Consider the following 115,343-nt stretch of genomic DNA (forward strand, 5'->3'; position numbering starts at 1 on the left):
AATAATCCGTATAAATTTGTTGATCCGGATGGACGTGAGCCGCAGATAGTTGTTATTGAAGGTGTAAAGAGAAAGCCGGTCGAACCTATCGAGCCATTTTATTCCCCTGTGCAGTCGTCAAAAGGGGATCCAATAGCAAGAGCAATAGTTAAGTTATTTCCAAAAAATACAAACACTGCTCCTGCGACTCCGCCCCCAGAAGAAGGGGATCAAAAGGAAGATCAGTATAAAAAACCAAATGAAAAGCTTGAGAAAGGCGATAAGGTTGATATTCTGAAGTTTGACCGCCGCGTGAAGGTCGATGGTGAAGTTAGATTTCAGGATCAAAAATCGGGCTATCAGATAACGCCGGATCGCGCCGGTGGCAATTCGCATGGCGGTAGTGCATTTAAACTTGTTGATCGCGCGGGGAATCGCGTAGCGACGCTCAACTCTGATGGTGTTGTACTTCGTAAGTAGTAAAAGGTGAATGAGCATGAAACACAGTTTAACTAGACCTTTTGATGCCTATTTTCCAGAGATAGAGATCGGTGAGGTTGATCCTTCGTTGATCGGATATGTGGCCATAAATGTATCTTTATTTGACCACTGGCTAACTGAGGAGGAGGCTGACGCAAGCAAGTCGCTGTGCTACGGGACAGCAGTCATAGCAGGTGCGATGGATGAGTATTTGGTAGGCGAACGCAAGTTCTTAGATTTTTATAATTCGTTAGCTGTGGGGGGCGTGATCTGCAATCGGCCTGCGCCGCTCCGATTAATGAATGCCAATGATCCGAAATTTTGTGAGATCGTTGTTGCAAGCCTTCGTGAGAAAAAATCTATGGACGTTTATTTTTCGTCCGCCAATGTCAGAATTATCGGGCGGTATGATCGAACTGACCTGGCGTTGCTTGAGCGTGCGACAGACTTGGCTACATTCGCGGCGAAAGTGAGGGGCGCAGGCTTGTTCATATTGACCTGAAGCATGGAAGACGGGGTCAACCATTAGCCACCAGCACATGTAGCCCGAGCTAGATAGGTTGGCGAAGCGCAGCATTTCAGCCCGGTAAAGCATCAATTAAGTTGTATTAGTTCAGCTGGATCTGACAATACCACTCTTCAAACCGGGGGAGTGTCAGATCGGGTCGCAACTGATACAAGTAAATCGCTATTTTTCAATTTATTTGTTTGCTGAATCTATATTCGCTTAACTTACTCAGCCTGCTTCGGGTCTTCCGGCAGATTGACGGCGGGAATAGTGTATTTCTCTTCGGCCCAGGCACCCAGGTCGATTTGTTTGCAGCGATCGGAGCAGAAAGGACGCCATGTGCTGTCGGGCGTCCATGCGACTTTTGCCTGACAGGTCGGGCAATTGACAAAGGTGGTCATGTTAATCAGTGCTTAATCAGTACGTAATCAGAAGTTACAGAGTGTCAGGTCAAATGGGATATCGTGCTCGGAGGCTTTAGGCTTCATGTCACCATCCTGATTCATGTAACGTATCCAGAGCATGTATTTGTTGGCCGAAATTTCAGGAATGGCACCAAGTTCCTGAGGAATATTCACACGCAAAAGCTGGTACACCTTGCCTTGCAGCATTTGTTGATAACTGCCAGATTGGGCGATCACCTTGGAGGTGGTGCCAGATTCGCGCAATAGCCGTAATACCACGCTGATCGCAGTAAACAGCGGTGCAATCGGCGCAAACCAGGCAGAAATATCAGCAAAGCGTTTTTCTGGCGGATTCTGCTGCCAGGCATGGTAGCTTGGTAAATCAAACTCACAGGCACCACCCGGTATGATAGTACGGCCACGTATGCTCATCAGCCATTCATTTTCGCGGATATGCTGACCGGTTTTTCCTGTGCTGGCGATCAGCGCAGAGCTGGCCTGATCAACTTCTTCCAGGACTTTATCCAGCATTTCTGCCTGCACATTGGGATTGGATTTGAAACTGATCAGTGTATGCTTTTGACGTTCGAGTTCCTGCAGCAAATCTGATTTAAGATCGGCACGGCCAGCGACTTCCAACATTTCAAAAATGGTGGCAAGCGCAACGTGATGCTGCAGTGGATCTGACTGGTGCAGGAAAAAATTGAATTTTTCGTACAGGTCTTCCAACCGCAATAGCGTGCGAATACGCTCGTTGAAAGGGTATTCGTAAACAATCAAAATAGTATCCCTGTTCTAAATATGTGCCAAGCTCAGCTCCACGTGATTCTGAACCATACTGTCAGAAAATACAAATACCATGTGCGTTTTTTAAGAATTGTTTTTGCAGGATCTCGTTCCGCAAACCGATATAGCTCAGTTACTGCCTGATTTTTGGGCAGACATGTTCAGGTAGGTCTGATGCAGGGCCAGAATTTGAGGTTTGATGAGATGCAGACCATCCTGGTTAAGGATGACATCGTCTGCTGCGGCCAGTCTTTCTTGTCGAGAAGCCTGATTACGCATGATGGCCAATACTTGTTCCCGGCTTAGCTGGTTACGCTGCATCACACGAGTTATCTGGATTTCCTCCGCACAATCGACGACCAGGATACGATCCACTCTTTGCTTCCAGTTGCCTGACTCCACCAGTAGCGGTACCACAAAAATCAGATAGTCCCCTGTTGCGCTGGTGGCTGCCTGCTCAGTCTGAGCACGTATCAGCGGATGCAAAATGGCTTCCAGCCTGAGTTTGGCAGCGCTGTCATTGAAGACCAATGCGCGCATTCTGGCTCTGTCCATACTGCCATCACCGGAAATCGCCTGATCGCCAAATTCTTCGCGTATCTGCGGAATCGCAAGGCCATCTTTCCGGGTCAGAGCGTGAGCGATCAGGTCGGTATCGATCAGGCTGGCGCCCAGTGCCTGAAATGCATTCGCGATGGTCGTTTTACCGCTGCCTATGCCTCCGGTCAGACCCAGGCTGAACTTTTCCAGGCCCATCATCAACTCATAAATGGCTGAGATAGGCCTGCACGATCTGCGGGCCCCAGAGCATTGCAATCAGGCCTGCCATTGCCAGATAAGGGCCGAAGGACAGTTTTGTTTCAAAGCCCATTTTAGATAAGAGTATCAGGGTGATACCCACTACAGAGCCGACTAAGGAAGAGACCAGAATAATCAGCGGCAGCATTTGCCATCCCAGCCAGGCACCAAGCGCCGCCAGCATTTTGAAATCGCCGTAACCAAAGCCCTCTTTGCCTGTCAGCAGACGATACAGGTGAAATACCAGCCATAAAGACAGATAGCCCGCGACCGCGCCCAAAATTGAGGCGGCTGGGGTGGAGAAAGCGCCAGTCAGACTCAGTAACATACCCAGCCAAAGCAGGCTGTAGGTCAGATCATCGGGCAGGAACTGGGTGTCCGCGTCGATCAGCGTCAGGGTAATCAAAAAAAAGCAAAATACTGTCGCTGCCATTCCCGTAACGCCGGTGCCGAAATGCCAGGCCATCGCGGCTGCCAGCGCTCCGGTGATCATTTCCACTAAGGGATAACGCACCGAGATGTGTGCTTTGCAACTGGTGCATTTGCCGCCTATTAGCAGGTAACTGATAACCGGGATATTTTCCCAGGCCCGGATATGATGCCCGCAATGCGGGCAAGCAGAACGCGGTACGACCAGGTTATAGCGCTCAGTATGTGGCGGCTGCTTGCCCAATTCTTCCGCCAGATCATTGTCGAACTGCCTTTGCATCATTTTTGGCAGCCGGTAGATCACCACATTCAGAAAGCTGCCAGTGAGTAAACCGATCACAGCAAAACAACATGTTGCAAACCAGTTTGCTCCCGCTTGGAAAAAAATCTCTTGCAACATCAGATAACCGAACCCAGTTTGAAAATTGGTAAGTACATCGCAACCACCAGGCCACCGATCAGCACACCCAGGATGACCATAATCAACGGCTCCATCAGGCTGGATAAAGAGGCGACCGCTTCATCCACTTCTTCTTCATAGAAGTCGGCGACTTTGCCCAGCATATTGTCGAGCGCGCCGGACTCTTCACCAATCGCGACCATTTGTGTGACCATGCTTGGGAAAACATTGGCATTTTGCATGGCGACGGTCAGGCTGGTACCGGTGCTGACTTCAGTCTGAATTTTAATGGTTGCATCCAGGTAGACTGCATTGCCAGCGGCACCGCCTACCGAATCTAGAGACTCGACCAGCGGTACACCGGCCGCAAACATGGTCGACAAGGTTCTGGTCCAGCGTGCGATGGTCGCTTTACGGATCACAGCGCCAAAAATAGGTGCCTGCAACAGGATACGGTCCATCGCTCTTTGCATTTGCAATGAGCGTCGCCAGGTCTGGAAGAAAAAGTAAATCGCGCCGAACAGACCGCCAAAGATAATGTACCAGTAGGTGACGAAGAAGTCTGACAGTGCCATCACAAACAGTGTGGGTGCAGGTAACTCTGCGCCAAAACTCATGAAGACTTCTTTAAATGCAGGTACTACCCAGATCATAATCACAGCGGTGACGATGAAGGCAACCGACAAAATAGCGATAGGGTAGGTCAGGGCAGACTTGATCTTTTTCTTGATAGTCTGGGTTTTTTCTTTGTAAATTGCGAGTCGCGTCAGTAAGTCTTCCAAGATACCTGCCTGCTCACCGGCGCCAACCAGATTGCAGAACAGCGGATCAAAATAGAGAGGGTATTTGCGGAAAGCCTGATTCAGGCTGGTCCCGGTTTCTACATCGCCGCGTATGTCTTGCAGTAGCTTGGAGACAGAAGGGTTGGCGTTTCCTTTTGCCACGATATCAAACGACTGCAATAAGGGAACGCCGGCTTTCATCATCGTCGCTAACTGACGTGTGAATAAGGTAATGTCGGCATCGGTAATGCGTTTGCCCGAGCTATAGCTTTTTTTCTTGAGCTTGGTGACCAGAACACCTTGGCGGCGCAAGGTCGCATTGACGATTGCCTCGCCGCCAGCGCGCATTTCTCCTTGCACTTTTTTGCCAAATTTGTCCTTGCCTTCCCAGGCGTAAAGAACTTCTTTGACTTGCTTGGCTGGTTTCTGGGGATTTGTTGCCATTTAATGGACTCCGGTTATTCGTTGGTGCAGCCGAGCACTTCTTCGAGGCTGGTCAGACCTTGTTTGACTTTGAGCAGGCCTGACTGGCGCAGATTGCGTATGCCCTCGCTTTGTGCCTGTGATTCGATATCCAAGGCAGATCCACTGGCCAGAATAATGCGCTCGATGGACTCAGAAATCGGCATCAGCTGATAGATACCGACCCGGCCTTTATAGCCACTGCCACTACAGCGATCACAGCCGACCGGCTCGTAAGGTTTCCAGCTGCCATCCAGATCTTCTTCTTTAAAGCCAGCGGCCAGCAATACCTCATCCAGCACCGTCGCGGGACGCTTGCAGGTACATAAGCGTCTCGCCAGACGTTGCGCCGTAATCAGAATGACTGAAGACGCAATATTAAATGGTGCGACACCCATATTCATCAAACGTGTCAGGGTGGATGGCGCATCGTTGGTATGCAGCGTGGAAAAGACCATATGACCGGTTTGCGCTGCCTTGATTGCGATATCCGCAGTCTCCAGGTCACGAATCTCACCCACCATGATGACATCAGGATCCTGACGCAGAAACGACTTCAGGGCTGCGGCAAAGGTCAGCCCCGCCTTGTCATTCACGTTAACCTGGTTCACACCGGGCAAGTTAATCTCAGCCGGATCTTCTGCAGTCGAGATATTGATGCCGGGCTTGTTGATCACGTTCAGACAGGTGTAGAGCGAAACGGTTTTACCGGAGCCAGTAGGCCCGGTTACCAATACCATGCCATATGGGCGCGTGATCGCATTGAGCAGCGTTTCTTTCTGATCCGGATCATAGCCCAGCGCATCAATACCCATTTGCGCCTGCGAACCATCCAGAATACGCATAACGATTTTTTCACCGAACAAAGTCGGTAAGGTACTCACACGGAAATCGATCGACTTATTCGCATTCAGATACAGCTTCATGCGGCCATCTTGCGGTACCCGTTTTTCCGAAATATCCAGCTTGGAAATCACCTTGATACGGGACGATAATTTGTCTTTGATCGCCAGTGGTGGTTGCGCGATTTCACGCAGCTCGCCATCGATACGGAAGCGGATGCGGTAAAACTTTTCGAAGGGTTCAAAATGTAAATCTGATGCGCCCAGGTTGATCGCATCGATCAGCATTTTTTGCAGGAATTTGACGATAGGCGCATCATCGACTTCATTGGCTTGCGCGTCGGCTGCCGCCTGATTCAGGTCTTCTTCTTTAAAATCCAGTTCAAAATCATCACCAGCCAGCTCACTCAGGCTTTGCTCTGAGGTCTTGCCGATTTTTTCCAGCAGCTTGCTCAGTACATCGTGCTGCACGATGATAATTTCCAATGCCAGGCTGGTTTGAAATTTCACCTGATCCAGTGCTGAATTATTGGTCGGATCAGCAATGGCGACCGACAGTTTGTTGCCCTTTTTAGAAATGGGAACCAGACGCTGTGACAGCATCAGCTTGAGATCCACCAATTTTTCCGGGAGCAGCTCTTCGTTAATAGCAGATAAGTCGAGTAAGGGATAGCCAAAGGTGTCAGAGCAAAAGCTGGCGACATCTCTGGCACTCATAGAACCACTGGAAATCAGCGCATCAATAAAAGGAGATTTATCGGCTGCGGCTTTCTTCAGCGCAATATCGAGTTGCGTGGTATTTAATAAGTTACCTTGCATTAATGCGCGAGCAAGACCAGGCGTGCTGGCCGCGGGAGCAGAGTTCGGAGGGACAGCGGACATAGTGACTTATCGGTAAGGTTTGCCAAAACAATCAGTTGCCTAGCGATAATGCAACTGAAGCCAGTATTTGTAAAGCGATGCTACTCTTTTTTACATATGTGCAGAGTCACACTATCCCCGGGCGCAACACTCGCCGGGTATAGCGTGAAAAGTCACTTTTTCAGAAAGGGTGAAACACGCGCCGGCGGTGACCGCCCGGCGCTGCGTGTGCTTCAGTGGAATTGTAGTTCAATGATTGCGGGTGACCGCAAACTGGGTGAGCGCGAGCAAGGCTGCTTTGTATGCGGAATCTGGCAAGTCAGCAACTGATTGTTTCGCAAGCGCAGCTGCGGCCAGTGCTTTGTTGCGCGTATATTCGAGTGCACCAGAGTCGGTGATGGCTTGCAGAATTGCATTGAATTGCGATTCATCGCCTTGCTCTATGCAAGTTCTCACCAGTTGCCGCTCTGCATCTGAGCCGTTTTTCATCAGATAGATCAGTGGCAGGGTTGGTTTTCCTTCGCGCAAATCATCGCCTACATTTTTGCCTATGTCATCGGCATTGCCGGAATAGTCCAGCACGTCATCGATCAGCTGGAAAGCGGTACCAATGGAACGTCCGTATTCGCCGGCAGCACTGATTTGAGCGTCATTGGCTCCGGCAATTAAGGCGCCTATTTCGGCGGCTGCCTCAAACAATTTGGCAGTTTTGGAGCGTATCACTTGCAGATAGCGTTCTTCTGAGACATCGGGATCATGCATGTTGAGTAATTGCAACACTTCACCCTCAGCGATCACATTGGTCGCATCAGCCAGGATTTGCATGACGCGCATGCTTTGAATGGAAACCATCATCTGGAACGCACGCGAGTACAGGAAATCACCGACCAATACTGAGGCGGCATTTCCGAACATTGCATTGGCGGTTTGGCGGCCACGGCGCAGGGAGGATTCATCAACCACATCATCATGCAGCAAGGTGGCGGTATGGATGAATTCCACGATGGCGGCCAGATCGAAATGGTGTTTGCCCTGATAGCCGTAGGCATTTGCTATCAGTAGCACCAACACCGGACGAATGCGTTTGCCGCCTGCGCTGATAATGTATTCGGCGATCTGGTTAACCAGTGCAACTTCAGAATACAGCTGCTGACGTATCACTTGATTCACTGCCACCATATCCGTGGCAATCACATCGGTAATCGGGTTGGGTTGTGCTGTGGCAGACAAGGGAAGATCCTGCTAAAAAATTCTAGACGCCGAGATTATACGATGAGGTGACTAAAATTGCTCTTCGCATCATGAGTAAAATCAGTAAGCGCGCGGTTACAGACTCAGAAACAGCGCTTGATTTGATCTTTAACAAGCAAAAAACCGTTTTCTGCAGAACGGCGGTGCTGAAAAAATACGCAAATTGTTTTTGACGCTGCTGCTAAGTCTATGTATAATTTGGGGTTTTCCCGAAAACAAACCTTGTTCTTGGGCAAAAAAAGAAATTCCCTATATTTATTTGATGAGGTTTCCCATGTACGCGGTCATAAAAACCGGCGGTAAACAATATAAAGTTGTTGCCGGTGAAAAACTTAAAGTAGAACAGATACCTGCAGACATTGGCTCCGAAATCACCATTGATCAAGTGCTCGCATTGGGCGCAGGTGAAACCATTAAATTTGGTGCTCCATTGGTCGCAGGTGCTACGGTGCTGGCTAAGGTAGTAGATCACGGTCGTCACGACAAAGTACGTATTTTCAAAATGCGTCGTCGTAAGCATTACCAGAAGCGTCAAGGCCATCGCCAAAACTACACTGAATTGCAAATCGTATCTATCAACGGTTAATTTCAGTTTCCACTGAATTACTGTTTATTACCTGTATCAAGGAGCTATTAAATGGCACACAAAAAAGGCGGCGGCACCACGCGCAACGGCCGTGACTCAGAGTCAAAACGCTTAGGCGTTAAAGTTTACGGCGGCCAGTCTATCAATGCTGGCGGTATCATCATTCGTCAACGCGGTACACGTGTACACGCTGGTGAAAATGTTGGTATGGGCAAAGATCACACTTTGTTCGCTCTGGTTGACGGCAAAGTACAATTCGCGATCAAAGGTGCAAACAAGCACCAGTACGCAATTGTTGTTGCAGCTTAAGTTTTGAAGTAATTCAAAATCAGGCGCAAGCCAGTACTATAAATAGGCTCTGCCATTGGTAGAGCCTTTTTTTCTATGGTTTCACAAACTGTCCTATAGTGTGTCAGTGAAACAGAGAGATCCTGTATAAATCGGTTGCACCAATCGGGTGGCAAAGATTTATACAAGCTTTTTTAGGTGCTTAACATGAAATTTATTGATGAAGCCAGAATTGAAGTGATCGCCGGTGATGGCGGTAATGGAGTTGCCTCATTCTGTCGCGAAAAATTCCGCCCGTTCGGCGGTCCGGATGGTGGTGATGGTGGCCGTGGTGGCAGTATCTGGGCGGTTGCTGACCGCAATATTAATACCCTGGTTGATTACCGTTATTCCAAGCTGCATAAGGCGAAAGACGGTGAAAATGGCCGTGGCGCTGACTGCTACGGTAAAGGTGCGGACGATATTTTCCTGCGCATGCCAGTTGGTACTTTAATCTCAGACCGCAATACCGATGAAGTGATTGCCGATCTGACCGAGCATGGTCAGCAGGTTGAGCTGGTCAAAGGCGGTGAGGGTGGCTGGGGTAATATCCATTTCAAAACCTCAACCAACCGTGCGCCACGTCAGCGTACTGAAGGTAAGGAAGGTGAACGCCGCGAATTGCGTCTGGAGTTGAAGGTCTTAGCGGACGTTGGTTTGCTTGGTATGCCAAACGCGGGTAAATCCACATTTATCACCGCGGTATCGAATGCGCGCCCTAAGATTGCCGATTATCCGTTTACTACGCTGCATCCTAATCTGGGCATGGTGCGTGTCAGCCATGAAAAGAGTTTCGTGATTGCCGATATCCCTGGTCTGATTGAAGGCGCGGCCGATGGTGCCGGTCTGGGTATACAGTTTTTGAAGCATTTGCAGCGTACCGGCATTTTGTTGCATATCGTCGATCTGGCACCTTTCGACGAGAATGTCGATCCTGTCAAGGAAGCAAAAGCCCTAATCAAGGAATTGCGTAAATACGATGAAAGCCTGTATGAGAAACCACGCTGGCTGGTACTCAATAAGCTCGACGTATTAAGTGAAGACGAGCGCAAAAAGAAGGTTAAGGATTTCATTAAACGCTTTGCCTGGAAAGGTCCGGTTTTCGAGATTTCCGCTCTGAGCCGCGAAGGTTGTGAAGACCTCGTCACTGCGATCTATGCGCATCTCGAACAAAAACGCACCCAGGAACAGCGTTCCCAGGAAACCAAAATGAAAGAGGAAGCCCAGGGCATACTCTCGATTGATCCTGATGATCCACGTTTCAAAGTGATAGAAGAATAAAAAAAAGGCCTGAAATGTTCAGGCCTTTTTTACGTCGGTCTGGTCAGGTAGTGTTGATTGTATTTAATGAAATTAATCAATATTTATACTCAATTAATTCAATTGATTCTAAATAATATTCAGATTTCATTATCTCATTCCACATAAAGTATAATTGTACGCATTGGCAATACTGCCGGGGCGTCGTAAGGCTTGGTGAACATCTGGTGCGTTCAGCAATCGTCGTCAGCCCCGCATTCAAGCAATCAACGTATTCTTACTTTGTCGTGGTCTTACTATGCAATCTGTGATTCAACAAGCAAAACGTATCATTATTAAAGTCGGTTCTTCGCTGGTAACCAATGATGGGAAGGGGCTGGACAGCGTTGCCATTGCCAAATGGGCGACGCAGATCGCTGCGCTGCGTGCGATGGGCAAGCAAGTCATTTTAGTCAGTTCCGGTGCAATTGCTGAGGGGCGGCAAAGGCTGGGTTTTGATAAGCGTCCGACCGGCATACATCAGTTGCAGGCTTGTGCGGCAGTCGGACAAATGGGACTGGCACAAATTTATGAGAGCAGTTTCCGCGTTCATCAGCTAGGCACGGCACAGATTTTGCTGACCCATGCGGATCTGGCTGACCGCGAGCGCTATCTGAACGCAAGATCAACTTTATTTACGTTGCTTGGTTATGGCATCGTCCCCATCATCAATGAAAATGATACGGTCGTGACCGATGAAATTAAATTTGGCGATAACGATACCCTGGGCGCGCTGGTCGCAAATCTGACTGAGGCTGATGCGCTGATTATTCTGACTGATCAAAAGGGCTTGTACACGGCCGATCCACGCAAGCAGCCGGATGCGGAGTTTGTGCATCAGGCGCGCGCTGGAGATGTCGCGTTAGAGGCGATGGCTGGCGGCGCTGGCAGCAGTCTGGGTAGTGGCGGCATGCTGACCAAAATATTGGCAGCTAAGCGCGCTGCGAGTTCCGGTGCGCACACCGTGATTGCCTGGGGACGTGAAGAAAACGTATTGATACGCCTGGCTCAGGGCGAGGCCATAGGCACGCAGTTGGTCTCTGAGCGGGCGCCACTCGCAGCACGCAAACAATGGATGGCCGATCACTTACAAACGGCAGGCCAGTTTGTGCTCGATGCCGGTGCGGTTCAGAAGCTGCTGAAGGAAGGTAAATCTTTGCTGCCTATCGGTGTCACTGAGGTCAGTGGTGAATTTGGCCGTGGTGCGGCGGTGACGTGCGTTGATCAACAGGGTAATGCGATAGCGCGTGGCTTGTCGAATTATGGCAGTGCCGATGCACGCCGCATTCGTCAAAAGTCGTCGCAGGATATTGCCGGGATACTTGGTTTTGTCGAAGAGCCAGAGCTGATACACCGTGATAATCTGGTGCTGCTGACTACGCCAGCGCACAGCGAGGCTTGAGCATAGGCGATGCGCTGGCGCTAAGCACCTGGTAATGAGGGCAGCAGCTTGCGGATTGTGCCGCAAGCTGTGCTGAACGCTTACCGGCCGTAAAGAGTGCGCTTGCCACGCAGCCGGTCAAGTATGCTGTTTGCTTTTCCGGCGATGGTATTTCCCTCGCAAAAATACTCTGTGAATAAGTTGTGGTGCTGCTTATTCGCGCCTGTTTGCGAAATCTTATCCCATTCATCACGACGGCTACGCGACCAGGTACCATCGCTGCGGCCAAAGGCATACAGCTTTCTTTCATAGGTCGCGCAACGTATGCCTTCATAGCTCACATTGCGCGCACCTGCGCTACTGCTGGCGACTAAGGTGTAGCGTATGGTGCCATCACTGGCGATACTTAAGGAAGGCGCATCGATGAAAAACTGCATGCTGCCGGACTGATAAAAAGGCAGCAAATTTTCATTTTTAGGTGCAGCCGGTAATTGCACCTCGACTTCACGCCATTCCTTGTCAGGCTCGTCTTCCGCCGCCAGCGCAGTAGCGCTGTGCAGGCTGCCCGCTAACAGGAGCAGCGCCAGTGAGGCTGAGGTCATTAGGGATCGTTTGTGCATGGTTTTATTTCGTTTGTTCAGACTCATCGGTCTGCGGGGCCGGGATTTTTGCGGCTGCTTTATGCTGATTGCGCCGGTTACGTTGCGCTCCGGGGTGGTCCTGTCTGTGGATGAAACGCGATAACTCTTGCAGTGCAAGCTGGTACACGCCGCGTTTGAATTCAATCACCACATCCAGCGGAACCCAGTATTCATGCCAGCGCCAGGCATCAAATTCCGGGTGATTGGATGCGCGCAGGTTGACGTCGCAATCGCGACCCACCATGCGCAGCAAAAACCAGATTTGTTTTTGCCCGCGATAATGCCCACGGATTTCACGTTTGATGAAGTGATCCGGTACTTCATAGCGTAACCAGTCACGGGTGCGGCCTATAATTTTGACGTGCTCAGGCAACAATCCTGTTTCTTCTTCCAGCTCGCGAAACATAGCTTGTTCAGGAGACTCACCATACTTGATCCCGCCCTGAGGGAACTGCCAGGAGTGCTCGCGCACACGCTTTCCCCACCAGACTTGATTGTTGGCGTTCAGCAAAATTATGCCTACGTTAGGGCGGAAGCCTTCACGGTCTAGCATAGTTAACCTCAAAACTTTCTGTGGCTAACCGCTCGGTCTTGCAATTTCCTGGTTCTGAAATCGGTGTTTACGTCGAAAAGTGTGCCCATTTTGCTGCGGGCAGCATCAAGTCTGGCGAACAAAACGCGGTTTCCTTCATCAAATATGCAAAGAGTGGGCGCATTAGCCAGCTAATCCTTTAAAATTGAGTTGATTATAACCTTCCATTTAAAAAGAATCACTGTCATGCGAGCTACCCGATTTTTTATTTCCACACTCAAAGAAGCACCGGCAGACGCTGAGATCGTCAGCCACAAACTGATGATGCGCGCCGGCATGATCAAGCGTCTGGGTTCCGGCATCTATAACTACATGCCGATGGGGCTGCGCATTATCCGTAAAGTGGAAAACATTATCCGTGAAGAGATGAACCGCGCGGGTGCGATAGAGATGCTGATGCCAGTAGTGCAGCCTGCAGAATTGTGGCAGGAGACTGGCCGCTGGGACAAAATGGGCCCGGAACTGATGCGCGTCAAAGACCGCCATGGTCGTGACTTCATCATCCAGCCAACGTCTGAAGAAGCCATCACAGACGTAGTGCGCACTGAGATCCGCTCCTACCGCCAGTTGCCAGTGAATTTTTATCACATCCAGACTAAATTCCGTGATGAGCGTCGTCCGCGTTTCGGTCTGATGCGTGGTCGTGAATTCACCATGAAAGATGCCTACTCTTTTGATCGCAATGTCGAAGGCCTCAAGCAGTCTTACCAGGTCATGTACGATGCCTACACCCGTATTTTCCAGCGCTTTGGCTTGCAGTTCCGCGCGGTCGCAGCCGATAACGGTGCGATTGGCGGTTCCGGCTCCCACGAGTTCCATGTGATCGCGGAAACCGGTGAAGATGCACTGGTTTACTGCCCGACTTCCGACTACGCTGCCAATATGGAAGCGGCTGAGGCATTGCCATTGGTGACGACACGTCCTGCCGCACAGGCAGCGCTGGTCAAGACCGCGACACCGGGTAAGGCAAAATGCGAAGACGTGGCTGCCTTGTTGTCCATTCCTTTGCAAAACACGGTCAAGTCTATCGTTCTGACCGTCGATGCAGACAAAGAAGAAGACAAGCAAGTCTGGCTGCTGCTGTTACGTGGCGATCATGAACTGAATGAAGTGAAAACCAGCAAAGTACCTGGCCTGGCGACCTATCGCTTTGCGACCGAAGCGGAAATCGTGGAGTGGTTTGGTACCAAGCCTGGTTATCTCGGACCGATTAATACCCTGAAACCTGTCAAGGTCGTGGCAGACCGCACTGTGGCGAATATGGCAGATTTCGTCTGCGGTGCGAACGAAGCGGATTTCCACTTCACCGGCGCAAACTGGGGCCGTGATTTGCCTGAGCCAGTGGTGGCGGATTTGCGTAATGTGGTTGATGGCGATCCTTCTCCGGACGGCAAAGGCGTACTGGCGATCCAGCGTGGCATCGAAGTCGGCCACGTATTCCAGCTTGGCACTCGCTATTCTGAAGACATGAAGGCGACCTTCCTGGATGAAAACGGCAAACCACAACTGTTACAAATGGGGTGCTACGGCATAGGCGTGACCCGTATTCTGGGCGCGGCAATAGAACAGAATTTTGACGACAAAGGCATCATCTGGCCAACTTCGATTGCGCCATTTGAAGTCGTGATCTGCCCTATGGGCATGGATCGTAGCGAAGCGGTCAAGGCTGAGACTGAGAAGCTGTATCAGGCAATGCTGGAAGCCGGTATTGACGTGATTCTGGATGATCGTGGTGAGCGTCCGGGTGCGATGTTCGCTGACTGGGAGCTGATCGGTGTGCCGCATCGTGTCGTGATCGGTGACCGTGGTCTGAAAGATGGCAAGCTGGAATACGTAGGCCGTCGCGATGCAGAAGCGACTATCGTTCCGGTGGCTGAGATGCTGGCTTTTGTACAGGCTAAGCTTGCCGCGTAACAGAGCGGGCAGGCCAGCCTGCCCGTTACTGTCTGTGCTGAACATTGTTCGCAGTATGTCCCGGATTGCTGTTCCTCTTTCAATAAGCCGAATTTCCGTGAAAACCTGCTGTCGTCTGGCGGCAGGATTTTTCCTGTCCGCGACCTTAGGCGCGATGCCTGCGTGGGCCGGCAATCAGAAGGAAGAGGCGATGGCTGATTCCGTACGCCTGGCCTTGTCCAAGGCTATCTCTGATCCGCGTCCACCCAAGCCCAGTTTCAATAATATTGACGAACGTATCAGATATCTGCACTGGCTGGGTGAGATGTCAGTACGTCTGAAGCGGCGTATTCCCGATTACCAGAGCCGGATAGAATTGCTCGAAACGATATGGTACGAGTCCAAACGCGCAGGGCTGGACCCGGCGCTGGTAATGGGCCTGATGCAGGTGGAATCGGCATTCCGCAAATATGCAACCTCTGTGGTTGGGGCGCGCGGTTATATGCAGGTGATGCCGTTCTGGTCACGTGTGATCGGCGATGGCGATGCGAAGAAGCTGTTTCAGATGCAGACCAATCTGCGCTATGGCTGTTCTATCCTGCGTATGTATATCGATATGGAAAAGGGGGATTTGTATCTCGCTTTAGGTCGCTATAACGGCAGTCGGGGCAAGCCTGAATATCCGAACGCCGTGTTAGCTAACTGGAAAAACTGGGAATACACGCCGCCACGTTAAGGTCCGCGTTACTCCCTCGGTCTGGGAGTATCGCTTGCATCGCTACCAATATCCTGCGCGGCCCTGGCTGATACTGCCTTTGGTTGCGGTCTTTCATTTGCTGATACTGTGGTACTGGCCTGCGTTTCACGCGCCAGCTAACTCGCAACAGGCGAGTGCTATGCACTTCATGCTGTTGTCGCCAGCGATCCGGCAGACACTGCCATTGTCTGAACCAGCATTGGAGGCAAACGCAAGCACTAGTGCCCAACGCAACCCGGAGCGTACGCGCCAGCGCACTGTCAGCGCGCCGTCTCAGGTCTCAAGCTCAACTCAAACACCAAAAAAAGAGCAGCTACAGTCTGAGCAGGAACATGCTGCAGCGGTTGAATCAGCTAATTCGGCCGCCTCCGCTATACCCGCACCAGCTAGTACTGAACTCAAGCGCGATGTGCGCAGCCTGTTTTCAGGATTGAAAAAAGAGTTTGAAGCACGTGACCGGGTGTTAACGGCGGCAGAGAAATCGGCTTTCGCCAAATTTGCAGATCAGATCGCACGTTCAGGGACGGTGAATCACGAAGGTGTGAAACATGAGGTGCATATCATGGGGGATGGTCGCCCGGTGTCAAAAATTATCACACCGTTTGGTACCTACTGCATCATGCACAGAAAGCCCGGCGAGTTATTGGGCAATGAGATGCCGACTATTCCTATGAGTTGCGGGAATCTCTGAAGTCAGATTCGTCGCTGCGATATTCTTTGGGTGAGAATTGAATTTCAGTCTGACCGCCTGAAAACAAAAATGCCCGCGCGATGCGGGCATTTTTGTTTGGGATGGGATCATGACTCCCATTCAGCTTCCCAACGCACTTGGGCACTGCTCTGACGAATCAGGACAGATGACCGGAAATGAGTTTAGTCATTTCGAACATGGAGACTTGTTTCTTGCCACCGAAAACGGCTTTCAGTTTGTCGTCTGCATTGATGTTGCGTTTGTTTTCTGCGTCTTGCAGATTGTGCTTTTTGATGTATTCCCAAACTTTTTTCGTGACTTCAGTACGTGGAATTGGTGCTGCACCGATAACTGCTGCCAGTGTTGGGGAAATCGTCATAGGCTTCATGAACGCGGCGTTAGGCTTGCGTTCTGCAGCTGGTTTTGCTGCTGCTTTCTTAGGTGCCGCTGCAGGCTTTTTGGCTGCTGCTGCTGGTTTTGCTGCTGTAGATTTCTTTGGTGCTGTTGCCATAAATAGCCTCCTTCACAAATTTCTTGGATGGAGCTTTGATCGTTTTGAAAAGCTCCTGCATTGCGTCACTTCACGCATCGCTAATAGTGGTGTGGTTTTTATAGTGATGCAAGTCTTTTTTACTAGTTTTTTGTGAAAAAATGCAGGAATTTACGCTTCGTTGGATTTCTGGGCAAAAAAAAGCCGGATCAGCGTGATTTCTCCTCTGATCCGACCTGTTTTTTGACTGAATTCCGGAATGCGAATTAACGGCGTCCCGGCATCATTCCCTTCATACTACGCAGCATTTTCATCATGCCACCACCGCGCAGTTTTTTCATCATGCTCTGCATTTGTTCAAACTGCGCCAGCATGCGATTCACTTCCTGGATCTGTACGCCGGCGCCTGCCGCGATACGGCGTTTGCGTGAGGCTTTGATCAACTCCGGCTTGGCACGCTCCAGCGCCGTCATGGAATTGATAATACCTTCCATACGGCGTACCGATTTCTCAGCCTGATCCATATTGGCACCGCTGGCGGCTTGTTGTAACTGGGCAGGCAGTTTATCCATCAGATTCGACAGACCGCCCATATTGCGCATCTGGGAAATCTGCATCTTGAAGTCGTTCATGTCGAACTTACCGCCATCCTTGATTTTATGTGCAAGGTTTTGTGCAGCGGCGACGTCCATGCCTTTTTGTGCCGATTCGACCAAGGCCAGAATGTCACCCATACCCAGCACACGGTTGGCCATGCGAGTCGCATCGAAGGATTCCAGACCATCCAGTTTTTCAGCGACACCTACAAATTTAATCGGTTTGCCGGTGATATGGCGTACTGATAAGGCAGCACCGCCGCGTGCATCACCATCGAGTTTGGTCAGCACCACGCCAGTGAGCGGTAAGGCATCATTAAAGGCCTTGGCCGTATTGACCGCATCCTGACCCAGCATTGCATCGACCACGAACAGGGTTTCGATAGGGCGGACTGCAGCATGCACCTCCGCGATCTCTTTCATCATCGCTTCATCGATACCCAGACGACCAGCGGTATCAACGATCAGTACATCGTGATAATGTTTTTTCGCGTAATCCAGCGCCGCCAGCGCGATATCAACCGGCTTCTGGTCGGGTGTGGATGGGAAAAAGTCAGCACCCACCTGTTCAGTCACGGTTTGTAACTGACCGATCGCAGCCGGACGGTATACGTCGGCAGAAACGGTTAATACTTTTTTCTTCTTTTGTTCACGCAGGTATTTGGCCAGCTTACCGACAGTCGTGGTTTTACCGGCACCTTGCAGGCCCGCCATCAGGATAATTGCCGGTGGCTGGCAGGCAAAGCTGAGTTGAGACGCATCTTCACCCAGATCAGCGCCCATCAGGATGGCCAGTTCTTTTTGTACTACGCCAACCAGTGCCTGGCCCGGTGTCAGGGAAGAAATCACTTCTTCACCCATGGCTTTTTCTTTGACCCTTGCGATCAGTTCGCGCACTGCAGGCAGCGCTACGTCGGCTTCCAATAAAGCCATGCGCACTTCACGCAGCATGTCGGCGGTGTTGGATTCTGTCAGTCGGGCTTCGCCGCGCATAGTCTTGACGACTTTGGCGAGGCGTTGGGTGAGATTATCGAGCATAGCGCAGAGTTCAGTTCTTTGAAAAAAACACAATTAAGTAAAAAGTATGGGCAAAACTGCAATGCAGGCACTGAAGTCGCCAAATCATCCCGCATTTTACCTGATCGCGATCTGTGTTCCGTGGAAAACCTGAATACTGCACTGATACTGAGCAGCTTTTCCTTTGCTGTAGCTGTGCCGGCTCAAGCTGGCGCGCAGCGCTTATGGAACAATTTGCTGCAAATTACAGTCCAAGTTGCATTGCGGTAATTTTTGCAAGGTATGATGTGCCGCCAAGCTGTTCCGCTGATGAGTTATTTACTTAGGCTGAGCAGCGAAAACAAACTTAAGCCCTGCGAAGCTGCTTTATCCGGAAAGCCCGACCTGAGTTGGGTGGAATTCTCATTTTTCGGAATGACATTGAGCATCAGGGTGGATGTTTAGCCAGCAGACTGACTGTTTGAGGCTATAGGCAGCGAGTTTATCCGGGGCGGCATGTCTAGTGCTGATCCGGGGAGCAAACAAAAAGGCAGATGCATAGCATCTGCATCAGATTATTAAGGAGACATAATGAACGTATTTTCCAGCCGCCGCCGCCAGGTCGCCGGTTTACTGGCTGCCTCAGCCATGTTACTGCCATTTAGTGCGCTGGCAGAGGACGGCGTCAGCGACAGTCAGATACTGTTGGGGCAAACCGTAGGCGTCAGCGGACAGATCGCGGGGCCAGTCAAGGAAATGATGGCCGGTGCTAATGCCTATTTTGCCAAAACCAATGCGGGTGGCGGTGTACATGGCCGTAAGATAGAACTGATCACGCTGGATGATCAGTTCGATCCGGTCAATGCGGGGAAAAATGCGGAGCAACTGATACGTAAAGAACGCGTGTTTGCATTGTTCCAAAGTCGTGGCACACCACACACCCAGGCCATACTGCCACTGCTGGCGGAGAATAAAATTCCGCTGATTGCGCCAAGTACCGGTGCTGCCATATTTCACCAGCCTGTGAACCATTACCTGTTCAATGTAAGGGCCATGTATCAGACCGAAGTGAAAAAAGCGATTGAACATTTTTCCATGACCGGACTGAAGGATATTGCACTGGCCCATGTCGACGATACCTTTGGTAAAGATGGTTTGACTGGATTTCAGGAGACCATGCAAAAGCAGGGCTTGAAACCCAGTGCGGTTCTTAGCTATGACAGGGCCAAACCGGATGTGCCTAAGGTAATACAGACACTACACAATTCGAATGCCAAAGCCCTGATTGTGATTGGCTCTGCGGTGACTACTGCTGAAATTATTAACGGTTTGCGTAAAGCCGGGAATGCCATGCAGATCATGACCTTATCCAATAATGCGTCACAGTCCTTCATCGACAGCCTGGGTAACAATGCTCCGGGTATTATCGTTTCGCAGATTATGCCGGCGCCATTTTCCATCACTACCGCTTTGGGGCAAGAGTTTAAGCAGGCCGCCAAAGAGTACAAATTGCCGGAGTCTTATGCAGCAATGGAAGGCTATGTCTCTGCCAAGCTGATGGTGGAAGGCTTGCGCAGAGCAGGACGTGGTCTGACCCGTGACGGCTTAATACGCGCATTGGAAGGTATAAAAAAGCATGATCTGGGTGGCATCCTGATACAGTACAGTGACAAAGATCACACTGGCAGTGAATTTGTAGAGCTGACCCTGATCGGGCGTGATAAACACTTCATACGCTGATACGCTCAGGCTGGTTTTCCGCACGCACCCGGGGTGTAAAATCCGGTTATCCCGACGATTTTCCACTTTGAGTACTTGTTCAAACTGGTTCATGCTTGAAAAATCAAGGACTTAGTAGCGGGTGGAAAATTGGCACAGTCTTTGCAGTATTAGGAATACATATAAAAAACATCAAGGAGATCAGTATGTTGAAAAAAGCGATGTGCCTGGCAGGTTTATTATCGGTCACGCTGGCTGGCAGTGCCGCTGCGCAGGAGGTTGTGCGGCTGGGTAATCTGAAATTTGCGCACTATGGCGCGGTGTCCTATATCAAGGAAATCGCACCTAAGTGTGGCCTCAAAGTGGAAGAACGCGTGTTTGCCAAAGGTCTGGATGCGATGCAGGCTGTGATCGCCGGTGAACTCGATGTCGGTGCCGTTTCTTCGGAAGCTGCGATTTCCGGTCGTGCCAGCGGTACACCGCTGTATCTGGTGGCTGGCTTTGCCAAAGGCGGTGCGCGTCTGGTTGGGCGCACTGAGTTGGGCATTAAGACGGTGAAGGACCTGAAGGGTAAGAAAGTCGGCGTCACGCGCGGTGGCATTCAGGAAATTCTGCTGGCTGCCGAGCTGGCACAGAATGGACTGAGTTATTCGGATCAGCCGGGCAAAGATGTACAGATTATTTATCTGGGCTTTCCCGATCTGAATCAGGCACTGCTCGGCAAAAATATCGACGCCATCATGCAGTCCGAGCCGTATTCTTCACAGGCGATCAATAAGGGCTTTGGTAATGAAATCATCAAGCCCTATGACACACCGATAGGCGAGCCAATACGTACTATGGTGATGACAGAAAAGTTCTATAAAGAACGTCGTCCGGTCGCCGAAAAATTCATGCGCTGCTTTGTGGAAGCCACCAAGACTTTCATCGACAAGCCTGAAATCGCCGAAAAATATGTACGTGAAAATATGTTCAAAGGCCAGATCACGCACGATGACTTTGCTGATGCAATCAGTAATTCGCCTTACAGCTATGATGTGACGCCTGAACATATACAGATCACTACCGATCTGATGCAAAAATATGGCATAGGCAAAATGGCAAAGCCACCAGTCGCTAAAGACTGGGTCAAGACTGATTTGCTGGAGCAGGCAAAGAAATCACTGGGTATCAAATAATCCGTCTTCATACTGAGCAGGTCAGCCTGAAACAAAGCTGACCTGCCGGATAAAATTTTCAAGGAATTTCTATGAATAGCAAATGGCGTGAAATTGGCGCAGGGCTGATTGTGCCCGTCGTTCTGATCGCACTCTGGCAATGGGTGACCAGTAATGGCTGGGTCAACCCGCAGGTATTGCCGTCACCGTTGGCAGTCGTTAAAAAATGGATAGAGTATGCGAGCCCGCTGGAAGCCTATGATCCGGCCAGCATGAGTCGTCTGGCCTGGATTTTTTCTGGTGAGCTGATCCGCGATACTTTAGGCAGTATGTATCGCGTCGTGGTTGGTTTTCTGATCGGCGCCGGACTGGCCTTGCCGCTGGGACTGGCAATGGGTTCCAGCCAGCGTGTGTATGCATGGATGAATCCACTGATACAGGTGTTGCGTCCGATTCCACCGATCGCCTACATCCCGCTTTCTATTTTGTGGTTTGGACTGGGCAATCCTCCGGCGGTTTTCCTGATTTCTATCGGTGCGTTTTTCCCGGTACTGATGAATACCATCGCCGGGGTCAGGCATGTGGATGGTATCTATATCCGTGCTGCACGCAATCTGGGTGCCAGCCAGACAACCATGTTCTTACGTGTGATGCTGCCAGCGGCTGTGCCCTATATTTTGTCCGGTGTGCGTATCGGTATCGGTACCGCTTTTATCGTGGTGATCGTATCGGAAATGATCGCGGTGAATAATGGTCTGGGTTTCCGCATTCTGGAAGCGCGTGAGTACTTCTGGTCGGACAAAATTATTGCCGGTATGTTCAGCATAGGATTTTTAGGTCTGGCGATCGATCTGGCGATGAATAAACTGAATAACCACTTGTTGCGCTGGCACCGTGGATTGGAGAACTGAGATGACAAACACTGCACAAATTCAAGTTAAGGGCGTCAACAAAATTTTCCGCACCGGCGATAAAGAAGTCGTCGCCTTGCGCGATATCCAGCTGGAGATTCCGGAAGGGCAGTTTGTCTGTCTGCTGGGGCCTTCCGGTTGTGGCAAATCGACTTTGCTTAACGCTATCGCTGGCTTCTCGCTGCCAACATCGGGAGAATTGATCGCCAACGGTAAAGCCGTGACCCAGCCGGGGCCGGATCGTGGCATGGTGTTTCAGGAATATGCGCTGTTCCCGTGGATGACGGTAGAACAGAACATTGCGTTTGGTCTGGAAATCAAAGGCATGTCCAAAGCTGATATCGCAGCCCGCGTCAGTAAGTTATTGGGTATGCTGGGCTTGTCGGATTTCCGTCAGCGTTTTCCTAAGGATCTGTCCGGCGGTATGCGCCAGCGGGTAGCGATTGCGCGCGTGCTGGCGCTGGACTCACCTATCATGTTGATGGATGAGCCTTTCGGCGCGCTCGATGCGCTGACCAGACGCAATCTGCAGGATGAATTATTACGTATCTGGGCAGAACTGAAAAAGACCATCATCTTCGTTACGCATAGCATAGAAGAAGCGATTTATCTGGCGGACCGGATTGTCGTGATGACTTATCGTCCGGGAACCGTGAAAAAAGACTTGCTGATCGAAATGCCGCGTTTACGTGATCCTTCATCGGCGGAATTCAATCAGCTCAAGCGCGAGCTGGGGCAACTGGTGATGGAAGAGCAGCAGCGTCATCACAATGATGAATTAAAAATGGCCGCAGTGGATTAAGCTGGCCGCGCAGGGGCAAAGTCGGAAATAATACGGTCTTTGCCCCTGCGCTACAGAGCATGAATTCCTATAAACGCCAGATTGCCATGCTGTTACTTGCCACGCTCGCCGTGGTCAGTATTTTTGCGACCTATCTGTTCTCCAGCTACCAGGCCAGAAAAGATCTGCGGCAGAGTGGTGAGCGTCAGTTGCAGATGATCGCACTGGATCTGGAGGCGGTGTTGGAGCGGCATGAAACCCTGCCCTACACCTTGTCTTATCTGCCGCAGGTGGCGCAGGTATTGGCGCATCCTGAGAATCAGGACGGAATACGCGCACTCAATCAGGATTTGCAGACGATACAGCAACAGGCCAAGATTGCCGCCATCTATCTGATGGATGCCCAGGGCAATACGATTGCGGCGAGTAACTGGGATCAGCCGCAAAGTTACATAGGTCAGAACTTCAGTTTTCGTCCCTACTTCCAGGATGTGATGCAAAGGCGTAATGGGGCTGGCCATTTCTACGCGATCGGTAACACCACGAATATCCCCGGCTATTTTATTTCTCAACCAGTGTTTGCCTCACCCGGGCAACGTGGCAGCAGCGAGCCTGTGGGTGTGCTGGCGGTCAAAATCAGCCTGCATGAATTTGAAAAAGCCTGGCGCAGCAGCGAAGATCCGATCGCACTCAGCGACCGCCATGGCGTGGTATTTCTGAGTAACCGCGAAGTCTGGCAGTATCGCAGCCTGCGTCCGCTCGATGCTGAAGTGCAGCGCGATATCCAGGCGACGCTGCAGTATTCGGGAAAAACCATCCATGCCATTTCTGCACTGTCAAAAAAAGAACAAAACGGCTACGGCGAATACCTGACGCGTCCGATTGGACGTCTGGGCTGGCAATTGATGCTATTTCCCGATGAAGCTAAAGTGAATACGGCTGGGCTGGAAAGCGCGGCCATCGCCTTGCTGTTGTTGCTGGTGCTGGCGACTATCGCTGCCGCCTGGGATCAGCGTCAGCAACGTTTGCAGGAGCGGATAGTGGCTCAGCAGGCTTTGCAACAGGCGGCCGCGCAGCTGGAACAGCGTATCGCCCAGCGTACCCGCGACCTGACCCAGGCGAATGCAGACTGGGAGGCGCAATTCTGCAAATTGCAGCAGACAGAACAGGTGCTGCGCTCTACTCAAAACGAGATGGTACAGACTGGCAAACTGGCTATGCTGGGTCAGATGGCAGCCGGTATCACACATGAGTTGAATCAGCCGCTGACGGCGATACGGGCTTTTGCCGATAATGCGGATGTATATCTGCAGCGCGGTAAGCTTGAACAGGTCAGCGCCAATCTGCACCACATCAGCAGTGCCAGCGAGCGCATGGGTATCATCATCGCCCAGCTCAAGGGATTCGCGCGCAAGAGCGGTGATCAGCTACGGGCAGTCAATGTCACGCAATCGGTGCATGCTGCCGTCGCTTTATTGCAAAACGACTTGCACAGACTGGGCTTGCAGCTGGAGCTGCATTTGCCTGAATCCTTGCAAGTCTTAGGCGACAATATACGTCTCGAGCAAGTCATCGTGAACTTGCTCAGGAATGCGATGGATGCAGTCGAACAACAGCCGCGCTTATGGATAGAAATACGGGTTAGCGAACAGGCTGGGCAAGTCTGGATACAAATTTCAGACAGTGGTGCCGGTTTGCCGGATGCAGTGATCGCACATTTATTTGAGCCCTTCTTCACGACCAAGCCCAGCGGCCAGGGACTGGGTTTAGGACTGGCGATTTCTTCATCGATAGTGCAGGCTATGAATGGCACGCTGCAGGCTGAAAACCGCGCTGCCGGTGGTGCTTGTTTTACAGTACGCCTGCCGCTGCTGAACGCGGCTTCCGGACAGGATAGAAAGGAAACAGAGTGACTGTGGCACGTGTCATATTGATAGAAGATGAGCAGGCGGTCCGGCTGGCGACCACGCAAAGTCTGGAGCTCGGTGGCTTTGAAGTCAGCGCCTATGCCGCGCTGGAACAGGCTCTGCCGCACATTCATGCCGACTATGAAGGCATCGTGGTCAGTGATGTGCGTTTGCCAGGCATGTCCGGACTGGAAGGACTGGAAAAAATCAGCGCATTGGACAAGGATTTACCCGTGATACTGATCACCGGGCATGGCGATGTGCGCATGGCAGTATCCGCCATGCGTTGCGGTGCCTACGACTTTATTGAGAAGCCATTTTCCGCTGAGCGCCTCAGCGAAACCTGCAGCCGGGCTCAGGAAAAGCGCCGCCTGGTGCTGGAAAACCGTCAGCTGCGTCAGACCCTGGCACGTCACCCGGCCACGCCGGAACTGATAGGGCAAAGCCCAGGCATAGAAAAACTGCGTCAGTTTATCCGGCATATCGGGCCGACCCAGGCGGATGTACTGATACATGGCGCCACCGGTACCGGCAAGGAAGTGGTGGCACGTCAGTTGCATCTGGCCAGCGGCAGGACAGGGGAGTTTGTCGCCATCAATTGCGGTGCCTTGCCTGAGTCAGTGTTTGAGAGCGAAATTTTCGGACACGAAGCCGGTGCCTTTACCGGCGCGCAAAAGCGTCGCATCGGTAAGCTGGAGTATGCAAATGGCGGTACGGTATTTCTGGATGAAATAGAAAGCATGCCGCTGGCTTTGCAAGTGAAGCTGCTGCGCGTGCTGCAGGAACGTAAGCTGGAGCGGCTGGGCGGTAACGCGCTGATCGATCTCGATTGCCGCATCATTGCGGCCACTAAGTCCGATTTGCTGGCGCTGGCCGCGCAAAATCAATTTCGGGAAGATTTGTATTTCCGGCTCGCGATAGTCCAGCTTGCCCTGCCACGTTTGCAGGACAGGCGCGAGGATATACCTTTGTTGCTAGCCCACTTTGTACAATTATCGGCGCAACGTTTTGCGCGTCCTGTGCCGGACTGGACGCCAGCGCAGATACAGTTGTGGCAGCAAAAAGACTGGCCTGGTAATGTACGCGAATTGCGCAATTTTTCAGATCAGCTGGTGTTGGGTTTAGTTGATACTGGCGGAAGTGTGCCGGACGGCTCGTCTTCATTGCCAGCCAATGCCGCGCCAGACAGCTTGCCACGTCAACTGGAGCTGATGGAGATTTCGCTGATTTCCGAGGCGCTGCAAAAGTACCAGTTTCAGGTTGCCGCCGCTGCAGAGGCCTTAGGTATTCCGAAAAAGACGCTGTATGACAAACTGAAAAAATTCCAGATTGCCTTGCCCTGAAACCGTTGGCCGATTAGCGCGATGACTGCATCGTGGCGCTAATGAGCGCTTGTTGCGCTTGCTGTAAATAGGGCAGCGGATCGATGTCCGTCATGGCGCCGGATTGTTGTATGAACTGGCGCAGCAAGGACACATGTCCGGCACCGTAAATCACCAATAAGCGCTCTTGTGGCTGATCTGCCAGCCGCACCAGATTGGCGAAAATTCTCACATTGCGTGCATACCAGTGACCCAGCCAGTTCGCTCCCGGGCTGGCGTTCTGATCACCCAGCATGGCGTAGTCGAAATACTGGCGCTGACTGTGGGCGATCTCTTGTGGCGTATTGAATTTCACTAGCCAATCCGCGACGCTGTGTTGCGTCATCCACAGCCCTTCGGCTTTGGCCTGACTGGTATCGCGCATCGCTTGCAGGCGTTCTTGCATCCTGTGCTGCACAGCCCAGCTTTCGTAATCGTAGTGATGCAATTCAGCGGGGGGCATGTCATTCCAGTCGACCGCATACACTGTCTGGTGGCCGAGTCTGGCCGCCAGACGGAAGCCCAACTGTTGTACCTCATTTTTATTCAGTGCAGCAGCCTGGTCGCGGTAAGCGAGGAAGCGTTGCTGCAGTTTTTCCTGAGCGCGTGCATCTATCTCTACCGCGATTTTTGTCGGACGGAATGCACTCAGAGCTGCGCATAGCTGTTCGATTTCCTGCTGGCGCTGTGCGGACAGCACATCGGGTGATTCGATATTGACGACATCGCGTCCGTAATTGGCGAAATGTGAGGTCCCGATCAGCATGATCTGCGGACGTTCGCTGACGCTGCGCTGTCTTAACAGACCGCTTTCTGCAGCCTGACAGGCAGTGGCGCTGACTGCCCAGCTCACCAGCAGTCCGGCTTGCAGCAGACGGGAGGAAAGGGCGCGTATCTTCAACAACATGTTTACCTTTAATCAATAGAGGGTTTGTTTGGCTTGCAACTACGTTTATGATGAGATTTGCATGTTTAAGAAGCAATGTTTTTGCGATGAAATGATTATTCTTAGGAATGGAATGCAAAAAACAGATAAAAAAAGCCCCCGTGTATAACGGGGGCTTTCAGGATCAGACTGGAGCTGGCGTGATTATTCCGCGCCCATTTCCTTGATCAGTTTGTCTGCTTTATCCACATGTTTCATTTGCCACAGCATGTAGCGCAGATCAACTTGAATAGAGCGGGTTTTGGCTTTATTGAAGTCCCAGTCAGAGATGATGGAGTCCAGTGTGCCGTCGAAGGCCAGACCGATAAATTCACCTTTGGCATTCAGTGCAGCGGAGCCTGAGTTACCACCAGTGATGTCGAGTGTCGCCAGATAAGCCAGTGGTACCGCTTTCAGGTGAGGATCGACATATTTACCAAAGTCTTTGGCTTTGATTGCAGCCAGTTGTGCAGCTGGTGCATTGAACTCGCCTTTACCAGTAGCCTTCGGTGGGATACCGTTGACAGTCGTGAAGGCAGACCATGCCAGACCATCGGCGGTGCCGTGATCGCGGCCAGCAACTTTACCGAAGGTGACGCGCAGGGTGCTGTTTGCATCCGGATAGACAGCCTGGCCTTTGCTGGTCATGTAAGCGATTTTTGCTTTCATGTAGTTGGCATAGGCTTGCTGGATTTTGCCGGCCAGTTCTTCATCTTCAGCTTCGCGTTTCATAAAGCCATCATACATAGCGACTGCTGCTTTGATGAAGCTGTCATCGCTGGTTTTGAAGTCTGCTGGTTTTGCTGTCAGCCATGCGCTGCGTGCTGCTTTGTCAGCCAGTTTGCTGCCTGCATAGATCTTATCCAGCAATGCCTTCAGATCTGCTTCAGACATGTTATCGCTGATACCGATCGCTGCATCAAAATCTGCATTGCGTTCCGCTTTAGCTTGCGCTGCATATTTTTTCAGGTTATTGATTACCAGTGCTTTGTCTACGCTTTCCACATAACTGCGTTCCAGGCTTTCTACACCAGCTTTGAAGCGTGGCAGATCACGTTCCTGGAAACCTGCTTTACGTTCCGCATCCGGTTTGACACGTTCGTTAGCCAGACGGTACAGCGTGCGCGCTGTGCCTAACAGGCGTGGGAAGGAGCTGCCCAGATAGAATTCCTGTTTGCTTTGCGCATCGCGTGTTGCGATCAGTTTTTCAACCTGAACCAGATCTTCGCCAAACTGTTTGGCACGTTCCGGATTGCTGTTGACCCAGGCTTTCAGCTCTTCGTGTTCCTTGGTTTTACGTGCCAGGAAGTCGCTGCCAGCATAGCTGTCGAGCATACCCTGACGGTTTTTGTAGTAATTATTGATGCCAGCAACCTGACTTGCATACTTGAGGCGCGCATCATCATTGCCCGCGGTTTCCTTAGCGATGATCGCCAGTGTTTCGCCGGAGGATTTAACGAATGCCGGATAGTTCCAGTCAAAAGTGTAAGCCACTTCGGAAGGCAGACGGTGACGGTTAGTGCGGCCAGGGTAGCCCAGTACCATCACGAAATCGCCTTCTTTCAGGCCGTCTTTCGCCATTTTCAGGAAGTGCTTAGGAACGTAAGGAACGTTATCCTTGCTGTAGTCAGCGGCTTTGCCGTCTTTGCTCACATAGGCGCGGTAGAAGCCGTAGTCACCGGTGTGACGTGGCCACATCCAGTTATCGGTATCGCCACCGAATTTGCCTACGCCTTCCGCCGGTGCATGGACCAGACGGACGTCGCGGATTTCCATCTGTTTGATCATGTAGAACTCAAGTCCACCGTAGTAAGGGTAGACGTTGCAACGATGACCTTCGTCTTTTTCACAGGCGGAAACCAGTGCTTTGGAATTCTTTTCGATCGCATCGACGCGTTTTTTGCCAGTCAGTTTGGCGGTGTCTTTGTCGATGATTTTGTCGGTGACATTATTGACTTCTTTGGTCACGAAGATACGTGAACCTGGCTGCGCCGGCAATTCTTCTTCCAGGGTATTGGCCAGGAAACCATTAGCCAGCAAATCACGGCCTGGTTTGGAGTTGTAAGCAACGCTGCCATATACGCAGTGATGGTTGGTCGCAACCAGACCCTGCGGTGAGACGAAAGAAGCCGAGCAACCGCCCAGGCTGACGATGGCACCCATAGGGAACTCAGTCAGTTTGGTCAGGTTTTTCGGATCGAGTTGCAGACCAGCCGCCTTGAGCTGTTTCGCAACTTGCGGCAATTGTTGTGGCATCCACATACCTTCGTCGGCATAGGCGACGGAAGCAGTGCTGAGCACAGCCAGCGTAAGAAGTGTCTTTTTCATCTTTGTATTTATCTGAAAGTGTGAAATAAAATTTCTGTCCCTTGGGGCAATCCGGTAAGCCGGAAGGCGCGCAGTTTAGTGTGAATTCCGTTGAAAAAGTTCAAAAAAACCTGAAAATGCGGGAAATTTTATTCAGCATTGAATTTCACTAACCTCGAATTTATCTTTTTAATAATTTTATTTTCATCCTGAGCTTGAGTCCGTCATCTGTGCATAGCCTTGCGCTATTGGTGGAAATCAAAAAAAGCAGTTGCAGATAGTGTAAACTTAGCTGATGCAAATCTATTTACCTTTCCTGTCTGCAGCCCTGTATCTGGCTGCGCTCCTGCTGCCATTACGACAAGTGCGCGCTGCTGCAGCGCTCACGTCTGTTGCCTGGCTGCTGCAGGCGATCTCCTTGTACAGCCATGTATTTGCGGGCGAGGCCTTGCGCGTCGGCTTCGCAGTGATGTTGTCGGCAGCGCTGTGGATGACAGTCAGTGCCTATGTGCTGGAAAACCGCAGCTTTGCTTTAGGCGGTTTAAAAATACTGTTGCTGCCGCCAGCCATTGTTGCGGTCAGTCTGACCGCCTTGTTCCCGGGCAGCCTGATTCCGCTGTACGGGAAAACCCAGATGTTTCCCTGGCATGTAGCCATTGCGCTGCTGGCCTATAGTACGCTGACCATTGCTGCTTTCCATGCCGCGATCATGAGTTTGCAGGATAAGCATCTGCACAAACTACGTGCGCAGCCGGTCAGCCCCTGGCTGACGCAATTGCTGGATCAGTTACCCGCTTTGCTGACAATGGAAAAAGTCTTATTCCGGCTGATCACCATTGGCTTTGTATTGCTGACATTGACGGTGTTTTCCGGTATCGTTTTTTCTGAGCAGGTATTGGGCGTCGCGTTTAAATGGGATCATAAAACGGTCTTGTCTTTATTTTCCTGGGCTTTGTTCGGCATCCTGTTAATGGGGCGTCACTGGCGTGGCTGGCGTGGAAAAACTGTGCTTAGTTTCACGCTGTCTGGTTTTCTGGTTTTGTTGCTGGCCTATGTGGGCAGTCGTTTTGTGCTTGAAGTGCTGTTGCACCGGAGTCTGGTATGAGAATTATTTTGTGGCTGCTGCTGGGCGTGCTGGTGATTCTGGCGTTAAAGAAGAAAGCACGTGATATGCAGTCCCGGACATTTCAGACGCCGCCTGAGGCAGCGCCATCGTCTGCGCCATCGGCAGCTCCCGGTCATGCGGTAAGAGAGGCAGAGGATATGGTCAGTTGCGCGCATTGTCAGTTGTATGTACCTGTTTCTGAAGCGGTGCTGCGTGGCGAACTGCACTTCTGCAGCGCGGCGCATGCCGATCAGCATACACATTAAGCAGCACGATGCAGGCTCCTCTCCCCGGGTTTTCTGATCCTTCGCCTTCATTCTGGCGTTCGCTGCAGACCTTCAATATCTCGCGCATTGTCATCGCAGCCTGCTTACTGCTATTGCTGAATCTGCGCAGTACCAAGGATATCTGGGTCTTCAGTCAGTTGTTTGCAAAAGACATTTGTTTTGCCTATCTGTTTGCCAGCATTAGTTTTGCGCTGATCCGTTTTTTTCATCAACGGCACTTCGTTGCACAGTTGCTATTGCAGATTTTTGTTGATCTGCTCGTCATTTCCTTGCTGTATCTGGGCTCGGGCGGCGGGCGCGGCGGACTCAGCATCCTTTTTATGTTTCCGCTGGCTGGCGTGGCTATCCTGTCGCCATTGATCTGGGCCTTCTTTTTTTGCTCCATTGTCAGTCTGTTTCTGTTGGTGGAAGGAGTGTACCGCGCGCTGGAGCTGAATGATGGCAATCTGGTGTCGCAGGCCGGCTTGTTCGGGGCATCTTATTTTGCTGTGATTTATGTGGTGAGCCGGCTGGCCAATAATTTGATCCGCCAGGAACAGCTCGCGACCCAGCGCGGTAATGAGTTAGCGATGCAGCAGGCGATTAACCGGCTGGTGATTGCGGATATGGGAGATGGCATCCTGGTGCTGGATCATTCCGGCCGTGTGTTTGAAATTAATCCAGCCGCAGAGCGCATGCTGGGTGGTAATCTGAGCAAGGAGATGCTGGGCATTAAACTGGCCAATATCGTTGCACTCAGGCCGATGGCAGAGACCTTGGCTGATATGCGTCAGCGCAGCATCAGTGAGCTGGGACGGAATCCGGAGGATGATATTTCCTTTGTGTCGATTCCCTGCTATCAGGATGAGGGGCGCAGTGGTTTGAAATCTGGCTTTGAGGTCAGCAGTTTCGGGCTGCGTGCTGAACGTCCGCATTTCGTGACCCATCTCAAGCTGCGTTTTATTCTGGTTGATGATAGTTATTTGTTACCTCTTTCCACACAACAGGCGCTGGACCGGCGCTATACCATCGTGTTCATGCAGGATGTCTCGGATATAGAAAATCAGGCGCAGCAACTGAAGCTGGCTTCGATGGGGCGATTAACCGCCAGTATTGCGCATGAAGTCAGGAATCCCTTATCTTCCATTTCGTATGCAGCTTCATTATTGAATGAGGATCTAAGCCAGTTACTGCCTGAAAATCCACAGGCGCGGCGTTTGCTTCGTATCGTCGATGATAATGTCGCGCGTTTGAATCAATTGATTGAAGATATACTCAAGCTGTCGCGCAAAGCGAGAACCGATGTCGCAGCTTATCCTCTGATGCGCGTCGTGCGTGAGTGTGTGCAGGATTTCAGTGAAACCCGCAGCATTGATCCTGAGCTCATCCTGATCAGCGATGAGGTGGATTTTCAGGTCAGTTTTGATCCCGGACATTTGTTTGAAGTGCTGACCAATCTGCTGTCAAATGCAGTGCGTTATGCCAGTGGTAAGCCCGGCAGTATCCGGCTGCATGCCATGACCAGCGCCAATGGCCGTCAGGAATTGCATATCCAGGATGATGGTCCGGCGATCAGCTATGATGTCAGGGCACACTTGTTCGAACCGTTTTATACAACATCGCGCATGGGAACCGGTCTGGGTCTGTACATGGCGCGTGAACTGTGTCTGAATAACCGTTCCTTGCTCGATTATGAGTATCGGGTCGATGAGAGCCTGGGTGAACAGCTTGAGCCTAGCGGGCGCTTTGTGATTAATTTCTCAGGATTGTCGGTGTAATAGTGATGAACACAAGCAGCTGCCCAAAAATTCTAGTCGTCGATGACGAAGCCCATCTGCGCGAATTACTTGAGATTACCCTGATTAAAATGGGACTCGATGTCGACAGTGCAGAGAGTCTGGGCGTGGCACGCAGTTATCTGCAGAAAAATACCTATTCGCTGGTGTTGACCGATATGCGACTGCCCGATGGCTCGGGTATGGAACTGGTGGAGGAATTGAGTGCCAGCGATAAAAACACGCCGATTGCAGTGATTACTGCTTTCGGCAGTGCAGACAACGCGGTGATCGCGCTCAAGGCGGGCGCCTTTGATTACGTATCCAAGCCGGTTGCGCTTGATCATTTGCGCAAACTGGTGCGTTCTGCGCTGGAAATGCATGAAGTGGCGGCGGCACCGGTCAGTCGTGATCCGGAAGCCAGCCTGCGTGCGCCGTCCTTCCTGATCGGCAGTTCTGCCGGTATGCAGATGGTACGCAGCCAGATCGAAAGACTGGCGCGCAGTATGGCGCCGGTGATTATTACCGGTGAATCCGGCAGCGGTAAAGAACTGGCTGCACGTGAAATTCACAAGACCAGCGCGCGTGCCGCACAGGCATTTGTTGCGGTGAACTGCGGTGCAATTCCGGAAAACCTGATGGAAGCCGAGTTTTTTGGCTATCGCAAAGGGGCGTTTACCGGTGCGGTGGACGACAGGGATGGTTTTTTTCAGGCCGCCAATGGCGGCACTCTGATGCTGGATGAGGTGGCCGATTTGCCGCTCGCGATGCAGGTCAAATTATTGCGGGCTATTCAGGAGCGCCGTATCCGTAAAATCGGTGCCACGACGGAAGAATCTGTCGATGTCAGGATTATCAGCGCCACCCATCAGAATCTGGCGCGTTGCGTGGAAGAAGGACGCTTCCGTCAGGATTTGTATTACCGTCTGAATGTGATTGAACTGCATTTGCCGCCACTGCGCCAGCGTTTGGAAGATATACCGGAACTGGCACAAGGTATGCTGACTAAGCTGGCGCAGACGTCAGTCAGTCTGGCACCGGCCGCACTGCAAGCTTTGTTGCAATATGATTTTCCCGGCAATGTGCGTGAGCTGGAAAACATACTGGAGCGGGCACTGGCATTTGCCAATGATGGTTGTATCGAGCCTGGTGATCTGATGTTACGTGGCACCCGCATTGATACGCATGGTCTGCCTGCCGCTGCACTTACCACTAGTGCAGCCGTCGCTGCCGATTATGGTGCTGCAACTGCACCTGCAGCGATAGCGGAAGGGGCGCTGGAGTTGACTTTGCCCAGCTTGCCTTGTTCGCTGCCTGACTTCCTGGAGCAGGTGGAACGCGAAATGATACGGCGCGCCTTGCAGCAAACCTATCAGAACCGGACGCAGGCGGCTGAGCTGCTGGGTGTCAGCTTCCGTCAGTTACGTTATCAGATTCAAAAGCTGAAAATACAATAAGCTCGCAACTCTGCCTGTCCTGGAATAAATGCATGCTTATGGGCTTCGTCAAGTCCCTGACTGCTGCTGTGCTGGCCGGAAACGGCTTTCGGTTAGTGCTTACTTGCACTGTCGGGCGGCATTTTCTGTGAACCTTAGAAAGTCAATTCCCTAAGGGAAATTTTCATCAAAAAAATAAATATTTTTTCAATCAGAAAGCGCTTGCTACTGCCGCAGTGTGACACTAGAATTAGGGCTGTCGAGAAAATATGCACTATATCTAGTGTTTGATCTCATGATGAATTCTATGTTTTACCTTTCTTGCTTCACATCCCCCTCTAGCATTAACTGTTACACAAAGATGAGATTTACATAGCATTCAGCTATGTCAGGCAGTCTGTCGTAAAGCGCTGTACCCAATTAATCCCTCGTCATGCTGCGCACAATTTGCGTCGTATGACGCCCAGAAATTACTGAACCGGAGGCTCAATGCACTCTTCAACCGAAACATCCACGCTGACTCATTCTGATATCCCTGGTCTGCTGAATCCTGTTAGCGGATCTGCTGCGTCCAGTGGACAATTCAGTCAATACATGGTGATCCGTCGTAATGGCGCAGTCGTTGGTTTTGAACCATCGAAAATTGCGATTGCGATGACTAAGGCCTTCCTCGCAGTGAATGGCGGTCAGGGTGCGGCTTCGGCACGGGTACGTGAACTGGTTGAGCAATTGACAGCCACAGTGGTGGCTGCGCTGATGCGCAGACAACCTGCCGGTGGCACATTTCATATTGAAGACATCCAGGATCAGGTCGAACTCGCATTGATGCGTTCGGGTGAGCACGATGTAGCACGTGCTTATGTGTTGTATCGCGCCAAACACCAGGAAGAGCGCCGTCTGGCGCAGGAAGCACAGCGCGCATCCCAGGCCAGTCTGCCACAGATCCATGTTGTGGTCGATGGCGCAAAAGTTGTGCTCGACGTAGAAAAAGTACGTGCCATGATCGCGGCTGCCTGTATCGGCCTGGATAAACTGGCAGACGCAGAAGCGATCCTGACTGAAACCCTGAAAAATCTGTATGACGGCGTACCTGTCGAAGAACTGCACAAATCCGCAATTCTGGCGGCACGTGCCCTGATGGAAAAAGAGCCGGCTTACAGTCAGGTGACTTCCCGCCTGTTGCTGCATACAGTACGTAAAGAAGTGTTTGGCAAAGAAGTCGCACAGAATGATGCGGCTGCTGAATACATTACTTACTTCCCTGAATTTATCCGCAAAGGTATCGCTGCTGATCTGCTCGATACCCGTCTGGCAGAATTTGATCTGGCTACGCTGGCTAAGGCCCTGGTGGCTGATCGCGATCTGCAATTCAGCTATATCGGTTTGCAAACTCTGTATGACCGTTATTTCCTGCACATCCGCGGTACCCGTATCGAAATGCCTCAGGCTTTCTATATGCGTGTGGCGATGGGGCTGGCGCTGGAAGAAAAAGACCGTACTGCACGTGCGATTGAGTTTTACCATTTGCTGTCCAGCTTTGACTTCATGAGCTCGACACCGACGCTGTTTAACTCCGGCACACAACGTTCGCAATTGTCGTCCTGCTATCTGACTACCGTGGCTGATGATCTGGCTGGTATTTATGATGCGCTCAAAGAAAATGCTTTGCTGGCGAAATATGCAGGTGGTCTGGGTAATGACTGGACACCGGTGCGTTCACTCGGCGCGCATATCAAAGGCACGAATGGTAAGTCTCAGGGCGTGGTGCCTTTCCTGAAAGTGGTCAACGATACCGCGGTTGCAGTCAATCAGGGTGGTAAGCGTAAAGGCGCAGTCTGCGCCTACCTCGAAACCTGGCACATGGATATCGAGGAATTCCTCGACCTGCGTAAGAACACCGGCGATGACCGTCGCCGTACGCATGACATGAACACGGCTAACTGGATTCCGGATATGTTCATGAAACGTGTGATGGAAAAGGGCGACTGGACGCTGTTCTCCCCATCTGACGTACCGGATCTGCACGATAAATTCGGTAAAGCATTTGAAAGCGCCTATCTCGCTTACGAAGCCAAAGCCGCCAGCGGTGAGATCGAACTGTCGAAAAAAATCCCGGCACTCGACCTGTGGCGCAAGATGCTGTCCATGTTGTTTGAAACCGGACATCCATGGATCACATTCAAAGACCCTTGCAATATCCGCAGCCCGCAGCAGCACGTCGGTGTGGTGCACTCGTCGAATCTGTGTACCGAGATCACGCTGAACACGAACGAAAGCGAAATCGCCGTATGTAATCTGGGCTCAGTCAATTTGCCGGCACACATGAAGGATGGCAAGCTCGATCACGTCAAACTGCAAAAAACCATCCGCACTGCGATGCGTATGCTGGATAACGTGATTGATATTAACTACTATGCAGTACAGAAGGCACGCGAATCCAATCTGCGTCACCGTCCGGTCGGCATGGGTATCATGGGCTTCCAGGATTGCCTGCACATCATGCGTGTGCCATATGCATCCAACGAAGCGGTACAGTTTGCTGACACCTCGATGGAAGCCGTTTGCTATTACGCTTACCTGGCATCGACTGAACTGGCCGAAGAGCGCGGCACTTACAGCTCTTACAAAGGTTCGCTGTGGGATCGCGGCATCCTGCCACAAGACTCGCTCAAGCTCTTGATGGAAGAGCGTGGCGGCTATCTGGAAGCAGATTTCAGCGAATCGATGGACTGGACAGTGGTACGTGAGCGTATCAAACAACACGGTATGCGTAACTCGAACTGCGTGGCGATCGCACCGACTGCAACCATCTCGAACATTATCGGTGTCTCGGCCTGTATCGAACCGACCTACCAGAACCTGTACGTGAAATCTAACCTGTCCGGTGAATTCACTGAGATCAATGAATACCTGGTACGTGATCTGAAACAGCGCGGCTTGTGGGATGAAGTCATGATCGCCGATCTGAAATACTTCGACGGCAGCCTGGCTCGCATAGACCGCATCCCTCAGGATCTGCGCGAATTGTATGCGACTGCATTTGAAGTCAGCCCATCCTGGCTGGTAGAAGCAGCGTCACGCCGTCAGAAATGGATAGACCAGGCACAATCCCTGAATATCTATATGGCAGGTGCTTCCGGTAAAAAGCTGGATGAGACCTACAAACTGGCCTGGTTGCGCGGTCTGAAAACGACTTACTACCTGCGTACTATCGGTGCAACGCATACAGAAAAATCCACCACGAAAACCGGTGCCTTGAATGCGGTTGCAGTTGATGGCGGCAGTGGTTCTTTCAGTGCTGCACCGGTCGCGACAGCACCGGCAGTTGCGCCGGAAGCAGACGGTGCAGCCTGCTATCTGCGTCCGGGTGACGCTGGTTTCGAAGAATGTGAAGCTTGCCAGTAAGCACTGGCGCTTGATTGTATCAACCGGTGACAGTCAGCTGACTGTCACCCCTGTGTACTGATAGCGGATGCAAAACAGAGTTTAAGTCTCTGCATAGTTATCAGTACTCATCAATGTAAGGAATAGTGAAATGTTATCTTGGGATGATGAGGCCACCCCGGCCGCACCGGCACCGAAAGCTGCTGCTGCCCCTGAACAGCCAACACGTTTGCAAACGCAGGAAGTTGCGCTGAATCCGGCGCTGGTCAGCAAACCGGCTGCCGCTACAGATGAAACTGCACGTCGTGTGAACGCTGCAGACAAGCGCATTATCAATGGTCAGACTGATGTGAATCAGCTGGTGCCATTCAAGTACAAATGGGCCTGGGACAAATATCTGGCTGGTTGCGCGAATCACTGGATGCCGCAGGAAATTAATATGCAGCGCGATATCGAGCTGTGGAAAAGCCCGAATGGCTTATCCGAAGACGAGCGTCGTCTGGTGAAGCGTAATCTGGGCTTTTTCGTGACCGCTGATTCGCTGGCTGCCAACAATATTGTGCTCGGTACTTACCGCCACATTACTGCGCCGGAATGCCGCCAGTATCTGCTGCGTCAGGCATTCGAAGAAGCGATTCACACACATGCGTATCAATACATCGTTGAATCGCTGGGTCTGGACGAAGGCGAAATTTTTAATGCCTACAATGAAGTAGAATCGATACGCGATAAAGATCAGTTCCTGATTCCTTTCATCGACGTGCTGACCAATCCTGAATTCAAAACCGGTACTACAGAAGCGGATCAGACTTTGCTGCGTTCGCTGATCGTGTTCGCGTGTCTGATGGAAGGTCTGTTTTTCTACGTGGGCTTCACACAAATTCTGGCTTTAGGTCGTCAGAATAAAATGATGGGTGCAGCAGAACAGTATCAATACATTTTGCGTGATGAATCGATGCACTGTAATTTCGGGATCGATCTGATCAATACGATTAAGATGGAAAATCCACATTTGTGGACACCTGAATTCAGAGATGAAATTAAATCGTTGTTTTTGCGCGCGGTGGAGTTGGAATATCGCTACGCAGAGGATACAATGCCGCGTGGAGTGCTTGGATTAAATGCGCCTATGTTTAAAGGATATTTGCGCTTCATCGCAAATCGCAGAGCACAACAAATTGGTCTCGAAACTTTGTTCCCTCAGGAAGAAAATCCTTTCCCTTGGATGAGCGAAATGATAGACCTGAAAAAAGAGCGCAACTTTTTTGAGACGCGTGTAATTGAGTATCAGACCGGTGGAGCCCTCAGTTGGGAATAAACGCTTAATCAGCACCACGGGATTCCTGCCAGGGAGTACTCAAGGCTAACGCGAGATGTAAAACTCGAGAGGCCTCACCAAACCGAATGAACAGTCACAGACTACAAAGATTTGTACTGTCAGTGCCGCACTACCTGAGAAATTCAGGTATGGCGGCTTTTGGTCGTTCGTTTCGGAAGTCAGACATACCGACGCCGGCGTAGAACGCGGGCGTTTTTTTTGGTTTGATGTATTCTGCAGGAATAGATAAACCGATATGGCTGAAGTGCTGCATCGAGAGGGGATGCAGCAGTTCAGCCGGTGCCGAATTCATTAGCGCAACCAGCAGACTGTTTGCGCCGATGAATAATCCGCTTGAAAGGATAGAGCGGATTTAACTTTTATCCGATTTTTTTCCATCTCAATTGAAGGAGAAACAAAATGGCAACAGCACCACAAGATCAGCCAGGTTCGCCAGAACCAGCTGGTAAAAAAGCACCGGCAAAAAAAGCGACAGCGAAAAAAGCAGCAGCGAAACCAGCAGCTAAGCCAGCAGCCAAAGCGACTAAAGCAGTAGCGAAGCCAGCAGCCAAAGCGACTAAAGCAGTAGCGAAACCAGCAGCTAAAGCGACCAAGGCAGCAGCGAAGCCAGCAGCCAAAGCAGCGAAGCCAGCAGCTAAACCAGCAGCCAAAGTAACTAAGGCAGCAGCGAAGCCAGCAGCTAAAGCGACTAAAGCAGCAGCTAAGCCAGCAGTTAAAGCGAGTAAAGCAGCAGCTAAGCCAGCAGCGAAGCCAGCAGCGAAACCAGCAGCTAAGCCAGCAGCCAAAGCGACTAAAGCAGTAGCCAAGCCAGCAGCTAAAGTAGCGAAAGCGACTAAGGCAGTAGCAAAGCCAGCAGCTAAAGTAGTGAAGGCGACTAAGGCAGCAGCGAAGCCAGCAGCTAAAGTGACTAAGGCAGCAGCAAAGCCAGCAGCTAAAGTAGCGAAGGCAACTAAAGCAGCAGCGAAGCCAGTAGCGAAAAAAGCAGCCGCTAAACCGGCAGCTAAGGCGACTAAGGCAGTGGCAAAACCAGCAGCTAAAGTAGCGAAGGCAACTAAAGCAGCAGCGAAGCCAGTAGCGAAAAAAGCAGCCGCTAAACCGGCAGCTAAGGCGACTAAGGCAGTGGCAAAACCAGCAGCTAAAGTAGCGAAGGCAACTAAAGCAGCAGCGAAGCCAGTAGCGAAAAAAGCAGCCGCTAAACCGGCAGCTAAGGCGACTAAGGCAGTGGCAAAACCAGCAGCTAAAGTAGCGAAGGCAACTAAAGCAGCAGCGAAGCCAGTAGCGAAAAAAGCAGCAGCTAAACCAGCAGCTAAGGCCGCAACAAAAGCAGTAGCGAAGCCAGCAGCTAAAGCAACAAAGGCAGCAGCCAAGCCAGCAGCTAAAGCAACAAAGGCAGCAGCCAAGCCAGCGGCTAAAGCAACTAAGGTAGCAGCTAAACCTGCAGCCAAAGTAACTAAAGCGGTAGCGAAGCCAGCAGCTAAGGTAGCGAAGGCGACTAAAGCAGCAGCCAAGCCAGCAGCTAAAGTAACGAAAGCCGCAGCGAAGCCAGCCGCTAAAAAAACAGCAGCTAAGAAAACAGCTGAAGCGAAAGCAGTTGTGAATGCCAATGCAGCATGGCCTTTCCCAACCAGCACAAATCGTCCTGCGTAATTCTGAACTGCTTGGATGCCTGTGAGTCTTCAGGCACAATACCCACTGCGTGAACCTTCACCCGGTGGGTTTTTTATTTTGAGGACGACTTGTGCTGCATGAACTTTTGACTTTTGTCGTGGATACGATCACTGGCTTGTTTGCCAGTTTCCTGCTGTTGAGATTTTGGATGCAGGTGCTCAGAGTCCGGCCGCCAGCTCAGTTAGCGCAAGCGATATTTCAGTTGACCGATTGGCTGGTACATCCTATCCGGCGTCTGGTGCCTGGCTATAAGGGCTATGACTGGGCCAGTCTGATCGCGACCTTCCTGGTTGCCTTGGTCGCGATGCTGGTTGATTTCTGGGTGTTGGCGCAGTTTCCGGTGCAGGCCATACTGATCATGGCCTTGTTCCGTATGGTGCAATGGATCTTGTATGGACTGATGGCGCTGCTGGTATTGGAAGCTATCTTTAGCTGGGTGAATCCGAGTGCACCATTTGCACCCTTAATCCGCGCTTTGAATGAGCCGGTATTAAATCCGATTCGCAAAATTCTGCCATCGCTGGGCGGTCTGGATTTTTCTCCGCTGCTTGCTTTGCTGTTGCTGCAGGTAGTGCACCGGGTGCTCAGTGCATCGCTACCTGCATTACTGATGCTCTGAGCTGCTTCAGGCTTGTACCAAGGCCGCTGTCGATTGCCGGATGATTAGTGAAGACTTCAGCATTTCGCGGCGCAATGGTGCATCAGGCTCAGCAATACGCTTCACCAGGGTCTGCGCAGTCAGCTGCCCGATCACATGTTTAGGCTGGGCGATTGTGGTCAGCGGTGGGTTGCTGAATGAAGCCAGTGCAATATCATCGTAACCGATCACCGATAAATCTTTTGGTATGCTCACACCCGCTGCATTCGCGGCACAAATGCCACCGATCGCCATCAGATCATTGCTGGCAAAAATGGCAGTCGGTCTGTCACTCAGTGCCAGCAACTGCTGAAATGCGTTATACCCACCCTGGCTGGTGAAATCCGCGTGAATCAGATAATCAGGGCGGAATGCGATGCCCGCTTCTTTGAGTGCCTGCATATAGCCGGTTACGCGGCCACCACTGGGCAGCAGGGTATCCGGGCCAGCCACGCAGGCGATTTTGCGATGACCCAGTGACAGCAGATAGCGTGTCGCTTCATAGCCACCTTGCACATGATCCGCTTCAATAAAATCCGCCGCTACACCGGTTACTTCGCGGTCGACCAACACTTTGGGAATGCCTTCATCCGCCAGTAACTGACTCAGGTCCTCATCCGAACCGGAGGACACCAGGATCAGCCCATCTATCCTTTTCTCCATCAATACGCGAATATAGGCCGCTTGTTTTTTCGGGTCATCGTAGGAATTACACAGGATAATGTTGTAACCCAGCTTGAAAGAAGCATCCTCTATTCCTTGTATCACTTCTGCAAAATAAGGATTAGAGTTATTCGGTATCATCATTCCCAGCGTGTGGGTGCGATCATTCTTCAGGCTGCGGGCGACGGCGCTCGGGATATAGCGCAACTCCTGAATCACCGCCAAAACACGTTCGCGCGCATCTTCACTCACCACCCGGGTGTTGTTGATGACATGCGAAACGGTAGTGGTGGAAACGCGTGCTTTTTCTGCGACCTGCTTCATTGTTGCCATAAAAATTCCTGCCTTTCTGGGTCGTGATTATGACGCAGCTACGCAACTACGGTTAAACTTTTTGCAAATTCACAGCGCAGATGCAGTATCCGGCTGGCATGGTGATACTGCGCCTGCCTATCAATAAGGACCCAGCATGAATGATCTTATAGTGAGAAACGCTAGTTTAGCGGATGGCCGTCGTCATATCGATATCCTGGTCAGGGATGGAAAGATAGTCGCCACTGAGCCCGCGATTGCAGTGACCGGCTTACCTGAGCTGGATGCTGGCGGTGATTTGCTATGTCCGCCTTTTGTCGATGCGCATTTTCATATGGATGCAGTACTCAGCTATGGGCAACCGCGCGTGAATCAATCCGGTACGCTGTTGGAGGGCATTGCTTTATGGGGTGAGCTGAAACCGCATCTGACCCAGCAGGCCTTGGTTGACCGGGCGCTGCAATACTGTGACTGGGCAGTTGCCAAAGGCTTGCTGGCGATACGCTCGCATGTGGATATCTGCGATCCGCGTTTGCTCGCGGTGGAAGCATTGCTGGAAGTCAGAAAACAGGTGGCACCTTATCTCGATCTGCAACTGGTCGCGTTTCCTCAGGATGGCTTACTGCGCAGTGCCGATGCCTGGACTAACTTGCAGCGTGCCATCGCGATGGGTGTCGATGTGGTGGGTGGTATTCCGCATTTTGAACGCACTATGCAGGACGGCGCTGAATCAATACGTCTTTTGTGTGAATTCGCAGCAGAGCGCGGACTGATGGTCGATATGCATTGTGATGAGTCGGATGATCCTATGTCGCGTCATATTGAGACCCTGGCTTACCACGCACACCGGCTAGGTATGCAAGGGCGGGTCACAGGTTCGCATCTGACTTCCATGCATTCTATGGATAATTACTATGTCAGTAAGCTGTTGCCGCTGATGAAGGAAGCGGGCGTGGCGGCCATCGCTAATCCGCTGATCAATATCACTTTGCAGGGACGTCATGATCACTATCCTAAGCGACGCGGTATGACGCGGGTGCCAGAAATGCTGGCGCTCGGCATTCCAGTCGCGTTTGGCCACGATTGTGTGATGGACCCCTGGTATAGCATGGGGGCTGGCGACATGCTGGAGGTGGCGTCTATGGGCTTACATGTGGCGCAGATGACTTCGCAGGCGGCTATGCATCAGTGCTTTGATGCGGTCACGCGCTACCCCGCACAGATATTAGGCTTGCAGGGCTATGGGCTGGAGCCGGGCTGTCAGGCTGACTTTGTGATTCTGGATGCGCGCGACCCGATTGAGGCTTTGCGTCTGCGTCCGGTACGGCGTTATGTGGTGCGACGTGGTCGTGTCATCAGTCAGACTGCTGCACCAATTGCGCAGCTGAGTCTGGATGGACGTCCGCAGTCAGTAAATTTTCGTTTGGGGTAATGTCTGATGCGAGGCAGAACGGTCAGCCCTGAGGGCCGACCATGCTGCATGCTTGCTGTTGATCAGAGACGGGCGAAGGCGCGTTGTGCTGCTTCCAGTGTGGCGGCAATGATGGCACTGTCATGCTGGATAGAGACAAAGCCAGCTTCGAAAGCGGATGGGGCCAGATAAACGCCTTCATCCAGCATCAGATGGAAGAAGCGATTGAATTTCTCTTTATCGGTCGCCATCATGGCCGCATAGCTGGGTGGGATTTCTTTGGCAAAGTAAATGCCGAACATGCCGCCGACTGCATCGGCGCAGAAATCGAATCCGGCGGCTTGTCCCGCTGCTTGCAGGCCATCCGCCAGTTGCCGCGTCTGCGCGGTCAGTGTTTCATAAAAGCCGGGTGTCTGAATCAGCTTGAGCGTGCTCATGCCAGCAGCCACGGCAACCGGGTTGCCGGATAGTGTGCCAGCCTGATAGACGCCACCCAGCGGTGCCATATGCCCCATCAGATCGGCACGACCGCCAAAGGCTGCCACCGGCAGGCCACCACCGATGACTTTACCCATGCAGATCAGGTCAGCCGCAATGCCGTACAAGGCCTGAGCACCTTGCAAACCGACGCGGAAGCCGCACATCACTTCGTCAAAAATCAGGATGCTGCCATGCTGAGTACACAGGCTGCGCATGGTTTGCAGGAATTCTTTGGTGGCCGGGATCAAATTCATATTGCCGGCGACCGGCTCGACAATCACGCAGGCGATCTGATCACCAATAGAAGCAAATACCTCTTCCAGTTGCTGGCTGTTGTTGTAGTCGAGTACCAGTGTATGTTTGCTGAAATCTTCCGGCACACCGGCGGAAGTTGGGTTGCCGAAGGTCAGCAGACCGCTGCCAGCTTTGACCAGCAAAGAATCGGCATGACCGTGATAGCAGCCTTCAAATTTAATGATCTTGTCGCGCTTGGTGGCACCGCGTGCCAGACGCAGGGCGCTCATGGTGGCTTCCGTGCCGCTGGAAACCAGTCTGACTTGCTCGACATTCGGCACGATTTTGCAGATTTCTTCTGCCATCAATACTTCACCTTCGGTCGGCGCACCAAAGCTCAGACCACGGGTGATCGCTTGCTGCACGGCGCTGATGACTTCCGGATGGGTGTGGCCGACGATGGCCGGACCCCAGGAGCCGATGTAATCAATATAGCGTTTGTCATCCGCATCCCAGAAATACGGTCCTTCTGCGCGGGAAATGAAGCGTGGCGTGCCGCCTACTGAACGGAAAGCGCGTACAGGCGAATTCACGCCGCCCGGTGTGGTTTGTTGGGCACGGGCGAACAGGATGTCGTTATTGCTAGTCATGATAAGAGCAGTCTGAAGAAAAATGAAAGGCTAAACAGCGGAGTCGGGCAGCGGTTCGCGTGCCCAGAAAAAACGGTCAGGGATCAGCTTGCCCATGCCCAGTTGCTGCGCATGGCGTAAGGCAGCATGGGTGAATTCCTGTGCTTCCAATACCGCCTCCGGCACATCAATGCCACAGGCCAGCAGCGCCGTAATCGCTGCCGATAAAGTAGTGCCCGCACCTGCATGGGAGCCTGGAATGCGTTGCCACACGTCGCGCCGCACGACGCCCGCCTCATTGAATAAGGTATTGGCAAATTCGTTGTTGCCAGCCTGGGTCCCGGTGACCAACACAAATTTGCAGCCGGAATCAATCAGGGTCATCACATCGGCGGTCAGATCGTCGTCCTCGCCCTGATCTTTCCAGGTTTCTGCCAGACGGGATAATTCGACGGCTGAGATCACCAGCACACTCGCTTGCGGAATCAATAGCTCGCGGATGGCCAGTATCAGGTCTTCTGCTTCAGCCGTCTGTTCATTTACTTCGGAATGGAAAGGGTCCAGCACAAAGGGCAGATCCGGATAGTCGGATGCAATTTCAGCAATCGTGGTGACATTGTCGACACTGCCAGCTTGTCCCAGTTTGATTGCAGCGACCGGCATATCTTCCAGTACTGAGCGTGCCTGCTCGTCGATCAGATCGGCTTCCAGCGCATGGATACTGTCTATCTGAGCTGTGTCGCCGGTCAGTACTGAGGTCACGACTGGCAAACCATGGCAAGCCATGGCCGCAAAAGTGCCGATATCGGCAAATAAACCAGTGGCAGAGACCGGATCGGACGCGCCAAAGCTGAGAATGAGAGGAGAAATTTGGTTTTGCACGTTACGTAGATTAATATAGCCAGCTTAGCAGCGCTGACACACCTGAATTAGGGGGGCAAGCGGTCTGTTTATGCAGGATTTGCAGCAATTTTAATATTCTACTTGATTGAAGGGCTTTAGTCGTGAGTGATAACGTAGGTGGTACGCCTGAGTACAAAACATGGATGTGTCTGATTTGTGGCTGGGTGTACGATGAAGAGCAGGGCTTGCCGGATGAAGGCATTGCGCCAGGCACAAAATGGGATGATGTACCAATGAACTGGACGTGTCCTGAGTGCGGTGCGCGCAAGGATGACTTTGAAATGGTTGTGATTTAACCGCAAATCCAGTTTTTTTCCTTGTATTAAATGTTTATTCAGGGAAAATAAGCACAGGTGTAATTTTTTTTTGATAGAGTGCTTGTTTGCTCCGAATTTGTCGGATTTAGTCGGGAAGAGATGAGTTTATGTCAACGATGGCTGGTAATGAAAATTTAAAAATTATGGTGATCGACGACAGCAGCACGATACGTCGATCAGCAGAAATTTTTCTCGGACAGGCCGGATACAAGATTGTATTGGCTGAAGATGGATTTGATGCCTTGGCCAAAATCAATGATTCGCATCCGGATCTGATCTTCTGCGACATCCTGATGCCGCGTCTGGATGGTTATCAGACTTGTGCTCTAATTAAGAAAAGCGCGAAATTCCGTGACACGCCTGTGATCATGCTGTCCTCTAAGGATGGCTTGTTTGATCGTGCACGTGGCGCTATGGTAGGGTCTGATGAATATCTGACTAAGCCATTTACTAAGGATAGCCTTCTGAAAACTGTAAAAAATTACACATCAGAAGCGCAGGACAAATAATTCAGTTTTAAGTGAGGTGTTAGCAATATGGCTATTCAAAAAATTCTGGTTGTGGATGATTCTCCAACCGAGCGTTATTTTCTGACCGATGTTCTGGTAAAACACGGTTTTTCCGTGTCGACCGCAGAAAACGGTGAAGAAGCACTGCTGAAGATTAAAGCAGACAAGCCACAACTGATACTGATGGATGTAGTCATGCCGGGGCAGAATGGCTTCCAGATCACGCGTGCGATTGCCAAGGATCCGGAAACACAGGATATTCCTGTGATTATCTGCACCAGCAAAAATCAGGAAACTGACCGGATCTGGGGTTTGCGCCAGGGCGCGCGTGACTACCTGGTCAAGCCGATAGATCCTCAGGAGTTGCTGACCAAAATTGCTGCGCTCGGCTAAGCTGTTAGCGCACTGATCTCTGTTTCTTTCGATACTCCGGATAAGTTCATGACCCAAGCGTTGAGTGATGCTGCCACTCTGTCTGAAGTGGCAAAGCCTGATAATAGTGTCAGACGTACCCGCCTGCGCGAATTCCAGGCGCAGTTGGTTGACCGTATGCAGGCGGCTCAGCGTGGTGGTTTCACCCAGCTGAGCCAGTTGGGTGTGCTGATTGGTGGCGTACGTTATCTGCTGGATCTGCGCGAGGCAGGCGAAATCGTCAGCGTAGGCAGCCTGACGGAAGTACCGCTTACCCGCGATTGGTACAAGGGTGTGTCGAATATCCGCGGTAATCTGACCAGTGTGGTGGATTTACCGCGATTTCAAGGGCAGGAGCTGACGTCGCTGGACGCATCCTGCCGTATTGTAGGTTTTGCTTCCGTGCTCGCATTTAATGGCGGGCTGCTGGTGTCTCAGGTTCTTGGCCTGCGTAACGTGGCGGAAATGGAAGTCGTTGTAAATGAACCCGGTGCGGCCGACAGTCGCGCCTGGTTGCCCAGAAGCTTTCGCGATAGCGAAGGCCGGATCTGGCATGAGCTCAGCCTGGCTGCCTTGGTGCAGGACCAGGATTTTTTGCATATAGGTTTGTAATCAGTAGTTGTTTATGAGTTGTTCAGTAGTTTATTGAATACTGCTGATAGCTTTTCAATCGTTTAGGAGACTTAGTAATGGCATTCAATCTACCGTTCTTGTCCAAAGGAAAAGAAACTCCGGAAGTTGACGGAACCGACGTTGCGGCAAGGTCGCTTGGAAATGCTGATTCGGTTGAAATAGAAGAAGCAACAAATGTCCGTATGCTGAACCCGGAAGCAGTACCGGCAGCAGCGGCAGTGTCCGAGACACGCCCGGCCTTAGCCGCAGACGCACTGTCGGCAACCCATGCGGACGCGACCTTCATTGGTGATGCGCTGGAAAAAGGTGGCGATATCCGCCTGCCAATTATCGGCAAAATGACACTGAGACAACAGGGTCGTATTTTGACGTTTGTGATGGGTGCTTCCCTGATTTTAGGTGCAATTTTCGTGTATCTCAACTCTCGCCAGTCTGCGAATGTCTCAACTCAGGTACAGATTTCGGGTGATGTGCTGATGCACTCCCAGCGTATCGGTAAAGCGGCACCAAATGCGATTCAGGGTAATGTGGAAGCGTTTAAGCAGCTGGAAGATAGTCGTAACGAAATCAATGCAGATTTAAAGACCCTGCTGGAAGGTGGTAAGTACCAGGGGCGTTATGTGCCTAGTGCGAGTTCGTCGTTGACGCCGGTGCTGAATGAAACCATCAAAACCTGGCAAAGTTCAAACAAGGCGGCGGAAACCATTCTGAACCGTCGCAAAGAGTTGACTGGTTTCGGTCAGACTCTGCGCAAATTGAATACCTTGTCGCCGGTTTTGCTGGAACTCACAGAACAAATTTCCACACTCAAGGTGCAGGGCGGTGGCTCGGCACGTGAAATTTCCGCTTCCGGCCAGCTGGTCATGTTGACCCAGCGTCTGGGGCGTAGTGCGAATGAATTCCTGACTTCTGAGGGTGTTAATCCTGAAACGGCATTCTTGCTGAGTAAAGATACCAACACTTTCTATGATCTGGTGGAAGGCTTCCTGTCAGGTAGTGATGTATTGCGTCTGACGGCCACCAAGGATGCAGATACCCGTGAAAAACTGGAAGAACTGAAAAAAGTGTTCGCGGAATACAAAGACAGCGTGTCTGTGATTCTGGGTAACTTGCAAAACTTCATTGCCGCTAAACAGTCTGAACAGTTGCTGTTTAATGAAAATGAGGAATTAAAAGCCAAGCTGAGCGTTCTGCAAAAAACTTATACTGCGCAGCAGGATTCCACCAGTATCAGCTTCGTGATGGTCATGTTGTCGGCAGCTTTAGCACTGGCTGCTGCCTTAGGTAACGCGCTGGTTCTGTTGCAGGAAAGCCGTAACCGCGCTAAAGAGGCGAATGAACGTCGTCAGGAAGCAGCGTCCCAGATGCTGCAGGCGAAGAAACAGGAAGAAGAAGCGAAAGCTGCTAACGATCAGAACCAGGCTGCGATTTTGCGACTGATGAATGAATTGCAGGAAGTGGCGGACGGTGACTTGACGGTGCAGGCGACGGTTTCTGAAGATATTACCGGTGCGATTGCCGACTCGGTTAACTACACGGTGGAAGAGTTGCGTGGTCTGGTAGGTCGTGTTACCAACACAGCGGAGCAGGTTACCTCTGCGTCTGATCTGGCGCAGGATATTTCTAACAATCTGTTGGACGCGTCTGAACAGCAATCACGCGAAATTACTGATGCAGGTCAGGCAGTTCTGACGATGGCGGCGGAAATTACCGACGTTTCGCGTTCTGCGAATGAGTCGGCCGAGGTTGCGCGTCAATCGGTTGCTGCGGCGGAGCAGGGCGCGCATGCGGTTGAAGACGCGATCAAGGGTATGAATGAGATTCGCGAACAAATCCAGGAAACGTCTAAACGTATTAAACGTCTGGGTGAATCTTCCCAGGAGATTGGTGAGATCACAGAACTGATTTCTGACATTACCGAACAGACCAACGTACTGGCGCTGAATGCGGCGATTCAGGCGGCATCTGCGGGTGAAGCCGGACGAGGCTTCTCGGTGGTTGCGGAAGAGGTGCAGCGACTGGCGGAACGTTCTGCTGAAGCGACCAAACAGATCGGTGCGCTGGTTCGTACGATTCAGACCGATACCCATGATGCGGTAGCCGCGATGGAAAAATCCACTCAGGGTGTGGTTGAGGGTGCGAAGCTGTCCGATGCGGCCGGTACTGCGCTGGCAGAAATCCGTAGCGTTTCTAACCGTTTGGCGGAACTGATTCAGGGTATCTCGCTGGCGACGGAACAGCAGGCAACTTCTGCGAACGGCGTTGCACAAAACATTCAGCACATTCTGAGTATGAATGACCAGACCCGTACCGGTACCCAGCAGACAGCTGACTCCATTAAGCAACTGGCGTTGCTGGCGGAAGAGCTGAAAAACTCGGTGTCACGATTCAAAGTGACGGCCTGATTTTCAAGCTACGGGGCAGTATTGCCCCTGTCTTTTTGCAAGGCAATGAAGATTTCTTCATTGCCGCTTGAGTTTGCGGAGTACGCATGACATACGAATTTTCCAATTCGCCTGAGCTGTCAGAAGAACAGTTTGACACCGGACCTCTGTCCTGGGTAATGGCGGATATCCGTGAAGCGATTAATCATTCAGGCAAGTTCCTGACTGAGGCCCTGGTGCAGGATGAGGAAAGCCGCACCACGACTTTACTGCATGCGAAAAATTATCTGCATCAGGCGCACGGTGCTTTACAGATCGTTGATATTGATGGCGTTGCCATCGTCACAGAAACCATAGAAGAGTTACTGGAACGCCTGCAGGCAAAGCAGCTTGATCTCAACCAGGAAAATATAGACGTCATCCTGGATGCTTTTCATGCGGTATTGCGCTATCTGGAAGACTTATTGTCTGGCGCCAGTCATCAGCCGGTCCGTCTGTTCCCTTACTACCGTGGCTTATTACAGTTGAAAGGTGCCGAGCGTATTCATCCGGCCGACCTGTTTTTCCCGGCACTGGCAGTACGCGAGAAAATCCCTGAACTGACCGTGACCCATAGCGGAGCGGCACCGGCCTACAACGGTTTGCGCCAGCGTTTTGAAAAACAACTGCTGACGGTGCTGACTGCTAAAGATGCACAAAAACAGCAGGAAGCCGCATTGGCAATGCAAGAACTGGTTGCTGAAATCGATCAGGTCCAGTCCAACCCGCAGGCAAAAGCCTTCTGGGTCGTGATGCGAGCCTTCATCGAGTCAGTAGCGACTGGCAGCATTCCGAATCAGCAATATGTGAAACAAATTTTTGGTCGTATCAATTTGCAGATACGCCGTCTGGTCGAGGGTGTCACCACGATACCGGAACGCCTGTTACGTGATGCCCTGTTTTTTATCGCCCAGGTTGAACAGCCTACGCCTTTTGTGGCGCGTGTGCGTCAGGCCTATGCGCTGAATAACACGGTGCCACTCGATTATGACCAGAAAAATTATGGTCAGATCGCTGCAGGTGTGCTGAGCAGCGCGAAAGAGCAATTGACTGCAGTGAAAAACCTGTGGGGACGTATTGCCAACGGCGAGTCCGGTCTGGCAGATAAATTTTCGGCCAAGATGAAAGACCTGGCTGAAACCGGCAACGGCTTGAATTCTCCTGCGCTGTCCAAACTGTTGCGTGAACTCAGCGGTATTGCGCGTCATGTCGCGCATTCAGAAGATGGTAACAAGCTCGCGCTGGAACTCGCGACCAGCCTGTTGTTCGTCGAAAATGCACTGGATCAGATTACCCGTTTGCCGGCGCATTTTGCTGAGCGTTCGGAAGAGATTACCTCTCGTTTATTGTCGGTCGTGTCTGGTGATGAACCACAATCCCAGGCCGCCTGGATGGGCGAAATCTCGCGTGAAGCGCAGCAGCGTCAGACCATGTCAGTATTGGTTGCTGAGATGCAGGCCAGCCTGCGTCAGATTGAAAAAAATCTGGATGAATATTTCCGTCACCCGGATCAGACTGACTTACTCAAACCAGTCGATGGCACCTTGCACCAGATCGGCGGTGCGCTGGCAATCCTGGATCAGGATGACGCTATGCGTGCAGTGGAGCATACCCGCGCACTGATTACGCAATTTGTCGCGCCGGAAGATGGGCAGCTTAGCCCGGAACTGGAAGCCAGTCATCGTCAGGTGGCACAGAATATTGGTGCCCTGAGCTTCTTCATCGAAACGATGCAGACGCAGCCGGAAACCGCCAGGAAGAAGTTTACTTTTGATCCTGACAGTGGTGTGTTCCGTTCACATTTACTCGAAGCCCCGGTACAGAAAGAGTTGTTGCCAGCTACTGCAGATGTGCAAACAGCGCATACCGCAGGTCAGTCCGCTGCGGTACAGACTGCAGAACAAGAGCTCGCTAATCAGCAGCAGGAATCAGCCCGTCTGGCTGCTTCCTTAGTGGCGCATCCGGAAGATCAGGATTTGCAAGAGCAATTAAAGCAATCGCTGGAGTCGGAACGCAAAGTGGCGACGCTGCTGGATGATGCCGATGCGAGTGACCGCGCACGCGCAGCCATTGCCATGCTGGACAATGCTGATGATGAAGCGCATTCCGGTTTACAGCATCTGGTAGCAGGCGAAGCGCAGACGGCGGCAGTGGTTGCGCCTGCTGCGCAGAATACGCTGCCACAATCGGAAGAAGCGATTGATGCCGAATTGCTGGAAATTTTCCTGGGTGAAGCGGAAGAAGTGCTGGAATTCGTCGGACAGACTTTGCCTTTGTCGCGCAAAGATACGGATAATCAGGAATACCTGACCAGCCTGCGTCGTTCTTTCCACACACTCAAAGGCAGCAGCCGTATGGTAGGCCTGAATGTGTTTGGCGAGACCGCATGGCATATTGAGCAGGTCATGAATATCTGGCTGTCCGAATCTAAACCAGGCAATGAGAATTTGTATCGCTTGCTGGAGCGCGCCTCCCATGAGCTGGCATTGTGGACGGAAGAACTGAAGCAACAAGCCTGGTCGCACCGCACTGGCGCCGCGATTATCGAAGCTGCACAGCGTGTGAAATCCGGGCTCGATTATGAAGATGTGCCTGAGACCCTGGCACCGGCAGCTGCCGCACCTCATGAAGTCGCAGAGGCCACCGATACCGGCGCTGAAGTCGTTGAACCTGTTGCGTTTGCTGAACCGGTTCAGCCTGACAGCGTGGAATTGGATAGCATTGCTAAACAACTGGAGCCGGAGCATACCGCGCTGACAGCGCAAGCCGGCTTGCCAGTTGAAGCAGCTGCAGACGACGCACATGAAATCACGGCTGATGATGTTGTTGGTGATATAGCTGATATAGCTGCAAATGCGCTGACAGACACGCACGAGAGCGATCAGACTGCTGTGCATGAGCCTGATGCATCTGATGCTGCGCTCAGCGCTGAGCTGGAATCAGCCGCTGTGATCGAGGCAGAGCCGCTCATTACGGATGCCTCACCGGAGTTTGAACTCACTGCAAGTACACCGTATCAGTTCCCGGAAACGATCGCTGCGCCTTTGCAGGAAGCGGCTCTGGCGATGGATGACCTGGCTGCTGATGTGGCCGAGGATGTGATCGCGGATGTGAGCCTGGATACGGCATTACCGGAATTGACTGCATTGTCGGATGTGCCAGCACCGTCAGAAGAAGCTGAGCTGATCGAGATGACAGAGGTACCTGCTGATCTGGCTCACATGATACTGACGCCGGAAGCGGAGCTGCAGGCAGAAGCGCACACAGAAGCGCACACAGAAGCCGAACTGCAAGCCGATGCGCTGATGCCGCAAGTTAGCTTTGAACATCAGCCTGAATATCAACCTGAATATCAGCCTGAACGCAGCGATGAACTGCTGAGCAGTTCGCCTGAGCTGGTCTTGCCTGAAACGGAAATCGATGAAGTTGCAGTCGCCGGACAGATCCTGTCTGAACTGCCAGTTGTCGTTGAAGCCGGCGCTGAATCTGGCCCGGAAGCAGCGGATCTGCTGGCTGCTGAGCTGCCATCTGAACCGGAACTGACTGCGCAGATACTGGCTGAAATCGATGCAGAAGTGCGCGCCGAAATGCAACAGGCAGCACAACAACCGGATGAGCTGAACGCAGCGTCTGTATTGCCGGAAGACCAGCTGGTACAAGTCACAGCGCAAAATGAAGCGCTGGACCCTGTCCAGAACGGCGCAAAAATCATTGAATTCCCGGACTTAAGCAAACCGGCAGTCACACTGGATGACAATATTAAGCGCATCGGTGATCTGGAAATCAGTTTGCCGCTGTTCTCTATCTATATGGCAGAAACCGATGAAATCGTGCGCTTCCTGAGCCAGGATTTCGCGGAGTGGCGTCATGAGTCTTACCGGCCTGTGACCACCCATGCGATTCACGCAACGCACTCACTGGCCGGCAGTTCCGCCACGGTTGGACTCAAGCCTTTGCAAGAACTCGCGCATAGCCTGGAACTGGTGTTGCAGCGTCTGGCACGTCACTCTGTGGTTTTGCAAGCCCATGAGTATGATGTGCTGGATCACGCGCTGGATACTGCCAAACGCATGCTGCAAAAGTTTGCCTTGTCCGAAATGGCAGATTATGCGCCGGATGAAGTTAAACAGCTGGAAGCTTTATTGCAGGATGTGATCAGCCGCTCTGACGCTGGTGCGGACGAGGAATTCATCACCTCCACCAATGAACGCCTTGATTTGTCGGATTTGTCTGCCGTGAATGCAGATGCCGCAGATGCTGCTGATGTTGCTGCGCTGGAGCAGGTGGAATCCGCTGAATTAGCACAGGCACAGCTTGCACCGCATACGGAAGCTGTCGTCAGCAGTGTCAATGTCATTGATACCCAGTCTGCCAGCGAAAACACATCCGGCATCCAGATCAATGATGAACTGGATCAGGATTTGCTGCCGGTATTTATCGAAGAAGGGCAGGATTTACTGCCTATGGTAGGGCAGTTATTGCGCAGCTGGCAGGACAATCCGGCTGACAGTGCGACGCCACAGGCGATCGCCCGTCTGATGCACACCATCAAAGGTAGTGCAAGGATGGCTGGTGCGATGGGACTGGGACAGCATATCCATGATATGGAAACCCGCATCGAAAGTCTGATGGCTGCCGGTAGCACGGTACGTTTGCCTTTGCTGGATGATCTGATGGCACGCCACGATTTGAGCATGCAAATGTTCGATCAGCTGCAAAATCCTGAAGCATTTGCCCAGCCGGCCGTAAGCGATGCGCCGCTGACAGCTGCGCAAGAACTCGATCAGTTCCAGGAAGCGATGGTGGCTGGTGAAGCTGAACCCGCGGCTAAACCGCGCGATATGGTCAGTCTGACGCCATTGATGCCACTGAACACAGACGGCGCAAAGAAAACAAATTTCACGCCAGCTGTTCCAGCTGCTACTCCGGCTGCGGCAGCCGGTCCGGTGCCGCTGGTGCGCGTGCGCGCTGACGTGCTGGATCGCCTGGTTAACCAGGCCGGTGAAGTGTCGATCTCGCGTTCACGTTTGGAAAATGAAGTGGGTACGCTGCGTTCATCGCTGAGTGAGCTGACCGAAAACGTGAACCGTCTGCGTTCCCAGTTACGCGAAGTGGAAATTCAGGCGGAAACCCAGATTACTTCGCGTATGGCACATTCTGGCGACCGCGAATTTGACCCGCTGGAGTTCGACCGTTTCACACGTTTGCAGGAACTGACCCGCATGATGGCCGAGAGCGTGAGCGACGTGGCGACGGTGCAGACCAATCTGACCCGTACCATCGATGGCGCTTCCGGCAACCTGCATGTGCAGGCACGTCTGACCCGTGAATTGCAACAGGATTTGATGCGCGTGCGTATGATTCCGTTTGCCAGCGTGTCTGAGCGTTTGTACCGTGTAACCCGGCAGACTGCGAAAGAACTTGATAAGCGCGTCAATCTGGATATCCGTGGTTCCAACGTAGAAATGGACCGTGGCGTTCTGGAAAAAATGGTAGGTCCGTTTGAACATTTGCTGCGAAATGCGATTGTGCATGGCATAGAAAGCCGTGAGCAGCGTAAAACCACAGGTAAGAATGAAACCGGCGAGTTACTGATAGAAATCCGTCAGGAAGGTAACGAGGTCATGATCCGCTTTAAGGATGATGGCCAGGGGCTGAACCTGAACTCTATCCGTGAAAAAGCCCTGAGTGTAGGCCTGTTGAGTCTGGACGATGAGCCAGGTGAAGCTGAGACAGCCGGCCTGATTTTTGAGCCAGGCTTTACCACTGCATCTGAAGTGACTGAGCTGGCTGGACGCGGCGTTGGTATGGACGTGGTGCGTTCCGAAGCAGCCTCTCTGGGTGGCCGTGTCGAAGTCGTGACCAGCAGTGGTCAGGGTGCGGAATTTACGATTCACTTGCCGCTGACACTGGCTGTGACGCAGGTTGTATTGTTATCCGCTGGTGGCCGCACTTTTGCTGTTCCTTCGGTATTGGTGGAACAGGTGCAGCATCTGAAATCGAATGCACTGGCGAATGCGTATAACGATGGTGCCGTCATGTGGCAGGGCCAGCGCGTGGCAATGCATTTCCTGTCATCGTTGCTTGGACATCGTGAAGTGGTGCCGATGGCGCAGCAATACACACCTTTGCTGATCATGAAGAGCGGTACTGAACGCGTTGCTTTGCACATCGATGAAATTCTCGGCAATCGCGAGGTGGTGGTTAAAAACATCGGCCCGCAACTGGCGCGTATGGCAGGTATTGCCGGTGCAACGGTGCTGGGTTCCGGTGAAATCGTGTTGATTCTGAATCCGGTACCACTGGCGCAGCGTTTCGAAACTGAACGTGCGCGTCTGCCACAAGCTGGCACAGAAACCGTGCCGGGCGCTGTGGCTGACCTGCATCATCAGGAAACGATGCAGCCTGTCCGTAGCGAACCGGTACAGGGCTTGCGTACCCAGCATACAGTGATGGTGGTGGATGATTCCCTGACGGTGCGCCGCGTGACCCAGCGTTTGCTGACACGTGAAGGCTATCAGGTGATCTTGGCCAAAGACGGTATTGACGCGCTTGAGCAATTACAATCGGTCACGCCGGATGTGATGCTGGTGGATATTGAAATGCCGCGTATGGATGGTTTCGATCTGACCCGTAACGTGCGCAGTGACAGTCGTACCAAGCATATTCCTATCATCATGATTACTTCACGTACTGCGGATAAACACCGTAACTATGCGAAGGAACTGGGTGTGAATGAGTATTTCGGTAAGCCTTACCGCGAGGACGACTTACTGGCAGCGATTGTCCATTTTGTCGGACAGGAGCATGCCGTCATCGTCTGATGGTTGGAAGCCTGAGTATTTGAATAAACAAAAAAGCGGAGTTAGTCTCCGCTTTTTTGTTGTGTCTTTTTTGTGTCTTTTACTTAGCTGTCGTCAGAAACGGCCTGATTTTTCACCACTGCGTAACGGCTGAGTGTTTGCTGGCGTGCGACATCGTGTTCCACGATGGGATAGGGGTAATTCTCACCCAAGCTGACACCGGCCTGCTGTAATAACATGGGTGCAGCTTTCCACGGCGCGTGTAGGCTTTTTTTATCCAGCCTGGCCAGCTGTGGCAGATAGCGTGTGATGAATTTGCCGTCCGCATCAAATTTTTCGGATTGGGTGATGGGGTTGAAAATCCGGAAGTAAGGTTGCGCATCGCAACCTGAAGACGCAGCCCACTGCCAGCCGCCATTGTTGGCCGCCAGATCAAAGTCCAGTAATTTTTGTGCGAAGTAAGCTTCGCCGCGCCGCCAGTCTATGCCCAGGTCCTTAATCAGAAAACAGGCGGTCACCATTCTTAAACGGTTATGCATGTAACCGGACTGATTCAACTGCCGCATGGCGGCGTCGACCAGTGGATAGCCGGTATTACCGTTACACCAGGCCGCAAAATGCTGATCCGCCTGTGCACCTTGTTCCCACTGAATTGCGTCATAAGCGGGCTTGAAAGCACCTTGTACTACCCTTGGATGGTGGTGCAGTATCATGAAGTAAAAATCCCGCCAGATCAGCTCCGACAGCCAGGTTTCAGCACCTTTGCTGGCCTGAGTCCGTATCGCTTCCAATGCATGTCTGACCAGCTGCCGTATAGAAATCGTGCCGAAACGCAGATGCACGCTCAGATAGGACGGCCCTTTTACTGAAGGATAATCACGCCTGACATCGTAGTGGTTCAGCCTTGGCAGAAATGCTTCGCACAGTGCTTCAGCACCGGATACGCCGCTGGCTATTTTTAACTCTTCATCCAGGCTGGCGGCAAAACCCATCCCGGCCAGACCCGGCACTTCACAGTGCAGCGGTGCCTGTAACTGCTGACAATACGCATCGGATGGATAGGCACGCGCGTAGAAATCGCTGCCTTCGCCATAGAATTTTTTTAACCACGCATTTTTATACGGGGTGAATACAGAAAATGGGGTGCCGCTCTGTGACAGGACTTCATTCTGTTCAAAAATGACCTGATCTTTGCTGTCTAAAAATGCACAGGACTGCGCTTGCAACTGCGTCGCCACGCGCTGGTCACGTGCGATGGCGGCAGGTTCGTAGTCGCGGTTCACGAACACCGCATCGATGCCCAATTCGCGCACCAGCGCCGGGATCGCGCTTTCAGCCGCATCATAGCGTACGATCAGTTCGCCACCACGAGCCCGCAGCAATTGCTGTAACTCGAGCACACTGGCATGGAGGAAGCGTACCCGCCTGTCATCGGCTGGCAGGCCTTGCAAAATAGACTTGTCGAAAATAAAAGCAAAACAGACTTCGCGGCTCTGCTTCAGCGCGTGATACAGCGCCGCATGGTCGTGCAGACGCAAATCACGGCGGAACCAGACCAATGCGCGCTGAAAATTGGGAGTCTTAGTCATACAGAACAGATCAGGTTGAGGGAGGTTGGAACCCACGTCTTATTTCGCTGTGCGCAGGCTTCCTGGTATCCGGCGCACATTATCACACATCGAAAAAGCACGCTAAAACTGCTAAAATGGCGGCTATGGCGAAGCACACAAAATCCCTCCAAACCGAATCCCAGGAAGACAGTACGACGTCTGCTCCTGTTGTTTCTGATCCCGGCAGTCCGCTTTCTTCTGACACCGCTGCAGCTGAGGCTGCTGAATTAAATCTGAGCAATCACTTCCTGATTGCCATGCCTTCTTTGCAAGATCCGGTATTTGCCGGCGCTGTGGTTTATTTGTGCGAGCACAATTCACGCGGCGCGATGGGCCTGGTGATCAATCGTCCCACTGACCTGAACGTGGCAGGCCTGTTCGACCGTATCGATCTGAAACTGGAAAATATTCCTGACTCGCATCCTATGGGTAAACACGCCGTGATGTTTGGCGGCCCGGTGCAGGATGATCGTGGCTTTGTACTGCATGCACCGGCCGGACAATATACTTCTTCGCTCAAGGTGACGACTGAGCTTGCCTTCACTACCTCGCGCGATGTACTCGAAGCGGTGGCGGCTGGTGATGGCCCGGAAAAAGTATTGATCAGCGTCGGCTACGCGGGCTGGGGTGCCGGACAGCTGGAAAAGGAACTACTCGCTAATAGCTGGCTCACAGTACCGGCCCAGACTGACATCCTGTTTGAGCTACCGGTCGAGGAGCGCTATCAGGCCGCGATCCGTTTATTAGGCATCGATCCCTGGATGCTGACAGCTGAAGCGGGGCATGCCTGATGCGTACTCCTGAGGGCAGCATACTGGCATTTGATTTTGGTCTGAAGCGGATAGGCGTCGCAGTGGGTAATACCTTGCTGCGCCAGGCGGAAGCCTTACAGATTATTCACGCACCCGGCAATGACGCGAAATTCGCTGCCTTGAGCAGCCTGATACAGCAATGGCAGCCCGTGCTGTGTGTAGTCGGTTTGCCCAGCCATCCGGATGGCAGTGAGCATGAAATGAGTGTGCGCTGCAAGCGCTTCGCGAATCAGCTCAATGGCCGCTATGGCGTGCCTGTGGTCCTGGTCGATGAACGTTATACCTCGGCTGTTTTGCACGCACAGCGCGGAGAACACATAGATGACGATGCCGCCGCCCTGATTCTGCAACAATACTTTGATGAGACACCATGAGTACATCTACTCCTACCCTTACGCTGGATGCAGAGGCGCTGTATGCGCAATTACTGCAGCAGATACAACAGGCTTTTCCCGATACTGCCGGTCTGGCGGTGGTTGGTATTTATTCCGGTGGTGCCTGGATCGCGGAGCGTCTCGCGCGTGACCTGGACTTAAGCACACCGGCTGGCATGATCGATGTCTCGTTTTACCGTGATGACTATGCGGCGAAAGGCTTACACGCAGACGTCAGGCCGACCCAGATCAGCTTCGCAGTCGATGCGGCGCAGATTATTCTGGTCGATGACGTGTTATACACCGGGCGCACCACGCGTGCCGCAATTAACGAATTATTTGATTACGGTCGTCCGGCCCGCATTATGCTGGCTGCGCTGGTCGATCGTGGTGGTCGCGAATTACCGGTTGCTGCCGATTTCGTTGCCCATGTTGCCGCATTTGAACCAGCTGTCTCTGTCAATCTGCACCGCGCAGACGATGGCCTCTTGAGTATCTCTATCGACCATGCATAATCCTCAGCTCAATAAACACGGCGAACTCCAGCATCTGCTGACTATCGAAGGTTTGCCGAAATCCATCATCTACCACATTCTGGATACGGCTTCTTCTTTCGTCAGTATCAGTGATCGCGAAGTGAAAAAAGTCCCGCTGCTGCGTGGTAAAAGCGTGTTCAATCTGTTCTTTGAAAACTCCACCCGCACCCGGACTACGTTTGAAATCGCATCGAAACGCCTGTCTGCTGATGTGATTAATCTCAACATCGCGGCGTCCAGTACCAGCAAGGGCGAATCTCTGCTCGATACGATAGACAATCTGGCGGCCATGCATGCCGATATGTTTGTGGTGCGACATGCGACGTCCGGTGCGCCTTTTTTGATTGCCAAACATCTCAATGACACCCGTCAGCATCATGTACACGTGGTGAACGCCGGTGATGGCCGTCATGCGCACCCGACTCAGGGTCTGCTCGACATGTACACCATCCGTCACTACAAAAAAGATTTTAATAATCTGACGGTGGCCATCGTCGGGGACGTACTGCACAGCCGGGTGGCGCGTTCTGATATCCATGCCCTGACCACGCTGGGCGTGCCGGAAGTTCGCGTGATCGGCCCGCGTACCTTGTTGCCAGGCGGTCTGGAGCAGATGGGTGTACGGGTGTTCCACGACATGAATGAAGGACTCAAGGGCGTTGATGTGATCATCATGCTGCGCTTGCAGAATGAGCGCATGAGTGGTGCCTTGCTGCCATCCGCTCAAGAATATTTCAAGAGCTACGGCCTGACACCGGAACGTCTGGCGCTGGCCAAACCGGATGCCATCGTGATGCATCCGGGACCGATGAACCGTGGCGTGGAAATCGACTCTGCCGTTGCCGATGGACCGCAGGCGGTGATATTGCCACAAGTAACTTTCGGTATTGCCGTGCGTATGGCGGTGATGAGTATTGTTGCTGGTAACAGCGGTGGCGATGCCTGAGGAGATGAGCATGCAATTACAAATTAAAAATGGTCGTGTGATCGACCCGGCCAGCAACACAGATGCAGTGCAGGATGTGTTTATCGCAGATGGAAAAATTGTCGCACTTGGTAGCGCACCGGCTGGCTTTACTGCTGAGCGCATCATCGATGCCAGCGGTCTGGTGCTGGCGCCAGGCCTGGTGGACTTGAGTGCGCGTTTGCGCGAACCCGGTTTTGAATACAAGGCCACACTGGAATCCGAATTACAGGCCGCGATGCGCGGTGGCGTGACCAGCCTGGTCTGTCCGCCGGATACTGATCCGGTGCTGGATGAATCCGGTCTGGTGGAAATGCTCAAGCAGCGTGCCCATACCCAGCACAAAGCCCATGTGTATCCGCTGGGTGCACTGACTATAGGCCTGAAAGGCGAGTCCCTGACGGAGATGGCAGCGCTGACTGAGGCCGGTTGTATTGGTTTCTCTCAAGCAGAGCATCCGATCGCAGATACCAATACGATGCAGCGCGCTTTGCAGTATGCAAGTACTTTTGGTTATACAGTCTGGTTGCGTCCACAGGATGCGTATATCGGACGTGGTGGGGTAGCGCATGCAGGGCCGCTGGCTTCGCGTCTGGGCTTATCCGGTGTGCCAGTGATGGCAGAGACTATCGCCTTGCATACGCTGTTTGAGCTGATGCGCGCAACTGGCGCTAAAGTCCATGTCTGCCGTATTTCTTCAGCGGCAGGACTGGAACTGATCCGTCAGGTTAAGAAAGAAGGCTTGCCACTGAGCTGTGACGTGAGCGCCCATCATGTACATATGACCGATGCGGATATCGGCTTCTTTGATTCCAATGCACGTATCGATCCGCCTTTGCGCAGTCAGCGTGACCGCGATGCGATCAAAGCAGCACTGCAAGATGGCACGATTGATGCCATTTGTTCCGATCACACCCCGGTCGACGATGACGAAAAGCTGCTGCCGTTTGCCGAAGCTTCACCTGGTGCAACCGGTCTGGAGTTGCTGTTGTCGCTGGCCTTGAAATGGGCCGAAGACAGTCGGGGTGAAATCAGTATTGCGACTGCTATCCGTAAAATCACCATTGATGCAGCGAAGGTGGCTGGCATCGCCGGCGGCAGTCTGCAAGTGGGTGCTGAAGCTGACATCTGTGTGTTCGACCCGGATACCCGCTGGAAAGTACAGGCCTCCAGCTTGCTCAGTCAGGGCAAACACACGCCTTTCCTGGGTTATGAGTTACCAGGGCAGGTCAGAATGACGATGGTGGGAGGTCGCATCGCCTACGAATACGGTGAGCGCTAATCCATGTTGATCGCGCCGGAGCACAGGTGGGCTCCGGCGTTTTATTTTTCTCAGAGTTCTCAAGCTTCTTTTCGCTCTCACAGTTTGCCGTATAGAACACTGCGTTAGCTGGAGTGAGTTTGCCGCCTGGTCAGACCGGATCTGGCCGCGTCAGGCTGATGTTGTTGAATTCAGGCGTACAGAAATTCGCTTGCTTTACAACAATTGCATCATAGTACTGGCGTGAACTCTGTTTTATCGTAAATAATTTAGTTTTTCCTCTCCCTGGCGGGTTGGTGAGTTCAGTATGATCGTTTGGCATTTTTTTCGGGTCTTTATTCACCTGCTCGCAGGTCTGTTAACCTGTGGCTTGTTGTTTCCGTTTTCCTCTTCTGCCACGCAGGAGAAGCTGATACGGCGCTGGTCCAGAAAGCTGCTGGCTATCTGTACTGTAGATGTGGTATTTGATGATCGCTCGCAGGGTTTGCACGCTGAACCAGCCATGATCGTGTCCAATCATGTGTCCTGGCTCGACATCTTCGTCATCAATACCCTACATCCCTGCCATTTTGTCGCCAAGTCCGATATCCGCTCCTGGCCACTGATAGGCTGGCTGTGTGAAAAAGCCGGGACCATATTTCTGGCGCGCGGCAAACAACGCGAAGTGCGCCGTATTTACGAAGGTCTGGTTCATCAGATACAGGCGGGCAAACGGATCGCGTTTTTCCCTGAAGGGACGACCGCCGCACAAGGTACGGTGTTGCCGTTTCATGCCAATCTGTTTGAAGCAGCGATTGAAGCCCAGGTGCCGGTGCAACCCTTCGTGATTCGCTATGTGGATATGCAAGGCGAATTTCACCCGGCTGCAAATTTTATCGGTGATATGACTTTCGTTGACAGTATGCGTGAAATTTTGAAGGCACCGAAAATGCGTGCTGAACTGATACGTCTGCCAGCTATCGCGACCCGTGATGCACACCGGCGTGAAGTCGCCCAGCAAGCCCGAACGGCGGCGCAACAGGCTTTGAATATAGCTGAGCCGGTTTGAAGTGTTTGCTTAGTTCAATATAGGCCACTGTCGCTGGCAGCTTGTGTATATTGATCGTGTATGCACTGCCATTGACATCAGATTCACAAAGCTACGGGCGCATCCAGCATATCGGCATTGGTCAGCAAGGCTTGCACCGCACGTTCAAACAAGGGTTCTGCTTCCAGAAAACGTACTCTGCCATGTGCGATCATACGCCGGAACATACGCACACTGACGACAGAGGGTTCCGGTGTGCCAGTCAGGCTCAGCACCAGATGATTTTGTTCGGGGTCAACCCAGTTCAGTTTGCCCGAGGTCGGTTTAATTCCCAGATTGACTTCCAGACTTATTCCGCTGCGCAGACGCTCACGTATCGCTACTTCGTTGAGTGCATTGGCAGTTTCCGGCAGAGTTGCCAGCAATTCCGGGTCCACTTCCTTATCCAGCAATTGCACCTGTATGTCCAGCTCCTGTATGGCCTGCTCCAGAATTTTCTGAGTTTCACTGGCAGCCAGCTCAGGATCGATGACTTTCATCGCCGCTGTCTGATAGGCGAAACCTGAGAATAATTCGTGCAGTGCCGGCAGGGTGTACAAACGTTCATTGTCCGGGCCCGGTGCAGCCCGTAAAGCGCGGGTATGGGCGTCAACCAGCCAGTCCATCAAATGCTGTTGCTCATCGGGGGCAAATGCAATGCTGCCCAAGCCTTCGCGTATGGTATTTAAAATCAGAGGAAGCAGTGCAAATAACTGGGTTTTATCTTCCTGCTCCAGCTTAGGTAAAATACTCCATAACAGATCCGCTACCGTGAGGCGGTAGCGTAAGCCACGTTTTTCATCTGCCCGCTCAGCGAACTCTATCGCCTGTACCCAGCTGGTTTCGAGAAATTGTTCAAGGTAGGCATCCATGTTCAGCACATGCAGCACTTCGTGTAACTGTGCGCTGATATGCAATAGGCGCAATGCGCGGTGCTGTACGTCTTCTACCGTGTTGACTGCGATCGCAACATGCTCGTCACTCTCGCGCAGTTTTTTCGCGATAAAGGCATCCAGCTCATCGAGCATACGCGTGAATAACAATGCGCTTTCACTGTCATCATCAAGTAGTGTTTCGACGATGCGGCAGATTTCATCGGCGATATCTGCACCAGTCGGGTCTATCTGTTTCAAACCCAGCGATATAGAACCCACCCGGTTGATCAGCATTCGCGCAGGATGGCCTTTCTGCGTCAGCAGGCTGGGATCACGTAAGGCGACTTTCAGCACCAAAAATTGCAGACGCCCAAGCTGGGCGCGGATTTCAGCCGGTACGGTGTGGTCGCTCAGGATGAATTCGAACAGCATGGCGACCACATCGATGGTCATCTGTTCGTCGACGTCCTGCGTCATTTCATTGAGCGAGGATCTTTGTTCAAGTATTAAGTTACGGATTTCGCCGTATTGATTGAACATGTGTTCAACCGGCGTTTGAAATGCCTTTTGCAAGTAATGAACCGACTGTACGATGCCGGAGGCCGGAGCGGGTGCAAGGTTTTCTTGCCAGACTTCCCTGGATACGGCCGGATCAGCTAAGGGGGCTGGCGATGCAGCGCTGAATTCGTTCCCCTGATAGCTTGCCGGTCCTGAAACGGCTTCCTGCAGATGCATGACATCATGAGACGCTGAATTGAATTGCGACGCATCTGCCGCCAGTGCACCATCTGTCAGTGCCGGACTGCTGTGTGACGGTGCAAACAACTGACGTATCGCTTTGCTGATAGAGCCTTGTTTGCCCAGCCAGCCCGGGTTCATGCTGGCAGGCCGTCCAGCGCGCGCCGCATCCAATGCGCCAGCGCTCCTTGTTCCAAGCTGGCTCATCGCAGCTTGAGTGAGTGCTGCTGCCATGTTCATGGCCGTATGAGTGACTGCAGTTTTGCTAAGACTGTTATTGCCTGGATTATCTTGGGGCGCGCCGCTGGTGGCCACCCCCCTGACCCTGGCCAGCAATTGTTCCAGCCTGCCGGGTGCGGGCAAATTCGGGATGGATGGCATCAAGCCTTCAGGGTGGTCTGTCATGGTATTCATTGCACTCATACCGCCCATACCGCCCATACCCTGCATTGCGTTCATGCCAGATGCATTGCTCTGATAGGCAGTTTGAGCCCCAGCGTGCTGAGAGGAATATTGTTCTTCCCCGTAAGATTCAGAAACCTGCTCCGATGCGTTCGCTGCTGTGTTGCCGCCAGCGAAGGGAGGCGCTGATTGTGCTGATCCGTTTTTTTTGATCTTAAACTGTAGTTCAGCTGCGATGCCGTGCGCGGCCAGCAATTGATTGATTTTTTCGTAGATACCCTGAATGTGGCGGCGTAATACATATGCCAGATGCTCATTCATGATACGGGATAGTTCAGGTTGCAACTTTAATTCATCTAAGGCATTCGCTATACAACGCGTCAGGATGTAGGGACGGAACGGGTTTTCTCTTTCCTTGATGGTTTCCTGGCCGAAAATCAGCGCAATACGAATATTCAGGTCCCGGATCTGATCCTCTGCTTCAGTACGGAAGCTAGCGGTATTTTCATTCAGGAGCAATTCGTTTTCCAGCACACTTGAATCGAGCAGTGATAAGCCGCTACTATCCATGCGCAGCAAGGAACTGGGTCGGAAAGTGTTATAGGTGGTCTGAAAACTGCGCGTGAGCAGTGCGTCCAGACAGCTTTCTAATTGCAGCAACAAGGCATCGGCTTTGCGGCTGATGGTATAGGCGTGTAACAGCATTGCCTGCTCAGATGAGGAGCGGGCTGCTTCTGCTAACTTAAATATGTTTTCTTGCAAAGTCGGCAGGCTATCCTTGACCGCTTGCAAAAATGCCGCCTGAAACTGCTCGCGCGCAGCAGGCAAAAGCTCGTTCGGATCCATTACTTTCCTTCACGACAGAACATGAATTTCCCGTTCGGCACATTTTTACTCAGTCCTTCAGTACGGGGTAAATATGCGCTCTGTGAAATATTGTAAAAAACTTATTGGTATAGTATAAGGTCGATGAGAATTGCTGTGTTTCGTTTACGGCAGAAATTCAATATTGTTGACAAATATTACTGAAATGAAAACAAGGCCAGGCAAAAAACTTGTTTGTCATTCTGGGTCTTGCTGATCCCTGTTGAACCACAGATTCAAATTCGTTATCCTGGCAGCAGCCCCGCAATGACACACTCAGGCAGATTCAGTTGCGTTCAATGATACTCAGTGATGCTCAGTTACGCTGTCTGAACAGTTTAGCCGGATTTCGGCGCGGCTGATTTCTGTGTAATGCTGCAACTGAGGAAAAAACAGCAGGAATTGCTGGTCGAGAAAATCATGGGCTTCCCTGAGTACCGGCAAACCCGCGATCAGCGCCTGACCATTGCGTGACAGGCGTTTAGCCGTTCTCTCCACCGCCCAGCTGACACCTGCCCAATTCGCATAGCCGCCCAGCCAGTCATGCGCGACCATATGATCACTGATGTCGAGTAGCCTGGGTGGCAGTATGGCCTGGTAGTGAGTGATGCCTTGGTAGAAGCTGGCAATCAGGTTCTCCCGCGGCAGAGTACTGAAGTTGTTCCAGTGCGCAGACAGCAGAAAATCGAAATAAATATCGAGCAGAATACCGGCATAGCGGCGGCTGTCGGCGGGAAACACGCTTTTTGCCGCCAGCACAGCCGGATGGCGGTCGGTATAGCTATCGATCAGTCGATGGATTTTGATTTCCAGATTCATTTCGTCTGGAAAATCAAAGCTATGCCGTACCGGGACAAAGTCTCCTAAAATTCCACCTAACATGGCGGCCTGGCTGTACTGAGCCAGGAAAATATGTGCCAGAAAATTCATACTGACTTTAGCTTTGCAGACTTGCCACTTTAGCCAGGGTAAGCCTGGCGCTAGCTGTGTTTACCCGGTTTCTGTTGCTGTGGACAGTCGATTTGTATCACATGATGATCATGCAGCCGGACCGCAGTGAGCTGACCACCCCAGACGCAACCGGTGTCCAGGCTGATCAGGTTGGGTTCAACGATCAGACCCAGCGTAGACCAATGGCCGAATACCACACACTGATCTGCAGACTGACGTGGCAAATCAAACCAGGCCCGATAGTGATCCGGCGCTGCGCGTTTGCCTTCTTTGATGGCAAAGTCCATGCTGCCGTCCTGATGGCAGTAGCGCATACGCGTCAGTGCATTGATGATGCAACGCCAGCGTTCTGCACCTTGTAAATCCTCGCTCCAGCGATCAGGCTGATTGCCATACATGACGGCCAGAAAATCCAGCCAGTGATCGGATTGCAGCATCTGACTGACTTCAGCCCCCAGACTCTGTGCCTGCGCGATGCTCCAGTCCGGGAATAAGCCGGCGTGGATCAGTAAATGTCCCTGTTCCAGATGGGCCAGCGGACGCTGGCGCAGCCAGTTGAGCAATATCTCACGGTCTTCGGCCTGCAGGATATCCTGCAGGGTATCGGACGGATGTGGTTTTCGGATGCCGTGTGCCACCGCCAGCAAATGCAGATCGTGATTGCCCAGTACTGATTCGGCCCGGCCCGCCAGTTGCAGCTCGCGTATCAGGCGCAAGCTGTCCAGGGATTTGGGGCCGCGGTTGACCAGATCACCCGCAAACAGATAGCGCGCATCAGGTGTCAGTGCCTCGGTTTTTTCCAGCAGTTCACGCAACTGATCAGCACAGCCCTGAATATCGCCGATAAAGTAGGTGGCTGAGCTGACGGAATTTGCGGCAGCTACAGTATTCACAAAGGAGCCCCGATGCGTTTTGCTTCCGAGCGGCTGATCAATGCCTGCTGTTTTTGCTCTTCGCGCAGGCTGACGGTCATCATCGTTGGCCAGCCTATCAGATGCTGCTCGGCGATTTCTGCCAGCGCGCGTAACCAGGACGGTGACTCATTCAGGCAGGGGATGTAATTGAATTCCTTGCCGCCAGCATGTAAGAAGTCTTCCCTGACTTCCATCGCAATTTCTTCCAGCGTTTCCAGACAATCTACAATAAAGCCGGGGCAAATCACATCGATACGTTTAGTGCCTTGTTGCGCTAATTCTTTCACTGCATTCGAGGTGTAAGGCTGCAGCCATTCTGCGCGGCCCAGGCGGGACTGGAAAGTCACCAGATACTGTTCTTTACTAAGCCCCAGTTTTTCAGCCAGTAATCGGGCAGTTTTGTAGCATTCGCAGTGATAAGGATCGCCGCGTAACAGAAAAGCCTTGGGCAAACCGTGGAAGCTCATCACCAGCTTTTCAGGGCGGCCATGGGTTTGCCAGTGCTTGAGCACAGACTGGCGCAAGGCCTCAATATACGCATCGTGATCATGGTAGTTTTTGACCAGACGTAATTCCGGCACATTGCGCACTTGCTGATAATGCTGGAACACGGCGTCAAAGTTGGATGCGGTGGTGGTCGCAGAATATTGCGGATAACCGGACAGGATCAGTATGCGTTCATAGCCCTCAGCTTTGAGCTTGTTCAGCACCGAAGGAATAGACGGTGAGCCGTAACGCATCGCATAGGTGACGTGCACTTCATGGCCACGTTCGCCCAGATAGCCTTTGAGCAGTAAGGCTTGTTTTTCGGTATGCACTTTGAGTGGCGAGCCGTCTTTAGTCCAGATAGACGCATATTTTTTGGCGGATTGCCCGGAACGGAAAGGCAGGATGATGCCATTCAGGATCAGCCACCATACCGGACGCGGCACTTCTACTACGCGTCGATCCCACAAAAACTGTTTCAGATAACGGCGCACTGCCGAACGTTCCGGCGCATCCGGTGTGCCGAGGTTGAGCAGTACCACAGCTGTTTTACCGATCTTGCCATGAGAGTAGTCGGGTTCAGGATAAAAGCGCATATCAGTGAGTAAAATAAGTTTTTCGGGTTATTGAAACTAAGTGAAATTAAGTGAAACTAAGCTGGGAACAGTCAGCGCAGATTACAGACTGTGCGGCATATCCGGCTACAGCACACATCAAGAGGCTAGCAGCTCGCGTGCGTGTTTGCGCGTGGTGGCTGTGATCTCCAAGCCTCCCAGCATACGCGCAATTTCTTCCACGCGTTGCTTGCTGTCCAGCGCCATGATGCTGGAGATAGTTTTGCCTTCGGCTTGCCGTTTGCTGACCTGAAAATGCTGATTGGCCTGACTCGCCACCTGCGGTAAATGAGTGACGCACAGTACCTGCCTTTCCTGACCCAGACGCTTGAGCAGACGACCGACCACTTCGGCTACTGCACCGCCTATGCCGCTGTCGACTTCATCAAAAATCAGGGTGGGCGTCGCGGTGGCACAGGAAGTGATCACAGAAATCGCCAGCGAGATGCGCGCCAGTTCGCCGCCGGATGCCACCTTGGCCAGCGGACGGGCCTGTACGCCGGTATGACCAGCGACTAAAAATTCAGTTTGCTCCAATCCGTAGGACGCCGGTTCGCAGGGCTGCAAAGCGATAGAAAAACTGCCGCCACGCATACTCAGATCCTGCATCGCGGTGGTGACTGCCTGCCCGAGCTGGGCTGCGATATCGCGCCGTGCATGGCTGAGTTTTTTCGCCAGTTCCAGATAGGCGTGCTGCGCTTTTTCTTCTTGCTGGCGCAGGGTTTCCAGGTCGCTGGCGTCGGACAGCTGATGCAATTGTGCCGACAGGGTGTCCAGTTCCAGATGCAATTTATCTGGCGCCACATGGAAACGCCGGGCCGTGCTGTGTATCACATCCACTCTTTGCTCGACCTCGCGCAGACGGGCCGGGTCCAGTTCAGTGCGATTCAGGTAGTCACTCAGCGCATAGCTGGTTTCCTGCAAATGGATGCAGGCAGTATCGAGCGCATCAGTCACCGGTTTTAAGGCGCTGTCATAAGCCAGCAATTTCAGCAGACGCTGTTGAATCGAGGTGAGCTGAGACAGTATCGCGTGATCGGCATCCGATATCGCGCCAGCTGCCTGTTGCGCGCCGTCGAGCAGACTGACAGCATGCGCAAGTTTGCTGTGTTCCTGGCTGATTTGCTCCCATTCGCCAGCCTTGAGCTGCAGCTTGCTGAGCTCGCCGACCTGCCACTCCAGCCGTTCACGTTCGAGTAAGACGTTCCTGGTATTGGTTTCAAATTCTTCGCGCTGGCGGGCGATACTGCGCCAATGTTGAAACAGGCGTGCGACCTCAGTTACCAAGCCCTGTAAGCCGCCCTGGGTATCGAGCAAATCGCGCTGCACTTCATTGCGCAGCAAGGCCTGATGCGCATGCTGCCCATGAATGTCTATCAATAGCTCGCCGAGTTCGCGTAACTGGGTGGCTGTCGCAGTGATGCCGTTAATCCAGGCTTTGGAGCGACCTGCATTATCGATAGTCCGTCGTAAAATCAGCTGACCGTTAGCATCTGCAAACTCATGCTGCGCTAACCAGTGCTGACTGGCGGCATGGGTGGAAAATTCTGCACTGATATCCGCCTTGGCTGCGCCTTCCCTGACCATACTGGCATCGCCACGACCGCCCAGGCTCAGGCTCAGGGCATCGATCAGTATCGACTTACCTGCGCCGGTCTCGCCGGTCAGCACGCTGAAACCATGGGAAAACTCCAGTTCCAGATGGTCGACAATCACGAAATTCCGGATGGCTAGGGTACGCAGCATAGCATTCGCTTATCAATGATGGTTACTGTAGGTTGGATTGGGATGCTGACGGTATTTGCGGGTAGCAGCATCGTATGCAGGGCAGCAAATAACTGCCGCAATACGGCGTATTCTTGGCTGCAAACCCCGTCATTATAGGTGACTCCTGTTGCCACATGAATACTGCGCTCAGGCCACTGATTTAGTTCAGCGCGCCGGATACGGTCGGGTATTCATTCCAGTGCAGTTTTTCACGCAAGGTATGATAGTAGTTCCAGTCCTGAGGATGCAGGAAGGTCACGTTATGCGCTGAACGTCTGACGATGATTTTGTCCCCATGCTGCAAACTGGCAAAGGTCTGCATATCGAAGTTCACACTGATATCGCGCCCGGCAGCGATTTCGATCACGATTTCGCTACTGTCTGGCAGCACGATAGGGCGGTTCGATAAAGCATGTGGCGCGATCGGCACCATCACGATTCCTTGCAGGTTGGGATGCAGCAGCGGTCCGCCAGCTGACAAAGCGTAAGCCGTCGATCCGGTCGGAGTGGAGATGATCAAACCGTCAGAGCGTTGGTTGTACATAAAATGCGTATCGACATCGACGCGTAATTCGACCATGCCGGAACCGGCGCCGCGGGCCACCACGATGTCATTGAAGGCCACGCCACTGAAAATCTGATCGCCTTCACGCACTACGATGGCTTGTAACAGTGAACGGCGTTCCGAGACGTATTTTCCATCCAGCATATCCGTCAACACCGGCAACATGCGGTCGCGTGGAATATCCGTAATGAAGCCCAACCGGCCCTGATTGATACCGATCAGCGGGATGTTATACGGTGCCAGCTGGCGCGCAATGCCTAACATGGTGCCGTCACCGCCGATGACAATCGCAGCGTCTGCGCTTTTACCAATTTCAGCCACGGACATGACGGTAAACTGATCGATTTGCAGATGCTGTGCGGTCTCTGCTTCGATCACGACCGTGTGGCCTGCCTCATACAGAAAAGCTGCCAGCTCGCTCATGGATTCGAGGATGCCAGCGGCATTATGCTTACCAACAAGTGCAATCGTTTTTGGGTGTACAGTCATAAATTCACATTGAGTTCTGCGCTGCTGCGGCTGGCCCTAAGGTATTTGCATGCGGATCAGAGCCTTTGCTAACGCAGTTTTCCAGCTATTTTTGCGAAATGCTAGGAGAGCTTGCTCAGATTAGACCATAATTCATAGAGTTTTGAATCAAATGAGTGCTGAATATGACAATAAAAGCGGTGTTACTCGATCTGGACGACACCTTATGGCCAGTTGCACCTGTCATCCGGCATGCTGAGCAAAGCCTGTATGACTGGATGTGTCTACATACTCCGGCGGTCTGTGAGGCACATAGCATAGACAGTCTGCGTCAGCGCCGCAATCAGCTGGTCAGCACCGACACCCGGTTTACTTATGATTTGTGGGCCTTACGCCATACTTTGCTGACCCAGGTATTTCGCGAGCATGGCGAGCCTGAGCCAGAGTCGCGCGCCGATGCGGCAATGCAGGTTTTTGCCCATGCACGCAATCAGGTGCAGTTGTTCCCCGATGTGCAGACAGGTTTGCAAAGCCTGGGACAGCGCTTTCAGTTGGGGACGGTATCCAATGGATTTGCGGATCTGGAGCAGATTGGGCTGGCGCCGCATTTTCAGGTGTCATTGGCCGCGCACCGCTTTGGTTGCGCCAAACCCGATCCGCGGATTTTTCATGCCGCCTGCGATGCCTTAGGCGTGTTGCCGGAACAGACACTGTATGTCGGCGATGATTTACAACTGGATGTGCTGGGCGCACAACAGGCGGGCTTGCGCAGTGCCTGGATGTATCGCCACTCCCAGTCTGCGCTTCCTGCCGAAGCGGCGCATATACAGTTAGACCTGCAGGTAAGTAATTTGCATGAACTGGTGCAAATTCTTGAGACACTTGAGACACAATAAGCTGTCCCTGTGACAGCTTGGTTTAGAATGACATGATGCAACTTGATATCCGTGCTCAAACATTATTAAAAGCCCTGGTTGAACGTTATATTGCTGACGGTCAGCCGGTCGGTTCACGCGCCTTGTCGCGCATATCCGGTCTGGAGTTGTCACCGGCGACGATACGCAATGTGATGGCCGATCTGGAAGAGATGGGCTTTGTCGCCAGTCCACATACTTCGGCTGGGCGGGTACCCACACCACGCGGCTATCGCGTGTTCGTTGATGAATTGCTCACGGTGCAGGAAATCAGTGAAATTGAGCTGGAATCGCGTCTGCAGCCCGGCAGCTTGTCTCAACCGCCACAGAAAATTATCGCCAACGCGGCGCAGATATTGTCATCTCTGTCACAGTTCGCCGGGGTGGTGATGACGCCGAAAACCGGTTCTGTATTTCAGCAAGTCGAATTTTTACGCTTGTCTGAAAAACGGATTTTGCTGGTGGTGGTGGCGCCCAACGGCGAAGTACATAACCGCTTATTGCTGACCGACGTAGATTATGGTCCGTCCCAGCTGACGCAGGCGGCCAATTACCTGAACCAGAATTTCAGTGGTATCAGTTTTGATGAAGCCAGGTTACGTCTGAACGGCGAATTACGTCAGTTACAGACGGATATGACCAGGCTGATGCAGGCCGCGGTCGAGGCCGGCAGTGACGCCTTATCCGATCAGGAAGACGGCATGGTGATTTCGGGTGAGCGTAATTTACTGAATGTGCAGGATCTATCGTCGAACATGAGTTCTTTGCGCAAGTTATTCGATATGTTTGAGCAAAAAAGTGGTCTGCTGCAGTTGCTTGACGTCTCTAGCAAGGCCACCGGGGTGCAGATCTTTATCGGTGGTGAGTCGCAATTAGTGCCTATGGATGAAATGAGTATCGTGACGGCGCCATATGGTGTAAATGGCAAAATAGTCGGTACTTTGGGCGTGATAGGCCCAACCAGGATGGCTTATGAGCGTGTGATTCCTATCGTAGATATTACGGCCAAGCTGCTTTCTAACGCATTGAGCCAATAAGCCCGCTATACTGAAGTGAACAACACGCTGGCTTTGTTTTCGTATCTGGTCTAATTAACGAGAAATATGATGAACAAAAATGTGTCTATCCTGTTGATTGATGATAATGACATCACACGCGAGGTCTTGCGTGTTGTGCTGCGTGGCGAAGGCTATAACGTGGTCGGCGAGGCCACAGATGGCGGCAGTGGCCTGGATCTCGCGCTAAAGCTGAGGCCCAACATCATACTGTTGGATGTTGTGATGCCCAAAATCAGTGGCTTGGAAATTTTGCCAAAAATGAAAGATATGCTGCCTGAGGCACGCATCCTGATGGTAACCGCTAACAAAGATCAGGAAACCGTCAGCGAGGCGGTAAAAGCCGGCATACATGGCTTCATCGTGAAGCCATTTAATGCGCAGAAAATTATAGATACCGTGGCCGGCGTCGTCGCCAAAATGGGGAAATGATGTGGCGGCAGACAGAAAAATAACTAAAAGCTAATTGATTGTGCAAAATTAGCGCACGCTGATGCTACTGTCGGGCGCAAATCCAGCTACTTTGTAATTAAATTTAATTGCAATTAATTTAATTTTCCTTGCTTTCTTTCTCTTTGTGCTCGCACTTTTCTTTGGTGCAATTCCCGTAAATCGCGAGTGCATGCTCAGCAATTTTGAAGCCGCGATCCAGCGCGATCGCATGTTGTTGCTTCTCGATTTGCTCATCGTAAAACTCTTCTACGCGTCCGCAATCCAGGCAAACCAAATGGTCGTGGTGTGAGCCTTCATTCAGCTCGAAAATCGCTTTGCCTGTCTCAAAATGATTACGATGCAATAAGCCCGCCTGCTCAAACTGCGTCAGCACCCGGTAGACGGTCGCCAGACCTACATCCATATTTTCATTCAGCAAAATTTTATAGACGTCTTCGGCGGTCAGATGGCGTACTTTGCTGCTTTGAAAAATTTCCAGAATTTTCAGACGGGGTAAAGTCGCTTTCAGGCCGCTGGCTTTCAGGTTTGAGGTGCTGTTTGTCATGTTTTCATTCAAAAGAGTGCTATCTGCTTTATGATATCGGGTTTTAGGGCATGTTGCTCGATTACTGAGGTTACCTATGCGAATGTTGTTTTCAGAATCCATCCCAGTCCATGCTGGCCGGTTCGCAGCGATATTATTGCTGACAGCCTTAAGCGCCTGCGCATCTAAGACGCCTTTGTTGGCGGATGATGCAAGTAAAGCAGATCCTGCAGCGACTGCCACCTCTGGCACTCAGGTGTACGCCCCGACTGGCGCTAAAAAGTTTTTAGGCTATATCTCGCCCTATCGCGTTACTGTGCAGCAGGGCAACTTCGTCTCTCAGGAAATGATGTCCCAAATTAAAGAGGGCATGAATCGTGAACAGGTACGCACCGTGCTTGGTACCGCCTTGCTGACAGATATGTTTCATGAAGACCGCTGGGATTATCCTTTCAATCTGACCAAACCAAATGGTGAGCGCGTAGTGAGCCGGGTGACAATCCATTTTAAAAATAATCTGGTATCGAAATTCGAAGGCGGTAATCTGCCGAATGAGAAAGAATATCTGGCCCGTATTACCGAGTCCGCACTCACCGGTAATCGCGTCGAATCAGTGACCGATCTGGATGGCACACCTAAGAAAAAAGACAAAAAATAAGCAGGACAGCAGAGGCACTGTCTCAGTGCATACAAAGCTGAGACAACACTGAGTACTCAGGATGGCGTGAAACTTGTCGCGTCATCCGCAAGAATGACAGCATGACTGAAGAATAAATTATGAGCGAAATCAAAGTTGCAGTTGCCGGTGCTTCCGGTCGTATGGGGAAAATGCTGGTTGAAGCGATTGCTGAAGCTGGCGATATGCGGCTGGCAGGCGCGCTGGACGTGGCTGCTTCACCGGCGCTGGGCACCGATGCCGGGCTATCCTTAGGCAAGCCGTCTGGCGTGCTGATTTCCAGTGATTTTGCTGAAGGCTTGAAAGATGCCGCTTTCCTCATCGACTTCACCCGCCCTGAAGGTACGCTGCAACATTTGGAATACTGCGCTGCGCATGGTATCAAGATGGTCATCGGTACCACGGGCTTTGATGAGGCTGGTAAAGCAGCAATTGCAGAAGCCGCCAAGAAAACCGCCATCGTATTCGCACCTAACATGAGCGTGGGCGTGAACGTAACTTTGAAGTTACTGGAAATGGCAGCCAAGAGTTTTTCGCATGGCTACGATATCGAGATCGTTGAAGCGCATCATCGTCACAAGGTCGATGCACCATCCGGAACCGCATTGAAAATGGGCGAAGTCATCGCCGATACCTTAGGCCGCGACCTCAATGAAGTTGGCGTGTTTGCGCGCGAAGGCGTCACCGGCGAACGCGATCCATCTTCTATCGGTTTTGCGACTATCCGTGGCGGGGATATCGTAGGCGATCATACTGTGCTGTTTGCCGGCATCGGTGAAAGAGTGGAAATTTCCCATAAATCCTCCAGCCGTGTGACTTATGCGCATGGCAGTTTGCGCGCAGTGCGCTTCCTGCAGGATAAGCAGACTGGCTTATTCGATATGTATGATGTGCTGGGTTTGCGTTAAACGCCCGGACTGATTTGTAACACCAAGGCGTTTTCAGACTGAAAGCGAAGGATGATGAGTCAGACTATTGCGCAATACTGGCAACAGGCAGACAGCTTTGCCCAGGCACTGGCGCTGCTGCTGTTGCTGATGTCGTTGATTAGCTGGACCATCATACTGGCTAAGGCCTGGCAATTATCCGCTGTGTTGCGTAGTGCCCGCAGTGTCGCGGCATTCTGGACAGCGCCGGATTTGCAGGCTGGCTGCCAACTGTTGCAGGTGGCAGGTCGTCATTCTCCTTATTTGTTTCTGGCCTCAGCATTGCCACCCCTGCTTGAGCATCCTGCGCAGCATCTGGGGCGGCCTGCGGCGCTCAGCGATCGCCTGAGCGCTACCTTGCGTCAAGCCTTGCAGGCACAAACCCGGGTGCTGGAGTCAGGACTCACAGTCTTAGCTTCGATTGCCTCCAGTGCGCCATTTGTCGGCTTGCTGGGCACGGTATGGGGCATCCATCAGGCACTCTTGAAAATCGCAGACAGCGGTGCGGTGCAGATTGATCAACTGGCCGGCCCTGTCGGAGAAACCCTGATCATGACGGCGTTTGGCTTAGTTGTTGCGATTCCTGCCTTACTGGCCTATAACGCGCTGGGACGCCAGATACGGCTGCATCTGGCTCAGCTCGATGGCTTTGCCCATGACTTACATGCGCATTTCAGTGCGACTCAGCCTGCGGGCCCGGCATGAGCATAGGACGTTTCAGTCAAACCGGTTCATCCGCCCAGGAAAATAACTCTGCACTGGCAGACATCAATGTCACACCCATGGTCGACGTGATGCTGGTCTTGCTGGTCATTTTCATCATGGCAGCGCCGCTGATGCTGCCTGCGATTCAACTGGAATTACCCGCCACCCAGGCCCGTCCGGCACCGGCGCCCGCTGTGACAGTGCAAATCGCGATTGCGGCTGACCAAAGCCTGTACTGGGGCGGCAGCCGGATTTCGGCTGAAGAATTGCCCGTGCGTCTGCAGACCCAGGCCAGACAGTCACCGCAAACCGTAATCAGCCTGCAGGCGGATAGGGCCACCCCCTATGAACAATTGGCAAAAGTCATGGCGGCAGCCCAGGCTGCAGGCCTGAATCAGATCAGTTTTGTGACTGACAGCACCCAGCCTGCCCGGCCCTGAGTCTCTCCATCCGTCAGACAGTTAGCGTAGATTTCCACGTGCAGTTCAGTTGATACGCTGGCGGGCAGGCGCAATTTTGCGTCAGTCGCGACCGAAGCAGTTATAATCAAAGGTTCTGTTTATTTCCGCACCTACTTCCGGCCACGCCATGCAAGAAAAATACATCCCATCCGACGTCGAACAAGCGGCGCAAACTCATTGGAAAAACACGAATGCCTATCAGGCGGTGGAGAATGATCCACGTTTCCCCAAGGGGAAATACTATGCCTGTTCTATGCTGCCTTACCCTTCCGGCAAGCTGCATATGGGCCATGTGCGTAATTACACCATCAATGACATGCTGGCACGCCAGCTGCGCATGAAGGGCTATAACGTACTGATGCCTATGGGTTGGGATGCGTTTGGTCTGCCAGCGGAAAATGCAGCGATCGCCTATAAAAAATCGCCGGCCGAGTGGACTTACGCCAATATCGAAGACATGAAATCCCAGATGCAACCACTGGGTCTGGCTTTCGACTGGAGCCGTGAAGTTGCTACCTGTGATCCGCAATACTATCGCTGGAACCAGTGGCTGTTCCTGAAAATGCTGGAAAAAGGCATCGCTTACAAAAAGACTCAGGTGGTGAACTGGGACCCGATTGATCAGACGGTATTGGCCAATGAACAGGTGATTGATGGCCGCGGCTGGCGCTCTGGCGCTTTGGTGGAAAAGCGTGAAATTCCAGGTTACTACTTCGGTATTACTCAATACGCCGATGAATTATTGAATAGCATAGATACGCTGGATGGCTGGCCGGAACAAGTGCGCACTATGCAGCGTAACTGGATAGGCAAGAGCGAAGGCGTACGTTTCGCGTTCACGCATGATATTCGCGATGCGGACGGTGCCTTGGTACAAGACGGTAAAATGTTTGTGTTTACCACCCGTCCTGACACCATCATGGGCGTGACTTTCTGCGCAGTGGCAGCCGAGCATCCGCTTGCTACGCTGGCAGCAAAAAACAATCCTGCACTGGCCAGCTTCATCGAAGAATGCAAAGCAGGCGGCACCACCGAAGCGGAAATGGCGACCAAGGAAAAAGAAGGTCTGCCTACCGGTTTGTTTGTGACGCATCCTTTGACTGGCGAACAAATTGAAGTCTGGGTCGGTAACTATGTGTTGATGACTTATGGCGACGGCGCTGTGATGGGCGTACCGGCACATGATGAACGCGATTTTGCGTTTGCTAAAAAATACCAGATCGCGATTCAGCAAGTGGTGCAGGTCGCTGGCGAAGAATTCACGACCGATGCCTGGGCCGAATGGTATGGCGATAAGCAAAAAGGTCTGACCGTTAATTCCGGTAAGTACGATGGCCTGAGCTACAAAGCGGCGGTAGATGCGGTTGCAGCTGATCTGGCAGCCAAAGGTCTGGGCGAAAAGAAAACTACCTGGCGTTTGCGCGACTGGGGTATCTCCCGTCAGCGTTACTGGGGTACGCCTATCCCTATCATCCATTGCGACAGCTGTGGTGATGTGCCGGTTCCTTACCAAGATTTGCCAGTGGTATTGCCGACGGATTGTATTCCTGACGGTTCCGGCAATCCGCTCAAAACCCGTACCGATTTCCTGCATGTCGATTGCCCAAAATGCGGCAAACCGGCGCAGCGCGAAACCGACACCATGGATACCTTTGTCGATTCCAGCTGGTACTTCATGCGCTATACCTGCCCGGATGCGACCGACATGGTAGATGCACGCAATGACTACTGGATGGCGATGGATCAGTACATTGGTGGCGTAGAGCATGCAGTCTTGCATTTGCTGTATGCGCGCTTCTGGACTAAGGCCATGCGTGATCTGGGTCTGGTCAGCATCGATGAACCATTTAAAAATCTGTTCACGCAGGGCATGCTGCTCAATGAGTCCTTCTATCGTGAAGAGGCGAATGGTAAGAAGACCTGGTTCTACCCGAATGAAATCGAAGTGCAGCATGATGATAAAGGTCGTCCGGTTGCCGCCATCCTGAAGAGCGATGGCCAGCCGGTACAGATGGGTGGCATAGAAAAAATGTCCAAATCTAAGAACAACGTGGTCGAGCCTAAGGACATCATTTCTCAGTTCGGTGCCGATACAGCACGTCTGTTCACCATGTTTGCCGGTCCACCAGATCAAAGTGCAGCCTGGAGCAACAGCGGTGTTGAAGGCGCGTCGCGTTATCTGCGTCGTCTGTGGGCCTCAGCACTGAAGCTGTCGGATACGATAGCCGCCGGTGCCGTGGCTGCGACCAGCGCGCCAGCCTTTGCCGCCGATGTGAAAGTGTTGCGACGCGAAGTCCATCTGACCCTGAAGCAGATCGATGCTGACTATGACCGTCTGCAATACAACACGGTTGTTTCCGGCGCGATGAAGTTACTCAATACGATAGAGTCGTTCAAATCGGAAGCGGAAGGCTATCAGTTCGCATTGCGTGAAGCCTTCGGCATTTTGCTGCGTGCCTTGTATCCGGTATGCCCACATATCACGCACGCTTTGTGGCAGGAGCTTGGTCTGGTGGCGGAACATGGCGAACTCATCGATGCACCGTGGCCGACCGTGGATGAAGCCGCGCTGGTACAGGATGAAATCGAGCTGGTGGTTCAGGTCAACGGCAAACTGCGCGGCAGTATCAAGGTCGCTAAGGACGCCGATAAAGCAACGATAGAAGCGACTGCGCTGGCTTCGGAAGCAGTACAACGCTTCCTGGAAGGCGCACCGAAGAAAATCATCGTGGTCCCTGGCAAACTGGTCAATATCGTTGCCTGAGGCGTGAGCCTGAACGCCAACCAAGCTGCGGCCTTCAGTATCTGGCCGCAGCAGTTTATCTAGCTTATGTTGTTTATTTCCGGAGTGCGTCACATGCGAATTGGTCTGAGTTCAGTCGTGAAAAAACTGCTGCTGTTGCAGTTGGTTTTTATCCTGAGCGCATGTGGCTTCGCCTTGCGCGGCCCTGTCAGTTTTCCATTTTCCAGCTTGTATATTGCCCTGCCTGATGCCTCGCCTTTAGGTGGCGAACTGAAGCGCCAGATTCGTGCCAATGGAAAAACAGAGATACTGAGTTCACCGGAAAAGGCCCAGGTGATACTGGAAGTGATGGGCGAAAGCAGGGAAAAGCAAATCCTGTCGCTGAATAGCCAGGGCCGGGTGCGCGAATACAATTTGCTGTACACCTTCAGCTTCCGCCTGCGCAGCCCCGATGGGCGAGAATATCTGGCGCCAGCCAGCATGCAGTTTAAGCGTACGGTGACGTTTAATGAGTCACAGGTGCTGGCAAAAGAGGCGGAAGATGCCTTGTTGTACCGCGATATGCAAACCGATCTGGTGCAGCAGATTATGCGCCGTTTGTCGGTCGTGAAATTAGATCAGTAAGCGCCTCTCAGCGCAGGCTACGGAAAATTTATGCAGTTACGCTACGACGCCCTCGAACCGCATTTAGCGAAGTCACTGGCTTCGCTCTACGTAGTGACCAGTGATGAGCATCTGCTGGCGCTGGAAGCGGCAGATAAAATCCGTCGGGCGGCGAAGGCTCAGGGTTTTTATGAGCGTGAAATTCTGAGTGTGGAGCGTAGCTTTAAATGGGGTGCGCTGCTTGCCGCAAATCAGTCGCAATCCCTGTTCGGTGATAAAAAACTCATCGATTTGCGTATTCCTTCCGGCAAGCCGGGCAAGGATGGTGCTCAGGCTCTGCAGGAATATGTGGCCAATCTGTCGCCTGATAATCTGACGCTGATCACGCTGCCCAAGCTGGATTGGGCCAGTCAGAAAGCAGCCTGGGTGACCAGTCTGCAGCAGGCTGCGGTCTATATCGATATTCCGCTGGTCGAACGTTCCCATTTGCCGGGCTGGATACAGCAAAGGCTGGGGCAGCAACAGCAGAGTGCCGACCGCCAGAGTCTGGAGTTTATCGCCGACCGGGTTGAAGGCAATCTGCTCGCTGCGCATCAGGAAATTCAAAAGCTGGGTTTGCTGCATCCGCCTGGTAAGCTGAGTTTTGAGCAAATCCACGATGCCGTCTTAAATGTGGCTCGCTATGATGTGTTCAAACTCAATGAAGCCATGCTGACTGGTGATGTGGCAAGACTGGTCAGGATGCTCAACGGCCTCAAAGGTGAGGGTGAAGCTTTACCATTGGTGTTATGGGCCATGGCAGAAGAAATCCGTACCCTGCTGAAGCTGAAAACCGGCATGAGTCAGGGACGTCCGCTGTCAGCCTTATTAAAAGAATTCAGGATCTGGGGACCAAGAGAAAAACTCATGGACCCGGCACTGCGTCGCGTCACTCTGCAGACCTTGCAGATAGCGCTGCAGGAAGCATCACAAGTCGATAAGATGGTGAAAGGTCTGCGCAGTAAAGCATTTGCAGGCGATGCCTGGGATGCGCTATTACAATTAGGACTCAGAGTCGCGCGCGCAGCGTAAAGCCTTACAGGCGGCACTGCAGCCGCCAGAGCGTTTGCCTTAGCTCTGAGCCAGACATGATTAACCAGTTCGGATGCACAGGCATCCGCCAATTCCGGGAGAGCGCAGCAGGCTCTCAAAAAAAATGAGCGATATCAAGCAATATATGAATGGGCTGGGCCAGCGGGCACGTGCTGCGTCGCGCGCCATGGCGAAAGCCGACAGTGCGGCAAAAAATCAGGCATTAAAACTGATCGCTGCAGCGATACGGCGTGACGCTGCCATTTTGCGCGCTGCCAATGAGCAGGATCTGGCTGCTGCGCGTGCCAATGGCATGGATGCAGCGATGCTGGATCGCCTGACTTTATCCGATCAGGCCATCGCTACCATGGCGACCGGACTCGAACAAATGATCGCTTTGCCAGATCCGGTCGGTGAAATCTCTGACATGAAATTCCGCCCCAGCGGTATCCAGGTCGGCAAAATGCGCGTGCCGCTGGGTGTGATCGGCATCATTTATGAAGCCCGTCCGAATGTCACGGTGGATGCAGCCGGCCTGTGCATTAAAAGTGGTAATGCGACCATATTGCGTGGCGGTTCAGAGGCAATACACTGCAACCGTGCACTCGCAGGCCTGGTCATGGAAGGCTTATCCGGCGCCGGTTTGCCAGCCGATGCGGTGCAAATTGTGGAGACCACGGATCGCGCTGCCGTCGGCGAGCTGATCACCATGCCGCAGTATGTCGATGTGATCGTGCCACGCGGCGGCAAAAGCCTGATCGCACGCCTGATGCAGGAAGCGACCGTACCGATGATTAAGCATCTGGACGGGAACTGCCACGTGTATATCGATGATAAGGCCGACCAGCAAAAAGCGCTGGACGTCGCATTCAATGCGAAATGCCACCGCTACGGTACCTGCAACACCATGGAAACCCTGCTGGTGGCAGAAGGTATCGCGGCACAAATACTGCCCGCACTGGCTCAGCGTTACCAGACTAAACAGGTGGAACTACGCTGCGATGCGGCTTCCGCGGCCATTTTGGCTGATTACCCATATCTGGTGCGGGCAAGCGAAGAAGACTGGAGTACTGAATATCTTGCACCAGTGCTGGCGGTGAAAGTGGTGCCTGAGCTGGATGCCGCGATTGCCCATATCAACCACTATTCATCCAAACACACGGAAGCGATCGTGACCGAAGACTACAGTCGTGCCATGCGCTTTTTGCGTGAAGTGGATTCGGCTTCTGTGATGGTCAATGCATCGACCCGTTTCGCCGATGGTTTTGAATACGGTTTAGGTGCTGAAATCGGTATTTCCAATGATAAGCTGCATGCGCGTGGGCCGGTAGGACTGGAGGGTCTGACCTCGCTCAAGTACATCGTGTTTGGTCATGGTGAAGTGCGTCAGTAAAATCGCTTCTTAATCTGCCCTCATTTTTTGAAAGTCAGTATGCTCTGGATTAAAGCTTTTCATATACTGTTTGTGATCTCCTGGTTTGCCGGGCTGTTTTATCTGCCACGTATACTGGTCAACCTCGCCATGGAAAATGATGCGACCAGTACTGAGCGTTTGTTACTGATGGCACGTAAGCTCTACCGTTTCATGACCATACTCGCGGTTCCGGCGCTGGCTTTGGGGCTGTATCTGTGGCTGGTCATCGGTATCGGGCGCGGTCCCGGCAATGGCTGGATGCATGCCAAGCTCTTGTGTGTCTTGCTGCTGCTGGGTTACCACCATGCCTGCGGCAGCTTGCTGAAAAAATTTGAACAGGGCAAAAACACGCGCAGCCACGTCTGGTTCCGCTGGTTTAACGAAGTACCTGTACTGTTGTTGTTAGTTGTATTAATTCTGGTGGTGGTGAAGCCGTTCTGAACGGTGTCTGATCCAAAGCTTGCTCTCAACGGGTAGCAAGCTTTGCTCAGACCATCACCTTCTCCTGGCGCTTATTTTTGCTCTTATTTTTGCGCTTGTACTTGTGTTTATTTAACGGATAAAAGGTTCCCCATGACACGTTACTCTTATTTTTGTCCATGCCCGCGCGGCATGGAAATCGCGCTGGCTGAAGAGCTGGCTGAAATCGCAGCAATGGATAAAACCATGGCTGTCCACAATCAGGTGCCGGGCGGCGTGCATTGCTCCGGCAGCCTGCAGGATGGCTGGCGTATCAACCTGCATTCACGCATCGCCTCGCGCGTATTGATGCGCATGGGCCACTCCAGCTATGCCAATGAAAACGATATTTATGATCTGGTGCTGGAACAGCCATGGGAAGACTGGTTTGGCTATCACCACACCATACGGGTGGATGTGACTGCAGTGAAGTCTCCACTCAAGAGCCTGGAATTCACGACGCTGAAAATCAAGGATGCAATCTGCGACCGTTTCCGCGATCAGTTCACCCAGCGTCCATCGGTCAATACCCGCAATCCGGATATGCGCATCGTCGGTTTTCTGGATGCGAGAAATTTCACGATTTATCTGGATTTATCTGGCGAGCCTTTATTCAAACGCGGCTGGCGTCTGGAAACCGGTGATGCACCTTTGCGCGAAAATCTGGCGGCGGGTTTGCTGCGTACCGCAGGCTGGAAACCAGGCACGCCGCTGTTCGATCCTATGTGCGGCTCGGGCACTATCCTGATCGAGGCAGCGCAGATACTGGCTGGCATACCACCAGGCCTGAAGCGTGAATTTGCATTCGAAAAATTCCATCAGTTTGACCAGGATGCCTGGAATGCGATCAAGGCGCAGGCTAAGCCGCATCCTTTACCGGCTGAGCCAACTTTGTTCGGCAGCGATATTTCCGGCGACATGGTGGTCATGACGCGCAATAACCTGAATAAAGCAGGTATTCGCTTTGAAGTACCGCTCAAGCAGATCGAGGCGCAGGAAATCAAAGCGCCGACGACGCAACCCGGCATACTGCTGACTAATCCTCCATACGGCGAGCGTATCGGTGTGCGTGGTGACAGCAATCTGGAGTCGGATGAACTGGCCAGAGAATTTTTCAGTGCATTCAGCGCGACGCTGAAACAGCGCTTTGCCGGCTGGAGTGTGTTTTTGTTTACCGCCGATCTGAGCGTACCAAAACTGCTGCGCCTGAAAGAAGCACGCAAAACGCCGTTTTTCAATGGTGCGCTGGAATGCCGCTTGTTCCGCTTCGATATGGTGGCAGGCTTCAACCGCCGTGAAGAGGCTAAGCCTAAAGCGCAGGATTGAATGCTTCAGGTTTGAATCAGCAATAGCATGAAGAAAACAGCCGGCTCTCTGCAGAACTGGCTGTTTTGCTTTAGGCTCTCGGCTTTACGCTGGTATTTTGGATAGTTAGATGAGTCAGACTCATCAGCCGTGTCAAAAGTAAGAAAGGGATCAAGATGCAGCACGCAGCACAGGCTTTAGCTTTGCAGGACCCTACATTGTTGAAGGAGTCCGCCTATATCAATGGTGCATGGCACGATAGCGCAGACCGGTTCGACGTTATTAATCCATCCAATGGCAGCTTGCTGGCACAGATTAGCAACCTCGATGGCAGCGACGCAGAGCGCGCGATTCAGGCGGCGCAGGCAGCGTTTGGACCCTGGTCGGCAAAGACGGGGAAGGAACGCGCACAACTGATGCGGCGCTGGTTCGATCTGATGATCGCGCATACCGATGATCTGGCACGCATCATGACAGCGGAGCAGGGCAAACCCCTGGCCGAAGCCAAGGGCGAGGTGATCTATGGTGCCAGTTTTATAGAGTGGTTTGGTGAAGAAGCGAAACGGGTTGCTGGTGATGTGCTGAGTACGACCGCAGCCGATAAACGCATGCTGGTCTTACGCCAGCCCATAGGCGTATGCGCGGCCATCACGCCATGGAATTTCCCGATTGCGATGATTACCCGCAAAGTCGCTCCGGCCATTGCGGCTGGCTGCACTATCGTGATCAAGCCAGCTGAACAGACTCCGTTGTCCGCATTGGCATTGGCGGAGCTGGCGCATCGCGCGGGTATCCCGGCTGGCGTGGTTAATGTCTTGACTGCAGACGGCGCACGCTCTGTCGACATCGGTAAGCGCTTGTGCGACAGCACGGTAGTCCGGCATTTGTCGTTCACAGGGTCTACGCCGGTTGGCCGCATCCTGATGCAGCAATCTGCGCCTACGATTAAAAAACTGGCGCTGGAACTCGGTGGTCATGCGCCTTTCATCGTCTTCGAGGATGCGGATCTGGATGCGGCCGTAGAGGGCGCATTGCAATCGAAGTATCGCAATGCCGGACAGACTTGCGTCTGCACGAATCGCTTTTATGTCCATCGTTCGCTGTATCAGGAATTCGTCGCGAAACTGGTGGCTGGCGCGCGCAAAATCCAGGTCGGTGACGGTTTTACGGCTGGCGTGCAGCAGGGGCCGATGATCGATGCGCAGGCGATCGCCAAAGTACAGGAGCATGTCAGCGATGCCCTCAGCAAAGGTGCGCAACTGTGTGCGGGCGGTCAGCAGCATGCAGCTGGCGCCTTATTTTTCGAACCCACGGTATTGGCAGATGTCACAGACTCCATGCTGGTCATGCAAGAAGAAACCTTCGGACCGGTCGCTGCGGTAATGGCTTTCGATACCGAAGAACAGGTGATCGCTGCCGCAAATGCCACGGATTTCGGTCTGGCTTCTTACTTTTATTCACGTGATATCGCACGCGTCTGGCGGGTGGCAGAAAAACTCGAATACGGCATGGTCGGCATCAATACCGGTCTCATGTCTAACGAGGTGGCTCCATTCGGTGGCGTGAAGCAGTCGGGTCTGGGACGCGAAGGGTCCCGTTACGGGATGGATGAATATCTGGAAATGAAATACCTGTGTATGGGCCAGATGCAATAGTGCTCATCACTTGAGCCTGCCTTGCTCAACAGGCAGGCTCAGATCTTATTAAGCTAAAAAAAAGAAAGAATTTATGCGTTCCTCCACGCCTTTGAACAGCACTGCGCTGGCCTGTATTCTGGCTGCGCTGGCGATGCTTGGACCTTTTGCGATTGACACTTATTTGCCAGCGTTTCCGGCTATCCAGCAAAGCTTGCAGGCGCATGCACTGGAAGTGCAGCAGACGCTGACCGCTTACATGCTGTCGTTTGCGGTGATGACCTTATGGCATGGCGCTTTGTCGGACTCCTTCGGTCGTCGCAATGTGATTCTGGTCGCTTTGTCGGTATTTGCTATCGCCAGCTTTGGATGCGCTTCGGCTCACAGCATTCATTATTTATGGGGATTCAGGATACTCCAGGGCGTGTCGGCTGGTGCGGGTATGGTGGTGGGGCGCGCGATTATCCGTGATTTGTATGAGGGGCCTGAGGCTGAAAAGTTATTGTCACTGGTGACCATGATTTTTTCGATAGCGCCAGCAATTGCTCCCATTTTAGGTGGCTGGCTGGTCGGAATTTGGGGCTGGCGCGCAATCTTCTTGTTGTTATTTGGCTACACTGTTGTGCTATGGGTTGCGTGTTATCGCTGGCTGCCAGAATCTTTGGCAATTGATAATAGGCAAACTTTTAGTGCGGATTTTTTGTGGACCAGTTACCGCCAGGTATTTCGCTCCAAATTGTTTTATCTGAAGGCTGGCACCATAGCGTTTAATTTTGCCGGCTTGTTTTTGTATATTTCTGCAGCGCCTGCGTTTATTACCCAGCACTTGAAATTGGGTGCCGACCAGTTTGGCTGGCAATTTGTACCCACCGTAGGCGGCATCTTTCTCGGCGCTCTGGCGGCCAACCGTATGGCCGGGAAATTGAGGGTCTGGGTCCAGGTAAATATGGGCTTTTGTTTTTTAATTGGCGCAGGATTGACTAACGTCGTTTATCACGCGCTGTTTGCTCCTCAGCTGTTCTGGTCTGTCATGCCCTTATTTTTTTATGCTTTTGGCATGTCTCTGGTGGCGCCGGGTGCGACTTTACTGGTGCTGGACCTGTTTCCGGAAATTCGTGGTGTAGTGGCATCTTGCCAGTCTGCCAGCGTGACTTTTGTGAGTGCACTCATCGCCGGACTGGTCGCGCCAGCACTCGATCACGCGGTTTTATCCCTCGCCTTGGGTCAGCTCTCATGTTGTCTGATTGCGGCTAGTCTGTGGTATTCCGGCAGGCATTTTTCACGTTCAATCATGTAAGCCAAACAAGACCTTGAAGCGTTAAATACATGCCCAAAAACAATTTTTTGGGAAGGCCTTGAAATCTAGGTGATTTCCCTTATATGCATGGTGCTGTGCAGCATTCGCAAAAATTGCCTATAATGTAGGCTTAAGTCGTGAATAGATGCTCATTAGATGTGAACTTATCGGCGTCTGTCATGTCTTTATATTGCGACGCTTTGTAGTGCCTTGTTGTGAATTTGTTCGATTTCATCAAAGCGTCATTTTGTGCAGGTAAGGTGTCGCTTGTCATTGAATCAATCTTGGTTCAAGGCTGTAAAGAACCTGCAATCTGTTTTTTGCTGTGCCTGGCTCTTTGGTGTCAGCAAAAATTAACATTCATTTTTGGATACTAGACAATGAAAAAATCATTCCTCGCACTCGCTCTGATGGGTGCTTTCTCCGGTGCAGCTTTTGCTCAATCTTCCGTAACTATCTACGGTGTTGCTGATATCGGCGTTCAAGGCGTTAGCGCTGGTGCTGGTAAACAAGCTAAAGTAACTAGCGGCCAACAAGGCGGTTCCCGTCTGGGCTTCAAAGGTACTGAAGATCTGGGTGGCGGTCTGAAAGCTAACTTCGTTCTGGAACAAGGCGTTAAGATGGACACAGGCGAGTCCGATCAAAGTGGCCGTACTTTTGGTCGTACAACTCTGGTTGGTCTGTCTGGCGATTTCGGTTCTGTGAACCTGGGTCGTGACAAAACTACAACTTTGAAATTCTTTGATAGCTACGATCCGTTTGGTTCCGCACTGGTTAACAATGGCAACGGTACACGTGCTTTGTATTTCGTAGCTGGTAAAGTGAATAAAGACGAGACCAATGGCCGCGTTAGCAACGCGATTTTCTACAACACTCCAGATCTGAGTGGCTTCAAAGCAGCTGTATCTTACGGCGCTGGTGAAAAAGCTGGTGACAATTCCGCAGAGCGTTCTGTTGGTCTGACAGCAAACTACAAAGTTGACGCGCTGGAAGTTGGCTACAACTACGCCAAAGACAATGTTATTGGCAATGCTGTTTCTGCAAACACAGTTGCTGCTGCTTATGACTTCGGCGTAGCTAAACCAGTCTTCTTGTTCCAAAAACAAAAAGATGACAAAGGTATGGATCGTAAGATCTACACTCTGGCTGTTAGCGCACCTGTAACTGCAACTGGCAAAGTATTGGCTGGTTTCACTAAAGTGTCTGACTCTGCAGTAGCTAAAGACGTTAAACAGTTCTCCCTGGGCTATGTCCACGGTCTGTCCAAGCGTACTGACCTGTATGCAGCATACGCATACGCTAAACAAGACTCAGAAGCGACTATCGTTAGCGATCAGTTTGCTGGTAAAAAAGGCTCTAAAGTTCATGAACTGACAGCTGGTATTCAACACCGCTTCTAATCCTTGCAGGCTTAGCCTGTAAAGATCTGAAAAGAGCAGCTCAGGCTGCTCTTTTTTTATTGGAATTCAGTTAAATGCATTGTCTATTCAGGCACTGAGTCCTGCCGTTTGTTACAATGAAAGAATTCCGGCTTCACCGAAAGATCATCATGAAAAACGCTCTCCTGCCCATCGCCGCAGTGATTTTCGCTGCCCAGCTTACTACACCTGTGCGCGCGCAAGCACCAGCTAAAGCCGAGGTGCCGCCGCCACCGAAAATGGAAAAACTGGAAGAGGGGCCAACTGAAAAGAATTTATCTGTCGGTAAGCCTGAACAAAAAAATAAAGTTGTCGAAAAAAAGAATAATGCAGGCAAAGTCACTGAAGTCGAAGTGAAGTCTGGCAAAAGCAGTTACACCCTGAAAGCAGACCCTCAGGCTGGTAATGCCCAGCCTGGTACCGTGCAAGGTCAGGGTAATCGTGCTGCACAGTGGACACTCCTGGAATTCGGTGGAAAAAAAGAAGCAAAAGAAGCGCCGGAGCCCTTGCCAGTCTTACCGCCAGCACCAGTCAAAGCAGCCCCTGCCAGCGCAGCAGCAAAATAACATCCTTGATAAGAAAAGAGTATGGCAGTTTTTACCCCCGTTTCTCTGGAAGATCTGAGTCCCTGGATAGATCAGTTCCCACTAGGTAAAGTCAGTGCAGTGAAGGGCATCTCTTCAGGCATAGAGAACAGTAATTTTTTTATCACCACTGAAGCGGGTGAATATGTACTGACCATTTTCGAGAACCTGAATTTTGAGCAACTGCCTTTTTACCTGAAACTGATGCGCCATCTGGCGGATCATGGGGTGCTGGTTCCTGCGCCTGTTGCCAACCACGATGGACAATTGGTAGTGCCCTTGCACGGTAAGCCAGCTGCGATAGTCAGTAAGCTGGAGGGGAGTTCTCAAATGCAGCCGCAGGCTGTGCATTGCGCTGCTGTGGGTCAAATGCTGGCGAAAATGCATTTGGCTGGCACCAGCTTCCCCTTATTTCAAAAAAATCTGCGCGCCTCAGACTGGTGGCATCTGACTGTGCCTAAGGTCTTGCCTTTTATTAGCGATGAATTGCAGCATATGCTGCGTGCTGAAATCCATTTTCAGGATGCATTTGAGGCCAGTGCTGTGTATAAGGCTTTGCCACGCGGCCCAGTCCATGCCGACTTGTTCCGTAATAATGTGATGTTCTCAGGTGAGCAACTCACCGGCTTTTTTGATTTTTATTTTGCTGGTTGTGATACCTGGTTGTTCGATGTAGCGGTAACGGTCAATGACTGGTGTATAGACCTTGACACTGGCACGCTGGATAGCGCACGGGTTATTGCTATGCTGAGCGCCTATCACGCAGTGCGGCCTTTTACTGGGGAAGAAAGCAGTGCATGGCAGCCGCTGTTGCGTGCTGCGGCCTTACGTTTCTGGCTCTCCCGTTTGTATGATTACTATCAGCCACGGGATGCAGAAATGCTCACGCCGCATGATCCGGCACATTTTGAGCGCATCTTGCGCCTGCGCGAATCCCAGCCTGTTCCACCTTTGCCTGTGAATTCATGAATGCGATGCCTGCCTTGACCGGATGGTCGTGGGTGAAGCGTGGCTTTGCCTATTTCAAACAACAGCCAGCAGAAATGCTGAGCCTGTTTTTTGCGTATATGTTTTGTTTGCTGCTGGCAGGGATTATTCCCTTGCTAGGCGCGGTGCTGCCATTTTTGCTGATGCCGGTTTTTTCTATGGGTTTCATGCAGGCTTGTCAGGATATCGATCTGAAGAAAAAAGTCACGCTGCCGGTTTTGTTCAGCGGTTTCCGTGCCAAGCGCTGGGTAGCACTGATTAATCTCGGCGTTTTGTTTTTACTGGCAATGACGATCGCTGTTGCTGCGTCTAAGCTGGTGGGGAATGCGGAATTATTCACGGTGCTGACCAGCACTGAACCACCCGACCCTAAAACGGTGGACGCGGGTAATCTGATGCAGGGTATGCTGGTGATGGGACTGGTATTTTTGCCTGCATTAATGGCATTCTGGTATGCAGGCCCATTAATTCTTTGGCAGCAGATGTCGGTTGCTAAGGCCTTATTTTTCAGCTTTTTATCAGTGAAGCGTGCCTGGCGCGTTTTCCTGGTGTATTGCCTGTGCTGGATGCTGCTGGCTGGTTTGCTGCCGGCATTGATACTGGAGGTGCTGGTTGCGATTGCCGGACAGGAAGCGATGCTGCTGCTGTTCATGCTTCCTGTGCTTTCCGTGCTGACCACGATACGCTATTGCTCGTTTTACCCAAGCTACACCGATGTGTTCGGTGCGCCGGACGTGGAAACTCAGGCCTGAACTTCGTGCTCTGAAGGCAATTCACTGTCTTCGATAATTTCAAAGCTGTGTGTCATGCTGGCAGTTTTTTCCAGCATGATAGATGCGGAGCAATACTTTTCGTGTGAGAGTTTGATGGCGCGCTCGACCGCGGCTGGCTTCAGGTTGCGGCCACGCACCACGAAGTGGAAATTGATTTTCGTGAACACCTTGGGCTCGGTTTCTGCACGTTCAGCACTCAATTTGAGGTCGCAGCCACGTACGTCTTGCTTACTTTTCCGTAAAATCAGCACCACATCATAAGCCGTGCATCCACCCGTGCCCAGCAACAGCATTTCCATAGGACGCGGTGCCAGATTGCGGCCACCACCTTCCGGTGCGCCATCCATCAATACAGCGTGGCCCGAGCCTGTTTCTGCTAAAAAAGACATACCGGATGTTCCTGTCCAGCGTACCGTTGCTTCCATGTTCTTTCCTTCTTGTTGAGTGACTTGCATCAAAGTGTAGCCCAGAGCGGGCAGGGCTTACAATCCTGAGTCATACTTCCGACTGTATCCCGTTTATTTAGAGGGAATCTTCGCATAAATCCGGGAAATTTTCTTGCACTGCACAATTTCTTCACCTATTATTGACTCATCGGTTAGTTATTCTTCTTGAGCAGCTAACCACGCTTTGTCTCCTCCACCTACTCCTTTGGTGGATTCCACCCGAAGCCTGGTCTTCGGGTATTTTTTTGCCTGCTAGCCTGGTGTGCGCAAAAAATCTGCCTAAATTTTAAACATTTCTTGCCTTAAGTCTTTGAAAGGCTTTATAATTTTCGATTCTCGATTTGCCCATGCGAGAAATGAACAAGGGAGAGTCTGCCGGAGCAAAGGCAGAACCACCGCAACAGGGCGTATTTAACTATTTAGGATTCAACATGAAAACCTTTTCCGCTAAGGGCCATGAGGTTCAGCGCGACTGGTTCGTGATTGACGCGACAGATAAAGTACTCGGACGTGTTGCCAGCGAAGTGGCACTCCGTTTGCGCGGCAAACATAAACCAGAATTTACACCACACGTAGACACAGGCGATTTTATCGTTGTTGTTAACGCAGCTAAACTGCGCGTGACTGGTACTAAAGCTCTGAACAAAACATACTACCGTCATACTGGTTACCCAGGCGGTATCTATGAAACAAACTTCACGAAAATGCAACAGCGTTTTCCAGGTCGTGCACTCGAGAAAGCTGTTAAAGGCATGTTGCCTAAAGGCCCACTCGGCTATGCAATGATCAAGAAGCTGAAAGTTTATGCAGATGCAACACATCCGCACGCTGCTCAGCAACCACAAGTACTCGACATCTAAGGATTAGCCATGATCGGTAATTACAACTACGGTACTGGCCGTCGCAAGAGCGCAGTTGCTCGTGTATTCCTGAAATCTGGCAGCGGCAAGATCGTTGTCAACGGCAAACCAGCGAGCGAATACTTCTCTCGTGAAACTGGCCTGATGGTTATCCGTCAACCACTGGAACTGACTAATAATCTCGAAACTTTCGACATTATGGTTAACGTTCACGGCGGCGGCGAATCCGGCCAATCCGGTGCAGTTCGTCACGGTATCACTCGTGCGCTGATCGACTACGATGCAACTTTGAAATCTGAATTGTCCAAAGCTGGCTTCGTTACTCGTGACGCTCGTGAAGTTGAACGTAAAAAAGTTGGTCTGCGCAAAGCACGTCGCGCAAAACAATTCTCCAAGCGTTAATTTTTTATCGCTGGAAACAAAAAGCCGCCTGTTTGGGCGGCTTTTTGCTTTTACAGAGTTCACCCTCGCACAGCAATATCAGCGTGGTCCGCATCGCATCTGCTGTTAAAATAACGGAAAATTTCTTGCAAGGAACGTCCATGATTAAAGTTGGTATTGTCGGCGGCACCGGATATACGGGTGTCGAGTTATTACGTATTTTGTCCACCCATCCTGAAGTCGAGCTGACCGCGATCACCTCACGTAAAGAGGATGGCTTGCCGGTCGCCGATATGTATCCCTCCCTGCGAGGTAAAGTGGGTATAGCGTTTTCTTCTCCTGATAAAGCCAGGCTGACCGATTGCGACGTCGTTTTCTTTGCTACGCCACATGGTGTGGCCATGGCGCAGGCACCGGAATTGCTGGCTGCGGGTGTCAAAGTGATTGATCTGGCGGCAGATTTCCGTTTGCAGGATGTAGCACAGTTTGAAAAATGGTATGGCATTCCGCATACCTGCCAGGAAGTGTTGAAAGAAGCTGTATATGGCTTGCCAGAGCTGAATCGTGATGCGATCAAAACTGCGCGCGTGATCGGTAATCCCGGTTGTTATCCGACCACTATGCAGCTCGGTTTTGCGCCTTTGCTCAAAGCCGGGGTGATTGATGCGGGCAGCCTGATTGCCGATTGTAAGTCCGGTGTCTCGGGCGCAGGTCGCAAAGCGGAAATTGGCATCCTGTTCTCAGAATCGAGCGACACATTCAAAGCCTATGGCGTATCCGGACATCGTCATACACCGGAAACCACAGAACAATTGCAGCGTCTGACCGCGGAACCGGTTGAGCTCTTATTCACGCCGCATCTGGTACCTATGATACGTGGCATGCATTCGACATTGTATGCAAAGCTGAAGACAGATATCAGTAATGAAGCCTTGCAGGCCTTGTTTGAAGATGCCTATAAGGATGAAGAATTTGTCGATGTCATGCCATTTGGCTCGCATCCTGAAACCCGCTCCACACGTGCGTCGAATATGCTGCGTCTGGCTTTGCACCGTCCCGGCAATGGCAAGACTTTGGTGATTCTGGTGGTGCAGGATAATCTGGTCAAAGGCGCATCCGGTCAGGCCGTACAGTGTATGAATCTGATGTTTGGCCTGGCGGAAAACACAGGTCTGCAGCACGTTCCGGTAATGCCATAAGCATGGCTAAGCGTCCTTTGCGTCATCATCCGCTGCTATCAGCAAAACTGACGGTGCGCCAGGAGCAATCCTGGCATGCCAGGATTGCTTTACTGGCCTTGGTGATCGTGCTTGTCCTGGCCTTGCTCTATGCCGCTTTTGTCATGGGTAAGCGCAGCGTCAGTGCCATGGGGACGGGGGGCGTCAGTTTATTGCAATTACAAGAGCAGATCAGTGAGTTGACCTCTGAGCGTGATCAGTTGCGCCAGCAGACCAATACCATAGACAGTAAGCTCAATATTGATCGCTCTATGCAAAAAGAGCTGATGGATCAGGTCAAGACACTGACCGCCGATAATCAAAAGCTGAAAGACGATCTGGCTTTTTTTGAAAGTTTTATGCAGGCAGGTACCGGGCCGGATGGCGTAGCGGTACAAAACCTGAAGGCAGAGCTGGTGGCGCCAGGACAATTGCGTTATCGCGCCTTGTTGGTACAGGGCGTGAAAAAAAGCAGCGAGTTTTCCGGTGAAATGCAGTTGACCCTGAATTTGGTACAGGCCGGTAAACCTGTTACGATGCTGTTCCCTGATCCTAAATCCGGCGATGCTGCTAAGCTTAAATTGGCTTTTAAGCACTATCAGCGTATGGAAGGTGTCATACCGCTACCTGAGGATGCAACGGTAAAATCGGTTCAGGTGAAAGTGCTGGAGCGCGGACAGCAACGTGCTCAACAGACCATCAGTTTAACCACTTGAACCAAGAGCAGGCCGGGCCGTTTTTGTCACCGCGCGGGCGCTGCTCTGATTTCCTGAAGAAGGGATGCTCATGTTTAATCGCAAAGCAAAAAATACTATAGACAGCCTGATAGGCTCGACCACACGTATCTCCGGTGACCTGCATTTCAAAGGTGGGTTGCGCATAGATGGACATATCAGCGGCAATGTGATCGCCGAACCGGATGCAGCCAGTATGCTGATCATTTCTGAGCAGGCTGTGATTGAGGGCGAAGTGCGTGCCTCGCATGTGGTGGTCAATGGTGTCATCAACGGGCCGGTGTTTTCCAGCGATTTGCTGGAGTTGCAGCCTAAGGCAAGGATTTCCGGCGATGTGCATTACAAGACACTGGAAATGATGAGTGGTGCACTGGTGTCAGGCAAGCTCACGCATGACGTGGTGCAGGAACCGGTGCTCAAGCTGGCGGTATCCGCTGCATAGATCCGCACTCAGGTCTATAATGGAACAATCTTAGATACAAGGAGCAAGAAATGAACGCCGTTGCAGAAATGCCAGCACCAATTATTTTTACCGACAGCGCTGCTGCCAAAGTAGCGCAACTGATAGAAGAAGAAGGTAATCCAGACCTGAAACTGCGTGTATTCGTACAAGGCGGTGGCTGTTCCGGTTTCCAGTATGGCTTCACTTTTGATGAAATCACCAATGAAGACGACACCACCATGACAAAAAATGGTGTGCAGTTGCTCATCGATTCCATGAGCTACCAGTATCTGGTCGGTGCTGAAATCGACTATAAAGACGATCTCGAAGGCGCACAGTTTGTGATTAAAAATCCGAATGCATCCACCACTTGTGGTTGCGGATCTTCATTCTCCGTGTAAGCACACTGAATGCAAAAACTGAATGCAAAAATTAAGGACGCTGCGGCGTCCTTTTTTTATATCAGTCAAATGTGAGATTTATGTAATTGAACTTACGTATAACTGGTCCACCGACGTTATGCATCTCCTTGTTTTGCTGGTATAGCTGCTACTGCCTGTGTCGTCATAGTGTAAGTATAGTCATGGTAAAGTCAACATATTGACCGCTGGCGAAAGAGACATAGCTCGCCATTGATGTTGCACAAAGTGGCAACGGGCTGTTCAAACTTTCTGGGACACATGCGTCAGTCCTATGTAAAATATTCCCATAAGTTTTTTCGCAGGTGCTGTGCAGTGCCAATTGACTCAATACTGCAGCACCTACACCTGTGCTAGTGTAACCGCGACACTTCTTCTATATGCGACTAAGAAACCTTTTGATGTTTACTGGTCTTTTATTTACTACACTTAATTTGTTTGCCTTTGGCAATGAAACACTCGAAATTCTACTCCCCGGAAAGCATCACGGGGGCGAGGTGCCGACACAAATAGGTGGTAGTTGGTTCGCACTGGCTAAAGTCGATGGACAGTTTTTACTTAAGCGTGTTCAGCCAAAGATAAGCTCAGTGTTTGATCCAGTGTTAGACGCCGATGAAAATGATAAAGCCAACTTCACTGGGCGGTCTGTCGATGTGCCTGATAAAGACACGATTTTAGTCATCAAATCGAATCGTTTAAAACCAGGAAAAATCGAAAGCGCGTCTATCGACGGTGATTCTTTTGTATTCGCCAAGAAGAAATATGTACTCACTCACATTTGCAAAAAGAAAAATAACGAAAATGGATTGAGTCAATGTAAAGTCTACTTAGTGCAGGGGAAGACCAAACAATTTTTAGGTGATACGGTCGAGGGCGACAGTGATTTTACCGATACCATTCGACTTAACTGGGTTGGAGATATCGATCGTGATGGTCGACCTGATTTTATATTTTCATTTGATACTTATAACAACGGAAAGATCGTACTTTTCTTATCTTCAGTCAGTGGGGAATTCGCCTCCCCAGTTGCAGAGTTTTCGTGGCAAGGATGCTGAATGCAAAAAATTAAGGACGCTGCGGCGTCCTTTTTTTATGCCTTGAAAACAATTCAGCGGCAGCTGCTGAAACTATTCATCCCAAAGCTTGTAAAGCTGATTACACTGAGAACTATGTAACTCAGGGCGCTGTGACTGTTGCGTCAGCACGCTGGCAGGCTGCAGCCTTTGCCCGAACAAGACTTATGTTGAATGCGCCGATACCAAAGAGGTGAATATGCAGCAGACCGAGCAGGGACCGATGATAAGGCAAAGGCAGCGTGACCTGGTGCAGGCCTTACACCAGGTCTTACCTAAGCATTCCATCCTGCATCATGAAGAAGATACCCGCCCGTATGAATGCGATGGCCTGACCGCCTACCGGCAATTGCCTATGGTGGTTTGTCTGCCTGAAGATGAAGCACAGGTACAGCAAGTGCTACGTATTTGTTCCCGCCTGCAAATCCCTATCGTGCCACGCGGTGCGGGCACAGGCTTATCGGGCGGTGCTACGCCTATCGCCGATGGGCTGGTGTTATCCACAGCTAAACTGAACCGCATCGTGCAGATCGATGCGCTGGCGCGAACTGCGCGGGTGCAGCCCGGTGTGCGTAACCTGGCTATTTCTGAAGCCGTTGCCGGGCATGGCTTGTATTACGCGCCTGATCCTTCTTCACAGATCGCCTGCACCATAGGCGGCAACGTGGCAGAAAACTCGGGTGGTGTGCATTGCCTGAAATACGGACTGACGGTACACAATGTGTTACGAGTTCGTGTCGTGCTGATGGATGGTGAGGTAGTCGAGCTCGGCAGCGAAGCGCTGGACGCGCCAGGGCTGGAGCTGTTATCGGTCTTCATCGGCTCCGAGGGTATGCTGGGTATCGTGACCGAAGTGACGGTCAGACTGGTGCCGAAACCGCAAGTGGCGAAAGTCATCATGGCCTCGTTTAACGATGTGGTCACGGGTGGCAATGCGGTGGCAGAAGTGATTGCGGCTGGCATTATTCCAGCCGGACTGGAAATGATGGACAAGACTTCCTCGCGCATGGTGGAGCCCTTTGTTCATGCGGGTTACGACACGGATGCCGAGGCCATACTGTTATGTGAATCGGATGGTACTGCCGCTGAAGTGGACGAGGAAATCGCACGCATGAGTGCGGTATTGCAGCAAGCCGGTGCCAGCGCGATTGCGGTATCACAGAGCGAGGCTGAGCGTTTGCGCTTTTGGTCTGGCCGTAAAAATGCCTTTCCTGCGGCTGGCAGAATCTCGCCCGATTATTACTGTATGGACGGCACGATTCCACGCAAACGCCTGGCTGAAGTGCTGACCGGGATTGCCGCGATGGAGCAGAAATATGGCCTGCGCTGTGCCAATGTGTTTCATGCCGGTGATGGCAATCTGCATCCTCTGATCATGTTTGATGCGAATCAGGAAGGCGAATTTTTTCGCGCCGAGGCCTTCGGTGAGGAAATTCTGGAGTTATGCGTTGCTGTCGGTGGCACCATCACCGGCGAGCATGGTGTGGGCATAGAAAAAATCAATTCCATGTGCGTACAGTTCACGGAGACCGAGTTAAACGCTTTCTTTGCCGTAAAAAAAGCATTCGATACCGCTGGCTTACTCAATCCGGATAAGGCGATTCCTACCCTGCACCGCTGTGCGGAATACGGACGCATGCATGTCAGGAAAGGGCAACTGAAGTTCCCGGACTTACCCCGTTTTTAATGAAAGGCCAGTCTAGGTATGAATGCAAAGAACAATCCTGTCCTCGATGAATTACGTGAACAAGTGCTGGCTGCCGCTGCGCATGCGCAGCCATTACAGATACAAGGTGGCGGCAGCAAAGCCTGGTATGGACGGCAGAGCAGCGGGCAATTGCTGGATACGCGGGCTTACCGCGGTATTTTGTCCTATGAACCGACCGAGCTGGTAATCACCGCCTGTGCCGGTACCCCATTGCGTGAGATTGAAGCTGTGTTAGCGGAGCAGCAGCAAATGCTGGCCTGTGAAGTGCCACATTTTTCGGAACACGCCACCTTCGGCGGCATGCTGGCAGCAGGCCTGGCGGGCCCACGTCGTCCGTACGCGGGAGCTGTAAAGGATTTTGTGCTGGGTACAGCGCTGATGGATGGCCGTGGCCAGATTGCGGAATTTGGCGGGCAGGTCATGAAAAACGTCGCTGGCTATGATGTGTCGCGCATGTTGGCGGGTTCTTTGGGGACGCTGGGCCTGATCCTGCATGCCTCGGTCAAAGTCTTACCCAGGCCGGTGGCAGAAACCACGCTGGTATTTGCCTTGTCCGAAGCCGATGCATTACGCAAAATGAATAGCTGGGCCGGACAGCCCTTACCCATTTCAGCGACTTGCTGGTATGTCGGGCGTTTGCTGGTACGTCTGTCAGGCGCGCAGGCAGCGGTGGATGCAGCGCGACATAGCATGGGTGGCGAAGAGATTACCGATGCCAGCAACTGGTGGCAGGCATTACGGGAACAGACGCTGGACTATTTTTCCCAGGATGAGGCGCATGTCTTATGGCGCTTGTCCTTGCCACCGACGACGCCCGCTTTGCCTTTGACCGGTAAATCCCTGATCGAATGGGGCGGCGCGCAGCGTTGGCTGTACAGCGATGAAAGTCCGGAGCGTATTCAGACACTGGCAAGGGAAGCGGGCGGGCATGCGAGTATTTTCCGTGGCGGTGACCGTCAGGCCGAGGTGTTCGCTCCTTTATCTGCGCCTTTGCTGCGCATACACCAGCATTTGAAACAAGCATTTGACCCCGCAGGAATCTTCAATCCTGGCCGTATGTTCAAGGATATCTGACGCTTATGCAAACCAATCTCGCCGATTTCATTAAAGACAGCCATGCCGGTCAGGAAGCTGACGAAATCCTGCGCAAGTGCGTGCACTGCGGTTTCTGTACTGCGACTTGCCCTACCTACCAGTTACTGGGCGATGAGCTCGATGGGCCGCGTGGCCGCATCTATCTGATCAAGCAGGTGCTGGAAGGTCAAGCCGCTACCGAAAAAACCCAGCAACATCTGGACCGCTGCCTGACCTGTCGCAATTGTGAAACCACTTGCCCATCCGGTGTGAAATACAGCCGCTTGCTGGATATAGGGCGCGCCGTAGTTGAGCAGCAAGTCGGTCGATCGGTCACGCAGACCTTGCTTCGTAAAACTCTCAGCGCGGCTCTGCCGCGTCCGTGGATATTCCGGCCTGCTATGCAGGCAGGACAATTCCTGCGCCCGGTATTGCCGCAGTTCCTGAAAAATAAAATCCCGCTACGCAAAGTGGCACAGCCTGTATTGTCGCTACCCGTAACGGTTCAGCCAAGTAGTCGCATGCTGTTGCTCGATGGTTGTGTCCAGCCCGCGATGGCGCCAGAAATCAATGCCGCGACGCGGCGCGTCATGGCCGCACTGGGCACAGAGCTGATCGTAGCGCCGAAAGCCGGTTGCTGTGGCGCGATACGTCATCATCTGAATGAGCAGGAGGCCGCGCTACAGGATATGCGCCGTAACATTGATGCGTGGTGGCCAGCGATCGAAGCAGGCGTGGACGCCATTCTGATGACCGCTTCAGGCTGCGGAGTTACAGTCAAGGAGTATGGCCATTTGCTGGCGCATGATGCGGCCTATGCTGACAAAGCAGCCAGGGTCACGGCCTTGTGCAAAGATCTGAGTGAGGTATTGGCAGAGCGTGAGCCGCAGGTACGCGCGCTGGTGAAACTGCCGGTCGGTAAAAAGATAGTCTGGCATCCACCCTGTACTTTGCAGCACGGTCAACAAATACGTGGCAAGGTGGAATCCTTGCTGCGTGCGGTGGGTGTGGATGTCAGTCTGTGCGCCGACAGCCATTTATGTTGTGGTTCGGCCGGTACTTATTCGGTGCTACAGCCGCGTCTGGCTTACCAGTTACGCGATCAGAAGTTAAAGCAATTACTGGCCAGTCAGCCGGTTGCTGTGGTGTCAGCCAACATCGGTTGCATCACGCATCTGCAATCTGGAACGGACACGCCGGTGCAGCATTGGATAGAATGGATAGATCAGGCTTTGTCTGCGTCTGCATGAGATTTGTTGCGGCACCTTGTTTTCACGAGCTTGTCCCTGAAACGAACACAGCGCACATGATGTGCGCTGTGTTGTGCTTAGCCCCAAAAGCAGTTGGGTCTTGATTACTTCGCCAACAAAGCCTCAATATCCTTAATCAGGTCTTCAGGCGTCGTTTGCGGTGCATAACGTTTATACACACTGCCATCCTGGCGTATCAGGAATTTAGTGAAATTCCATTTGATGGCCTGGGTGCCTAATAGTCCGGGAGCAGCAGACTTCAGATGCTGATACAGCGGATGCGCTTGCGTACCATTGACGTCTATTTTCTCAAACAAAGGAAAAGTCACGCCAAAGTTCTTTTCACAGAAGCTGCCTATGTCGGCCGAGTTGCCGGGTTCCTGATGACCAAACTGATTGCAGGGAAAACCGAGCACTACCACACCACGTTCTTTGAATTGCTGATACACCGCTTCCAGCCCCTTGTATTGCGGCGTAAAACCACATTGGCTGGCGGTATTCACGACCAGTACCAGCTGGCCCAGATACTGGCTGAGATCAACTGGTTTGCCACTGAGGTCGTTAGCGGTAAAGGCGAGTGCATGCATATCAGACGATTCCTAAATGATGGGTTCCTGCGCTCAGATCACGTTCTTTGGCTTCTTTACCATTGAGCATAATCGCGAGCCTTAATTCGTTGACTGAGTCTGCATTACGCAACGCATCTTCATACGAGATTTTATCTGCTTCATGCAAATCGAACAGTGCCTGGTCAAAAGTCTGCATACCCAGTTCACGCGATTTTTTCATGATCTCTTTAATTTCATGTACCTGACCTTTGAAAATCAGATCAGAAATCAACGGGGAGTTGAGCATGATCTCGACTGCAGCAACGCGGCCTTTACGTCCTTTGAGTGGGATCAGGCGTTGCGAAATCACTGCTCTCAGATTCAGTGATAAATCCATCAGCAACTGTGCGCGGCGCTCTTCCGGGAAAAAGTTAATGATGCGATCCAGCGCCTGATTGGAACTGTTGGCATGCAGGGTGGCCAGGCACAGATGGCCGGTTTCGGCAAAGGCAACCGCAAAATCCATGGTTTCGCGGTCGCGGATTTCACCGATCTGTATCACGTCCGGTGCCTGACGCAGGGAGTTTTTCAGCGCCGCGCCCCAGTCTTCGGTATCGATGCCAACTTCACGTTGAGTCACGATGCAATTCGCATGCGGATGCACGTATTCAATCGGATCTTCGATCGTAATAATATGACCGTGACTATTCTGATTGCGGTAGCCGACCATAGCTGCCAGCGAGGTTGATTTACCCGAGCCAGTCGCACCCACCATGATGACCAGACCACGCTTGGTCATGGCGACTTCTTTCAGATTATCCGGCAGACCCAGATCGTCCAGTTTTGGAATAGCGGTAGTAATCGTACGCAGCACCAGACCGACGCGGCCTTGTTGCATGAACGCCGACACGCGGAAGCGTCCCATGCCAGCCGGATTGATCGCGAAATTACATTCCTTGGTCGATTCAAATTCAGCCGCCTGTTTGTCATTCATGATGGCGCGTGCCAGATCGACGGTGTGTGCGGGCGTCAACGGCTGATTCGAAACGGGCGTAACTTTGCCATCGATTTTAAAGGCGGGCGGGAAATCAGCAGTGATGAATAAGTCGGAGCCATTTTTGCTGAGCATGAGCCGCAGCAAGTCGTGCATAAATTTGGTAGCCTGATCGCGTTCCATATGTTTATCTCCAGTTCAGCATCAGCCAGGGAAGTTTTCAGGGATTTTTGCTGCGCCACGTGCGGTGCCGACAGAAATCACGTTACGTCTGACCAGATCGGTCAGATTTTGGTCCAGCGTCTGCATGCCGACATTATTGCCAGTCTGAATTGCAGAATACATCTGGGCGATCTTGGCTTCGCGGATCAGGTTACGGATAGCTGGCGTACCTACCATAATTTCATGCGCGGCCACACGTCCTGAACCATCCTTGGTTTTCAGCAGCGTCTGGGAAATGATCGCCTGCAGCGATTCGGACAGCATAGAGCGCACCATTTCTTTTTCTTCCGCAGGGAATACGTCGACGATACGGTCTATCGTTTTTGCCGCAGAGGAGGTATGCAAAGTGCCGAACACCAAATGGCCGGTTTCTGCAGCGGTCAGGGCCAGACGTATGGTTTCCAGATCACGCAACTCACCGACCAGAATGGCATCCGGATCTTCACGCAGCGCGGAGCGTAAAGCGTTGTTGAAGGACATGGTATGCGGGCCGACTTCGCGCTGATTGATCAGGCATTTTTTCGACTCATGCACGAATTCAATCGGATCTTCGACGGTCAGAATGTGGCCGTATTCATTTTCATTGAGGTGATTCACCATGGCGGCCAGCGTGGTCGATTTACCTGAACCGGTCGGCCCGGTGACCAGCACCAGACCACGTGGTTTCAACGCCAGATCGGCAAAAATACGCGGCGTGTTTAATTGTTCCAGCGTCAGGATTTTAGACGGAATGGTACGCATGACCGCTGCCGGTCCGCGCTCCTGATTAAATGCATTGACACGGAAACGGGCCAGACCGGGGATGGCAAAGGAAAAATCGCATTCCAGCGTTTCTTCATAGGTTTTACGCTGTGCGTCATTCATGATGTCATAAATCAGCTCATGCACATCTTTATGTTCCAGCGGTGGCAGGTTAATGCGGCGCACATCCCCGTGCACGCGTATCATCGGCGGCAATCCTGAGGATAAGTGAAGATCGGAAGCGTTATTCTTGACCGAGAACGCCAGCAGTTCAGAAATGTCCATTTATAATTCCGGAAAGTATTGAAGCCGATTGATTTACTGATTTGGCTGCAGACGGCCACAAGGCCAGCCCATGCCAGACCAGCACAGAAGAGTAGTTGATTATGTCCTTAATATCTGACAACTTGCAAGCCGTCAGCCAGCATATCCGCGCCACTGAGAAGCAGTATAGCCGCCCGCCGCTGGAGGTAAAGTTGCTTGCTGTTTCAAAAACTTTCCCGGTACAGGCAATTATTGAGGCAGCGCAATGGGGGCAAGTCGCATTTGGCGAAAATTATCTGCAGGAAGCGCTCGATAAGATACAGTTTGTGAGGGAGAATCAGCCCGAACTGGCGCTGGAATGGCATTTCATCGGTCCGATACAAAGCAATAAAACGCGTGCTATTGCTGAAAATTTTCACTGGGTGCATTCGGTGGATCGCGAAAAAATTGCAATCAGATTGTCTGAACAGCGCCCCGCCACGCTGCCACCTCTTAACATTTGCTTACAAATTAATGTCAGTGGCGAGGCCAGTAAGAGCGGTGTGCCGCCAACGGAGGCGGTCAAACTGGCCTTGCGTATCGCCAGCCTGCCCAATTTGCGCCTGCGTGGTTTGATGGCTGTGCCTGAGCCCAGCGAGGATGTGGCAGAGCAGCGTGCTGCGTTCGCTGCACTCAGACAGATTCAGGAAACATTGCAGCAGCGTGGATTGGCGCTGGATACTTTATCGATGGGGATGAGCAGCGATCTGGATGCTGCGATTGCTGAAGGCAGTACTATAGTTCGTATCGGAACCGCTATTTTCGGGAAAAGAGATTATGCAAAATAAGACAAATCATCCTAAATTGAAAATCGCCTTTATCGGTGGTGGCAATATGGCTGCAGCCCTGATGGGCGGCTTGATCCCTGCGGTCGCAGCAGCCAGTGATGTGCATGTGGTTGATGTCAGTCAGCTGAGCCTGACCCGGCTGGAAGCTGAGTATGGCGTCAGCACGGCATTACAGATAGATCAGGGCGTCGCGGCTGCAGATGTGATTGTGCTGGCGGTGAAGCCACAGCAAATGCGCGATGTGATTCAGAGTCTGCAGCCTTTTCTGACGAAACAGTTGTTGATTTCGATAGCCGCTGGCATACGTGCTTCAGATATGTCGCGCTGGCTGGGCGACTATCAGCACATAGTCCGTTCCATGCCAAATACACCCGCGATGGTAGGGAAGGGAATCACAGGATTGTATGCGCTACCAGGTGTCACGGCTGACCAAAAGCAGATCGCAGAAACCATACTGTCCGCAGTGGGCATGACTTCCTGGTTTGAGGACGAAGCCAAAATCGATGCGGTGACTGCGATCTCCGGCAGTGGTCCGGCCTATGTGTTTTATTTCATCGAAGCGCTGCAGCAGGCTGCGCTGGAATTAGGCTTCTCACCGGCGCAAGCCAGTCAGTTTGCAATCGCCACCTTTGAAGGCGCGGCCAGTCTGGCTTTGCATGCGGATGAGCCGGTAGCTACTTTGCGTGAGAAAGTCACTTCCAAAGGCGGAACCACTTTTGCTGCCTTGAGCAGTATGCAGGAGGCCGGCATTCAGGCTGCCATCGTGCGCGCCGCGAAAGCAGCAGCACAGCGCGCCACTGAGCTGGGCGACGAATTCGGTCAGCAAGCCTGAGTTTATTCTGCCTGCCTGGCCGCAGCGTCTCAGGCAAGGCCAACTGGCCGTTACTGCCTGAGTGCACCTGCTATCGACTCCAGACACATTGTGCTCAGTTAAGTGTTGTCTGGAGTGAAGTCTGCTTCCCATCAGTTTGCATTTTCAGCTGCCAGCTTTGCAAGAGCAGCATCCTGCAGCGGATATTGCCCCGCATTCCTCATTACTCCAAAAACATCTTCAAAGCCGTATCCGTGTCAATGATGCTATGCATAGCATCATTGAATGCTACGTTTCGTCGCTAAGTCTATGATTCAATGAGAAAAAAATAATACATCTATATCAATTCCATTGGAAAAGCTGGAAATGCTCACGGTAAACTGGTTACAATCCGTTACTTGAAAATTCTTAATGTTACTTTGCGCTTAACTAATTAAGCTCCGGAACGTAAAACCATGGATGTGACCGATAAATGAAGATGAAAGTGGGTGCAATGCAGCCAAGGGTGGCTGCAGGATTTAGCCATGTTCTGAACCGGCTGTCTGGTGCTTTCCTGAGCTGTCAATTGCCAGCTCTGAATCGCGAAGCTGTTCTGGCGTTCATTTTGATCATGGTGTATTTATTTCCTGGTCTGACAGGTCACGATCCCTGGAAGCAGGATGAAACTTATATCTTCGGGATTATTCAGCACATGGTCGAAACCGGTGACTGGATAGTGCCGACCATGGCGGGCGATCCTTTTATGGAAAAGCCGCCCTTGTATTACTGGTTAGCGAGCGCCTTTGCCTTACTGTGCTCGCCCTTCCTGCCTTTGCATGACGGTGCGCGTCTGGCAACCGGTGTTTTCATGCTGATTACTTGCTGGGCGACTGCCTGGACCAGCCAGCAATGGTGGGGACGGCAGCACGGACGTTTTGCGGTATTTGCCTTGCTGGGCTGCATAGGGCTGATACTGCATTCGCATATGATGTTGACCGATGTTCCTTTGCTCACAGGTTTCGCCGTGGCGATGGCTGGATTTGTACATCCGGATAAACATCCACTGCGTGCAGGTGCTTTACTTGGCACCGGAGTCGGGATCGCCTTCATGGCAAAAGGGGTGCTGGGGCTGGCGATATTCGGCGCTACGGCAGTGTTGTTGCCGCTGATGTTTTCTGGCTGGCGTCATCGTTCGTATCTGAAGGCTTTGGGTCTGGCTTTCATGTTTGCGTTGCCTTGGCTATTGATCTGGCCGTTCGCATTGTATTTGCGCTCAACTAGCTTATTTATGGACTGGTTCTGGCTGAATAATGTAGGACGCTTCTTTGGGTTTTCGGTAGCCCAGTTGGGAGCGCCTCATACCTATGCCTTTTGGCGTACTACTTTGCCCTGGTTCCTGTTTCCTGCCTGGCCGCTGGCCTTGATGACGCTATGGCGTTTGCGCCGTGACTGGAAGTTCAGTGCGCCGCTCCAGTGTTGCCTGTTGGTGGCTGGGTTAATGATGCTGATTTTGTGGAAGTCGGCATCGGCCAGGGATAACTACGCTCTGCCCTTGATATTGCCGTTTGCCCTGCTGGCGGCACCAGCCGCGACGACACTCAGCCAACGTTGGGATAGCTTACTGACCTGGAGTGCACGCATCCTGTTCATAACGGTTGCGGCTGGCTTGTGGCTGATCTGGGGCATTATGCTGATTGAGGGCAAACCGCCTGGCTGGAGCTGGCTGATCCGTGTGTTGCCGGAAGATTTCAGTCCGGTGTTCTCGTGGTTTTCGGTACTTGCCTCGCTGATGTTGACGGGTATTTGTATTTATTTGGTGTCAGCGATGCGCGAGCGGGATGGGCGCGGGCTGACCAACTGGATGGCGGGTGTCAGCGTATGCTGGATGTTGCTGGTCAGCCTGCTGTTGCCTTGGGTTGATCATGCCAAGAGTTACCGCAGTGTGTTTACCGCGATGGATACGATATTGCCGGAACGCTTCGATTGTATGGCGAGTAAAGATCTGGGGGAGTCGGAACGGGCGATGCTAAGGTATTTTTCCGGCATTATCACTTCACGCCAGGAAGTGCGGCCAGATCATCAATGTGACTTATTGCTGGTCAACGGCTTGAATGCCATTAAGCCAGTTGAGTTGCTCACACATCCGGAATGGCAGTTGGTGTGGGAAGGTGCACGTCCGGGTGACCAGCGCGAACGATTGTGGTTATTCGCTTCACGCAAAATTCATCACCAGTTTGCGGCCATTGATCGTCATCAGGCTTTACGCTGATGGCACATCCTTGGACGACCCAGAAGAGGGCGGCCTGATTTCGCGCCAGATCATCCAGGCCTGGAGCGCCGTTTTAGCGATGCTTAACACGCGCCGTGGTCTGAGCAATACCAGCCCAGCGGCCAATGTGGCTGTCAGTAAGGGATGATCCTTGGCGCGACTGAACAGATTCAGCCCCAGTCTCTGACTCGCGGCCGCCAGGTTGAGCGAGCCGGATAATTCGCTTTTTTGCAGGCTGAGCAGCTGACGCTGAGCCTGAATTTTGACCAACAAAGCCTGTTTTCTGAGTGCGAGTTGCTGAGCCTGTTTATGCATCGCTCACTCCGGCTTAGCGCTGGCTGTAGGCACTTGCAGTCCCTGGACATCCTTGTCCAGTTCGCCCAGTGTAGCGCTCAAAAAGCGTGGGCGTTGCCTTAACTGTTGACGTACCCAGAATGCGATACCAGCCGCGCTGGCTGCGAAAAACAGGATCAGTACGCTGATTAAAGCGACCCGGTGCGTTTCCCAAAATACGGCGATGAGCAATAAAGCGGCCAGCATGGTGGCGAAACAGGCACAAAACAGGGCGGCTAATGACCATAGCAGCATGGAGGAAAAACGCTGCAGTTCTTCCTCCACTTCCACAGAAGCCAATGCCAGCCGCGTCTGCAGCATATCTGCAAACGTGGCTGTCAATTGCCGGATGGAGTCCAGAACAGCCATGGATCAGCGGCTGCGGCCGATGAGCAAACCGACCAGCAAGCCGACACCGGCTGCGATACCGGCAGATTGCCATGGGTTTTCTTTGACGTAGACGTCTGTTGCTTTTGCCGCGTCTCTGGTGCGTGTCACGACCAGATCTTCTATCCTTGCCACTTCGGCTTTGGCATTGCGCAGTGTGTGTTCAAAACGTTCTTTGGCAGATTTAAAGCCTTCGCTGCCTTGTTGTTCGGTGTTGCGTAACAAGTCTTCCGCATCTCTGATGACCTGATTCAGATCGTGCATCAGTTTGTCTTTGTGCTGTTCTGCTGAGCTCATAGTTTTTCCTTTGTAAAAAACAGTGTTAATCACATCCACGCATACCGCCATATTGTAAGACTGGGAACGACTGCAGTTCTCAGTCTAAGCAAGTATGGGTAAGACAATTTGCGACAAGTCAAACAAAGCGACATCGGATACAGCGGCCAGAGTTGTCTTTACTTTAAAGCATAGTCAAAGGCAATTCCAGCGAAGATTGCCGCTCCTAACCAGTTATTGTGGCGGAAAGCTGCAAAACAAGACATACGCTCACGATCTTTGATCAACACATAGTGGTAAAGCGCACACAGGGCGGCAGTGGCTATGCCGAACAGGAAAATTTTTCCCAGCCCATTGTTCAGACCAACCAGCGTAATCAGACCCAGGCTGATGCCGTAACACAGCATCACGGCCAGCACATCAAAGCGCCCAAAAGTAATTGCGGAAGTTTTGATACCTATTTTCAAGTCATCATCGCGGTCCACCATCGCATATTCAGTATCGTAGGCGACAGCCCAGAACACATTGGCGATCAACAGTAGCCATGCACTGGCTGGCAGCATATTCTGCACCGAGGCATATGCCATGGGAATCCCGAAGCCAAATGCGATACCCAGATAAGCCTGAGGAATAGCAAAAAAACGTTTGAAATACGGATAGCTGGCCGCGATCAGAACGGCGAAAACCGATAACTGCCTGGTCAGCGTATTGAGTGGAATAATCAACGCGAAAGAGATCAGAGCCAGTGCGACAGCGACTGCCAGGGCTTCTTTGCCAGAGATTTTGCCACTGGTGATAGGCCGCTCGGCAGTGCGTTTGACGTGTTTGTCAAAATCACGGTCAGCATAATCATTGACGGCGCATCCTGCTGAGCGCATGAGTAAGGTACCCAGACTATAAATCAGCAGCAGCTTCCAGTCTGGTACGCCGCCTGCAGCCAGCCATAAAGCACCCAGTGTAGGCCACAATAACAGCAGGGTGCCAACCGGTTTGTCGAGACGTATCAGACGTGAATACCAATAAAGACGTTCCGTAACAGACATGAAGGGCATACTCCAATAAGCAATGCCCGCCATTATAAGGCTTAAGCTTTACATCAGTACCCTTTGCGGGCGTATCAAAGAGGGCAAGGGTATGCCAGGTTCTTCCGGAATCTGTTCATCACTCATCAACATATCCGTGTTCGTTGGACAACTGACGGCAGCAGCGGGAGTGCTGCCAGCCTGCTCGCGTCCGGTCAAAAATCCAGCCAGAAAAATGATCCCGGACAGCAGGAGGCAGATGGCATAGAGAGCGATATTTTTCATGCTGGCTTTCTGTACTTTGCAAAGTGAGGTCTGCGCACTGGCAGCCGTGGGCGGCTGACTTGAATGCTATATTTAATTGAAAAAGAAATAGTGCCGCAAGTTCAGAAAATTAGTACCATAGCATTTGGAAAGGGGTAAGATTTCCAATCTCAGGTAGCGTACGGCGCTACCATTCCAATAATGCCAACTGATCAGGAGAGAAAATGAGTTCACCGGAATTGCTGTTGCAGGTCTTGCGTTCAGAATTACGTGCTGCGGGCGTGACCTATAAAGTGCTGGCTGAGCGTATCCACATGAGTGAATCCAGCGTCAAGCGCATGTTCGGTCAGAAGGATATGAGTCTGTCCAGGCTGGCTGAAATCTGTAAAGCATCCGGTGTGGCGATGGAAGACATTTTGCGTCAGGCGGCCGATGTCACACCGCACTCAGACACGCTGACGCTGGCGCAGGAAAAATCCCTGATCGCCGCTCCCAAGCTCTTACTGGTCGCGATTTGCTGCCTCGGTAACTGGACGATGGAGCAGATTGTTGAGACTTATCAGATGACAGAGTCTGAATGTGTACTGCAATTGATTGCACTCGACAAGCTGGAATTGATTGAATTACGCCCCAATAATCGCTACCGTCTGAATGTTTCGCCCGCTTTTCACTGGTTGCCGGATGGCCCGGTGCAGCAGTATTTCCGGGATTATGTGGTCGCTGATTATTTCAATGGCAGCTTCGACCATAAAGGGGAAACGCTGTTGTGTGTTCCGGCGCGCGTGTCCAGTCGCAGTGCCCAGGAAGTGGTGCAAAAGATTCAGCAACTGGTTGCGGAACTGGCACGTTTGCATCAGGAAGACCGGCGCCTGAAAGCCGAAGAACGTGATGGCTTTACTTTGCTGGTTGGCTTCCGCTCCTGGGAGTTTTCCGCATTTACTGCGCTGCGTCGTCCGGAAGCCAAACCTGAATTACCCAGTATGACTCACCAGATCGGTCCTAAGAAAAGATAAACCGAGGAACCCGCGCCGCGGGTTGCTCCTACGCCGAAATACAGGGGGCCAAACCGGGTGTCGACCGATAAACTGGTACTGGCGGCCTGCTTCAGTTCGCGCAAATGGAAACTATTGTTGTTGCCATAAGCGCCGCCCAGTTCGGCAGAAAAGCCGAGCCGTATTGCGCCGCCTACGGTTGCAGGCAAAGCCCCGATTTTTCTGGCGATCAGTATCCGGCTAAAGACGTTAGCATCACCCGTCAGTGAGTTTCTGGGTAAGCCGGACAGCCGCAAGAAGCCGCCCAGTGCAGAAGGCGCATTACTATGTTGGGAGCGTCCCCATTCTCCGTACACATGACCGGCCCAGTCACCGTACTGGAATGCGCGCATCATGCTGATTTCCGAGCTTGCCTGCGACGGTTCACCGGTATCTTTACTGGGTGAGCGCTGCCACGATAAAGTGAACAGCGAACCCTTGCTCGGAAACGAAAGCGAATCCAGCGTATCAGCGCGGAAGCTCAGGAACTGTGTGGTATCAAAGAATTTGGTGTTGGGATCAATCGGCACAACCGGTAATACGCCATTGAGTTTTGCATAGCCACGCCGGATACCGGCTTCTATACTGCCCCAGTTGCCGAGCTGACGACCCAGTAAGAATGAGACGCTGGTCTCGCTGGCATTAATCCTGCCTACCCGCAATCCCTGACTGTAATTATCCAGTCCCGTCGCATTGTAATCAAAGCCTGGAGCAATATACCAGGGCGAGGCTGGTGCCAGCGGTTGCCAGAACTGCGTGCTGAATTCCTGATGGCTGCCAATTCTTGCAACTGAACGCAATTCTGCGCCATAGCTATTGAGAGATGAGGCGACATGCATTACTCCCAGGGAGAAACGGTTATCATCTGAGAAATCGCTGGATAATTCCACGCCAAGGCGTAGCCGGTTGCGACTGGATTGTGACTCTTTGGCTTCAATAGTGACCTTGCGTTCGGTGACCACATCTTCAATCTTTGCCTCCACGGTATCGAGGTCACCACGCCCATATAATTTCGCAGTCGCGGCGCGGATTTGATCCTGGGTCAGGCTCACACCGGCTTCCAGTCCAGTCTGCGAGATCAGCGTCTGCGGATTAATGTATTGTGTGCCCTTCACTTCAATTTGCGTAATCGGCATAGCGATCAGGCTGGTCTTGGCGGTACGCGTGGCGTGAGTACGCTGAGCGTCAGTTGCCAGATATTGTGCTTCGTCGACTGCATAGTTGCGTAACTTACTTTGCAACTGGAAGGCGGCATTTTCACCTGCGGAAATCGCACGCCGGTAAGCAGAAAAATCCAGAAAGCTGATGCCATCCAGTTTGGGCGCGATCAACACATCGCTATCTTTCAGCTCCCTGATCGAGCGCTGCACATTTTGCTCCGTCAGTATCTGTAACATCTGGGTCGCGACATCAATCGCGCTGTGCAAATCTCTTTCTTTCGCCAATGGCGTTCCCACATTGACTGCAATGATGACATCCGCGCCCATAGAGCGCGCCAGTTCGACCGGCAGATTGCTGACCAGACCACCATCGACCACCAGTTTATCTTTAATGCGTACCGGGGCGAACACACCGGGAACGGCCAGTGAAGCGCGCATAGACGCCAGCAAAGGGGTATCTGATAATTCCACCAGGTCACCCGTGAGCAAATCGGAGGCGACCGAGCGGAAAGGCAATGCCAGCTGATTCACAGCATGGTCGCGCATCCCCTCAGGCACCAGACGCCCAAGTGCATGATCCAGCGTGGCATTCCCTGCTGCAGCTGCTGGCAAAAATACGCCCGATTTGGTAACTGCCAATTCCAGCCGGGTCGGGATGATGGTGTCTTCGATTTTTCGGCGATAGTCGAGGTCGTAACGGGCGGGGCGGTCTGCCATCACATGATCCCAGTCGGTTTCGATCACGATGCGTTCCAGTTCATCGGCCGTTCTGCCCGCTGCATAAGCGCCGCCGACCACCGCACCCATGCTGGTCCCGACCACCACATCAACCGGTACCCGCATTTTTTGCAATGCCCGTAGTACGCCGATATGCGCAAAGCCACGCGCACCTCCACCTGACAATACCAGTGCTATCCTTGGCCGCTGGGTCATTGTGGTGTTAGTGGCGTTATTTGCTGCTGTGCTAGCTTGTGCATTAGCCGTCGGGAGCGTGGATACAGAGCTGCTGACAGTTTTATTCGTATTGGTCTGCGCTGCAGCGGGCAGGCAGAGAGCGAGCAGCAGACCAGACAGTAGTGTAGGGAATAGGGACATCAGGCGCGAGAGCTTCATGAGATGATGATTCCGGAAAAAACAAACAACGAACTGGAGACGAAAATAGTTGACGCTTGTCGACAGGGAGAGCAGCGTCTTTGACAGATCAGTCTGGACTTGAGGGTGCGATCAGGGCAGTCAGTACATGATCGCGCCAGCTACCATTGATACGCAGATAGGCCTTGGCAATGCCTTCCTGTTCGAATCCCAGGCTGCGCAACAAGGCGGCACTGCGTGCATTTTCTGGTACATAATTTGCCATCACCCGGTGCAGACCCTGATGTAGGAATACATAGTCCAGGCCAGCCTGCACTGCTTCATGCATTAAAGCTTTGCCCTCGCAGTCGGCAGCAATCGCATAGCCCAGATGGCAGGCTTGAAATGCGCCCCTGACTACATTGCTGAAATGGCAGATGCCTATCATCCTGTCTTCTAGCCAGACTGAGAAAGGAAATCCTGTTCCGCTGATAAATTGTTGATTGAACTGAGCGATGCGTGCTTCGCAAGCCTCGGGTGAAAAATAATCAGGCTGACGCTCTGGTTCCCAGGGCTGGAGATGAGCCTGATTGTCCAGCAAATAGTGCTGATAGGATGGGCTATCCTCCAATTGCAATACACGTAAGGTCAGTCTCTCGGTTTGCAGGATGGGATAGGGCATGGCGGCCTCAGGAAATGGCAGTGGCCGGAGTATACAACTTTTGTTGTTTATATGGCAGTTTTTTGCTATTGCGCGCTGGCATCTTCACTGAGCATGGTCACGCCCGGTAAGGTGCAGGCCAGCACAGTCTGGCGTATGGCTTCGATAGCGGCCTGACGGGTAAAACTTTTACGCCAGGCGATCACAATTCTGCGCTCCGGTGCCGGAGCAGCAAAGGGTACATAGCGCAGCATACCGTCTTTGCTGTGCAAGTCAGCGACTGAGGCTGCCGGCAGTACCGTCAGACCCACACCGGATGCCACCATATGACGTATGGTTTCGAGTGAAGAGCCTTCAAAAGTGCGTGCAATGCCATCTCCGGTAGTGGAGAAGCGCGCCATCTCTGGACAGACTTCCAGTACCTGATCGCGGAAGCAATGTCCATTTCCGAGCAATAACATGGTTTCCGTCTTTAATTCAGCAGCTGAAATTTCTTCACGCTCAGCCCAGGCATGGTCTTTCGGCATGGCGACCACGAAGGGCTCGTCATACAAAGCCTGTATCATCATGCCGTGATCAGGCAGTGGCAAAGCCATGATGGCTGCATCGAGTTCACCCTGGCGCAGTAATTCCAACAGTTTGACCGTGAAATTTTCTTGCAGAACCAAAGGCATCTGCGGCACCCGCTCTATCATGTTTTTGACCAGCGAGGGCAGCAGATAAGGACCTACGGTATAGATCACACCAAGGCGGAAAGGGCCCGCCAGCGGATCTTTATTTTGTTTGGCAATTTCTTTAATGGCAGCGGTTTGCTCCAGCACCCGCTCCGCCTGCGCTACGATTTGTGCGCCCAGTGGTGTGGTCGAAACTTCAGTGCCGCCACGCTCGAAAATCGTGACGCCCAGCTCATCTTCGAGCTTCTTGATCGCGACAGACAAGGTCGGCTGCGCCACAAAACAGGCCTCTGCAGCATG

Annotated in this window: 105 protein-coding genes (1 of these 105 running past the window's edge); 69 read left to right on the forward strand and 36 right to left on the reverse strand. The window is 52.1% G+C overall.

Annotated elements, in window-relative coordinates; genetic code table 11:
* A partial coding sequence (locus tag EYB48_RS10675; protein WP_202927760.1) for a hypothetical protein occupies positions 1-459 on the forward strand: 459 nt, incomplete at its 5' end.
* A gap of 16 nt (positions 460-475) precedes the next feature.
* Positions 476-961, forward strand: coding sequence for a hypothetical protein (locus EYB48_RS10680; RefSeq protein WP_162020341.1), 486 nt, complete (start codon positions 476-478; stop codon positions 959-961).
* A gap of 230 nt (positions 962-1,191) precedes the next feature.
* Here the strand turns inward: EYB48_RS10680 and EYB48_RS10685 are convergent, their stop codons facing one another.
* The 7 genes from EYB48_RS10685 to ispB form a co-directional block, all read right to left on the reverse strand.
* The gene (locus EYB48_RS10685; protein WP_162020342.1) at positions 1,192-1,368 is read right to left on the reverse strand and encodes a DNA gyrase inhibitor YacG; all 177 of its coding nucleotides are present in this window, start codon (positions 1,366-1,368) and stop codon (positions 1,192-1,194) included.
* Positions 1,369-1,395: 27 nt separating this feature from the next.
* Positions 1,396-2,151: a cell division protein ZapD gene (gene zapD, locus EYB48_RS10690; protein ID WP_162020343.1), complete on the reverse strand. Its 756-nt coding sequence runs from the start codon at positions 2,149-2,151 to the stop codon at positions 1,396-1,398.
* A 135-nt stretch (positions 2,152-2,286) separates the two neighbouring features.
* On the reverse strand, positions 2,287-2,916 hold the full coding sequence (gene coaE / locus EYB48_RS10695) for a dephospho-CoA kinase (RefSeq protein WP_235935059.1): 630 nt from the start codon (positions 2,914-2,916) through the stop codon (positions 2,287-2,289).
* Positions 2,917-2,920: 4 nt separating this feature from the next.
* Positions 2,921-3,784, reverse strand: a complete 864-nt coding sequence (locus EYB48_RS10700) for a prepilin peptidase (RefSeq protein WP_162020344.1) — start codon at positions 3,782-3,784, stop codon at positions 2,921-2,923.
* Complete coding sequence (locus EYB48_RS10705; RefSeq protein ID WP_162020345.1) at positions 3,784-5,010, reverse strand: type II secretion system F family protein; 1,227 nt, start codon at positions 5,008-5,010, stop codon at positions 3,784-3,786. The genes EYB48_RS10700 and EYB48_RS10705 overlap by 1 nt, the downstream gene beginning before the upstream one ends.
* A gap of 14 nt (positions 5,011-5,024) precedes the next feature.
* Positions 5,025-6,752 carry a type IV-A pilus assembly ATPase PilB gene (gene pilB, locus EYB48_RS10710; protein WP_162020346.1) on the reverse strand — a complete coding sequence of 576 codons (1,728 nt, stop codon included), beginning with the start codon at positions 6,750-6,752 and terminating at the stop codon, positions 5,025-5,027.
* Between the two features lie 228 nt (positions 6,753-6,980).
* Positions 6,981-7,910, reverse strand: coding sequence for an octaprenyl diphosphate synthase (gene ispB, locus EYB48_RS10715; RefSeq protein ID WP_162020591.1), 930 nt, complete (start codon positions 7,908-7,910; stop codon positions 6,981-6,983).
* Positions 7,911-8,256: 346 nt separating this feature from the next.
* Between ispB and rplU the strand changes: the two genes are divergently transcribed.
* The 4 genes from rplU to proB all read left to right on the forward strand — a co-directional run bounded on the left by rplU (position 8,257) and on the right by proB (position 11,596).
* Complete coding sequence (rplU, locus tag EYB48_RS10720; RefSeq protein ID WP_162020347.1) at positions 8,257-8,568, forward strand: 50S ribosomal protein L21; 312 nt, start codon at positions 8,257-8,259, stop codon at positions 8,566-8,568.
* Between the two features lie 51 nt (positions 8,569-8,619).
* Positions 8,620-8,877, forward strand: coding sequence for a 50S ribosomal protein L27 (gene rpmA / locus EYB48_RS10725; RefSeq protein ID WP_162020348.1), 258 nt, complete (start codon positions 8,620-8,622; stop codon positions 8,875-8,877).
* 186 nt (positions 8,878-9,063) lie between these two features.
* Positions 9,064-10,176, forward strand: coding sequence for a GTPase ObgE (obgE, locus tag EYB48_RS10730; protein WP_162020349.1), 1,113 nt, complete (start codon positions 9,064-9,066; stop codon positions 10,174-10,176).
* A gap of 277 nt (positions 10,177-10,453) precedes the next feature.
* Entirely contained in the window at positions 10,454-11,596 is a 1,143-nt protein-coding gene (gene proB / locus EYB48_RS10735; protein ID WP_162020350.1) for a glutamate 5-kinase, read from the forward strand.
* An 80-nt stretch (positions 11,597-11,676) separates the two neighbouring features.
* Here the strand turns inward: proB and EYB48_RS10740 are convergent, their stop codons facing one another.
* Together EYB48_RS10740 and EYB48_RS10745 are read right to left on the reverse strand one after the other, a co-directional pair.
* Positions 11,677-12,195 carry a CNP1-like family protein gene (locus EYB48_RS10740; RefSeq protein ID WP_162020351.1) on the reverse strand — a complete coding sequence of 173 codons (519 nt, stop codon included), beginning with the start codon at positions 12,193-12,195 and terminating at the stop codon, positions 11,677-11,679.
* Positions 12,196-12,199: 4 nt separating this feature from the next.
* Positions 12,200-12,769, reverse strand: a complete 570-nt coding sequence (locus EYB48_RS10745) for an RNA pyrophosphohydrolase (protein WP_230403669.1) — start codon at positions 12,767-12,769, stop codon at positions 12,200-12,202.
* Between the two features lie 225 nt (positions 12,770-12,994).
* On the opposite strand from EYB48_RS10745, the gene EYB48_RS10750 reads away from it, so the two are divergent.
* From EYB48_RS10750 to EYB48_RS10760, 3 genes are all read left to right on the forward strand, one after another.
* On the forward strand, positions 12,995-14,722 hold the full coding sequence (locus EYB48_RS10750; RefSeq protein WP_162020352.1) for a proline--tRNA ligase: 1,728 nt from the start codon (positions 12,995-12,997) through the stop codon (positions 14,720-14,722).
* 154 nt (positions 14,723-14,876) lie between these two features.
* A complete protein-coding gene (locus EYB48_RS10755; RefSeq protein ID WP_230403700.1) occupies positions 14,877-15,437 on the forward strand; it encodes a lytic transglycosylase domain-containing protein in 561 nt (186 codons plus the stop codon).
* Between the two features lie 34 nt (positions 15,438-15,471).
* Complete coding sequence (locus EYB48_RS10760; RefSeq protein WP_162020353.1) at positions 15,472-16,149, forward strand: hypothetical protein; 678 nt, start codon at positions 15,472-15,474, stop codon at positions 16,147-16,149.
* A 157-nt stretch (positions 16,150-16,306) separates the two neighbouring features.
* Here EYB48_RS10760 and EYB48_RS10765 read toward each other — a convergent pair whose 3' ends face one another.
* The gene (locus EYB48_RS10765) at positions 16,307-16,660 is read right to left on the reverse strand and encodes an SWIB/MDM2 domain-containing protein (protein WP_162020354.1); all 354 of its coding nucleotides are present in this window, start codon (positions 16,658-16,660) and stop codon (positions 16,307-16,309) included.
* Positions 16,661-16,905: 245 nt separating this feature from the next.
* Complete coding sequence (gene ffh, locus EYB48_RS10770; protein WP_162020355.1) at positions 16,906-18,273, reverse strand: signal recognition particle protein; 1,368 nt, start codon at positions 18,271-18,273, stop codon at positions 16,906-16,908.
* A gap of 549 nt (positions 18,274-18,822) precedes the next feature.
* Here ffh and EYB48_RS10775 point away from each other — a divergent pair.
* The 6 genes from EYB48_RS10775 to EYB48_RS10800 all read left to right on the forward strand — a co-directional run bounded on the left by EYB48_RS10775 (position 18,823) and on the right by EYB48_RS10800 (position 26,049).
* Positions 18,823-19,971, forward strand: coding sequence for an ABC transporter substrate-binding protein (locus EYB48_RS10775; protein WP_162020356.1), 1,149 nt, complete (start codon positions 18,823-18,825; stop codon positions 19,969-19,971).
* Between the two features lie 185 nt (positions 19,972-20,156).
* Entirely contained in the window at positions 20,157-21,128 is a 972-nt protein-coding gene (locus EYB48_RS10780) for an ABC transporter substrate-binding protein (RefSeq protein WP_162020357.1), read from the forward strand.
* 71 nt (positions 21,129-21,199) lie between these two features.
* Positions 21,200-22,018, forward strand: a complete 819-nt coding sequence (locus tag EYB48_RS10785) for an ABC transporter permease (RefSeq protein WP_162020358.1) — start codon at positions 21,200-21,202, stop codon at positions 22,016-22,018.
* Between the two features lies 1 nt (position 22,019).
* Positions 22,020-22,820, forward strand: a complete 801-nt coding sequence (locus tag EYB48_RS10790) for an ABC transporter ATP-binding protein (RefSeq protein WP_162020359.1) — start codon at positions 22,020-22,022, stop codon at positions 22,818-22,820.
* A gap of 59 nt (positions 22,821-22,879) precedes the next feature.
* Entirely contained in the window at positions 22,880-24,712 is a 1,833-nt protein-coding gene (locus EYB48_RS10795; RefSeq protein ID WP_162020360.1) for a sensor histidine kinase, read from the forward strand.
* Positions 24,709-26,049 carry a sigma-54-dependent transcriptional regulator gene (locus tag EYB48_RS10800; protein ID WP_328823361.1) on the forward strand — a complete coding sequence of 447 codons (1,341 nt, stop codon included), beginning with the start codon at positions 24,709-24,711 and terminating at the stop codon, positions 26,047-26,049. The genes EYB48_RS10795 and EYB48_RS10800 overlap by 4 nt, the downstream gene beginning before the upstream one ends.
* 13 nt (positions 26,050-26,062) lie before the next feature.
* Here the strand turns inward: EYB48_RS10800 and EYB48_RS10805 are convergent, their stop codons facing one another.
* Together EYB48_RS10805 and EYB48_RS10810 are read right to left on the reverse strand one after the other, a co-directional pair.
* Positions 26,063-26,974, reverse strand: coding sequence for a DUF5694 domain-containing protein (locus EYB48_RS10805; RefSeq protein WP_162020361.1), 912 nt, complete (start codon positions 26,972-26,974; stop codon positions 26,063-26,065).
* Positions 26,975-27,157: 183 nt separating this feature from the next.
* Positions 27,158-29,320, reverse strand: coding sequence for a S46 family peptidase (locus tag EYB48_RS10810; RefSeq protein ID WP_162020362.1), 2,163 nt, complete (start codon positions 29,318-29,320; stop codon positions 27,158-27,160).
* A 274-nt stretch (positions 29,321-29,594) separates the two neighbouring features.
* Between EYB48_RS10810 and EYB48_RS10815 the strand changes: the two genes are divergently transcribed.
* The 8 genes from EYB48_RS10815 to EYB48_RS10850 all read left to right on the forward strand — a co-directional run bounded on the left by EYB48_RS10815 (position 29,595) and on the right by EYB48_RS10850 (position 40,891).
* On the forward strand, positions 29,595-30,404 hold the full coding sequence (locus tag EYB48_RS10815) for a cytochrome C assembly family protein (protein WP_162020363.1): 810 nt from the start codon (positions 29,595-29,597) through the stop codon (positions 30,402-30,404).
* A complete protein-coding gene (locus EYB48_RS10820) occupies positions 30,401-30,670 on the forward strand; it encodes a PP0621 family protein (protein ID WP_162020364.1) in 270 nt (89 codons plus the stop codon). The genes EYB48_RS10815 and EYB48_RS10820 overlap by 4 nt, the downstream gene beginning before the upstream one ends.
* Positions 30,671-30,678: 8 nt before the next feature.
* Positions 30,679-32,448 (forward strand): sensor histidine kinase, encoded by a 1,770-nt coding sequence (locus tag EYB48_RS10825; protein WP_162020365.1) that lies wholly within the window; start codon positions 30,679-30,681, stop codon positions 32,446-32,448.
* Between the two features lie 5 nt (positions 32,449-32,453).
* A complete protein-coding gene (locus EYB48_RS10830; protein ID WP_162020366.1) occupies positions 32,454-33,902 on the forward strand; it encodes a sigma-54-dependent transcriptional regulator in 1,449 nt (482 codons plus the stop codon).
* 468 nt (positions 33,903-34,370) lie between these two features.
* A complete protein-coding gene (locus EYB48_RS10835) occupies positions 34,371-37,286 on the forward strand; it encodes a ribonucleoside-diphosphate reductase subunit alpha (RefSeq protein ID WP_162020367.1) in 2,916 nt (971 codons plus the stop codon).
* 130 nt (positions 37,287-37,416) lie between these two features.
* On the forward strand, positions 37,417-38,583 hold the full coding sequence (locus tag EYB48_RS10840; protein ID WP_162020368.1) for a ribonucleotide-diphosphate reductase subunit beta: 1,167 nt from the start codon (positions 37,417-37,419) through the stop codon (positions 38,581-38,583).
* Positions 38,584-39,003: 420 nt separating this feature from the next.
* The gene (locus EYB48_RS19535; RefSeq protein WP_162020369.1) at positions 39,004-40,251 is read left to right on the forward strand and encodes a transcriptional regulator; all 1,248 of its coding nucleotides are present in this window, start codon (positions 39,004-39,006) and stop codon (positions 40,249-40,251) included.
* Between the two features lie 91 nt (positions 40,252-40,342).
* A complete protein-coding gene (locus EYB48_RS10850) occupies positions 40,343-40,891 on the forward strand; it encodes a YggT family protein (protein ID WP_162020370.1) in 549 nt (182 codons plus the stop codon).
* Positions 40,892-40,897: 6 nt separating this feature from the next.
* Here the strand turns inward: EYB48_RS10850 and EYB48_RS10855 are convergent, their stop codons facing one another.
* On the reverse strand, positions 40,898-41,905 hold the full coding sequence (locus EYB48_RS10855; protein WP_202927762.1) for a LacI family DNA-binding transcriptional regulator: 1,008 nt from the start codon (positions 41,903-41,905) through the stop codon (positions 40,898-40,900).
* 136 nt (positions 41,906-42,041) lie between these two features.
* On the opposite strand from EYB48_RS10855, the gene EYB48_RS10860 reads away from it, so the two are divergent.
* On the forward strand, positions 42,042-43,316 hold the full coding sequence (locus tag EYB48_RS10860; RefSeq protein ID WP_162020371.1) for an amidohydrolase family protein: 1,275 nt from the start codon (positions 42,042-42,044) through the stop codon (positions 43,314-43,316).
* Positions 43,317-43,378: 62 nt separating this feature from the next.
* Here the strand turns inward: EYB48_RS10860 and hemL are convergent, their stop codons facing one another.
* Together hemL and thiD are read right to left on the reverse strand one after the other, a co-directional pair.
* Positions 43,379-44,659, reverse strand: a complete 1,281-nt coding sequence (gene hemL, locus EYB48_RS10865) for a glutamate-1-semialdehyde 2,1-aminomutase (RefSeq protein ID WP_162020372.1) — start codon at positions 44,657-44,659, stop codon at positions 43,379-43,381.
* 30 nt (positions 44,660-44,689) lie between these two features.
* Positions 44,690-45,520, reverse strand: a complete 831-nt coding sequence (gene thiD, locus EYB48_RS10870; RefSeq protein WP_162020373.1) for a bifunctional hydroxymethylpyrimidine kinase/phosphomethylpyrimidine kinase — start codon at positions 45,518-45,520, stop codon at positions 44,690-44,692.
* A gap of 164 nt (positions 45,521-45,684) precedes the next feature.
* On the opposite strand from thiD, the gene EYB48_RS10875 reads away from it, so the two are divergent.
* The 6 genes from EYB48_RS10875 (at position 45,685) to EYB48_RS10900 (ending at position 56,658) form a co-directional block, all read left to right on the forward strand.
* On the forward strand, positions 45,685-45,837 hold the full coding sequence (locus EYB48_RS10875; protein WP_162020595.1) for a rubredoxin: 153 nt from the start codon (positions 45,685-45,687) through the stop codon (positions 45,835-45,837).
* 128 nt (positions 45,838-45,965) lie between these two features.
* Positions 45,966-46,367: a response regulator gene (locus EYB48_RS10880; RefSeq protein ID WP_162020374.1), complete on the forward strand. Its 402-nt coding sequence runs from the start codon at positions 45,966-45,968 to the stop codon at positions 46,365-46,367.
* Positions 46,368-46,394: 27 nt separating this feature from the next.
* Positions 46,395-46,760 (forward strand): response regulator transcription factor, encoded by a 366-nt coding sequence (locus EYB48_RS10885; RefSeq protein ID WP_162020375.1) that lies wholly within the window; start codon positions 46,395-46,397, stop codon positions 46,758-46,760.
* A 48-nt stretch (positions 46,761-46,808) separates the two neighbouring features.
* The gene (locus EYB48_RS10890; RefSeq protein WP_235935061.1) at positions 46,809-47,390 is read left to right on the forward strand and encodes a chemotaxis protein CheW; all 582 of its coding nucleotides are present in this window, start codon (positions 46,809-46,811) and stop codon (positions 47,388-47,390) included.
* Between the two features lie 77 nt (positions 47,391-47,467).
* Complete coding sequence (locus EYB48_RS10895) at positions 47,468-49,816, forward strand: methyl-accepting chemotaxis protein (protein WP_162020376.1); 2,349 nt, start codon at positions 47,468-47,470, stop codon at positions 49,814-49,816.
* A gap of 86 nt (positions 49,817-49,902) precedes the next feature.
* Positions 49,903-56,658, forward strand: a complete 6,756-nt coding sequence (locus tag EYB48_RS10900; protein WP_162020377.1) for a hybrid sensor histidine kinase/response regulator — start codon at positions 49,903-49,905, stop codon at positions 56,656-56,658.
* An 83-nt stretch (positions 56,659-56,741) separates the two neighbouring features.
* On the opposite strand, the gene EYB48_RS10905 is transcribed toward EYB48_RS10900, so the two are convergent.
* Positions 56,742-58,226 (reverse strand): cryptochrome/photolyase family protein, encoded by a 1,485-nt coding sequence (locus tag EYB48_RS10905; RefSeq protein ID WP_162020378.1) that lies wholly within the window; start codon positions 58,224-58,226, stop codon positions 56,742-56,744.
* Positions 58,227-58,342: 116 nt separating this feature from the next.
* On the opposite strand from EYB48_RS10905, the gene EYB48_RS10910 reads away from it, so the two are divergent.
* The 6 genes from EYB48_RS10910 (at position 58,343) to EYB48_RS10935 (ending at position 63,242) form a co-directional block, all read left to right on the forward strand.
* Complete coding sequence (locus EYB48_RS10910; protein ID WP_408058288.1) at positions 58,343-59,038, forward strand: YqgE/AlgH family protein; 696 nt, start codon at positions 58,343-58,345, stop codon at positions 59,036-59,038.
* Positions 59,038-59,433: a Holliday junction resolvase RuvX gene (ruvX, locus tag EYB48_RS10915; RefSeq protein WP_162020380.1), complete on the forward strand. Its 396-nt coding sequence runs from the start codon at positions 59,038-59,040 to the stop codon at positions 59,431-59,433. The genes EYB48_RS10910 and ruvX overlap by 1 nt, the downstream gene beginning before the upstream one ends.
* Positions 59,430-59,948 carry a bifunctional pyr operon transcriptional regulator/uracil phosphoribosyltransferase PyrR gene (gene pyrR, locus EYB48_RS10920; protein ID WP_162020381.1) on the forward strand — a complete coding sequence of 173 codons (519 nt, stop codon included), beginning with the start codon at positions 59,430-59,432 and terminating at the stop codon, positions 59,946-59,948. The genes ruvX and pyrR overlap by 4 nt, the downstream gene beginning before the upstream one ends.
* A complete protein-coding gene (locus EYB48_RS10925) occupies positions 59,941-60,915 on the forward strand; it encodes an aspartate carbamoyltransferase catalytic subunit (RefSeq protein WP_162020382.1) in 975 nt (324 codons plus the stop codon). Before pyrR ends, EYB48_RS10925 begins: the two co-directional genes overlap by 8 nt.
* Before the next feature lie 10 nt (positions 60,916-60,925).
* Entirely contained in the window at positions 60,926-62,215 is a 1,290-nt protein-coding gene (locus tag EYB48_RS10930; protein ID WP_162020383.1) for a dihydroorotase, read from the forward strand.
* A gap of 286 nt (positions 62,216-62,501) precedes the next feature.
* A complete protein-coding gene (locus EYB48_RS10935) occupies positions 62,502-63,242 on the forward strand; it encodes a lysophospholipid acyltransferase family protein (RefSeq protein WP_162020384.1) in 741 nt (246 codons plus the stop codon).
* An 83-nt stretch (positions 63,243-63,325) separates the two neighbouring features.
* On the opposite strand, the gene EYB48_RS10940 is transcribed toward EYB48_RS10935, so the two are convergent.
* From EYB48_RS10940 to EYB48_RS10965, 6 genes are all read right to left on the reverse strand, one after another.
* Entirely contained in the window at positions 63,326-66,121 is a 2,796-nt protein-coding gene (locus tag EYB48_RS10940; protein WP_162020385.1) for a DUF1631 family protein, read from the reverse strand.
* Positions 66,122-66,445: 324 nt separating this feature from the next.
* Positions 66,446-67,069, reverse strand: a complete 624-nt coding sequence (locus tag EYB48_RS10945) for an acyl carrier protein phosphodiesterase (protein ID WP_162020386.1) — start codon at positions 67,067-67,069, stop codon at positions 66,446-66,448.
* A 50-nt stretch (positions 67,070-67,119) separates the two neighbouring features.
* Complete coding sequence (locus EYB48_RS10950; RefSeq protein ID WP_162020387.1) at positions 67,120-67,983, reverse strand: symmetrical bis(5'-nucleosyl)-tetraphosphatase; 864 nt, start codon at positions 67,981-67,983, stop codon at positions 67,120-67,122.
* The gene (gene hemH, locus EYB48_RS10955; RefSeq protein WP_162020388.1) at positions 67,980-69,086 is read right to left on the reverse strand and encodes a ferrochelatase; all 1,107 of its coding nucleotides are present in this window, start codon (positions 69,084-69,086) and stop codon (positions 67,980-67,982) included. Before hemH ends, EYB48_RS10950 begins: the two co-directional genes overlap by 4 nt.
* A gap of 117 nt (positions 69,087-69,203) precedes the next feature.
* Entirely contained in the window at positions 69,204-70,850 is a 1,647-nt protein-coding gene (gene recN, locus EYB48_RS10960; RefSeq protein WP_162020389.1) for a DNA repair protein RecN, read from the reverse strand.
* Positions 70,851-71,031: 181 nt separating this feature from the next.
* Entirely contained in the window at positions 71,032-71,925 is an 894-nt protein-coding gene (locus EYB48_RS10965; RefSeq protein WP_162020390.1) for an NAD kinase, read from the reverse strand.
* A gap of 164 nt (positions 71,926-72,089) precedes the next feature.
* Between EYB48_RS10965 and EYB48_RS10970 the strand changes: the two genes are divergently transcribed.
* The 3 genes from EYB48_RS10970 to EYB48_RS10980 all read left to right on the forward strand — a co-directional run bounded on the left by EYB48_RS10970 (position 72,090) and on the right by EYB48_RS10980 (position 74,305).
* Positions 72,090-72,800, forward strand: a complete 711-nt coding sequence (locus tag EYB48_RS10970; protein WP_162020391.1) for an HAD family hydrolase — start codon at positions 72,090-72,092, stop codon at positions 72,798-72,800.
* A 35-nt stretch (positions 72,801-72,835) separates the two neighbouring features.
* Positions 72,836-73,855, forward strand: coding sequence for a heat-inducible transcriptional repressor HrcA (gene hrcA / locus EYB48_RS10975; RefSeq protein WP_162020597.1), 1,020 nt, complete (start codon positions 72,836-72,838; stop codon positions 73,853-73,855).
* A 66-nt stretch (positions 73,856-73,921) separates the two neighbouring features.
* Complete coding sequence (locus EYB48_RS10980) at positions 73,922-74,305, forward strand: response regulator (RefSeq protein WP_162020392.1); 384 nt, start codon at positions 73,922-73,924, stop codon at positions 74,303-74,305.
* A 118-nt stretch (positions 74,306-74,423) separates the two neighbouring features.
* Here EYB48_RS10980 and fur read toward each other — a convergent pair whose 3' ends face one another.
* Positions 74,424-74,870 carry a ferric iron uptake transcriptional regulator gene (gene fur, locus EYB48_RS10985; protein WP_162020393.1) on the reverse strand — a complete coding sequence of 149 codons (447 nt, stop codon included), beginning with the start codon at positions 74,868-74,870 and terminating at the stop codon, positions 74,424-74,426.
* Positions 74,871-74,946: 76 nt separating this feature from the next.
* On the opposite strand from fur, the gene EYB48_RS10990 reads away from it, so the two are divergent.
* The 16 genes from EYB48_RS10990 (at position 74,947) to EYB48_RS11065 (ending at position 91,884) form a co-directional block, all read left to right on the forward strand.
* Positions 74,947-75,507, forward strand: a complete 561-nt coding sequence (locus tag EYB48_RS10990) for an outer membrane protein assembly factor BamE (RefSeq protein WP_162020394.1) — start codon at positions 74,947-74,949, stop codon at positions 75,505-75,507.
* 119 nt (positions 75,508-75,626) lie between these two features.
* A complete protein-coding gene (gene dapB, locus EYB48_RS10995) occupies positions 75,627-76,433 on the forward strand; it encodes a 4-hydroxy-tetrahydrodipicolinate reductase (protein ID WP_162020395.1) in 807 nt (268 codons plus the stop codon).
* A gap of 51 nt (positions 76,434-76,484) precedes the next feature.
* Complete coding sequence (locus EYB48_RS11000; protein ID WP_235935063.1) at positions 76,485-77,156, forward strand: MotA/TolQ/ExbB proton channel family protein; 672 nt, start codon at positions 76,485-76,487, stop codon at positions 77,154-77,156.
* Positions 77,153-77,596 carry an ExbD/TolR family protein gene (locus EYB48_RS11005; RefSeq protein ID WP_162020396.1) on the forward strand — a complete coding sequence of 148 codons (444 nt, stop codon included), beginning with the start codon at positions 77,153-77,155 and terminating at the stop codon, positions 77,594-77,596. The genes EYB48_RS11000 and EYB48_RS11005 overlap by 4 nt, the downstream gene beginning before the upstream one ends.
* Positions 77,597-77,744: 148 nt before the next feature.
* On the forward strand, positions 77,745-80,381 hold the full coding sequence (gene leuS, locus EYB48_RS11010; RefSeq protein WP_162020397.1) for a leucine--tRNA ligase: 2,637 nt from the start codon (positions 77,745-77,747) through the stop codon (positions 80,379-80,381).
* A 93-nt stretch (positions 80,382-80,474) separates the two neighbouring features.
* Positions 80,475-80,984 (forward strand): LPS-assembly lipoprotein LptE, encoded by a 510-nt coding sequence (locus tag EYB48_RS11015; RefSeq protein ID WP_162020398.1) that lies wholly within the window; start codon positions 80,475-80,477, stop codon positions 80,982-80,984.
* A gap of 30 nt (positions 80,985-81,014) precedes the next feature.
* On the forward strand, positions 81,015-82,034 hold the full coding sequence (holA, locus tag EYB48_RS11020) for a DNA polymerase III subunit delta (protein WP_162020399.1): 1,020 nt from the start codon (positions 81,015-81,017) through the stop codon (positions 82,032-82,034).
* 124 nt (positions 82,035-82,158) lie between these two features.
* A complete protein-coding gene (locus tag EYB48_RS11025) occupies positions 82,159-83,427 on the forward strand; it encodes a glutamate-5-semialdehyde dehydrogenase (RefSeq protein ID WP_162020400.1) in 1,269 nt (422 codons plus the stop codon).
* A 39-nt stretch (positions 83,428-83,466) separates the two neighbouring features.
* Positions 83,467-83,889 (forward strand): CopD family protein, encoded by a 423-nt coding sequence (locus EYB48_RS11030; RefSeq protein ID WP_162020401.1) that lies wholly within the window; start codon positions 83,467-83,469, stop codon positions 83,887-83,889.
* A 132-nt stretch (positions 83,890-84,021) separates the two neighbouring features.
* Positions 84,022-85,233: a THUMP domain-containing class I SAM-dependent RNA methyltransferase gene (locus EYB48_RS11035; RefSeq protein ID WP_408057840.1), complete on the forward strand. Its 1,212-nt coding sequence runs from the start codon at positions 84,022-84,024 to the stop codon at positions 85,231-85,233.
* A 155-nt stretch (positions 85,234-85,388) separates the two neighbouring features.
* The gene (locus tag EYB48_RS11040) at positions 85,389-86,867 is read left to right on the forward strand and encodes an NAD-dependent succinate-semialdehyde dehydrogenase (protein ID WP_162020402.1); all 1,479 of its coding nucleotides are present in this window, start codon (positions 85,389-85,391) and stop codon (positions 86,865-86,867) included.
* 73 nt (positions 86,868-86,940) lie between these two features.
* Positions 86,941-88,143, forward strand: a complete 1,203-nt coding sequence (locus tag EYB48_RS11045; RefSeq protein ID WP_162020403.1) for a multidrug effflux MFS transporter — start codon at positions 86,941-86,943, stop codon at positions 88,141-88,143.
* A 380-nt stretch (positions 88,144-88,523) separates the two neighbouring features.
* On the forward strand, positions 88,524-89,543 hold the full coding sequence (locus EYB48_RS11050; protein ID WP_162020404.1) for a porin: 1,020 nt from the start codon (positions 88,524-88,526) through the stop codon (positions 89,541-89,543).
* A gap of 149 nt (positions 89,544-89,692) precedes the next feature.
* Positions 89,693-90,127 carry a hypothetical protein gene (locus tag EYB48_RS11055; RefSeq protein ID WP_162020405.1) on the forward strand — a complete coding sequence of 145 codons (435 nt, stop codon included), beginning with the start codon at positions 89,693-89,695 and terminating at the stop codon, positions 90,125-90,127.
* A gap of 21 nt (positions 90,128-90,148) precedes the next feature.
* On the forward strand, positions 90,149-91,114 hold the full coding sequence (locus EYB48_RS11060) for a homoserine kinase (protein WP_162020406.1): 966 nt from the start codon (positions 90,149-90,151) through the stop codon (positions 91,112-91,114).
* A complete protein-coding gene (locus EYB48_RS11065; RefSeq protein WP_162020407.1) occupies positions 91,111-91,884 on the forward strand; it encodes a BPSS1780 family membrane protein in 774 nt (257 codons plus the stop codon). The genes EYB48_RS11060 and EYB48_RS11065 overlap by 4 nt, the downstream gene beginning before the upstream one ends.
* Here EYB48_RS11065 and EYB48_RS11070 read toward each other — a convergent pair.
* Positions 91,875-92,330: an OsmC family protein gene (locus EYB48_RS11070; RefSeq protein ID WP_162020408.1), complete on the reverse strand. Its 456-nt coding sequence runs from the start codon at positions 92,328-92,330 to the stop codon at positions 91,875-91,877. The genes EYB48_RS11065 and EYB48_RS11070 overlap by 10 nt on opposite strands.
* A gap of 452 nt (positions 92,331-92,782) precedes the next feature.
* Here EYB48_RS11070 and rplM point away from each other — a divergent pair, with 452 nt between their 5' ends.
* From rplM to glcF, 10 genes are all read left to right on the forward strand, one after another.
* Positions 92,783-93,211 (forward strand): 50S ribosomal protein L13, encoded by a 429-nt coding sequence (rplM, locus tag EYB48_RS11075; RefSeq protein ID WP_162020409.1) that lies wholly within the window; start codon positions 92,783-92,785, stop codon positions 93,209-93,211.
* Positions 93,212-93,220: 9 nt separating this feature from the next.
* Positions 93,221-93,613, forward strand: a complete 393-nt coding sequence (gene rpsI, locus EYB48_RS11080; RefSeq protein ID WP_162020410.1) for a 30S ribosomal protein S9 — start codon at positions 93,221-93,223, stop codon at positions 93,611-93,613.
* Between the two features lie 140 nt (positions 93,614-93,753).
* The gene (gene argC / locus EYB48_RS11085; RefSeq protein WP_162020411.1) at positions 93,754-94,791 is read left to right on the forward strand and encodes an N-acetyl-gamma-glutamyl-phosphate reductase; all 1,038 of its coding nucleotides are present in this window, start codon (positions 93,754-93,756) and stop codon (positions 94,789-94,791) included.
* 2 nt (positions 94,792-94,793) lie between these two features.
* Entirely contained in the window at positions 94,794-95,525 is a 732-nt protein-coding gene (locus EYB48_RS11090) for a DUF6776 family protein (protein WP_162020412.1), read from the forward strand.
* Positions 95,526-95,595: 70 nt separating this feature from the next.
* Positions 95,596-95,985 carry a bactofilin family protein gene (locus EYB48_RS11095; protein WP_162020413.1) on the forward strand — a complete coding sequence of 130 codons (390 nt, stop codon included), beginning with the start codon at positions 95,596-95,598 and terminating at the stop codon, positions 95,983-95,985.
* 50 nt (positions 95,986-96,035) lie between these two features.
* On the forward strand, positions 96,036-96,386 hold the full coding sequence (gene erpA / locus EYB48_RS11100; RefSeq protein ID WP_162020414.1) for an iron-sulfur cluster insertion protein ErpA: 351 nt from the start codon (positions 96,036-96,038) through the stop codon (positions 96,384-96,386).
* Between the two features lie 419 nt (positions 96,387-96,805).
* Entirely contained in the window at positions 96,806-97,459 is a 654-nt protein-coding gene (locus tag EYB48_RS11105) for a hypothetical protein (RefSeq protein ID WP_162020415.1), read from the forward strand.
* 217 nt (positions 97,460-97,676) lie between these two features.
* Positions 97,677-99,164, forward strand: a complete 1,488-nt coding sequence (locus EYB48_RS11110) for an FAD-linked oxidase C-terminal domain-containing protein (protein ID WP_162020416.1) — start codon at positions 97,677-97,679, stop codon at positions 99,162-99,164.
* A gap of 18 nt (positions 99,165-99,182) precedes the next feature.
* Positions 99,183-100,259, forward strand: coding sequence for a glycolate oxidase subunit GlcE (gene glcE / locus EYB48_RS11115; RefSeq protein WP_162020417.1), 1,077 nt, complete (start codon positions 99,183-99,185; stop codon positions 100,257-100,259).
* 5 nt (positions 100,260-100,264) lie between these two features.
* The gene (gene glcF / locus EYB48_RS11120) at positions 100,265-101,509 is read left to right on the forward strand and encodes a glycolate oxidase subunit GlcF (protein ID WP_162020418.1); all 1,245 of its coding nucleotides are present in this window, start codon (positions 100,265-100,267) and stop codon (positions 101,507-101,509) included.
* Positions 101,510-101,613: 104 nt separating this feature from the next.
* Here the strand turns inward: glcF and EYB48_RS11125 are convergent, their stop codons facing one another.
* The 3 genes from EYB48_RS11125 to EYB48_RS11135 are packed head-to-tail and all read right to left on the reverse strand — an operon-like array spanning position 101,614 to position 104,299.
* Positions 101,614-102,096 carry a glutathione peroxidase gene (locus EYB48_RS11125; protein WP_162020419.1) on the reverse strand — a complete coding sequence of 161 codons (483 nt, stop codon included), beginning with the start codon at positions 102,094-102,096 and terminating at the stop codon, positions 101,614-101,616.
* A 1-nt stretch (position 102,097) separates the two neighbouring features.
* On the reverse strand, positions 102,098-103,234 hold the full coding sequence (locus tag EYB48_RS11130) for a PilT/PilU family type 4a pilus ATPase (protein ID WP_162020420.1): 1,137 nt from the start codon (positions 103,232-103,234) through the stop codon (positions 102,098-102,100).
* 21 nt (positions 103,235-103,255) lie between these two features.
* Positions 103,256-104,299, reverse strand: coding sequence for a type IV pilus twitching motility protein PilT (locus EYB48_RS11135; protein WP_162020421.1), 1,044 nt, complete (start codon positions 104,297-104,299; stop codon positions 103,256-103,258).
* A gap of 101 nt (positions 104,300-104,400) precedes the next feature.
* On the opposite strand from EYB48_RS11135, the gene EYB48_RS11140 reads away from it, so the two are divergent.
* The 3 genes from EYB48_RS11140 (at position 104,401) to EYB48_RS11150 (ending at position 108,164) form a co-directional block, all read left to right on the forward strand.
* On the forward strand, positions 104,401-105,105 hold the full coding sequence (locus EYB48_RS11140) for a YggS family pyridoxal phosphate-dependent enzyme (protein WP_162020422.1): 705 nt from the start codon (positions 104,401-104,403) through the stop codon (positions 105,103-105,105).
* Positions 105,095-105,937, forward strand: coding sequence for a pyrroline-5-carboxylate reductase (gene proC, locus EYB48_RS11145; RefSeq protein WP_162020423.1), 843 nt, complete (start codon positions 105,095-105,097; stop codon positions 105,935-105,937). The genes EYB48_RS11140 and proC overlap by 11 nt, the downstream gene beginning before the upstream one ends.
* A gap of 451 nt (positions 105,938-106,388) precedes the next feature.
* Positions 106,389-108,164: an ArnT family glycosyltransferase gene (locus EYB48_RS11150; RefSeq protein WP_162020424.1), complete on the forward strand. Its 1,776-nt coding sequence runs from the start codon at positions 106,389-106,391 to the stop codon at positions 108,162-108,164.
* On the opposite strand, the gene EYB48_RS11155 is transcribed toward EYB48_RS11150, so the two are convergent.
* The 5 genes from EYB48_RS11155 to EYB48_RS11175 all read right to left on the reverse strand — a co-directional run bounded on the left by EYB48_RS11155 (position 108,156) and on the right by EYB48_RS11175 (position 110,467).
* Positions 108,156-108,479 carry a YqjK family protein gene (locus EYB48_RS11155; RefSeq protein ID WP_162020425.1) on the reverse strand — a complete coding sequence of 108 codons (324 nt, stop codon included), beginning with the start codon at positions 108,477-108,479 and terminating at the stop codon, positions 108,156-108,158. The genes EYB48_RS11150 and EYB48_RS11155 overlap by 9 nt on opposite strands.
* 3 nt (positions 108,480-108,482) lie before the next feature.
* Complete coding sequence (locus EYB48_RS11160; RefSeq protein ID WP_162020426.1) at positions 108,483-108,866, reverse strand: phage holin family protein; 384 nt, start codon at positions 108,864-108,866, stop codon at positions 108,483-108,485.
* A gap of 3 nt (positions 108,867-108,869) precedes the next feature.
* The gene (locus EYB48_RS11165; RefSeq protein ID WP_162020427.1) at positions 108,870-109,181 is read right to left on the reverse strand and encodes an ElaB/YgaM/YqjD family protein; all 312 of its coding nucleotides are present in this window, start codon (positions 109,179-109,181) and stop codon (positions 108,870-108,872) included.
* Between the two features lie 158 nt (positions 109,182-109,339).
* Positions 109,340-110,203: a 4-hydroxybenzoate octaprenyltransferase gene (gene ubiA, locus EYB48_RS11170; RefSeq protein ID WP_162020428.1), complete on the reverse strand. Its 864-nt coding sequence runs from the start codon at positions 110,201-110,203 to the stop codon at positions 109,340-109,342.
* Positions 110,204-110,251: 48 nt separating this feature from the next.
* Positions 110,252-110,467 carry a hypothetical protein gene (locus tag EYB48_RS11175; protein ID WP_162020429.1) on the reverse strand — a complete coding sequence of 72 codons (216 nt, stop codon included), beginning with the start codon at positions 110,465-110,467 and terminating at the stop codon, positions 110,252-110,254.
* A gap of 203 nt (positions 110,468-110,670) precedes the next feature.
* On the opposite strand from EYB48_RS11175, the gene EYB48_RS11180 reads away from it, so the two are divergent.
* The gene (locus EYB48_RS11180; protein ID WP_162020430.1) at positions 110,671-111,459 is read left to right on the forward strand and encodes a helix-turn-helix domain-containing protein; all 789 of its coding nucleotides are present in this window, start codon (positions 110,671-110,673) and stop codon (positions 111,457-111,459) included.
* Here the strand turns inward: EYB48_RS11180 and EYB48_RS11185 are convergent.
* From EYB48_RS11185 to EYB48_RS11195, 3 genes are all read right to left on the reverse strand, one after another.
* Positions 111,432-113,750 carry a patatin-like phospholipase family protein gene (locus EYB48_RS11185; RefSeq protein WP_235935065.1) on the reverse strand — a complete coding sequence of 773 codons (2,319 nt, stop codon included), beginning with the start codon at positions 113,748-113,750 and terminating at the stop codon, positions 111,432-111,434. The genes EYB48_RS11180 and EYB48_RS11185 overlap by 28 nt on opposite strands.
* 88 nt (positions 113,751-113,838) lie before the next feature.
* Entirely contained in the window at positions 113,839-114,390 is a 552-nt protein-coding gene (locus EYB48_RS11190; RefSeq protein WP_162020431.1) for a GNAT family N-acetyltransferase, read from the reverse strand.
* A gap of 65 nt (positions 114,391-114,455) precedes the next feature.
* Positions 114,456-115,343 carry the 3' portion of a hydrogen peroxide-inducible genes activator gene (locus EYB48_RS11195; protein ID WP_162020432.1) on the reverse strand. Its footprint extends 57 nt past the window's final position, so 888 of the gene's 945 nt are visible here — the last part of the coding sequence; the start codon falls outside the window, past its right edge; it ends in the stop codon at positions 114,456-114,458.

Source organism: Cognatundibacterium crateris (assembly GCF_010078235.1).
In the GTDB taxonomy this organism is placed as follows: domain Bacteria; phylum Pseudomonadota; class Gammaproteobacteria; order Burkholderiales; family Burkholderiaceae_D; genus Undibacterium; species Undibacterium crateris.

What these genes read in the sequence shown, in the direction of transcription:
- EYB48_RS10680 (WP_162020341.1), top strand. Translation starts at nt 476, where the DNA reads ATGAAACACAGTTTAACTAGACCTTTTGATGCCTATTTTCCAGAGATA.
- EYB48_RS10685 (WP_162020342.1), bottom strand. Translation starts at nt 1,368, where the DNA reads ATGACCACCTTTGTCAATTGCCCGACCTGTCAGGCAAAAGTCGCATGG.
- coaE (WP_235935059.1), bottom strand. Translation starts at nt 2,916, where the DNA reads ATGATGGGCCTGGAAAAGTTCAGCCTGGGTCTGACCGGAGGCATAGGC.
- EYB48_RS10700 (WP_162020344.1), bottom strand. Translation starts at nt 3,784, where the DNA reads ATGTTGCAAGAGATTTTTTTCCAAGCGGGAGCAAACTGGTTTGCAACA.
- EYB48_RS10705 (WP_162020345.1), bottom strand. Translation starts at nt 5,010, where the DNA reads ATGGCAACAAATCCCCAGAAACCAGCCAAGCAAGTCAAAGAAGTTCTT.
- pilB (WP_162020346.1), bottom strand. Translation starts at nt 6,752, where the DNA reads ATGTCCGCTGTCCCTCCGAACTCTGCTCCCGCGGCCAGCACGCCTGGT.
- ispB (WP_162020591.1), bottom strand. Translation starts at nt 7,910, where the DNA reads ATGGTGGCAGTGAATCAAGTGATACGTCAGCAGCTGTATTCTGAAGTT.
- rplU (WP_162020347.1), top strand. Translation starts at nt 8,257, where the DNA reads ATGTACGCGGTCATAAAAACCGGCGGTAAACAATATAAAGTTGTTGCC.
- rpmA (WP_162020348.1), top strand. Translation starts at nt 8,620, where the DNA reads ATGGCACACAAAAAAGGCGGCGGCACCACGCGCAACGGCCGTGACTCA.
- obgE (WP_162020349.1), top strand. Translation starts at nt 9,064, where the DNA reads ATGAAATTTATTGATGAAGCCAGAATTGAAGTGATCGCCGGTGATGGC.
- proB (WP_162020350.1), top strand. Translation starts at nt 10,454, where the DNA reads ATGCAATCTGTGATTCAACAAGCAAAACGTATCATTATTAAAGTCGGT.
- EYB48_RS10740 (WP_162020351.1), bottom strand. Translation starts at nt 12,195, where the DNA reads ATGCACAAACGATCCCTAATGACCTCAGCCTCACTGGCGCTGCTCCTG.
- EYB48_RS10745 (WP_230403669.1), bottom strand. Translation starts at nt 12,769, where the DNA reads ATGCTAGACCGTGAAGGCTTCCGCCCTAACGTAGGCATAATTTTGCTG.
- EYB48_RS10750 (WP_162020352.1), top strand. Translation starts at nt 12,995, where the DNA reads ATGCGAGCTACCCGATTTTTTATTTCCACACTCAAAGAAGCACCGGCA.
- EYB48_RS10755 (WP_230403700.1), top strand. Translation starts at nt 14,877, where the DNA reads ATGCCTGCGTGGGCCGGCAATCAGAAGGAAGAGGCGATGGCTGATTCC.
- EYB48_RS10765 (WP_162020354.1), bottom strand. Translation starts at nt 16,660, where the DNA reads ATGGCAACAGCACCAAAGAAATCTACAGCAGCAAAACCAGCAGCAGCA.
- ffh (WP_162020355.1), bottom strand. Translation starts at nt 18,273, where the DNA reads ATGCTCGATAATCTCACCCAACGCCTCGCCAAAGTCGTCAAGACTATG.
- EYB48_RS10775 (WP_162020356.1), top strand. Translation starts at nt 18,823, where the DNA reads ATGAACGTATTTTCCAGCCGCCGCCGCCAGGTCGCCGGTTTACTGGCT.
- EYB48_RS10780 (WP_162020357.1), top strand. Translation starts at nt 20,157, where the DNA reads ATGTTGAAAAAAGCGATGTGCCTGGCAGGTTTATTATCGGTCACGCTG.
- EYB48_RS10785 (WP_162020358.1), top strand. Translation starts at nt 21,200, where the DNA reads ATGAATAGCAAATGGCGTGAAATTGGCGCAGGGCTGATTGTGCCCGTC.
- EYB48_RS10790 (WP_162020359.1), top strand. Translation starts at nt 22,020, where the DNA reads ATGACAAACACTGCACAAATTCAAGTTAAGGGCGTCAACAAAATTTTC.
- EYB48_RS10795 (WP_162020360.1), top strand. Translation starts at nt 22,880, where the DNA reads ATGAATTCCTATAAACGCCAGATTGCCATGCTGTTACTTGCCACGCTC.
- EYB48_RS10805 (WP_162020361.1), bottom strand. Translation starts at nt 26,974, where the DNA reads ATGTTGTTGAAGATACGCGCCCTTTCCTCCCGTCTGCTGCAAGCCGGA.
- EYB48_RS10810 (WP_162020362.1), bottom strand. Translation starts at nt 29,320, where the DNA reads ATGAAAAAGACACTTCTTACGCTGGCTGTGCTCAGCACTGCTTCCGTC.
- EYB48_RS10815 (WP_162020363.1), top strand. Translation starts at nt 29,595, where the DNA reads ATGCAAATCTATTTACCTTTCCTGTCTGCAGCCCTGTATCTGGCTGCG.
- EYB48_RS10820 (WP_162020364.1), top strand. Translation starts at nt 30,401, where the DNA reads ATGAGAATTATTTTGTGGCTGCTGCTGGGCGTGCTGGTGATTCTGGCG.
- EYB48_RS10825 (WP_162020365.1), top strand. Translation starts at nt 30,679, where the DNA reads ATGCAGGCTCCTCTCCCCGGGTTTTCTGATCCTTCGCCTTCATTCTGG.
- EYB48_RS10830 (WP_162020366.1), top strand. Translation starts at nt 32,454, where the DNA reads ATGAACACAAGCAGCTGCCCAAAAATTCTAGTCGTCGATGACGAAGCC.
- EYB48_RS10835 (WP_162020367.1), top strand. Translation starts at nt 34,371, where the DNA reads ATGCACTCTTCAACCGAAACATCCACGCTGACTCATTCTGATATCCCT.
- EYB48_RS10840 (WP_162020368.1), top strand. Translation starts at nt 37,417, where the DNA reads ATGTTATCTTGGGATGATGAGGCCACCCCGGCCGCACCGGCACCGAAA.
- EYB48_RS19535 (WP_162020369.1), top strand. Translation starts at nt 39,004, where the DNA reads ATGGCAACAGCACCACAAGATCAGCCAGGTTCGCCAGAACCAGCTGGT.
- EYB48_RS10855 (WP_202927762.1), bottom strand. Translation starts at nt 41,905, where the DNA reads ATGGCAACAATGAAGCAGGTCGCAGAAAAAGCACGCGTTTCCACCACT.
- EYB48_RS10860 (WP_162020371.1), top strand. Translation starts at nt 42,042, where the DNA reads ATGAATGATCTTATAGTGAGAAACGCTAGTTTAGCGGATGGCCGTCGT.
- hemL (WP_162020372.1), bottom strand. Translation starts at nt 44,659, where the DNA reads ATGACTAGCAATAACGACATCCTGTTCGCCCGTGCCCAACAAACCACA.
- EYB48_RS10875 (WP_162020595.1), top strand. Translation starts at nt 45,685, where the DNA reads ATGTGTCTGATTTGTGGCTGGGTGTACGATGAAGAGCAGGGCTTGCCG.
- EYB48_RS10880 (WP_162020374.1), top strand. Translation starts at nt 45,966, where the DNA reads ATGTCAACGATGGCTGGTAATGAAAATTTAAAAATTATGGTGATCGAC.
- EYB48_RS10885 (WP_162020375.1), top strand. Translation starts at nt 46,395, where the DNA reads ATGGCTATTCAAAAAATTCTGGTTGTGGATGATTCTCCAACCGAGCGT.
- EYB48_RS10890 (WP_235935061.1), top strand. Translation starts at nt 46,809, where the DNA reads ATGACCCAAGCGTTGAGTGATGCTGCCACTCTGTCTGAAGTGGCAAAG.
- EYB48_RS10895 (WP_162020376.1), top strand. Translation starts at nt 47,468, where the DNA reads ATGGCATTCAATCTACCGTTCTTGTCCAAAGGAAAAGAAACTCCGGAA.
- EYB48_RS10900 (WP_162020377.1), top strand. Translation starts at nt 49,903, where the DNA reads ATGACATACGAATTTTCCAATTCGCCTGAGCTGTCAGAAGAACAGTTT.
- EYB48_RS10905 (WP_162020378.1), bottom strand. Translation starts at nt 58,226, where the DNA reads ATGACTAAGACTCCCAATTTTCAGCGCGCATTGGTCTGGTTCCGCCGT.
- EYB48_RS10910 (WP_408058288.1), top strand. Translation starts at nt 58,343, where the DNA reads ATGGCGGCTATGGCGAAGCACACAAAATCCCTCCAAACCGAATCCCAG.
- ruvX (WP_162020380.1), top strand. Translation starts at nt 59,038, where the DNA reads ATGCGTACTCCTGAGGGCAGCATACTGGCATTTGATTTTGGTCTGAAG.
- pyrR (WP_162020381.1), top strand. Translation starts at nt 59,430, where the DNA reads ATGAGTACATCTACTCCTACCCTTACGCTGGATGCAGAGGCGCTGTAT.
- EYB48_RS10925 (WP_162020382.1), top strand. Translation starts at nt 59,941, where the DNA reads ATGCATAATCCTCAGCTCAATAAACACGGCGAACTCCAGCATCTGCTG.
- EYB48_RS10930 (WP_162020383.1), top strand. Translation starts at nt 60,926, where the DNA reads ATGCAATTACAAATTAAAAATGGTCGTGTGATCGACCCGGCCAGCAAC.
- EYB48_RS10935 (WP_162020384.1), top strand. Translation starts at nt 62,502, where the DNA reads ATGATCGTTTGGCATTTTTTTCGGGTCTTTATTCACCTGCTCGCAGGT.
- EYB48_RS10940 (WP_162020385.1), bottom strand. Translation starts at nt 66,121, where the DNA reads ATGGATCCGAACGAGCTTTTGCCTGCTGCGCGCGAGCAGTTTCAGGCG.
- EYB48_RS10945 (WP_162020386.1), bottom strand. Translation starts at nt 67,069, where the DNA reads ATGAATTTTCTGGCACATATTTTCCTGGCTCAGTACAGCCAGGCCGCC.
- hemH (WP_162020388.1), bottom strand. Translation starts at nt 69,086, where the DNA reads ATGCGCTTTTATCCTGAACCCGACTACTCTCATGGCAAGATCGGTAAA.
- recN (WP_162020389.1), bottom strand. Translation starts at nt 70,850, where the DNA reads ATGCTGCGTACCCTAGCCATCCGGAATTTCGTGATTGTCGACCATCTG.
- EYB48_RS10965 (WP_162020390.1), bottom strand. Translation starts at nt 71,925, where the DNA reads ATGACTGTACACCCAAAAACGATTGCACTTGTTGGTAAGCATAATGCC.
- EYB48_RS10970 (WP_162020391.1), top strand. Translation starts at nt 72,090, where the DNA reads ATGACAATAAAAGCGGTGTTACTCGATCTGGACGACACCTTATGGCCA.
- hrcA (WP_162020597.1), top strand. Translation starts at nt 72,836, where the DNA reads ATGCAACTTGATATCCGTGCTCAAACATTATTAAAAGCCCTGGTTGAA.
- EYB48_RS10980 (WP_162020392.1), top strand. Translation starts at nt 73,922, where the DNA reads ATGATGAACAAAAATGTGTCTATCCTGTTGATTGATGATAATGACATC.
- fur (WP_162020393.1), bottom strand. Translation starts at nt 74,870, where the DNA reads ATGACAAACAGCACCTCAAACCTGAAAGCCAGCGGCCTGAAAGCGACT.
- EYB48_RS10990 (WP_162020394.1), top strand. Translation starts at nt 74,947, where the DNA reads ATGCGAATGTTGTTTTCAGAATCCATCCCAGTCCATGCTGGCCGGTTC.
- dapB (WP_162020395.1), top strand. Translation starts at nt 75,627, where the DNA reads ATGAGCGAAATCAAAGTTGCAGTTGCCGGTGCTTCCGGTCGTATGGGG.
- EYB48_RS11000 (WP_235935063.1), top strand. Translation starts at nt 76,485, where the DNA reads ATGATGAGTCAGACTATTGCGCAATACTGGCAACAGGCAGACAGCTTT.
- EYB48_RS11005 (WP_162020396.1), top strand. Translation starts at nt 77,153, where the DNA reads ATGAGCATAGGACGTTTCAGTCAAACCGGTTCATCCGCCCAGGAAAAT.
- leuS (WP_162020397.1), top strand. Translation starts at nt 77,745, where the DNA reads ATGCAAGAAAAATACATCCCATCCGACGTCGAACAAGCGGCGCAAACT.
- EYB48_RS11015 (WP_162020398.1), top strand. Translation starts at nt 80,475, where the DNA reads ATGCGAATTGGTCTGAGTTCAGTCGTGAAAAAACTGCTGCTGTTGCAG.
- holA (WP_162020399.1), top strand. Translation starts at nt 81,015, where the DNA reads ATGCAGTTACGCTACGACGCCCTCGAACCGCATTTAGCGAAGTCACTG.
- EYB48_RS11025 (WP_162020400.1), top strand. Translation starts at nt 82,159, where the DNA reads ATGAGCGATATCAAGCAATATATGAATGGGCTGGGCCAGCGGGCACGT.
- EYB48_RS11030 (WP_162020401.1), top strand. Translation starts at nt 83,467, where the DNA reads ATGCTCTGGATTAAAGCTTTTCATATACTGTTTGTGATCTCCTGGTTT.
- EYB48_RS11035 (WP_408057840.1), top strand. Translation starts at nt 84,022, where the DNA reads ATGACACGTTACTCTTATTTTTGTCCATGCCCGCGCGGCATGGAAATC.
- EYB48_RS11040 (WP_162020402.1), top strand. Translation starts at nt 85,389, where the DNA reads ATGCAGCACGCAGCACAGGCTTTAGCTTTGCAGGACCCTACATTGTTG.
- EYB48_RS11045 (WP_162020403.1), top strand. Translation starts at nt 86,941, where the DNA reads ATGCGTTCCTCCACGCCTTTGAACAGCACTGCGCTGGCCTGTATTCTG.
- EYB48_RS11050 (WP_162020404.1), top strand. Translation starts at nt 88,524, where the DNA reads ATGAAAAAATCATTCCTCGCACTCGCTCTGATGGGTGCTTTCTCCGGT.
- EYB48_RS11055 (WP_162020405.1), top strand. Translation starts at nt 89,693, where the DNA reads ATGAAAAACGCTCTCCTGCCCATCGCCGCAGTGATTTTCGCTGCCCAG.
- EYB48_RS11060 (WP_162020406.1), top strand. Translation starts at nt 90,149, where the DNA reads ATGGCAGTTTTTACCCCCGTTTCTCTGGAAGATCTGAGTCCCTGGATA.
- EYB48_RS11065 (WP_162020407.1), top strand. Translation starts at nt 91,111, where the DNA reads ATGAATGCGATGCCTGCCTTGACCGGATGGTCGTGGGTGAAGCGTGGC.
- EYB48_RS11070 (WP_162020408.1), bottom strand. Translation starts at nt 92,330, where the DNA reads ATGGAAGCAACGGTACGCTGGACAGGAACATCCGGTATGTCTTTTTTA.
- rplM (WP_162020409.1), top strand. Translation starts at nt 92,783, where the DNA reads ATGAAAACCTTTTCCGCTAAGGGCCATGAGGTTCAGCGCGACTGGTTC.
- rpsI (WP_162020410.1), top strand. Translation starts at nt 93,221, where the DNA reads ATGATCGGTAATTACAACTACGGTACTGGCCGTCGCAAGAGCGCAGTT.
- argC (WP_162020411.1), top strand. Translation starts at nt 93,754, where the DNA reads ATGATTAAAGTTGGTATTGTCGGCGGCACCGGATATACGGGTGTCGAG.
- EYB48_RS11090 (WP_162020412.1), top strand. Translation starts at nt 94,794, where the DNA reads ATGGCTAAGCGTCCTTTGCGTCATCATCCGCTGCTATCAGCAAAACTG.
- EYB48_RS11095 (WP_162020413.1), top strand. Translation starts at nt 95,596, where the DNA reads ATGTTTAATCGCAAAGCAAAAAATACTATAGACAGCCTGATAGGCTCG.
- erpA (WP_162020414.1), top strand. Translation starts at nt 96,036, where the DNA reads ATGAACGCCGTTGCAGAAATGCCAGCACCAATTATTTTTACCGACAGC.
- EYB48_RS11105 (WP_162020415.1), top strand. Translation starts at nt 96,806, where the DNA reads ATGTTTACTGGTCTTTTATTTACTACACTTAATTTGTTTGCCTTTGGC.
- EYB48_RS11110 (WP_162020416.1), top strand. Translation starts at nt 97,677, where the DNA reads ATGCAGCAGACCGAGCAGGGACCGATGATAAGGCAAAGGCAGCGTGAC.
- glcE (WP_162020417.1), top strand. Translation starts at nt 99,183, where the DNA reads ATGAATGCAAAGAACAATCCTGTCCTCGATGAATTACGTGAACAAGTG.
- glcF (WP_162020418.1), top strand. Translation starts at nt 100,265, where the DNA reads ATGCAAACCAATCTCGCCGATTTCATTAAAGACAGCCATGCCGGTCAG.
- EYB48_RS11125 (WP_162020419.1), bottom strand. Translation starts at nt 102,096, where the DNA reads ATGCATGCACTCGCCTTTACCGCTAACGACCTCAGTGGCAAACCAGTT.
- EYB48_RS11130 (WP_162020420.1), bottom strand. Translation starts at nt 103,234, where the DNA reads ATGGAACGCGATCAGGCTACCAAATTTATGCACGACTTGCTGCGGCTC.
- EYB48_RS11135 (WP_162020421.1), bottom strand. Translation starts at nt 104,299, where the DNA reads ATGGACATTTCTGAACTGCTGGCGTTCTCGGTCAAGAATAACGCTTCC.
- EYB48_RS11140 (WP_162020422.1), top strand. Translation starts at nt 104,401, where the DNA reads ATGTCCTTAATATCTGACAACTTGCAAGCCGTCAGCCAGCATATCCGC.
- proC (WP_162020423.1), top strand. Translation starts at nt 105,095, where the DNA reads ATGCAAAATAAGACAAATCATCCTAAATTGAAAATCGCCTTTATCGGT.
- EYB48_RS11150 (WP_162020424.1), top strand. Translation starts at nt 106,389, where the DNA reads ATGAAGATGAAAGTGGGTGCAATGCAGCCAAGGGTGGCTGCAGGATTT.
- EYB48_RS11155 (WP_162020425.1), bottom strand. Translation starts at nt 108,479, where the DNA reads ATGCATAAACAGGCTCAGCAACTCGCACTCAGAAAACAGGCTTTGTTG.
- EYB48_RS11160 (WP_162020426.1), bottom strand. Translation starts at nt 108,866, where the DNA reads ATGGCTGTTCTGGACTCCATCCGGCAATTGACAGCCACGTTTGCAGAT.
- EYB48_RS11165 (WP_162020427.1), bottom strand. Translation starts at nt 109,181, where the DNA reads ATGAGCTCAGCAGAACAGCACAAAGACAAACTGATGCACGATCTGAAT.
- ubiA (WP_162020428.1), bottom strand. Translation starts at nt 110,203, where the DNA reads ATGTCTGTTACGGAACGTCTTTATTGGTATTCACGTCTGATACGTCTC.
- EYB48_RS11175 (WP_162020429.1), bottom strand. Translation starts at nt 110,467, where the DNA reads ATGAAAAATATCGCTCTCTATGCCATCTGCCTCCTGCTGTCCGGGATC.
- EYB48_RS11180 (WP_162020430.1), top strand. Translation starts at nt 110,671, where the DNA reads ATGAGTTCACCGGAATTGCTGTTGCAGGTCTTGCGTTCAGAATTACGT.
- EYB48_RS11185 (WP_235935065.1), bottom strand. Translation starts at nt 113,750, where the DNA reads ATGAAGCTCTCGCGCCTGATGTCCCTATTCCCTACACTACTGTCTGGT.
- EYB48_RS11190 (WP_162020431.1), bottom strand. Translation starts at nt 114,390, where the DNA reads ATGCCCTATCCCATCCTGCAAACCGAGAGACTGACCTTACGTGTATTG.